The following is a 115,343-nucleotide window of genomic DNA, read 5'->3' as shown; positions in this document are numbered from 1 at the left end:
GCTCAGCCGTTCCCGGTCGGAGATCCCCGACGCGACGACGTGGGTCGACGTCGATGCCACGGGGTTGCGCTCGCTCAAGGACGACCTCGCGGCCACTGTGCCTGACGCACGGATCGGGTATCTCGCCCTGCTCGCCCGCATCGTCGTCGCGGGCCTCGCGCGGTTCCCCGAGCTCAACGCCTCCGTCGACACCGAGGCCGGAGAGATCGTCCGCAAGGGTGTCGTCAACCTGTCGCTCGCGGCCCAGGGGCCGCGTGGACTCGTCGTCCCCGTCGTCCACGGCGCGAGTGCGATGTCGACCGAGCAGTTGTCGGCCGCGATCCGGGACGTCACCGGCCGCGCCCGCGCCGGGACCCTCTCACCTGCGGAGATGACCGGCGGTACGTTCACGCTCAACAACTACGGCGTGTACGGGGTCGACGGGTCGACGCCGATCATCAACCACCCCGAGGCCGGCATGCTCGGCGTGGGCCGCATCGTCGACAAGCCGTGGGTGGTCGACGGCGCGCTGGCCGTCCGCCCGGTCACGCAGTTGTCGCTGAGCTTCGACCACCGGGTGTGCGACGGGGGCGTGGCCGGCGGGTTCCTCCGGTACGTCGCCGACTGCGTCGAACGCCCCGGCGCCCTGCTCGCCGGGCTCTGACCGACGGGCTCGCGCAGCCGTCCTCGACGGCAGCGGTCGACGACGGCACACGCCACGGACAGCAGACATGGCGGGCCCCTCCTGTGGGACCCGCCATGTCTGTGGTGAGCGACGCGCGGCGAGCGCAGTGAGTGCGGTGCGCGCGGCGAGCGATCGTCAGTCGACGCTGATCTCGGACATCGTGTCCCAGCCGGTGGCGGGGATCCGGCCGTTGACGATCGCCGGGGTCGCGGCGAGGTACTGCGGGAACTCCTCCTGCATGGCCTTGAAGTGGGCGGAGTTCACGTGCGGCTCGGCGCCGTCGTCCTCGAACGCCTCGAGCAGGACGTAGGTGTTCGGCTCCTCGACGCTGCGGGACCACTCGAACCAGAGGTTCTTCTCCTCCGCGAGGGTGGCCTCGGTGAACTCCCGCGCGATCTCGGGCCACCGGTCGGCGTACTCGGGCTTCACGGGGAACTTGACGTTGATGAGGATCATGCGGGGCCCTCCATCTCTCGGGGTCGGGTCGCGGACGTGCGATCGACCCCACCCTCTCACCACCGCGACGCCGAGCCCACGACACCTCGGGTGCTGCGGGGCAGGGCGGTGGGGTGTCAGGTGGTGGGGGTGATGGCGGTGTCGGTCTCGGTCGTCCGGCTGCGGCGGGTGAGGGTGTCGACGACCGCGGCGATCGCGCCGTCACCCGTGACGTTGGTCGCGGTGCCGAAGGAGTCGATCGCGATGTAGGTGGCGATCATGAGGCCGACCTGGGGTTCGGTGAAGCCGAGCATGGTCGACAGCAGTCCCGTGGCGGTCATGATCGCGCCGCCGGGGACACCGGGGGCGGCCACCATCATGATGCCGAGCATGAGGATGAAGCCGACGATCGTCGGGATGTCGATGGGCTTGCCGTAGAGGAACATCACCGCGAGGGAGAAGCAGGTGATCTTCAGGGTCGATCCGGCGAGGTGGATCGTCGCGCAGAGCGGGATGACGAAGGAGGCCACCGGCCCGCTCACGCCCATCGTCATGGCCTGGCGGTGGGTCACCGGAATGGTGGCCGCGGACGATGAGGTGCCGAGCGCGGTGACGTAGGCCGGCAGCATGGCCTTGAGCATCGACAGGGGGTTCTTCTTGAAGAACGCACCGGCGATCGAATACTGGATGAGCAGCAGCACCACGGTGAGGATGAACACCATGACGATGACGCCGAGGAATGTCGTGACGACGTTCCACACCTGGCCAGCGGCGGTCATGTTGAGGAACACGCCGAAGATGTAGAGCGGCAGCAGGGGGATGAGGATTCCCGCGATGACCTTGTTGACGATGTCGCGGAACTCGACGAAGCCGCGTCGGATGACGTCCCCGTCGACGAGGGTGAGGCCGACCCCGACGACGAACGCGAGGATGAGGGCGGTCATCACCCCCATGAGCGGCGGCATCTCGACCGTGAAGAACGGAGCGAGCAGGGCGTCCTCGGGGTTCGTCACCGATTGCGCCGACTTGCCCGTCAGCAGTGAGGGGAACACCGCCATGCTCGTGGCGAAGCCGAGGAATCCGGCGAACAGCGTCGAGCCGTAGGCGATGGCCGCGGTGACGGCGAGCCATTTGCCCGCGCCCTTGCCCAGTTCGGCGATCGCGGGGGTGATGAGTCCGACGATGATGAGCGGGATGATGAACGAGAGGAAGTTGCCGAACAGGCCGTTGAACGTGACGAACGCTCTGGTGAGCCACTCGGGGAAGAACAGTCCGCAGACGATGCCGAGGACGATGGCGATGAGGATCTTGGGGAGCAGCCCGATCGAGCGGCGTCGCGAGGTCATGGGCCCAGCGTAGGAACGAAGTTCGACGCCGGGGGGCGGTTCGCCGGGAACCCGGCCGCGTGTCTCGTTCCGCACGACACGACGGCGTGCGGTGTCGTCCCCCGCGAGGCCCCCCGGGCCGCGGCCGGGGAAACCGGCTGGACGTCGCCCGTATCCTGAAGGGCGTGTCCGAGACGCCCCCATCCGAGCCGCCGCGGCCCGCCGACCCCCGGCCGCAGGGGCCCGCGGGTCCCTCCCGCGGACGTCGCCGACAGGGGGGCCCTCAGGCGGAGGGCCGTCCGCGAACCCGGCAGGGGGCACGTGGCGGCGGACGCCGGGGTGATCGCCCGGCCCTCACCCCGGAGCAGAAGGCGGAGCGGCGCGCGGCGTGGGAGCGGCGGGTGGCCGCCCGTCGTGAGGCGGCGCAAGCCCTCGACATCACCTACCCGGACCTGCCGGTCTCGGCCGTCCGCGACGAGATCGCCGCCGCGATCCGCGATCACCAGGTCGTCGTCATCGCCGGTGAGACGGGCTCGGGCAAGACGACGCAGATCCCGAAGATCTGTCTGGAGCTGGGGCGCGGGATCACCGGTCAGATCGGCCACACCCAGCCGCGGCGCATCGCGGCCCGGTCGGTCGCCGAGCGACTGGCCCACGAGCTCGGCGTCGACCTCGGCGCGCAGGTCGGGTATCAGGTGCGGTTCACCGACGAGTCCAGCCGCGACACCCTCGTCAAGGTGATGACCGACGGCATCCTGCTCAACGAACTCCAGCGCGACCGTGACCTGCGGCGATACGACACGATCATCATCGACGAGGCCCACGAGCGCAGCCTCAACATCGACTTCGTCCTCGGCTACCTCAAGCAGCTCCTCCCGCGGCGACCCGACCTCAAGGTCATCGTCACCTCCGCGACCATCGATCCCGAGCGCTTCGCCGCCCATTTCGCCGACCGCGACGGCACCCCCGCCCCGATCATCGAGGTCTCCGGGCGCACCTACCCCGTCGAGATCCGCCACCGTCCACTCGTCCGCGTCGAACCGAGCCGCACCCCGGGCAAGCCCGACGTCGAGGTCGAGATCGACCAGATCACGGGCATCTGCGAGGCCGTCGAGGAGCTGTGGACCGAGGGCGGCGCCGCCGAGCGCGCCCGCGACGGCGGCGGGGAGGACATCCTCGTGTTCCTCTCGGGCGAACGGGAGATCCGCGACGCCGCCGACGCGCTCGCGGGGATGGACCTGCCGGGGACGCAGATCCTCCCGCTCTTCGGGCGCCTCTCCGCCGAGGAACAGCACCGGGTGTTCTCCCGCGGTGGGGGGCGGCGGGTCGTCCTCGCGACGAACGTCGCCGAGACCTCTCTCACCGTGCCGGGGATCCGGTACGTCGTCGACGCGGGCACGGCGCGCATCAGCCGCTACAGCCAGCGCACGAAGGTGCAACGCCTCCCCATCGAACCGATCAGCCGGGCGAGCGCCAATCAGCGTTCGGGGCGCTGCGGGCGCGTCTCCGACGGCATCGCGATCCGCTTGTACTCGGAGGAGGACGAGGCCTCGCGGCCGGAATTCACCGACCCCGAGATCCTGCGCACCAACCTCGCGAGCGTCATCCTCCAGATGACCGCGCTCGGGCTCGGCGACATCGCGAAGTTCCCGTTCGTGCAGGCCCCGGACTCGCGGATGGTCACCGACGGCCTCCGGTTGCTGCACGAGCTCGGCGCGATCGACCCCGAGCAGGAGGACCCGCGTCGTCGACTCACCGACGTCGGGCGCCGCATCGCCCGGATCCCCGTCGACCCCCGGCTCGCCCGGATGATGCTCGCCGCCGCCGACGCCGGATGCCTGCGCGAGGTGACGATCATCGCCGCGGCGCTGTCGATCCAGGACGTCCGGGAGCGTCCGCTGGAGAAGCAGGCCCAGGCCGACCAGCAGCACGCCCGGTTCAAGGACGAGACGTCGGACTTCACGACCCTGCTCAACCTGTGGAAGTACCTGCGCAAGCAGCAGAAGGCGCTCTCGAGCAGCGCGTTCCGGCGGATGTGCAAGGCCGAGTACCTCCACTACCTCCGCATCCGGGAGTGGCAGGACCTCGTCGGCCAGCTCACGACGACGATGCGGGAGCTCGACCTCACCCCGAACTCCCGTCCCGCGACCCCCGAGGCGATCCACACCGCCCTGCTCACCGGGCTCCTCTCGCAGGTCGGCCTGTACGACCGTGAGCGGCGCGACTACCTCGGCGCCCGGGGTGCGCGGTTCGCGATCCAGCCCGGATCGGTCCTGCGGCGCAGCTCCCCGGACTGGGTGATGAGCGCCGAACTCGTCGAGACGACCCGGCTGTGGGCGCGGACGAACGCCGCGGCCGATCCCAGGACGATCGAGGAGGTCGGGGCGCACCTGCTCAGACGCTCCTACAGCGAGCCCCACTGGAGCCGGAAGCGCGCCGGGGCCGTCGCGAACGAGCGCGTGACGCTCTACGGCATCCCGCTCGTCACCGAACGGCCGGTGGGCTACGGTGCGATCGACCCGGAGGTCTCGCGGGATCTGTTCATCCGCCACGCGCTCGTCGAGGGGGACTGGGACACCCCGCACCGGTTCTTCCACGACAACCGCCGACTCCTCGACCGGCTGGCCGAGCTCGAGTCCCGGGCGCGGCGGCGTGACATCCTCGTCGACGAGGACACCCTCGTCGAGTTCTACGACCAGCGCGTGCCCGCCACCGTCGTCTCCGGGGCCCACTTCGACGCGTGGTGGAAGAAGGAACGGCGCCGCCGCCCCGAGTTGCTCACGTTCACCGAGGACTTCCTCGTCTCCGACGACGCGGACGTCGTCGACGCCCGGGACTACCCGCACGAATGGGTCCAGGGCGACCTGCGCCTGCGACTCACCTACCAGTTCGAGCCGGGCGCGGACGCCGACGGCGTCACCGTCCACATACCCGTCGAACAGCTCAACCAGGTGAGCGAGGAGGGCTTCGACTGGCAGGTGCCCGGCCTGCGGCCCGAACTGGCGACGGCGCTGCTCAAGAGCCTGCCCAAGGCGACCCGCAAGCTCTTCGTCCCGACGCCCGACCACGCCCGTGCCGCGCTCGCCGAGGCGGACGAGGCCGAACTCGCCGCCGGCGTCCCCCTCACCGACGAACTCGCCCGGGCCCTCTACATCCGGACGGGTCACCGCGTCGCGCCGGGGGAGTGGGACGTGACCCGCGTGCCCGACCACCTGCGGATGACGTTCCGCGTCGAGGACCCCCGCGGCCGGCGTCTCGCCGAGGGCAAGGACCTCCCCGCGCTGCAGGAGCGCCTCGCGCCACAGGTGCGCTCGACGATGGCGAAGGCGGCGAGCGACGTCGAACGCCGCGGCCTGGTGACCTTCGACCTCACCGAACTGCCGGAGGTCTTCGAACGGCGCGTGGGCAAGCGCGACGTGCAGGGCTACCCCGCCCTCGTCGACCAGGGCGATTCGGTCGACGTGCAGGTCCTCACCGGTCGCGCGGAACAGGTCGCCGCGACCCGCCTGGGGCTGCGACGCCTCATCCTGCTCAACACGAGCGTCCCGTGGAAGCGGATCCTCGGGCTGCTCACCAACGCCCAACGGCTGGCCCTCGGGCACAACCCCCACGGGTCCCTGCAGGGGCTCCTCGACGACATCCTCGCCGCCGCGGTCGACGCCATCGCGGCCCGGAGTCTGGCGGCCTCCGGCAGCGACCTCATCCGCACCCCGGCCCAGTTCGACGAGGCCCTCGCGGCCGTCAAGCGGGAGATCGTGCCCACCGTCATCGAGATCGTCGAATGGGTGCACCCCGTGCTGGACCGGGCGCGCTCGGTGCGTCTCGCCCTCGACGCGATGCACCCCTCGACGCCGGAGATGACCGCGATGAAGGCCGACCTCACCGCGCAGCTCGAGGATCTCGTGCACGCCGGTTTCGTCGCCGAGACCGGCCATGCGCACCTTCGCCACCTGCCCCGCTACCTGCAGGGGATGCTCCTCCGCCTCGAGAAGGCCCCGGCAGAGGGATGGCGCGACGCCCAGCGCCTCGAGATCGTGCGCACCGTCGAGGCCGAGCGGGTGAAGCTCGTCGAGGCGTTGCCGCCGCTCGAGCGTCGCGCCGACGACGTCCTCGCTCTGCGGTGGATGATCCAGGAGCTGCGCGTCAGTCTGTTCGCCCAATCGCTCGGCACCGCGCACCCCGTCTCGGAGAAGCGGATCTACAAGGCGATGGACGCCGTCGAGGACGCCCACGCGGCGTAGCGCCGACGCGTGTCTCGTCGCGGCCGGAGGGCCGTCGTCCGAGGGATGGTCGAGGTGCGGGTGGGCTGCGGCCGGCGCGGGGCGGACGGTGGTCGGGCACAACCGGGTGCCGACCCTCGGGAATCGTGGGGCCTCTCCGTGCGTTCTGCCTGGTGATCGATGACGGAAGGAGATCCGGTGCAGACCCCCTCGACGCTCTACCGGCTCGAAACGGACACCGGCGTGGCCGACCTGCGGGCGGGCACGCTGGTCGTCGCCCTACGAGGATTCCTCGACGCCGGACACGCACAGCGTCTCCTCGTGGAGCACCTGTTGCGCACCCTGGAGCACACGGTCGTCGCGACGTTCGACGTCGACCAGCTGCTCGACTACCGGGCGCGGCGCCCGGTCATGACGTTCTCGCGCGATCGCTACACCGCCTACAGCGACCCGTGCCTCGCGCTGTACCGCATCGTCGACGATGCGGGCACGCCGTTCTTCCTGCTGTGGGGCCCGGAGCCGGACTACCAGTGGGAGCGGATGAGCGCCGCGGTCGTCGACCTCGTCGAACGGCTGTCGGTGCAGCTCGTCGTGTCGATCCACGGCATCCCGATGGCGGTGCCGCACACGCGACCGGTCACCTCGACACTGCACGGCACCACCGACGAGGTCCGCGCGGGTGCACAGCCCGTGTTCGGCACGGTCGAGATCCCGGGCTCGCTCGCGGCGCTGCTCGAGCTCCGACTCGGCGAGCAGGGCCACGCGGCGACCGGATTCGCCGTCCACGTGCCGCACTACCTGGCCCAGTCCGACTTCCCGGCCGGCGCCGCCCACGCCCTCGAACGGTTGGCGGACGCCGCGGGACTCTCGCTGCCGCCCGCAGCCCTCGAGCTCGCCGCCGCCGACAGCGCCCACGCCATCGCCTCCGAGGTCGCCGAGTCGGCCGAGGCCGCCGAGATCGTGCGGGCGCTGGAGGAGCAGTACGACGCCCGCCTGGCCCGCCTCGCCGCCGGTGACGATCACGTGAACGACGAGGACGGCGGCGACGAGCCCGACATCACCGACGGGCCCCTGCCCACCGGTGACCAGCTCGGCGCCGAGCTCGAGGCGTTCCTCGAGGAGATCAGGCGCGGGCGCCACTGAGCGACGCCGCCTGAGCCGCTCGGTGCGGATGTGCATCGCCGCGGTGTCGGCCATGATGGGCAGGACCCGCGGAGGCGGGAGCGCACGACACGTCGACGGAGCACCCGAGGCTCGGCGTCGGCGGCACGGCAGGATCACGACGAACGGCCCGTCCACCCACGAGGCCCAGGAGGACACACATGGGGATCTTCGACAAGGAGAAGCAGGCACCGGCGCCGGTCGCCACCGAGGACATGGGCGCGATCGCCACGCAGGCGTCCAAGCTCGTCGAGCGGATCCTCGAGGTCGGCATCGACGGCAAGGGGTCGTTCGACTCCGCGCAGAAGGTCGCCGACGACGCCCGTCGTCGGCGCAGCGACCCCGAGCGCGTCGTCGACGACATCATCGGCGCCCACCTGCGTCTCGCGGCCGGCAACGGCTTCGTCACGGGGCTCGGTGGGTTCGTCACCCTGCCCATCGCGTTGCCCGCGAACGTGGCCGGGTTCTACATCGTCGCCACCCGCATGGCAGGCGCGATCGCGGCGGTGCGCGGCTACGACATCGCCGACCCGTCCGTGCGCTCGGCGATCCTCCTCTCACTCATCGGCGCCGATTCCGACGACCTCCTCCAGAAGGTCGGCTACCAGACCGGTGGGCGCCTCGCCAACCTCGCCACGGAGCGGCTGCCCGGGGCGCTGCTGATGGCGATCAACAAGGGCGTCGGGTTCCGCATCGTCACCCGCATGGGCCGCTCGACCCTCAGCAAGATGGGCCGACTCGTGCCCGTCGCGGGCGGGGCGATCGGCGCGGGTCTGGACTCCTACCTCCTCAAGAAGATCGCGGACGGCGTGCGGGACCAGTTCCCCTTCAAGGCGACGCTCACGTCGCTGCCCAAGGACGGCTGAGAGCTCTTCATGTGAACGTCGGTGGCGCACGGCCCGGGGTACGGCCCCGGGCCGTGCGTCGTCCACACCCCCGTGGCGGTCCGCCGCGCCGTCCCCAGGGGCGCTCGGGGCGTCCGCGGGCGTCGACCTCGAGGGCGCACCGTCGAGGGCATGACGCCCCTGCTGTCCCTCCCCGATCTCCTCGTCTTCCTGCCCTACCACCTGGGGTTCGCCCTGCGCGACGCGCTCGTCGTGCTCGCCCTCGACGGCCGCCGGCTCGCGCTCGTCGAACGCGTCGACCTCCCCGAGGCCGGTCCGCTGCCGACCGAGGTCGTCGACCGCATGGTCGGGGGGTTGCGTCGCCTGCGTTCCGATCCCGACGTGGTGCTGGTCGTCGCCTTCGTCGGAGACCGTCCACCCTTCCCCGCCCAGGACCAGCTCATGGAGGCGGTCGGCAGGGACAACCCGTGCGTCCGGCGCGTGCTCGTCGCGAACGACGCCTGGTACGACGGGGCGGCGGGGGAGTGGCGACCCCTTCCTCTCCCGGCCGACGTGGCACTCGTCGCCGAGTACGTCGGGCGCGGCATCGCGCCGCTGCCGTCCCGCTCCTCGCTCGAGGACCTGCTCGACCCGGCCCCGTCGCCCGAGGTCGATGCCGCGGTCGCCGAGCTGCGGGGAGGCCGCGTCGACCTCGACTGCGGGTGGCGGGCCTGGGAGCGACTCGTGCACGAGGCGGCCGACCCCGGGCCCCCCGGCCCGCAGCGATGGCCTACGGGCGACGGCCGCTCGGCGGACTCCCGCGACGACGGGGGCCGGAGGGGGCCCGAGGACTCCGTGCGGGACGTCGCGACCGTGCTCGCGCTCCTCGCCGACGTCCCCCTCCGCGACGCCTTCCTCGGTCGGCTCGTGCCGCTCGGGCGGGGAGCGGGGGAGAACCCCACCGTCCACCACGTCCGGGCGCCCCTCGACACCCTCGACGCCGAGTCCCCCGGCGACGTGCCCCGCGAGCCCACCGACGCCCTGGACGCCCTTGCGAGTCGGGTCGCCACCCGCGCCGTGCTGCTGCGCCTGGCCCGGCAGGCACCGGGTTCCCTGCGGGCGACCGCGTTGGCCGTGCTCGCCGCCTGGGCCTGGCACGCCGGCGACGGGGCCTTGGCCGACGTCGCGTCGTCCGCCGCGCTCGACAGGGAACCCGAGCACTCGCTCGCCGAGATCGTCGCCTGTCTCGTGGGCCTGGACGTCCCTCCGCCGGGGGTCTGAGGACTCCCGGGGGGTCGGCGAGCCGTGTTCGTGGGAAGTGGTGCCGGTCACTCTCGCGTGGGCTACCGTGGCCTTCGATCGAGACGCGCCCCGGTGTCCGAGGTGCCAGATCAAGACGCACCCGAGTCCACCAGGAGGCTGCAGTGTCCGTCGTCGTGGGGTACATCCCGACCCGTGAGGGGACCGCCGCCCTCCGCCAGGCGGCGGACGAGGCGAGGCTACGAGGGTGCGACCTCGTCCTCGTCGACTCGAGCCGCACGGGACGCGACCCCGAGGCCGAGGCGGCCCGTCACCTCGCAGACACCCTCGAAGCCGTCCGGGGTGAGCTCGAGGAGTCGGGGGTGCAGCTCGTCGAGCGTCACCTCGCGCGCGGCAACGAACCCGCCGAGGACCTCATCGACGTGGCCGACGAGGTCGGCGCGGCCTGCATCGTCATCGGGCTACGGCGTCGGTCCCCGATCGGCAAGCTCGTCCTCGGATCCAACGCCCAGCGCATCCTTCTCGACGCCCGATGCCCCGTCATCGCCGTCAAGGCCTCCTGACGCGTCTCGACTCGGAATGGCCCGCCCCGCACCTGCGTTGACGTGCGTGGCGCCCAGACGCAGGGCGCGCCGGCGGGGGTGTCCGGAACGGTCGGTCGTGCAGGAGAGGCCGGCGTGGAATTATAATGGTGCTCCGACGACGGCCGCCGGGATGATGCTCATCCCGCTGTGACGCCCGTGACCGTGCCCCGCTCATCGGGGCGATCCCTTCGACGAAGCGCATCGACGGCTTCGTCTGTCCCGTCAGAAAGGTGTCAGGGTACCCGTGGCGAATGCCCCCCAGTCGGCCGCAACACCGGCCAAACTCCCTGCCGAGTTCACGCACCCCGCTCTCGAGAATCTCCTCAAGGTCGGGATGACGCGCGGATCGGTCGACAGCGGCGATCTCAAGACCGCCCTCGAGACCGCGGAACTCACCCCCGCCCGACAGAAGGCGGTCATCCGCGCCCTCGAGCAGAGCGGCGTTCAGATCACTCTCGACACCGAGCACGCCGCACAGGCGGTGGGCACCACCCGCAAGCGGGCCCCGCGCAAGACCGCGGCCAAGTCGACGTCCCGGTCGACCGCCAAGACCGCGGCGAAGACGTCCACGGCGAAGACGACGGCGGCCAAGGCGGGCACCGCCAAGACCGCGGCCGCCAAGAGCGCCGCGGCCACCAAGACCACCGCGGCGGGCGAGGCGGCGACGGACACGGCCGGGGCGCCGACCGAGACCACGGACACGGCCGGGGCGCCGACCGAGACCGCGGCGAAGACGACCGCCCGTAAGACGACGGCTCGTAAGAGCACGCCCAGGAAGACCGCGGCCAAGTCCGCCGCCAAGACCGCGGCCGCCAAGAAGACCGCGGCCGCTGGTGCCAAGGACGGGGTCGAGGACGCCGTGTCCACCACCGAGGACGTCGAGCTCGATGACCTCGCCGTGGAACCCGGCGCCGAGGACCTCGCCGCCGAGGTCGCCGAGGTCGAGGACGTCGTCGCGGACGGGGATGTCGCCGAGGACGGCGACGACGCGGTCGAGGACGGCACCGACGACAAGTCCGCGCGCAAGGGTCGCCGCACGCGCAAGGCCAAGAAGACCGCCGAGACACCGGCCGAGGGCACCGAGGAGTCCGGCTTCGTCCTCCGTGAGGACGACGAGGACGACGCCCCGGCGCAGCAGGTCGTCACGGCCGGTGCCACCGCCGACCCGGTCAAGGACTACCTCAAGCAGATCGGCAAGGTCGCCCTCCTCAATGCCGAGCAGGAGGTCGAGCTCGCCAAGCGGATCGAGGCCGGCCTGTTCGCCGAGGAGCGCCTCAACTCGGGGGAGACCTTCGACGCGCAGATGAAGCGCGACCTGTGGTGGATCGCCCAGGACGGCAAGAACGCCAAGAACCACCTCCTCGAGGCCAACCTGCGTCTGGTCGTCTCCCTGGCCAAGCGCTACACCGGCCGCGGCATGCTCTTCCTCGACCTCATCCAGGAGGGCAACCTCGGTCTCATCCGTGCGGTCGAGAAGTTCGACTACACGAAGGGCTTCAAGTTCTCCACGTACGCGACGTGGTGGATCCGTCAGGCCATCACCCGGGCGATGGCCGACCAGGCGCGCACCATCCGCATCCCGGTGCACATGGTCGAGGTCATCAACAAGCTCGCCCGCGTCCAACGGCAGATGCTCCAGGATCTGGGTCGCGAACCCACGCCGGAGGAGCTCGCCAAGGAACTCGACATGACCCCCGAGAAGGTCGTCGAGGTGCAGAAGTACGGTCGCGAGCCGATCTCGCTGCACACCCCCCTCGGTGAGGACGGCGACTCGGAGTTCGGTGACCTCATCGAGGACTCCGAGGCGGTCGTCCCGGCCGACGCGGTGAGCTTCACGCTGCTGCAGGAGCAGTTGCACTCCGTGCTCGACACGCTCTCCGAGCGCGAGGCGGGCGTGGTGTCGATGCGCTTCGGTCTCACCGACGGTCAGCCCAAGACCCTCGACGAGATCGGCAAGGTCTACGGTGTCACCCGCGAGCGCATCCGTCAGATCGAGTCGAAGACGATGAGCAAGCTGCGTCACCCGAGCCGCAGCCAGGTCCTGCGCGACTACCTCGACTGATCGGCGATCCCCGCACGGGCGCCCCCGGTGAACGCCGGGGGCGCCCTGTGCTGCGGTGGGGGACGCGGCGCGCCGCGGGGGCCGATGGGACGAACGGTCGGGGCCCGGCGAACGGTGACCCGTTCTCGGCCGGCCGAGACCCTGAGTGCCGATCCGTGAGTCGTGACTCGTGAGGTCGTGATCTGAAGGAGGAGGGGCGATGGGTCTCCTGTCCGAAGTCGAGTCCTGGTTCCGTCATCGCGGGGTTCCTCAGGTGCTCCCGCTCTCGGTGCGGATCCGGGCGGCGCTCGGTCGATCGGCGCCCCTGTTCGTCGCCCTGGTCGTGCTCGACTCGGCCTGGCAGGTGGTGGCCGCCTCGGCCGACACGTTCGAGCGGGCGGTCGAGCTGACGGTGCCGATGGCGTTCGTCCTGCTTCTGTTCGTCCTCGCCCCCGTGGCTGCGGTCCTCGCGGGGTGGGTGACGTGGCGCACGGTGCACCGCTCGAACCTCGCCTCCCGGATCGTCGGACTCGTCGCGATCCCCGCCTGGGTGGCGGTGGGGGCGATCCTGGCGGCCAGGGCTCACGGGGTCGCCGTGGCGGGGCCGCTCTGGTTCCGGCTGACCGCGGCGGCGGCGCTCCTCGGACTCATCGTGCTGGGCGTGGACTCGCTGATCCACTGGGCTCTTCGGCGCACCCTAAGGGAGCTGTGGAGCGTCGGCCCGATGGTCCTACGGGTGTTGCCGGTGCTCATGGTGGCGGTGCTGTTCCTGTTCTTCAACGCGGAGATCTGGCAGGTCGCGGCCGGTCTGGACACCGCCCGCACGTTCGGCGTCGCGGGGGTCCTGTCGATCCTCGCCCTTCTCGTCGTCGTCGTGACGGCACGCGACGAACTCCGTCCCCACGTGGAGCGGTCGTCACCGGAGGACGGGGGGATCGAGGCGCTGCTGCACGGAACCCCGCTGGCGGGCGTCGTCTGCGAGGGGGAGCCCGCGACCTTGCGACCGGGGGAGCGGGTCAACTTCCTGCTCGTCCCCATCGCAGCCCAGAGCATCCAGGTCGCGCTGTTCGGCGTGGTCATGCTCACGTTCTTCATCGCCTTCGGCACGCTCGCCATCTCGGACCCCGTGGCGGCCTCCTGGATGGGGAGGGCGCCCGACGCCATCGCCTTTCTCGACGTGCCCCTGGGAGTGAGCGTCGAACTGCTGCGGGTGAGCCTCATCCTGGCCAGCTTCTGTGCTCTGTCGTTCGCGGCGTCGGCGTCGACGGACCGGGCGTACCGCGCCGCCTTCCTCGAGCCGATCCTCCGTGAGGCCCGGGTCAACCTGGTCGCCCAGCACGCCTACCGGCACCTCCGGGACGAGGTCACCCCGCGCACTGCGGACACCGCCTCGGATGCGCCGGGCGAGACGGACGACACGAGCGAGAACACGACCGACGACACGACCGAGACCGGACGTCCCGAGCGGATCAGCGGCGATTGACGCGCGAGGCCTCCTGGAGCACCGCGTCGAAGAGTTCACGATCGAGGGCGGGGCCGTCCCGGCGCACCGTCGAGGGCGCGAGACGCACCACCCGGTCGAGCCTGACCTCGCTGGGGCGCCCCTGCCGGTCCCAGGAGCCGCTGCCGACGTCCATCCAGTGGCGCCCGCGGGCCGCCTCCCGACGGTCGTCGCGGTCGTGATCCTTGCTCGTCAACGGCAGCGCCAGCAGCCATGGCCCGTCCTGACCGACGATGAGCGCGGGCCGGTCCTTGCCTCGGGCGTGGTCCTCCTCGTAGGGGATCCAGGCCCAGCACACCTCGCCCGGGTCCGGGCGACCGTCCGCGGTCGGGGTGTACTGCGGGTTGAGCTCGCCCCGGTAGTCGCCGGGGTAGGTCGTCGAGGGGGTCGTGTGCGCGTGCCCCGTTCGTGGCCGGGGGTGCTTCTGGCGGCGGGCCTCGCTGGAGCCGGCCACCTCCTGCTGCACGCCGCGGAGGACGGCTCGGCCGAGGGTCGTGAGCAGGCGGCTGAGAGTCACCGGGTCAGGCTAACGGGAGGATCACGGCAGCGGGAGTCCCCGACATCCCCACGTCGGGGACCGGGTCGGCGCGGAGTCCGCCCGATCGGCCGCTCCTCCTCACGTCCCCACCACGACCTCCGGCGGCGGACGGGGGCGTGTCGTCGCGTATGGGAGACTGGGGGTCTCGCCCCGTCCCCGTCCCGATGAGGTTCTTTACTCGTGTCCCCCATGGCCCGCACCGCGTTGCCGCCGCACGCGACGCCGGCGGAGCTCATCCGCAACTTCTGCATCATCGCGCACATCGACCACGGCAAGTCCACGCTGGCCGATCGCATGCTGCAGCTCACGGGGATCGTCGACGAACGGCTCATGCGCGCCCAGTACCTCGACCGCATGGACATCGAGCGGGAGCGCGGCATCACGATCAAGTCCCAGGCGGTGCGCCTGCCGTGGGCGATCGACGGCGAGGACGGGCAGCAGACCTACTGCCTCAACATGATCGACACCCCCGGTCACGTCGACTTCACCTACGAGGTGTCCCGGAGCCTCGCCGCGTGCGAGGGCGCGATCCTGCTCGTCGACGCGGCCCAGGGCATCGAGGCGCAGACCCTCGCCAACCTGTACCTGGCGATGGAGAACGACCTCGAGATCATCCCGGTCCTCAACAAGATCGATCTCCCGGCCGCGCAGCCCGAGAAGTACGCCGCCGAGATCGCCGGCCTCATCGGGTGCGATCCGGAGGACGTGCTCCAGGTGTCCGGCAAGACCGGCGAGGGCGTCGAGGCCCTTCTCGACCGCATCGTCGAGCTCGTCCCCCCGCCCACCGGAGACGCGGATGCGCCCGCCCGCGCGATGATCTTCGACTCCGTCTACGACACCTACCGCGGTGTCGTCACCTACGTGCGGGTCGTCGACGGCCACCTCACGCCCCGGGGCCGCATCCAGATGATGTCGACCAAGGCGACGCACGAACTCCTCGAGATCGGCGTCATCTCACCCGAACCCACACCGAGCGACGGCCTCGGTGTCGGCGAGGTGGGCTACCTCATCACCGGCGTCAAGGATGTGCGACAGTCCCGCGTCGGCGACACCGTCACCGACCAGCGAACCCCCGCCACGCAGTCACTCGGCGGCTACCGCGACCCGCGGCCCATGGTGTTCTCGGGCCTCTACCCGATCGACGGCTCCGACTACCCGGTGCTGCGCGACGCCCTCGACAAGCTCAAGCTCAACGACGCCGCGCTCGTCTACGAGCCGGAGACCTCCGCGGCCCTGGGCTTCGGGTTCCGCGTGGGCTTCCTCGGCATGCTGCACCTCGAGATCGTGCGCGAGCGGCTCGAGCGGGAGTTCGACCTTGACCTCATCTCGACGCTCCCGAACGTCGAGTACGACGTGAGGATGGAGGACGGTTCCGTCGTCGAGGTGACCAACCCGAGCGAGTTCCCCGCGGGCAAGATCGCGTCGGTCACCGAGCCCGTCGTCCGTGCGACGATCCTCGTGCCGAGCGAGTTCATCGGCGCGGTCATGGAGCTGTGCCAGAGCAGGCGTGGGTCGTTGCGGGGCATGGACTACCTGTCCGAGGACCGCGTCGAGATGCGGTACACCCTGCCGCTCGCGGAGATCGTGTTCGACTTCTTCGACCAGCTCAAGAGCAAGACCCGCGGCTACGCCTCGCTCGACTACGAACCCGACGGCAGTCAGGAGGCCGACCTCGTCAAGGTCGACATCCTCCTCCAGGGCGACCAGGTCGACGCCTTCAGCGCCATCGTCCACAAGGACGCCGCCTACGCCTACGGCGTGCGCATGGCCTCCAAGCTGCGCGAACTCATCCCGCGACAGCAGTTCGAGGTGCCGATCCAGGCCGCGATCGGCAGCCGCATCATCGCCCGCGAGACCATCCGCGCGATCCGCAAGGACGTGCTCGCCAAGTGCTACGGCGGTGACATCAGCCGAAAGCGCAAGCTGCTCGAGAAGCAGAAGGCGGGCAAGAAGCGGATGAAGATGGTCGGCACCGTCGAGGTGCCGCAGGAGGCCTTCATCGCCGCGCTCTCCAACGACGCCGCCGAGAACTCGAAGAAGTAGCCGGTGGCTCAGCGGGGCGAGGGCGTATCGGAGGCCGGCGCCCGGGAGCGGATCCGTCGTGAGGTCGTCTCCTTCGCCCGGCGTGACGGTCGTCTCTCCCATCGTCACCAGCAGGCCTGGGACGCCCATCATGCGCGCTACGTCGTCGCCCCCGAGCGGGACGCCCGCTCGACGTCCCTCGCGCCGGGGTGGCACCTCGACGCCGCTGCGCTGTTCGGACGCACCGCCCCGCTCGTCGTCGAGATCGGCTCGGGTGACGGCGAGGCCGTCCTCGCCTCGGCGCAGGCCCACCCGGAGGTCGACCACCTCGCGGTGGAGGTCTACCGGCCGGGTCTGGCACGCACGATCGTCGCCGCGGAGCGTGCCGCTCTGGACAACCTCCTGGTGCTGCCGGCGGACGCCCGGGCGGTGATCGCGTCGGCGCTGCCCCCGGAAAGCGTGCGCGAGGTGCGGGTCTTCTTCCCGGACCCATGGCCCAAGGCGCGCCACCACAAGCGTCGGCTCGTCGACGAGGCGTTCGTCACCGCCGTCACGCGGGTCCTCGAACCCGGGGGCGTCCTGCGGCTCGCGACCGACTGGCCCGACTACGCCGAGGTCATGCGCGCCGTGTGCGAGGCGGCGCCGGGGTTGGTCTCGCGGCATCCGGGCTCGCCATGGGGGCCGCGGTTCGACGGGCGGGTCCTCACGCGGTACGAACGCAAGGGCACCGACCTCGGGCGCGACATCCGCGATCTCGCGTTCGGGCGACCGGCGCGACGCTGAGTCCGCCGGGAGGGCGGCGGACTCAGCGCCGCGCGGATCGCCCGATGCTGCGGTGGTGGGTCGGTCGACCCGAGGCCGTCCGGCCGCGAGGTCGTCGTCCGGCTCGGCCGAGGTCGTCGAGCCGACCCCTCCAGGTGTCCCCTGACATCGAAACCCGAATGTGAATCCCCGTGCGACGGCGCCGGGTCCGACTCGACCCCTGGCGTGCGTCGTCGGCGCCCATCCTGCCACGGATCGTTCCGGCGTGTGGTGGCAGACTGCCCCCGTGCCTGGACGACCCCCTGACGGTGACCCCGCCCCGCTCACGGGGGAGCTTCCCCCCACCGCCCTCGAGGCGTTCACGCAGGGCGTGGACGGGGGCCGGGACGCGTTCGGGGCCTACGTGCACGTCCCGTTCTGTCTGCGCCGGTGTGGCTACTGCGACTTCAACACCTACACCCCGGGTGAGCTCGGCAGCCCCGCAGTCGGGGAGGCGAGCAGCTCCTACCTCGAGGCCCTGACCGCCGAGATCGCCCTGTCCGCGCGCGTCCTGCCCGCCCGCCCGTTCGACACGGTGTTCTTCGGCGGCGGCACGCCCACCCTCCTGGACCCGGCGCAGATCGCCGGGATCCTCGGCACGCTCGAGGAGACGTTCGGGTTCGCTCCGGGTGTCGAGATCACGACCGAGGCGAACCCCGACACCGTCGACCCCGCGACCTCCCCGGAGCGTCTCGCGCAGCTCGCCGCCGCGGGGGTCACGCGCGTGAGTCTCGGGATGCAGTCGGCCGTCCCGCACGTCCTCGCCACCCTCGATCGCACCCATGACCAGGGCGCCGTCGGGCGCAGCGTCGAGGCCGCCCGCGACTCCGGGCTCGCGACGAGCGTCGACCTCATCTACGGCACCCCCGGTGAGTCCCTCGACGACTGGCGCCGTTCCCTCGAGGCCGCCATCGCCCTGCGCCCCGACCACGTGAGCGCCTACGCCCTCGTCGTCGAGGAGGGCACGAGGCTCGCCGTGCAGGTACGCCGGGGTGAGGTGCCGGCACCGGAGGACGACGACGAGGCGGACAAGTACGAGCTCGCCGAGGACCTGCTCCGGGCCGCGGGCTACCGCTGGTACGAGGTGAGCAACTGGTCGGCCACCGAGGCCGGGGTGTGCCGTCACAACGAGGGGTACTGGCGCAGCGGCCCGTGGTGGGGCTTCGGGCCCGGGGCGCACAGCCACGTCGGGGGTGTGCGCTGGTGGAACGTCCGGCATCCCTCGGCGTACGCGGCCCGCCTCGCCGCGGGGCGGTCCCCGGCCCAGGCCAGGGAGATCCTCGACCCGGACCAGCGCTACGCCGAGGACGTGATGTTGCGGATCCGCCTCGCCGAGGGGTTGCCCCTGGAGCGACTGCGTCCCGAGGGGAGGGCGGCGGTCGACGGCGTCCTGCACGACGGGCTGGCCGACGCGACGCCCGGTGGGAGGCTCGTGCTCACCGAACGCGGTCGCCTGCTCGCCGACACCGTCCTGCATCGGCTGTTGGTCTGAGGCCGCAGGCGTGGCACGCGCGAGCCCTCGTTCACGACCCGCCTGCCGCGTGGCGGCGTCGAGCGCCGGGACGGGATCGTCGCCGGTCAGGCCGCTCGGGGGAGTGACTGCGGCTGCTCCCGGGTGTGACGAGCCGACCGGGACACGCGGTCGACGATCCACCGGGGCGGGTCGAACAGGTCTCCCAGACCCACCGAGCGCAGCACCCGCTCGAGCGCGATGGACAGCAGGACGATGGCCGCGGTGACGAGGATGGGGTAGGCGACGTCGACGACCTGGCTGCCCAGCATGGGGCGGAACCACTCCGGCCGCCTCGTCCCCACCCACGTGAGGAGCGCCACGAGGGGCCAGTGCAGGACGTACACCCCGAGGGTGCGGCGGCCGATCCACGCTCCGGGTTCCCGCAGGAACCGCACCCGGGCGAGGACCTTCGAGATCGCCATGAACGCCACCGCGGCACACAGCCCCGCGAGCACGATGACCGGATAGGAGTAGGCCGGGTCGACCTTCTCGATGGCGGCCATCAGCCCGCCGTAGGCGACGAGGGAGACGAGGGCCGCGACGCGGGAGTCGGCGAGACGCACGAGTCGTTCGCCGAGCAGCGCCCCGAAGGCGTAGAAGATCGCCCGCGGCAGGCCGGCGGATTCATGGGTGAGGGCGATGGCGGCCCAGCCGACCGCGAAGAATCCGAGCAGGACCACGGGCGTCGGCACACGCCGGGCGGCGGCGAGCACCGCGAGCGAGACGAACAGGACGTAGACGAACCAGAGCGGTCCCGTCTGGGGATACAGCAGGCTGGCGAGGAGTCCCGGGATCGACCACCCGGTGAACCTGCTCCCCAACGACGGGTAGAACAGCACCCCGAGCGCGAAGAACACGAGCGTCCACACGACGTAGAGGTGCAGGTTGGTGAGGATCGCCACCCTCGTACGCACGTAGGAGAGGCCCTCGCGGACCTTCGTGCGGGCGAGGTATCCCGACAGGAGGAGCAGCAGCGGCATCCGCAGGTCGGCGAGCACCGCCTCGTTGAACAGGACCCAGGCGCGGGACAACGGCCGGCCGTGGGGATCGGGAGCGAGCGGGGCGACGTGGAAGAGCCCCACGTGGAGCAGCACGACGGCGATGACGCAGAAGCCTCGAGCCATGTCGATCCAGGCGAGGCGTGCCGGGGGCGGCGTGACCCCCTGCGACTGGGGCGTGACGTGCACGCTGGTCCTCCTGGGTCCCCCGGGTGGGGCACCTCCCCGGGCACCCACCGGACGGCGTCCGGCGGACCAAGGGTACCGGGTGTCGGACGGTCGTCCACGTCGCACGGGGCGACGAGCGCCCCCGCGGTCGCCCCGGGAGCAGCGCGCGAACCGTCCGCGGACGACGAGTCGGTCGAGGTGACAGCGGGGGTGGTGACACGACGGGGGTGGCGTTCGGGTTCGGCGGGCCGGGCCCGACGTATTTCAGGACACCGGACACCGGACACCGGGCGCAGGGCACCGTGCGCAGCGCAGGGCGCCGGCGCATCGGTGGGGCGGGGTTCAGCGGTGGTCGAGGCCCACGTCGAGGATCGGGGCGCTGTGGGTGATCCACCCCGCGGAGATGAGGTCCACCCCCGTCTCGGCGATGGGGCCGGCGGTCTCGCGGGTGACGCGCCCCGAGGCCTCCAGGAGGCAGCGCCGGTCGACGAACGCGACGGCCTCGGCGAGCTCCTCCAGGCCCATGTTGTCGAGCATGACGACGTCGACGAGGCCGGGCTCGACCCCGATCTCGACGACCTCCCGCAGCTGCTCGAGGGTGTCGACCTCGACCTCGACCTTGACGAGGTGCCCCACCCGGGCCCGGATCCCCGCGAGGGCCGGTGCGATGCCGCCCGCGAACGCGAGGTGGTTGTCCTTGACGAGGACGGCGTCATCGAGCCCGAAGCGGTGGTTCGCCCCGCCGCCCGCACGCACCGCGGCCTTCTCGAGGGCGCGCAGAGCGGGGGTCGTCTTGCGGGTGCAGCAGATCGACGCCCGTGTCCCGGCGACGGCCTCGACGAGCCCGGCCGTCGCCGTGGCGACCCCCGACAGGTGGGAGAGGAGGTTGAGGGCGACGCGTTCACCGGTGAGGAGGGTGTGGACCGCGCCCGTGACGACGGCGATCTCGTCGCCGGGCGCCACGGGGGAGCCGTCGGGGCGCGCGACCCGGGTCTCCACACCGGGGTCCAGGAGGCGCCACGCGAGCAGGGCGGCCGGGAGTCCGGCGACGACGCCTGCGTCACGGGCGACGAGGGCCACCGAGCCGGTGAGGTCGCGGGGCACGGTCGCGGCGGTCGTGAGGTCCCCGGCGTGGCCGAGGTCTTCGAGGAGCGCCGCCCGCACGACGGGGGCCACGAGGATCTCGGGCAGGGGGTCGAGGACCGGTGTCGGTCGGGCGGTGGTCGGGTCGGTCATGACGCGCTCCGGAGGCTCTGGTCGAGGTGACCGAGGTGGGTGAGGGTGTGGCGGGCACGCCCGGCCTCGGGGTGGTCGAGGCGGCGATGGGCGCCGCGGCTCTCCGCGCGGTCGAGCGCCGCGGTGAGGAGCAGCGCCGCGAGGAGGCGGGCGTCGTCGTCCCGCGCGCCGGCGCCGAGCGTCGCGGCCGCGCGACGCAGGGTCTCGCCGTCGCGGTAGAGACCGGCGGCGGACTCGAGCAGCGCCCGGTCCGACACTCCCGGCGCGCTCGGCAGGGGCGGGGGCGCGACGTCGGTGATCCGGGGACGTCCCGCGTGCCTGCCGCCCCCGGGAGGCGCCACGGGGGCGGGTCCGGGGACGGGGGCAGGGCCGCCGGGGGTGTCGGTGAGGACGGCGGCGAGGTCGTCCGCGAGGTCCTGGGCGCAGGCGACGGCCTCGAGCAGGCTGTTGCTCGCGAGGCGGTTGGCGCCGTGGAGCCCGGTGCTCGCGACCTCGCCGACGGCCCAGAGCCCGGGGACGTCGGTGCGTCCGCGCTCGTCGACGGCCAATCCGCCCATGTGGTAGTGGGCGGCGGGCCGGACGGGGAGACGGTCACGGCTCGGATCGAGACCGGCCTGGCGGCAGGACCGCGTGACGGTGGGGAAGCGGCGGGCGAAGTCCCGGCGCAGTTCCGGTGGCCCCCCGGGGACGTCGAGGAACACCCCGCGCCCCGCCGACATGGCCTCCCACACCGCGCGGGCGACGACGTCGCGTGCGGCGAGGGGGTTGGCGAGCGGCGTGCCGTCGTCGAGGACGAGCGCGACGCCCTCCCCGCGCACGGCCTCGCTGACGAGCGGCATCGGGTCGCCGCCGACGGCGAGGGCCGTGGGGTGGAACTGGACCATCTCGAGGTCTCGCACGGTCGCGCCTGCGCGCAGGCCGAGGGCGAGGCCGGAGCCCCACGACGTCACCGGGTTGGTCGTGTGGGCGAACAGGGCACCGAGGCCGCCGGTCGCGAGGACGACGGCCGGGGCCTCGAGGCGCAGCAGTCCCTCCGACCCGGTCGAGTCGACCGCGTGCAGGCCGCGGACGACACCGTCCTCGACGACGAGGCGCGCCACCCGGGTCCCGGTGCGGACGGTGACGAGGGGATGCTCGTCCGCGGCGGCCGCGACCGCGCGGAGGATCTCGGCGCCGGTGGAGTCACCGTCGGCGTGGACGATGCGGTGGCGTCCGTGCGCCCCCTCGAGGCCGAGCTGCAGGGCGCCGGCGTCGTCGCGGTCGAACCGGGTCCCCAGGCCGAGGAGGAGGTCGACGACGGCGGGGCCCGCCGCCGTGACACGCCGCGCCACCGCGGGCTCGGTGAGACCAGCGCCGGCGGCGAGCGTGTCCTCGGCGTGCAGCGCGGGGGAGTCGTCGGCGCCGAGCGCGGCGGCGAGTCCGCCCTGCGCGCGGGCAGTCGATGTCGTGTCCCCGCCGCGGGGGTCGGTCTCGGGGGAGAGGACCGTGGCCGGGCACCCGCGGGCGGCGAGCGCGAGTGCGGTCGCGTACCCGGCGAGTCCCGCACCGACGACGACCGGGTGGTCGAGGCGCTCGGCGCGGACGCATCCCTCGGGGTCGCGCTGCGGGTCGGGTGCCGTGCCTCTGCGCGGCAGCGCCGTCGTGGTGCCGGGGGTGGTCTCCATGACGTCAGCCGATCGCGAGCATGCGGTCGACGGCGAGGCGGGCGCGCTCCGCGGTCGTCGCGTCGAGGGTGACCTCGTGGATCATCGTCTCGAGGCTGCGGCGGATCTTCGCGAGGGTGTTGCGCTTCATGTGGGGGCACATGTTGCACGGGCGGATCATGTCGACGCCGGGGTTCATCGCGGCGAGGTTGTCGCTCATCGAGCACTCGGTGATGAGGGCGAGGCGCGCCGGCTGCTCCCGCTCGACGAAGGCCTGCATCTGCGCGGTGGACCCGGCGAAGTCGGAGGCGGCGACGACCTCGGGCGGGCACTCGGGGTGGGTGATGACGACGACGCCCTCGTGGTCCTCGCGGATCTGGGCGATGTCGGCCGGGGTGAACCGTTCGTGCACCTCGCAGCGCCCGGGGTGGGTGACGACCTCGATGCCGCTCTCCGCGGAGATGTTGGCGGCGAGGTATTCGTCGGGGATCATGATCGCCCGCTCGACCCCCCACTCCCGCGTGACGTGGCGCAGGACCGCGACGGCGTTGCCCGAGGTGCAGCAGACGTCGGATTCGGCCTTCACCGCCGCGGAGGTGTTGACGTAGGTGACGACCGGCAACCCGGGGTGGGCCGCCTTGAGGGCGCGGACGTCGTCGGCGGTGATGCTCTCGGCGAGGGAGCAGCCCGCCAGCGGGTCGGGGACGAGGACGGTCGCCCCGGGGTTGAGGAGTTTGGCCGTCTCGGCCATGAAGTGCACACCGGCGACGACGATGACCTCGGCGTCGACCTCCTGCGCCCTGCGTGCGAGCGCGAGGGAGTCGCCGACGATGTCGGCGACGCCGTGGAAGATCTCCGGCGTCTGGTAGTTGTGCGCGAGCACGACCGTGTGGCGCTCGGCCTTGAGGGCGTGGATCGCGTCGACGTCGTCGGCGAAGCCCGCCCACTCCACGGGCGGGATCACGTCGGCCACGCGCTCGTAGGCGAGGTCGCTCGGACGGGGATCGAGAACGGTCATGGGTGCCTCCTCGGGCTTATGTGCACGCTGAGCATAACCGGTTCTGCTCACGATGAACACAAGGGCCGTCGGTGTGCTCGGAGGGGAACGGCGCCGACGGTCCTCGGAGGGGTGGTGACGATAGGTTCCGGGGGGGAGTTGACCGGGAGGAGTTGACCCTCACACCGTGTGAGGCGGGAGAACGGTGCCATGTTGATCGGAGACTTCGCCCGACTCGGGCAGGTGTCGGTGCGGATGCTGCGCCACTACGACGCGATCGGGCTGCTCACACCCGCGCGCGTCGATCCGTGGACCGGCTACCGCACGTACGCACCCGAGCAGCTCGGAGCCCTCAACCGGATCGTCGCCCTGCGGGACCTCGGCTTCGGCCTCGACGCGATCGGCGAGATCGTCGCCGGCGGGATCGACGCGGGCCAGTTGCAGGCGATGCTCCGGCTGCGTCAGGCGCAGATCGAGGAGGACGTGCGCGTCGCGAGCACCCGGCTCGCGGCGGTCGAGAGTCGGCTCCGGATGATCGAGAAGGAGAAGACCGTGCCCGTCGACCTCGTCCTCAAGACCCTGCCCGCCCAGCGCGTGGCCGGGATCCGCGCCACGATGACGCACGAGGAGTTCGTGCCTCGCATCGGTGAGATGTTCGGCCGCGTGGCCGACCTGCTCGCCCCCACCGGCATCTCGCTCGAGACGTCCGTCGCCACCTACGACGAGGGGGAGGCCGGGGTCGACGTCTTCACCGGTCATCCGGTCCCCGACTCCGTCGCCGGTGCTCTGCCCGACGGGCTCGTCCTCGTCGACCTCCCCGGCGGACGTGCCGCCTGCGGGGTGCATCTCGGTGAGATGGCGAGCATCGGCGAATCCTGGCAGGAGCTCTACCGCGCGACCCTCGACGGCGGCCACACCCCCGCCGGCCCCTGCCGCGAGGTGTATCTCCGCAGCCACCCCCACCCCCAGTCCGACTGGGTGACCGAGCTGCAACAACCCGTCGCCGACTGACTGCGGGCCGCGTGCTCGCAGGGTCGCAGCCAAGGATGCGGCCAGGTGGTCGCCGGGGCAGCCGTCCGACGGCATCCCTGCCTGCAGTGCTGCTCCATGGGGCGCGGCACCCGACCCACTCCGCCCATCTCGGACCGGAGGGCGGCGCTGACACCGGAGGCTGTTCCCTCCGGTGTGAGAGCCGGCCTCCGGTTCGAGGTGCCAGGTCGTCGCCCTAGTACCCGCGTGAGAGGGGGAGTTTCGTGCCCGCCGCGTAGCGCTCGAACTCCACCTCACGGCGGAAGCGGTACAGCTTGGCGGGGCGGCCGCCGGTCGCCGAGACCCGTCCTCCGGCCTCCTCGACGAGGTGCTGCTGCTGCACGAGGCGGCGGAAGTTCTGGGTGTGGAGGGTCGTCCCCGCGATGTCCTCGACGCACGCCTGCAACTGCCCCAGGGTGAACTCCGGTGGCACGAGCTCGAAGACGACGGGCCGGTACTGGATCTTCGCCCGCAGCCGGTCGACCCCGGTGGCGAGGATCCGCCGGTGGTCGTGGAGCATGCGCGAACCCGTGAGCGCGACGACCTCGGCATCCGTGTTCGGCCCGGGGCCCGCGCGGCCACGCGCCGCGGCCGCCGTCTCCGCCGTGAGTCGCGCCTCGTGCAACAGCTGGTAGCGCTGCAGCGAGGCCTCGCTCACCCGGTTGACCCCGAACGCCGCCTCGACCCGCACGCGGCGGTCGAGGCGTACCGCCTCGGTGCCGCCCGTCTCCGCCCAGGCGAGCAGCCGCTCACGCAGGCTCTCGGAGAGGGCCCGGGAGGCGGGGTCGCGGCGGTCCTCCCACGGCAGGAACTCCGCCCACGGTCGCCACGCGAACGTGGCCCCGGTGCCTCGCTCGCGAGGGCCCCCGGGATCCGTGCCGCCGGGGGTCGTGCCGCCGGGGGTCGTGCCGGCGCCACCGCCGGTGCCGTCGGCGTCGCCGTCGACATCGGGACCGACATCGTCCCCGGTGTCCTGCCCTCCCTCGATCCGCGTCAACCCGAGATAGCTCACCGACAGCAACCGGTGATGAGGGCCGACCCGCTCCCGGTCGGCGAACGTGTAGAGCTGCTCGACGTAACCGAGCTCGACGCCCGTCTGCTCCTCGACCCAGGTGCGCAGGCTCGTCTGCAGGCTGCGGTGCTCGGCCCGCAGGGGACCGGAGGGCAGACGCGGGACGCCCGTCGGCGCGCCGACGGTGAGCACCTGGGGGCCTACGGGCGTCACCGCGACGACGACGGCGACGAGCTCGCTCGCGACGAGGTCGGCTCGTCCCGGGGAGAGGGCCATGTCAGCCGCCCTGCTCGCCGAGCGGCCCGCCGGAGGCGCCCACGGTGACGAAGTCGATGAGTTCCTCGACGCGGCCGAGCAGCTCGGGCTCGAGGTCCGCGTAACTGCGCACGGTCGACAGGATGCGCTTCCATCCCCGTGCGACGTCGGCCTGGGTGTCGTGCGGCCAGCCGAGCTCGGCGAGGATCCCGTGCTTCCACGACGTCCCCCGGGGGATCACCGGCCACGCCTCCCATCCGAGACGCTCCGGCCGCACCGACTGCCACACGTCGACGTACGGGTGGCCGACGATGCACACGTGCGCGGCGTACGGCCGCACCCGGCGGGCCTCCTCGACGACCCGGTACTCCTTCGTCCCGGGGACGAGGTGATCCACGAGGACACCCATGCGCCGATCGGCGGTCGGGGCGAAGTCGCGGATGAGCGCCGCGAGATCGTCGACGCCGTCGAGCATCTCGACGACGACCCCCTCGACCCGCAGGTCGTCGCCCCACACCTTCTCGACGAGTTCGGCGTCGTGCCGTCCCTCGACGAACAGCCGCGAGCGGCGGGCGACCCGCGCCGGGGTGCGTGGGGCCGCGATCGACCCGCTCGCCGTCCGTCCGGACGCGGCCTTCGCCGCGGCGAGGTCGGCCTTCGCCCGAGCGGTCGGCGCGGTGAGGACGGCGGGGCGGCCCTCGACGAGGAACCCCGGCCCGAGGGGAAAGCCCCGGACGCGGCCGCGACGGTCCTCGAGGTGGACGACCTGCATGCCGCCCGCCTTCTCGACCGCGACGACGGCACCGCACCACCCGGTCTGCACGTCCTCGACGACGAGGCCGGTCTCCGCCTCGATCGGCGTCGCGCGACCCCCGCGGGGCGCCTTCCAGTCACCGGCGAGCACGTCACGGCCGTATCGATCGCTCATCGGAGCATCGTAGACTTGGCAGTCGGCGCGTCCGAGTGCCAACGCGCCGCGCCCCGGGGTCTCCGGCCGCCCGCGCGCCGCGGGACGGGCCACCGCAGGAGACGGCCGGACCTCCGACGCCGGATGAGAGGAACGCACGATGAGCGATGAACGCCGTCTCGCGGTGCTGCGCGCCATCGTCCAGGACTACGTGAGCACCTCCGAGCCCGTCGCCTCCAAGGCGCTCCTCGAACGTCACCAGCTCGGGGTGTCGGCGGCGACGATCCGCAACGACATGGCCGCCCTCGAGGACGCCGGTCTCATCGCCGCACCGCACACGAGCGCGGGCCGGATCCCCACCGACGCCGGGTACCGCGTCTTCGTCGACCAGCTCAGCGAGATCCGCCCCCTGACCAGCGCCCAGCGGGCGGCCATCGCCCGGTTCCTCGAGGGCGCGGTCGACCTCGACGACGTCGTCGACCTCACGGTGCGCCTCCTCGCCTCGCTCACACGCCAGGTCGCGATGGTGCAGTACCCGTCGCTCACGAGGTCCCGGGTCCAGCACGTCGAACTCGTGCCCATCGGCCCGGGCCGCGTCATGGTCGTCCTCATCCTCACCACCGGCCGGGTCGAGCAGCGCATCGTGCCCGTCGATCGGGACCTCACGACCGTCGAGGGCGAGACCCTGCTCGGCACCATCCGCAACCGCCTCAACGCCGAGGCCCGCGACATGCCGCTCGTCGACGTCGCCGCGCGGTTCTCCGAACTGCCCGAGGACATCGCCCCGGAGGACCGCGAGCTCGTCCGCGCGATCGTCGACGCCCTCGACGGCGCTCTCGTCGAAGAGCGCGAGGAGCGCGTCGTGCTCGCCGGCACCTCGAACCTCGCCCGGGTCGGGGCGGACTTCCCCCTGACGATCGGCCCGGTCCTCTCCGCGTTGGAGGAACACGTCGTCCTCCTGCGCCTGTTCGACTCCCTGGCCAGCGAATCCGACCGCACCGACATCGCCGTGACGATCGGCCACGAGAACCGTCACGCCGGGCTCGCCGAGACCTCCGTCGTCTCGGCCGGGTACGGTGCCGGGGACGACGTCGTCGGTGGACTCGGCGTCCTCGGACCCACCCGCATGGACTATCCGCAGACGATGGCGGCCGTCCGTGCGGTCGCCCGTTACGTCTCCGGAATGCTCGGGTGAGCCGCCCGTGTTCTCCCGTGGCCCCACCCGCGTCGGCCGGGCGCCGACGATCTCGGCCGCCTGCACCGTGACGCCCCACCCGACCGACCTGCCCGCCTGCCACGCGACCGCGTGGTGGATCCCGTCGAAGGACCTGCCGTGAACGACTACTACGCCGACCTCGGAGTGAGCCGCGAGGCCTCCTCCGAGGAGATCAAGAGGGCCTACCGCCGCAAGGCGCGGACCCTGCACCCCGACGTCAACCCCGGACCCGAGGCCGAGCAGGAGTTCAAGAGGGTCAGCCAGGCCTACGACGTCCTCGGCGACCCCACGAAGAAGCAGCAGTACGACATGGGCGCCGACCCCTACGGCGGCATGACCGGCAGCTACGGCCAGGGTTTCTCGTTCAGCGACATCATGGACGCGTTCTTCGGCGGCGCCGCCGCGTCCTCCCGGGGTCCCCGCTCGCGCGTGCAGCGCGGCCAGGACGCCCTCATCCGGGTCGACATCGACCTGCCCACGGCCGTGTTCGGCGCCGACAAGGAGGTCGTCGTCGACACCGCCGTCCTCTGCGAGACGTGCCACGGCGACGGCAAGCAGCCCGGTACCGGGACACGCACCTGTGAGATCTGTGGTGGTCGCGGCGAGGTGCAGCAGGTGCAGCGCAGCTTCCTCGGCCAGGTGATGACGTCGCGTCCCTGCACCGCGTGCCACGGGTTCGGCGAGATCATCACCGACCCGTGCTTCGACTGCTCCGGCAACGGCCGCGTGCGGACCCGCCGCACCCTCACCCTCGCGGTGCCCGCGGGCGTCGACACCGGCACCCGCATCCAGCTCGCCGGCGAGGGCGAGGTCGGCCCCGGCGGCGGCACCCCCGGTGACCTCTACGTCGAGGTCCAGGTCCTTCCGCACGAGAAGTTCCAGCGCCGCGGCGACGACCTGCACTGCGTCGTCGAGGTGCCGATGACGGCCGCCGCGCTCGGCACCGTCCTCGAGTTCGACACCCTCGACGGACCGACGCAGTTCACGGTCAAGTCCGGTGCGCAGTCCGGCGAGGTCACGACGATCCGGGACCACGGCGTCACGCACCTGCGCGGCTCCGGGCGCGGGGACCTCCTCGTCACGCTGCGCGTCCTCACGCCGACGAAGCTCGACGGCGAGCAGGAGGAGCTCATGCGACGACTCGCCGAGATCCGCGGGGAGCAGAACCCCTCGGCTCGGGTGAGCCACGTCGAGTCCGGCGGGTTCTTCGGCAAGCTGCGCGACGCCTTCCTCGGCAAGTGATCGGCCGACCCCGTGACCGCGGCGCTCTACCGCCTGCCCGACGGCGTCCTGCGCGACGCCGGTGAGGGCACCGTCGTCGTCCTCGACGGCGACGAGGGGCACCACGCCGTCACCGTCAAGCGGTCCGGCGTGGGGGAGGAGATCCTCCTCGCCGACGGGACGGGGTCGATCGGTCGCGGCGTGATCGTCGCGGTCGGGCCGGGCACCGCCGAGGTGCGGCTCACCGCCGTCGAGCAGTCGGCGCCCACCGGCCCGCGGTTCGTCCTCGTCCAGGCCCTCGCGAAGGGCGGCCGCGACGAGCAGGCCGTCGAGGCCGCGACGGAACTCGGCGTCGACGGGGTCATCGCCTGGCAGGCGCGCCGCTGCATCGTCCGCTGGAAGGCCGAGCGGGCTGCGAGGTCACTGGAGAAGTGGCGGGCGCTCGCGACCGCGGCGGCGAAGCAGTCGCGACGCCCGACCGTGCCGGAGGTGGACGGGCCGTGCTCGACGGCCGAACTCGCCCGACGTCTCGCCGCCACCGGTGGGGGCGAGGGGGGCGTGGCCGCGGTCTACGTCCTCCACGAGGACGCCGACCACCCCCTGGCCGCGGTGGCCCTGCCCGCGACGGGTGACGTGTGGCTCGTCGTCGGACCCGAGGGGGGGATCGCGCCGGAGGAGCTCGACGCGCTCGCCTCGGTCGGGGCGCGGACGGTGCGCCTCGGCTCCACGGTGCTGCGCTCCTCGAGCGCCGGACCCGCCGCCCTCGCCGTGCTCAACGCGATGGGTCGGTGGCGCTGAGACCGTCGGGCCTCGTGGCGACACCCGACCCCTGCCGCGGGCGTCGAACCGTCGTCGGGGCCAAGCCCTAGACTCGTGGGTGACATGAGCGACAACTCCCACGGCCCCACGGCCGCATCCACCCCCGACTCCCCGCCGCCGGACCCCTCGGACGCCACCGCCCCCGAGGCCACGCGCACCGTCGTCATCCCGGCGGGCACGTCGATGGTCAGCCTCCTCGGTCCCCACGACCAACTCCTCACGGTCATCGAGCGATCGTTGCCCCGGCTCGAGATCTACGTGCGCGGCAACGAGATCCGCCTCGAGGGAAGCCCCGCCGACGTACAGCTCGCCGAGGAACTCCTCGAGGAGCTGCTGCTCGTCGCCGGGGCGGGCCAACCGATCAACCGTGACGCGGTGGAGCGCTCGATCCGCATGCTCGCCTCGCGCACCCGCGAGCGCCCGGCGGAGGTCCTCACGCAGAACATCCTGTCCTCGCGCGGCCGCTCCATCAGGCCCAAGACCCTCGGGCAGAAGCGCTACGTCGACGCGATCGACCGCAACACGATCGTCTTCGGCATCGGGCCCGCCGGGACGGGCAAGACCTACCTCGCCATGGCCAAGGCGGTCGCCGCCCTGCAGGCCAAGGAGGTCAACCGCATCATCCTCACGCGGCCGGCCGTCGAGGCGGGAGAGCGCCTGGGGTTCCTGCCCGGCACCCTCACCGACAAGATCGACCCCTACCTCCGCCCGCTCTACGACGCGCTCCACGACATGGTCGACCCCGATTCGATCCCGCGTCTCATGGCGACGGGCACCGTCGAGGTCGCCCCCCTCGCGTACATGCGCGGCAGGACGCTCAACGACGCGTTCATCATCCTCGACGAGGCGCAGAACACCTCGGCCGAGCAGATGAAGATGTTCCTCACCCGCCTCGGGTTCGGCAGCACGATCGTCGTCACCGGCGACGTCACGCAGGTCGACCTGCCGGGCGGCACGCAGTCGGGTCTGCGCGTCGTCCAGGACATCCTCGGTGATGTCGAGGACATCCACTTCTCCTACCTCACCAGCGAGGACGTCGTCCGGCACCGCCTCGTCGGTGACATCGTCGACGCCTACGGCCGCTGGGATGAGTCCCGGCAGCGGCGCGAGCAGCGCGCCGCCGGGCGGCACGGGGAACGCCGTGACCACCGACGCGGCGAGGGCACCGCCGCGCGCCACGACGCGGGTGAGAGGGGAGAGGCGTGAGCATCGAGGTCCTCAACGAGTCCGGGGTTCAGGTCGACACGCAGGAGCTGTACGACTGCGCCCGGTACGTCCTCACCGAGATGCGGGTCCACCCCCGGGCGGAGCTGTGCATCACGTGCGTCGACGAGGCCGCGATGGAGGTCCTCCACGTCACGTGGATGGACCTGCCCGGACCCACCGACGTCATGAGCTTCCCCATGGACGAGCTGCGCCCCGGCAGCGAGGGGGCGACGAGCCTCGAGGGCGTCCTCGGCGACGTCGTCGTGTGCCCCCAGGTCGCCGCCGCACAGGCCGCGGGCGCCGGTCACACACCCGCGGAGGAGATGCTCCTCCTCGTCGTCCACGGCATCCTCCACCTCCTCGGGTTCGACCACGCCGAGCCCGAGGACGAGAAGGACATGTTCGACCGGCAGCGCACCCTCCTGCTCACCTACCTCGCAGGTCGGGGGAGACCTCGCACGTGATGACCGACCTCATCCAGCTCGGCGTCGGATTCGCGGCCTGCCTCGTCGTGGCGTTCCTCCTCGCCGCCGCCGAGGCCGCGATCTCGCGGGTGTCGCACTCCTCCGCCGCCGAGTGTCTGGAGGCGGGCCGGCGGGGCGCGCCGTCGCTCGCCACCGTCGTCGAGGACACCTCGGGGTACATGGCGGTGCTGACGTTCGTGCGCGTGGCCGCGGAGACCACGGCAGCGGTCCTCGCCACCGTCGCGGCCGGCCACGTCATCACCGGGACGAGCCGGGCCATGCTCGCCGCGATCGGCGTGATGGTGCTCGCCTCGTTCGTCATCGTCGGCGTGAGTCCCCGCACCCTGGGCCGCCAGCATGCCGAGTCGATCGCCCTGGGCGCGGCGCCGGCGCTCGTGTTCCTCCGGCGCGTGCTCGGGCCGGTCGCCTACCTGCTCATCCTCATCGGCAACGCGGTCACGCCCGGCAAGGGGTACCGCGACGGTCCGTTCGCCTCCGAGGCGGAGCTGCGCGACCTCGTCGACCTGGCCGGGGAGTCGCGGGTCATCGAGGCCGACGAGCGCGAGATGATCCACTCGGTGTTCGAGCTCGGCGACACCGTGGCCCGTGAGGTGATGGTCCCCCGTCCCGACATGATCACGATCGACCGGGAGAAGTCCCTGCGCCAGGCGATGTCGCTGTTCCTGCGCAGCGGGTTCTCCCGCCTGCCGGTCGTCGGCGAGGGCGCGGACGACCCGGTCGGCATCCTCTACTTCAAGGACGTCGCCGCGCAGATCCACAGCAACCCCCGCAGGGCGATCGACGACGTCGAATCGGTCATGCGCCCGGTGACGTTCGTGCCCGACAGCAAACCCGCCGGTGCCCTCCTGCGGGACATGCAGGCCGATTCCATCCACATCGCGGTCGTGGTCGACGAGTACGGCGGCACCGCCGGCCTCGTCACCATCGAGGACATCCTCGAGGAGATCGTCGGGGAGATCTCCGACGAGTACGACCCGGAGCTGCCGGGCGTCGAGCAACTCGACGGCGGCGCCGTCCGGGTGCCGGCGACGATGCACGTCGACGACCTCGGCGAGCTGTTCGGCATCGAACTCGACGACGACGACGTCGACACCGTCGGTGGCCTGCTCACCAAGGCCCTCGGACGGGTCCCGATCCTCGGGTCGGAGGCGACGGTCGCCGGGCTCACCCTCACGGCCGAGCGCATGGCCGGGCGCCGACACCGGTTGGCCAGCGTCGTCGTGAGACGTGAGGAGGACGAGGACAGCTCCTCCGCGGCCACCGCCGAGGCGCGGGGCGGCGGCAACGGGGTCGGTCACCCCGACTCCCGCGACGCCGGGTCCCGCCGCGAGGAGCGGCACGAGCACAGGGCGTCCGGCGGGTCGCATGCGTACGAGCCCGGTGGCGACGATCGACAGGAGACGGCATGAGCGAGCACCCCCCACGGATCGAGCAGGACGTCACGCCGGAGTACCGCGCGGGATTCGCGTGCCTCGTCGGTCGCCCCAACGCGGGCAAGTCGACGCTGACGAACGCGCTCGTCGGTGACAAGGTCGCGATCACCTCGAGCAAGCCGCAGACGACGCGACACGCCATCCGGGGAATCCGCACGAGCGAGGACTCCCAGCTCGTCCTCGTCGACACCCCCGGCCTGCACAAGCCGCGCACCCTTCTCGGCCAGCGGCTCAACGACCTCGTCCGCGAGACCCTGCTCGACGTCGACGTCGTCGGTTTCTGCCTCCCGGCCGACCAGCGCGTCGGCCCGGGCGACACGTTCATCGCGACCGAGCTCGCCGACCTTCGCCGGGCCCGTCGCACTCCCGTCGTCGCGATCGCCACGAAGAGCGACCTCGTCGACAGGCAGCGCCTCGCCGAGCACCTCATCGCGATCGACGGGCTGGGGGAGTGGGACGCGATCGTGCCCTGCTCCGCCACCCGGGGCGACCAGGTCGAGGTGGTCGCGTCCGAACTCACGAGCCGCCTGCCGCTCTCGCCCAAGCTCTACCCCGACGACGTCATCACCGACGAGCCCGAGATCGTCATGATCGCCGAGCTCGTGCGGGAGGCCGCCCTCGAGGGCGTGCGCGACGAACTGCCGCACAGCCTCGCGGTCGTCGTCGAGGAGATCGTCCCCCGCGAGGGCCGCCCGGAGGGCTCCCCGATGTCGGACGTACGGGTCAACGTGTTCGTCGAACGCGACAGCCAGAAGGCGATCATCATCGGCCGCGGGGGCTCCCGCCTCCGTGACGTCGGTACCCGGGCCCGTACGGGGATCGCGGATCTCCTCGGTCAGCGCGTCTACCTCGACCTCCACGTCAAGGTCGCCAAGGACTGGCAGCGCGACCCCAAGCAGTTGCGCCGACTCGGCTTCTGAGGCCCACCCACCTGGACGTGCGCCCAGGTCGGTGAGGGGGCGGGACCGGGTACGGCGCAGGGCTCGGGTAGCGTCCGTCCTCGTCGAGACCCTCCCCGCGAGGGTCCACCCAGGAGGCGTCCACGTGTCAGCACACCGGTCCCACGTCCATGAACCCGCACCCGCACCCGGGCGCGATCATCCCGCGCCCGACGGCCACGAGGGTGCAGCTCCGACCCACCCGGCGTTGGACCCGCCCCACGTCGATCAGGAATCCCGCGCTCCCCGCCTCGACACGGTCGTCTTCGGTGTCGCCGCCACCGTCTCCCTCGCGTTCGTCGCGTGGGGACTCGTGGGGACGGCCTCCCTCGCGGGAGCCTCGAAGGCCGGGGTCGCCTGGGTGGTCACCGACACCGGGTGGCTGTTCTCGCTGCTCGCCTCCGCGTTCGTCGTCGTCGTCATCTGGCTGGGAGCCTCGCGCTACGGCCGGCTGACACTCGGTGAGGAGGGCGAGGAACCGGAGTTCTCGACGGTCTCGTGGGTGGCGATGATGTTCTCCGCGGGCATGGGCATCGGTCTCATGTTCTACGGGGTCAGCGAACCGCTCACCCACTTCGTCTCCCCACCCCCGGGCACGGGCGGCGACGGGCACGCGCTCGAGCATGCGATGGCGACGACGATGTTCCACTGGTCGCTCCACCCGTGGGCGATCTACGCGGTGGTCGGTCTCGCCATCGCCTACGGTGTGTTCCGCAAGGGCCGGTCGCTCCTCATCAGCAGTGCGTTCGCGCCGCTCCTCGGCGAGAACGTGTCGAACACCGCGGGCGGGCGGCTCATCGACATCCTCGCGATCTTCGCCACGCTCTTCGGCTCGGCGGCCTCGCTCGGCCTCGGCGCGTTGCAGATCGCCTCCGGCCTCGAGATCGTCGCCGGGATCGGCAGGCTCGGCAACGCCGCCCTCGTCGGGATCATCGCCGTGCTCACGGTCTGCTTCGTGGTCTCCGCCGTCTCCGGCGTCGAGAAGGGCATCCAGTGGCTCTCGAACACGAACATGGTCCTCGCGCTCGCACTGGCCCTGTTCGTCTTCGTCGTCGGCCCGACCGTCATCATCCTCGACATGCTCCCGACGACCGTCGGCAGCTACCTCGGCGAGCTCCTGCCCATGTCGGCCCGCACCGCCGCCTCCGGCGGCGAGGGGATCGGCGAGTGGCTGTCGTCGTGGACGATCTTCTACTGGGCCTGGTGGGTGAGCTGGACCCCGTTCGTCGGGATGTTCATCGCCCGCATCTCCCGCGGCCGCACGATCCGGGAGTTCGTCACGGGCGTCCTCCTCGTTCCCACGGCGGTCAGCCTCGTGTGGTTCTCGATCTTCGGTGGCGCCGCGATCGATCTCCAGCGTCACGGCGTCGACCTCGCCGCCGCCTCGACGGAGCAGCAACTCTTCGGTCTCCTGACACACCTGCCGCTGCCGGGTCTCACCTCGACGATCGTCATGGTGCTCGTCGCGATCTTCTTCGTCTCCGGCGCCGACGCCGCCTCGATCGTCATGGGCACGCTCTCGGAGCAGGGCACCATCGAACCGCGCTCGGGCACGGTCGTGTTCTGGGGTGTCGCCACCGGGGCCGTCGCCGCGATCATGTTGCTCGTCGGCGGCGCCGACGCACTCGGTGGGCTGCAGAACGTGACGATCATCGCCGGCCTGCCCTTCCTTCTCGTCATGGGGGCGATGACGATCGCCCTCGTCAAGGACCTCGCCCGGGACCCCCGCATCGTGCGCCGGGAGGTCGCCGAGGCGGCCGTGTCCGAGGCCGTCGTCACCGGCATCACCGAGCATGGCGACGACTTCGTCCTGCGGGTGGGATCGCGGCACGAGGAGCCCGAGACACCGCCCGCCGCACCCGACGATCCCGTCGCGGAGATGCTCCGACGCGTGCTCGCCCTCGCGCAGGTGCGGACACGGCACGGTCGTCGCGTCACGGGTCTGCGCCACCGGCGCGACGGCGCGATCAGCCCGATCGTCGAGACCGCGCCGACCCGTGGGTCGGGGGCGGAGCACGCACCGCTCGAACACCCCCCGGCGACGCGCCCGAGATGAGACGGGCTGCGGCGGCAGCCGCGTGGATGGTTACCATGACCGGCATGACGCGTGCGTCCTGGGCCCTCCACCTGAGGGGACGACTCCTTAGCCGCCGCGACGGGACCCGCTGACAGGCCTCCCCCGTCGCGGAGTTCGTGATGCCCCGGCCTGACCTCTCAGCCGTGAGCACGTGAGAACACGTGAGAACACCAGGAGTCCCCCGCATGAGCACGAGCACCCCCGCGTCCCCGTACGCGACGTCCACCCAGCAGCCCTCCGGCATGCCGATCGCGAAGTACGTGCCGTTCCACGAGCAGATCGCGATCGACCTTCCCGACCGCACGTGGCCGACGAAGACGATCACCAAGGCCCCCCGGTGGTGCGCCGTCGACCTGCGCGACGGCAACCAGGCCCTCATCGACCCGATGAACGCCGAGCGCAAGCTGCGGATGTTCCAGCTCCTCGTCTCCATGGGTTACAAGGAGATCGAGATCGGGTTCCCCAGCGCGAGCCAGACCGACTTCGACTTCTGCCGCCAGCTCGTCGAGGGCGGGCACATCCCCGACGACGTGACGATCCAGGTGCTCACGCAGGCCCGCGACCACCTCATCGAGCGCACCTTCGACGCGATCGACGGGGCGAAGAGCGCGATCGTCCACCTCTACAACTCCACCTCGGTGTTGCAGCGGCGCGTCGTCTTCGGCGCCGACCAGGACGGGATCCTCGACATCGCCCTCCAGGGCGCCAAGCTGTGCAAGAAGCTCGAGGAGGCGATCCCCGACACCCACATCACCTACGAGTACTCCCCGGAGTCGTTCACGGGCACCGAGCTCGAGTTCGCCGTGCGGGTCGTCAACGAGGTCGCCGAGGTCTTCGACCCGACCCCGCAGAACCCGATGATCGTCAACCTGCCCGCGACCGTCGAGATGGCCACGCCCAACGTGTACGCCGACTCGATCGAGTGGATGTGCCGTCACCTCACCCGCCGCGACTCGATGATCGTGTCGCTGCACCCCCACAACGACCGCGGTACCGGCGTCGCCGCCGCCGAGCTCGGTTATCTCGCGGGCGCGGACCGCATCGAGGGCTGCCTGTTCGGCAACGGGGAGCGGACCGGCAACGTCTGCCTCGTCACCCTCGGGCTCAACATGTTCAGCCAGGGCGTCGACCCGCAGATCGACTTCTCCGACATCGACGAGATCCGTCGCACCGTCGAGCACTGCAACCAGCTGCCCGTCCACGAGCGTCACCCTTACGGCGGCGACCTCGTCTTCACCGCCTTCTCCGGCTCGCACCAGGACGCGATCAAGAAGGGCTTCGACGACATGGAGCGGCAGAGCCGCGAGAGCGGCAAGCCGATCGACGAACTCGTCTGGGGCGTGCCCTACCTCCCCGTCGATCCGCACGACCTCGGCCGCAGCTACGAGGCCGTCGTCCGCGTCAACAGCCAGTCCGGTAAGGGCGGCGTCGCCTACCTCATGCGCAACGAGCACCAGCTCGACCTGCCGCGTCGGCTGCAGATCGAGCTGTCGGGCGTCGTGCAGAAGCGCACCGACTCCGAGGGCGGCGAGATGAGCGCGGCCGCGCTGTGGGAGGTCTTCAGCGACGAGTACCTGCCCGGCACCGGCGAGGGCGAGAAGGCCTGGGGCCGGTTCACCCCGCTCGGCGCCCGCAGCGTGAGCGAGGCCGACGGGCGCGACCACATCTGGGCCACCGTGCTCGACGGCGACCGGGAGGTCGAGATCGAGGGCACGGGCAACGGTCCCATCGCCGCGTTCATCGACGGCCTCGCCCGCCTCGGCGTCGACGTGCGCGTCCTCGACTACGCCGAGCACGCGATGACGACCGGACAGGACTCGCGCGCGGCCGCGTACGTCGAGTGCGCGATCGGAGAGCGCGTCCTGTGGGGCGTCGGCCTGCACAACTCCATCGTCCGGGCGTCGATCTCGGCGATCCTCTCCGCCGTCAACCGAGCCGAGCGCGACCGCGCCGGGAGTGCGGAGCCGGGGGAGCGGATCAGCCGCCCCGGCGGTGGCCCCTGACGCGGCGCCGACGGGGTCGTGGCCCGGCCCCTGCGACCGGTTCGCCCGCTTCGCCCTGCCGTCCCGGTGTCGTTGCCGGGCGGTAGGGTGAGCGGCGACTCAGCATGGAGGTGTGATGGACGACCCGATTCTCATCGCTCGCGACCTGATGGCCGACGGATCCCAGGGGAGGATCTTCGGCCCGGTCGACGTCACGTTGTATCCCGAGCAGATGTGTGTCGTGGCCGGGCCTGCGGGCTCGGGCAAGTCCTCCCTCCTCCTCGCGCTCTGCGGTCGGTTCAGGGCGGCGACGGGGTCCCTCGAACTGTGCGGGATCGACGCGGCGGCGAACCCCTACGACGCGCTCATGCACACGAGCATCGCGCGGCTCGGTGACTACGTGGGGCCCGAGGACCGCCTCACCCTGCGGGAGTCGATCCTCGACCGTGCCTACATCGACGGCATCTCCCCCGACACTGCGCTGAAGCGCGCGGACCTCATGGCCGAGGCGCTCGGCGTCCGTGTCGACGTCAAGGCCCAGCTCGAGAAGATGGACAGCCTCGATCGGGCCGTCGTCGCCGTCGCGCTCGCGATGGTCCGGCCCGCGAGCGTCATCGCGCTCGACGACGCGGACCTGCGCATCCGCCACCGCGACCTCCCGCGGCTCTACTCGGCGCTGCGGCGCCTCCTCGCGATCGACGGGGCCGCGCTCGTCATGTCCGTCGCCGATGACGACTTCGTCCCCGAGGGGTCCGTCGTCCTCCATCTCGAGCGGACCCTCGACACCGCCCCCGTCGAGACGGACCCCGACAGCCCGACCGAGGAGGAGAGCGGACCCGAGACGGTGAGCTTCACCGATCCCGAGCCCCACCTCCACACGGCAGCCGCCCAGGGCGATCACCGGCGTCATGCACCCGGTCGGCTCAGGGAGGTCGAACCCGAGGGCCCCGCGCCGGACGCCGACGCGGGGCCGCCCGTCTCCGCCTCGCCACCGGCGGCCGACGAGGCCGGTGCGCCCCCCGAGACCCCGGCCCACACCGACACCTCCACCCGCTCGGAACAGTGAGGAACCGTCCATGCTTCTGAAGCGCTTCCTCATCCTCGTCCGACACGAGTTCACGAGATTCCGCGGCCGATCCCGGCTGGCGCTGATCTTCGTGCTGCTCATCCCGTTGCTGTACGGCGGGATCTACCTGCACGCCAACTGGGACCTCTACGGTCACATCAAGGACATCAAGGTCGCGGTCGTCAACCACGACCGTCAGGCGACGTTCGGCGACAAGAAGGTCACCGGCGGCAAGGACTTCGTCCAAGCCCTCAAGGATCGGCCGACGTTCGACTGGCAGTTCCTCGGCGAGGACGACGAGCGCGCGCTCGACGGCCTCCGCAGCGGTGAGTACTACATGGTCATCACCATCCCGGAGGATTTCTCCGCCAACCTCGTGAGCGCCGGCGACCTCACACCCAAGCGCGCCGGCCTCGAACTGCGCCGCGACGACGCGAACGGCTTCATCATCGGCACGCTCACGGGCAAGGCCGACGACGCCCTGGGCAAGACCCTCGACTCCACGGTGTCGGAGACCTACTTCGAGGCGCTCTTCCTCAACGTCGACAAGATGCGGGAGGGGCTCGTCTCGGCAGCCGACGGGGCGAAGAAGCTCGACGTCAACCTCGCCAAGGCCAAGGACGGCGTGCACCAGATCGACACCTCGGTCAAGGCCGCGGTCTCGGACAACAAGGGAGTCCAGAGCTCGGTGGCCGAGGCCGAGCGCGGTCTGGCCGACGTCCAGAAGGGAAGTGACCGCATCGCCACCGGGGTGGGGACCGCCGGGAAGGGCGCCGAGGCGCTCACCGGCGCGGCACGCGGCGCGATCGCCGACGTCCGGCGCGTCAACGAGGCCGCCGTCCCGCTCGTCGACTTCGCCGAGCGCGACATCCCGGCGCTGCTCAAGCAGAGCAAGGACCTCGTCAACGTCACCGGCTCGATCACCGGGCCGGGCGACGGTTCGATCCTCACGGTCCGCCGGCAGCTCGACACGAGCCGCGACGCCACCCGGGGCCTGCTGGCCTCCCACCCCGAACTCGCCGACGACGCCGACTTCGTCGCCCTCACCCGCTCCCTCGAGGGCGCCGCCACCTCGACGACGACCGTCGAGAGCAACCTCGGGGTCGTCGCCCGCCTCTCCGGTGGCATCAACGCCCAGCTGGATCCCAAGGGGCTGCAGGCCGCGGGCGCCGCGGTGAAGTCCGCCGTCAACGCGGCGGACCAGCGGGCGGGGCAGCTCGACTCCGGTCTCGCCCAGGTGCAGACCGGGCTGTCCCAGTCGCAGGACGGGATCGACGACCTCCGCGCCGGTGGCCGGGAGCTCGCGGCCGCCGGACGAGGGATGACCGACAAGGCGACGAACGCGCTGTCGGGTCTCGTCGAGCTGAGCGATGCGCTCGGCCGGCTCGACACGGCGATGCCGCAGCTCTCCAGCGGCGCCCACGAACTCTCGAACGGGCTCGCCAAGGGCGTCGCGCAGGTGCCCGAACTGTCCGACGACCAACGCGCGGACCTCAGCACGGTCATGGCGCAGCCGGTGGACATCCACCAGCGGGTCGACCACGACGCCAAGTACTACGGTCGCGGTCTCGCCCCCATGTTCTTCTCCATCGCCCTGTGGATCGCGTGCGTGTCGACGTTCCTCGTCCTCCGCACGATCTCCGGGCGGGCGATCACCGGGCGGGCGGGGCCGTGGCGGCGCGCCCTGCTCGGGTTCGGCCCGCCGGGACTCGTCGGCACCCTCGGTGCCCTGCTCATGGGTGGGGGCGTGTGGCTCTTCCTCGGTCTCGATCCCGTGCACCCGTGGAAGTTCGGGCTGCTGCTCGTCGTCGCCGCGCTCGCCTTCATGGCACTCGGGTACTGGGTGAGGCTCATCCTCGGCTCGCCACAGACCGCGGTGTTCCTCGTCCTGCTCATCCTCCAGCTCCCCGCCTGCGGTGGGATCTTCCCGGTGACGATGCTCAACGACTTCTACCAGGCGTTGTCGGTGGTCTCGCCGATGAAGTACAGCGTCGATGCCTTCCGCGTCGCGATCTCCGGCGGTCAGGCCTCCCACTACTGGGCCGCGCTGGGCGTGCTCGCGGGCATCCTCGCGGTCTCCCTGGCGATCATCGTCACGCTCGTCCACCGCAAGCAGCGCTTCGGGATGCGTGACCTGCACCCGCCGATGGTCACCTCGACGAGCACCGCCGACTACGCGTTCTCGGTGCACCCGCGCTGACGCCCCCGCGCCCACGCCCCGCGCCGCCGCCACCCGAGCCGACGCATCCGCGGCGGGGCTCGGGCGCGCGGACGGGCCTCAGCGCACGTCGTGCGGACGGAACTGCACGCTGATGCGCGGACCCACCGACCCGGTGAGCTTGGGCACCGCGTGCTGCCAGGTGCGTTGGCACGAGCCGCCCATGACGACGAGGTCGCCGTGGCCGACGTGGAATCGCAGGCTGCCACCGCGATGGTCCGCCTTCGCCCGATCGGAGTGCGGCCGGAGCATGAGCGGGCGCGGAGTGCCGAGCGACACGATCGCGACCATCGTGTCGTGCGTGGCGGACCGCCCGATGTCGTCGCCGTGCCACGCCACGGAGTCGGCGCCGTCGCGGTAGAGGCACAAGCCCGCGGTGACGAAGGGTTCGCCGAGTTCGGCGGCGTAGTGGGCCGACAGCGCCTCACGAGCGTCGATGAGCACGGGGTGGGGGAGGTGTTCCCCGCCGTCGTAGAACCGCAGCAGGCGCGGCGTGGGAACCGTGCGGTCGTACATCCGGCGCCGCTCGGCGCGCCAGTCGACCTCGTCGTGGAGGCGGGCGAAGACCTCGTCGGCGCCGGTGAGCCACCCGGGACGCACGTCGACCCATGCGCCGTCGGCGAGGGGGGTCCGGGTCGTCACGTCGAGGGAGCGCAGCCCGACCTCGGCGACGTCGTCGAGGAGGGATCCCTGGAGATGGAACATGTGTACGAGTGTGGCACATGGCCGTGCGGTCGGAAACCGCCTTCGGCCGACGGTCGCCAGTTCGGGCGTCGTCGGTGTTCGAGGGTGTCGGCCTCTCAGCCCGGTGTGCTTTCCTGACAGGGGCGACGTCGAACCGCCGGCGCTCACACGAGCGCTCGCGAACCACCACGACGGCCCGCTGCGAGAGGCGGGGTCGCCGTCGGCACCAGGACGGGGAGGCACATGCGCGCGGAACGCACGGAGGCCACCGCGGTGCGCGCCTCGGCGCCCGCGCCGCGAGTCCGCGACGGCGTCGCCCCCGCGGGCCGACGTCCGGGTGGCCGGATCGGCTCGCACGCCCCGCCCCGGACCGGCTGGGTCGTGCGCGGCCTCGCCGTCCTCGGGGCCGTGTTCCTCACGCTGCTCGTCGCGGCGATGATCGGCTTCCTCGTCCTCACCCGACCGCTCGACTCCGCGCCGGGAACCGAACCCGCGCCGACCGCGCCCTCGCCGGCGTCGACCCCGCCCACGGACCTCGCCGAGGGAGAGGTGTGGGTGCCGGACGCCGACGTCGAGGGCTCACGCATCATCCTCGGGCAGGGCCAGGACCTGCGTGACGTCGCCGTCAGGGTCGTCGAGGGACGGCTCGCGACCGACGGCACCATCCGTGCCAGACACCTCGACGTCGACGGCGTCGTGCCGTTCTCCGTCGTCGAGGAGGAGATCGGGCGGGGCATCCGCCTCGCGCCGGCGGAGGACGGACTCGTGCGGGTCCGGATGCCTGTCGGCGTCTTCGGCCGGGGTCTGGAGGTCACGGCCCTCGCGCGCGTCCAGGCCGACGGCGAACGCATCGCCGTCACCCCCGGTCGCGTCGAGGGCGGGGGGATCATCGGGGGTGCCCTCGCCCAGCTGCCCCCACTGCGGATGCCGATCCCGTATCTGCCGCCGGGCATGCGTGTCACCGACGTCCGGGTCGAGGCGGACGGGCTGCGTCTCCACGCCGTCGGCGACGACGTCGTGCTCCCGAAGTGATCCCTCGTCCTCCCCGAACGACCCGCCACGCCGCTCTCGTCGAGCCGCCTCGGGTGGGCGCGGTGGCGGAGGTCCGACGCCGGTGGTCCGGTCTGTGACCCGGTGTCGGATGAGGCACTGTCGGCGGTGAGGGGCACAATGGCCCGGTGCCCCTGTACCGCGACGCCGCCATCGTGCTGCGCACCCAGAAGCTCGGGGAGGCCGACCGCATCATCACCCTCCTCACGCGGGGCAGAGGTGTGGTCCGGGCGGTCGCGAAGGGCGTGCGGCGCACGAAGAGCAAGTTCGGTGCGCGGCTCGAACCGGGCATGGTGATCGACGCCCAGTTGTACGAGGGGCGCAACCTCGACACCGTCACGCAGGTCGTCGTCCTCGCCCCGTACGGCGAACAGATCACCCGGGACTACGTCGCGTGGACGGCGATGGTCGCCGCGCTCGAGACCGCCGAACGGCTCACCGAGGGACAGGACCCGGGCCCGGCGCCCTTCACGCTCCTCGCCGGAGCTCTGGCCAGTCTCGCCGGCGGTGACCACGACTCGGGCCTCATCCTCGATGCCTACCTGTTGCGCGCCGTCGCGACCGCGGGCTGGGCACCGAGCTTCCACGACTGCGCGCGCTGCGGCGCCGAGGGGCCGCACCGCGCGTTCAACGTCGCCGCGGGCGGGTGTGTGTGCTCCTCCTGCCGACCCGCGGGGTCGACGGCACCGGCACCGGCGACCTTCGTCCTGCTCGGAGCCCTGCTCGAGGGCGACTGGGTGACCGCCGAGGCGAGCGAGGCGCTCCCTCGCCGTGAGGGCAGCGGACTCGTCGCCGCCTACGTCCAGTGGCACCTCGAGCGTGGGGTCCGCTCCCTCCGTCTCGTCGAACGGCCCTGAGGTCGCGCGGGTACGCTTCGCCCGTGGCTTCGACCTCCCGCTACGAGAACCCGTTCCCGCACCCCACCGGCGCGCGACCGCCCGCGATTCCCGCCGAGGTGATGCCGAGGCACGTGGCGATCGTCATGGACGGCAACGGTCGCTGGGCCAACGAACGCGGCCTCCCGCGCACCAAGGGGCACGAGGCGGGGGAGGGGGCGCTGCTCGACGTCGTCGCGGGTGCGATCGAGGCCGGGGTGACCCACCTGTCGGCGTACGCGTTCTCGACGGAGAACTGGAAGCGCTCCCCGGCGGAGGTGAAGTTCCTCATGGGGTTCAACCGCGACGTCATCCGTCGGCGACGCGACCAGTTGAACGCCTGGGGGGTGCGCATGCGCTGGGTCGGGCGCCGGCCGCGGCTGTGGAAGTCGGTCATCGACGAACTCGAGACCGCCCAGGAACTGACGAGGGACAACGACCGGCTCACGCTCTACTTCTGCGTGAACTACGGGGGGCGCGCCGAGATCGGCGACGCCGCTCGGGCGATCGCCGAGGCCGTCGCCGCGGGACGCCTCAAGCCGGGGTCGGTCGACGAGAAGACGATCGCGCGGTATCTGCCCGAGCCGGGGATGCCCGACGTCGACCTCTTCGTCCGCAGCTCGGGGGAGCAGCGGACGAGCAACTTCCTCCTCTGGCAGAGCGCCTATGCCGAGATGGTCTTCCTCGACACCCTCTGGCCCGACTTCGACCGGCGCCATCTGTGGGAGGCGATCGACGTCTACGCCCGCCGCGACCGCCGCTACGGGGGCGCCGTCGACGCCCCCGCCCCAACACTCTGAGCGCTCCACCCTCGCTGAGCACGTCCACGGGCTGAGACGGCGTGCATGATCATGCATGACTATGCATAAAGTGTCCGTATGTCCAAGGTCCTCACCTCCCTCCCCTCCGGCGAAAAGGTCGGCATCGCCTTCTCCGGCGGCCTCGACACCAGCGTGGCCGTCGCGTGGATGCGCGAGAACGGCGCCATCCCCTGCACCTACACGGCCGACCTCGGCCAGGCCGACGAGCCCGACATCGACACGGTTCCCGAGCGCGCCAAGGAGTACGGCGCGGAGATCGCGCGCCTCGTCGACTGCCGACGTGCCCTCGTCGAGGAGGGTTTCGTCGCCCTCGCCTGCGGCGCGTTCCACCTGCGCTCGGGTGGGAAGACCTACTTCAACACCACGCCGCTCGGCCGCGCCGTCACCGGCACCCTCCTCATCCGCGCGATGATGGAGGACGACGTCCAGATCTGGGGTGACGGATCGACGTTCAAGGGCAACGACATCGAACGGTTCTACCGCTACGGGCTCCTCACGAACCCCCGGCTGCGCATCTACAAGCCGTGGCTCGACGAGGACTTCGTCGAGCAGCTCGGCGGCCGCGGCGAGATGAGCCAGTGGCTCAGCGAGCGCGACCTGCCCTACCGGGCGAGCGCCGAGAAGGCCTACTCCACCGACGCCAACATCTGGGGCGCCACCCACGAGGCCAAGAAGCTCGAGCACCTCAACGCGGGCATCGAGATCGTCGAACCGATCATGGGCGTGCGGTTCTGGGACCCCGAGGTCGAGATCGTCCCCGAGGAGGTCAGCGTCACGTTCGAGTTCGGTCGCCCCGTCGCGGTCAACGGCGTGCGGTACGACCAGGACCCGGTCGCGCTCGTCCTCGAGGCCAACCGCATCGGTGGCCGCCACGGGCTCGGGATGGCCGACCAGATCGAGAACCGCGTCATCGAGGCCAAGAGCCGCGGCATCTACGAGGCGCCGGGCATGATGCTGCTCTTCATCGCCTACGAGCGCCTGCTCAACGCGATCCACAACGAGGACACCCTCGCGAGCTACCACACCGAGGGCCGTCGCCTCGGCCGCCTGCTCTACGAAGGCCGCTGGCTCGAGCCGCAGTCCCTCATGGTGCGCGAGTCGCTCCAGCGCTGGGTGAGCACCGCCGTCACCGGCACCGTCACCCTGCGGCTGCGCCGTGGGGACGACTACTCGATCCTCGACACCGTCGGCGAGAACTTCAGCTACCACCCGGACAAGCTGTCGATGGAGCGCACCGAAGGCGCCCCGTTCGGCCCGACCGACCGCATCGGGCAGCTCACGATGCGCAACCTCGACATCGCGGACTCCCGCAGCCGCCTCGAGCAGTACGTCGGCATGGGCATGCTCGGTATCGCAGGTGAGGAGCACCAGGTCGGGCGCGCGAGCACGCAACTCGTCGGTGAACTCGAGCCCGGTGGCGCCAAGGCCATCGCGACCGCCGTGCCTCCGTCGGAGGATCTCGCGCTCGACTACGCCGCCATGGAGGCCGGCAACGACTGACGACGCGGCCCCCTCGGCGGGCCGAGCTCGAATGCGACGATCCCCGTCCCCGATCAGGCGCGGGGATCGTCGTCGTGTGGGGTTCGCGCGAGGCGGGCTGTCGTGTGCGGTGGGCTCGTGCGCGATCGCCTCGTCAGAGGTTCGGGCTGCCGCCCGGGGGGACGATCCGCACCACGGCCACGGCGGCGACGACGAGCGCGATCGCGAGGCGCATCATGCGTTCGGCCGGGGGGATGTCGGGCCAGAGCAGCACGAGCATGCCGAGGAGGGCGAGGATCGCGAGGCCGAGAAGGATCGCGCCGACCATCCCGCCGATGATCAACCCGAGGGCGATCGTCACGATGAGGACTCCGGCGCTGACCTTCGCCGGGACGCGGAACAGGCGGTTGATGAGGTCTTCACGAAACGTCGGGTCGGTCACGGCCCCACCCTATGTGGTGACACCGTCACCTCCGCGGCGACGTGCCTCCAGCCCGGGTGGGTGATTCGATGACGGCATCGAACCGACGAGGAGTGAGCCCGTGACCGTTGAGCACGTTCCGGACGAGACCCCGAGGTCCTCGCCCCCCGACCACCCGGCGTCGGGGTTCGCCGAGGCGAGCGGGCGCCGACGTCACTACGACGTCTTCTACGGGCTCGCGCCACTGCCGGAGGACGACGGGCGTCCGTGTGCGATCGTCCTCGGCAACTGCCAGGCCGAGAGCGTGCGGGTGTTGCTCGGGGACGGACCCGCCGCCTCGGTGCGGACCGTGCGGGTGCCGCCCGTCTTCGAGATGGGCGCGGAAGACCTGCCTCACCTCACGCGCCTGCTCGGCCACGTCGACATCCTCGTCGCCCAGCCCGTGCGCGAGGGCTACCGCGGCCTGCCGCTCGGCACCGCGCAGGTCTCGCGTCTCCTCTCGGAGCGCGCGCGGGTCGTGCGGATCCCGCCGCTGCGGTATGCGGGCCTCTACCCGCGACACGTCATCGTGCGCTCCGGGCCCGCCGGGGAGGCCGGCGACCCACCGCTCGCGCCGTACCACGACCTCGCGACCGCCTCGATGGCCGCCGGCCGGGGTGCGATCGACAGGGTGGCCCGCGACGGCGTGCGCACCATCGCCGAGGAGTCGATCGCCGAGCTCGAGCGCCGCGAGCGGGAGCACGACACCGTGCTCGCGAGCGATCTGCTCCTCCCGGCCGGGGTCGAGGCCGCGCACACCCTCAACCACCCGGGGAACCCCGTGCTCGTCGGCATGGTGAGGCGGGTGCAAGCGCGTCTCGGTCTCCCCGCCGACGCGGCCGATCCCGGGCGGACCCTCCTCCGGTCGATCTACGCCCCGGTCCTCCCCGAGACGTGTCGCGCGCTCGGCCTCCCCGCGGGCGCGGCGCGCGAAGGGTGGAGCATCGACGGCGGCCCGGTGTCCGACGAGGCCGTCCGCGAGGCGCACCTCGGGTGGTACGCCGAGCACCCCGGCCTGGCCGCGCACGTGCTCGAGGTCCGTGCGCGAACCGTCGCGCTCCTTCACGGCTGACCGGGCCCGCCCGGCCCCGCACGGAACGCCGGGCGTGCGGACGCGGTCCACGGGTCCGGGGCGGGCGGCCGATTTGGGGGGTGGGTGCCGACGGGAGGACAATGGACGGTCATGACTGCGACCCTCGACGCCGACACCCGCCCCGGCCACACCGCCGGGGTGCACGCCGTGCTGCCTCCGCTGCAGCTCGGGAGGGTGACCGTGCCGTCGCCGGTCGTCCTCGCCCCGATGGCGGGCATCACGAACCGCGCGTTCCGGCGGCTGTGCCGGGAGTTCGGTGAGTCCGCCGGGGTGGGGGAGTCCGGCCGCTGCCTGTACGTGAGCGAGATGATCACCTCCCGCGCCCTCGTCGAGCGCACCCCCGAGTCGATGCGCCTCATCACCCACGACCCAGACGAAAACCCCCGCAGCGTCCAGCTGTACGGGGTCGACCCGGCGACCGTCCGCGCCGCCGTGCGGCTCCTCGTCACCGAGGACCGGGCCGATCACATCGACCTCAACTTCGGCTGCCCCGTCCCCAAGGTCACGCGCAAGGGCGGTGGATCGGCGCTGCCGTGGAAGACCGAGCTGTTCCGCGGGATCGTCGCGGGCGCCGTCGCCGAGGCCGAGCCGTACGGCGTACCCGTCACCGTCAAGATGCGCAAGGGCATCGACGAGGACCACCTCACCTACCTCGACGCCGGCCGCATCGCCCGCGACTCCGGTGCGGCGGCGGTGGCCCTGCACGGCCGCACGGCGTCGCAGTCCTATTCCGGCACCGCCGATTGGGACGCGATCGCCCGCCTGCGCGAAGCCCTGCCCGACGTCCCGGTCCTCGGCAACGGGGACATCTGGTCGGCGGAGGACGCGCTCGCGATGGTCGCCCGCACGGGCGTCGACGGGGTCGTCGTCGGCCGAGGATGCCTCGGGCGACCGTGGCTCTTCGCCGACCTCGTGTCGGCCTTCGCCGGGGGAGACACGCGCGTCCGGCCGACCCTCGGCGAGGTCGGGGAGGCCCTGCGCCGTCACGCCGTGTACCTCACCGAGTTCTACGACGGGGACGAGTTCCGGGCGTGCCGCGACATCCGCAAGCACATCGCCTGGTACCTCAAGGGATTCCCCGCCGGCCACGAGATCCGCCACCGCCTCGCTCTCGTCGACGCCCTCGCCGACGTCGACGATCTCCTCGCCGCCCTCCCCGCCGACGCGCCGTGGCCGGGTGAGGCGGCCGAGGGCCCGCGGGGTCGGGCCGGTTCCCCTCGTGCCGTCGCCCTGCCCGAGGGGTGGCTCGAGACTCGCGACCTCACCGGCGCGGCCGCGCGCAACATCGCCCAGGCCGAACTCTCGGTCTCCGGGGGCTGAGCGCGCTCACATCGCGCCGGTGGCCTCCCCGACCGCGATCGGGCGGGAGGGGTCGCTGATCCAGTCCGACCACGAGCCGACGTACACCGGCACCGCGTCTCCGAGACCGGCCACGGCGATCCCCAGGGCCACGTGCGAGGCCTGCACGCCGGAGCCGCAGTAGGCCGCCACCGGGGTCTCCCCGTCGACGCCCGCGGCGGCCAGGACGGCCCGGAGTTCGTCACGTGGCAGGAACCGGCCGTCGGCGTCGGTGAGGGACCGGGCGGGCACGTTGACCGCCCCGGGGATGTGACCGGGGACGGGGTCGATGATCTCGTTCTCGCCGCGGTAGCGGTCGGAGGGCCGACAGTCGAGGAGCAGACCCTGTTCGGCGAACATCGTCGCCTCCCGGGCCCCGAGGACCCGGGTGATGCCGCGCCGCACCGAGAAGTCGCCCTCGTCGACGAGCCGGATGCCGGACTCGAGGGGGTAGCGCTGGGCCTTCCACTGCGAGAGGCCCCCGTCGAGGACCTGGACGTCGTACTTGCCGAAGTGACGCAGGAGCCACCAGCAGCGAGCGGCCGCGAGCGAGCCGCTGTCGTCGTAGCAGACGACCGGCCGGTCGTTGTCGACGCCGCACTCCGCCATGTCGAGTTCGAAGTCGTCGACGGTCGGCATGGGGTGACGCCCACCGACGCCGTTCGGTTCGGCCTCGCCGGCGAGGTCGCGTTTGAGGTCGACGAACACCGCACCCGGCAGGTGACCCTGCAGGTAGGAGTCGTATCCGTCGTCGGCACCCAGTGCCCATCGGACGTCGAGGAGCAGGGGCGCCTCGCCCGGGCGGCTGCGCAGCCATTCGTGCAGCTCACTCGGGGAGATGAGGGGGTGGCGATCCATGTCACGACCTTAGGTGGCGGGGAGCGGAGGTGGGCACGGAGGGACCAGTGGCACGAGGTGCGCCCGTGCGTGGATCGAGCCAGGACTCTACAGTGCCGTGGTGAGGCGATACGAGGCCGTGGATCGTGAGAGATGGGTCCCGGAGGACCCGGCGCGCAAGAACGCACACCGCTCCGATTTCGCTCGTGACCGGGCGCGTCTCCTCCATTCTTCCTCGCTGCGGCGCCTCGCGAACAAGACACAGGTCATGGAACCCGGCAGCGACGACTTCGTGCGCAACCGCCTCACCCATTCCCTCGAGGTCGGGCAGATCGGCCGGGAGCTCGGCGCGGCCCTCGGGTGCGACGGCGACCTCGTCGAGACCGCTTGTCTCGCCCACGATCTCGGCCACCCACCCTTCGGGCACAACGGCGAGGCGGCGCTCGCGCGGGAGTGCGCGGACATCGGGGGGTTCGAGGGCAACGCACAGACGTTGCGGCTGCTCACGCGTCTGGAGGCCAAGCGGTTCGCGCCGCAGGGCCGCTCGGTCGGGCTCAACCTCACCCGCGCGGCACTCGACGCGGCGACGAAGTACCCGTGGGCCGCCGGCGGGGCGGCCGAGCCCGGGGTGGCCGGGACGAGCAAGTACGGGGTCTACGAGGACGATCTCGACGTGTTCACGTGGTTGCGGCTCGGGGCTCCCGACCGTCGGCGGTGTCTCGAGGCGCAGGTGATGGACTGGGCCGACGACGTGGGCTACTCCGTCCACGACGTCGAGGACGCCGTCGCCGCAGGACGACTCGACCTCGGGGTGCTGCGCGATGGCCGTGGTCTGGCGCCCGTGCTCGAGATCGCCGTGCGGCTGTACGCGCGGGATCTCACCGAGGGGCAGATCGGTGACGCCGCGCGCCGGCTGCTCGCGACCGGCGCCGTCGTCGAGCGCAGCGACGGAGGCCGCGCCGCCCTCGCCGCTCTCAAGGACATGACGAGCCTGTTCATCGGCCGGTTCGTCAGAGCGGCGGAGGAGGCGACCCGGGCACGGTTCGGCGAGCGGCCGCTCACGCGGTACGCCGCGGACCTCGTCGTGCCGGACGACACCCGCGCCGAGTGCGCCCTGCTCAAGGGGCTCGCCGCGCACTTCGTCATGTTCGTCCCCGAGCGGGAACGTGCCCGTGACGTCGAGCGGGCCGTCGTCGCCGACCTCCTCGCCCTCTACCGTGCCGACCCCGCACTCCTCGACCCGCTGCACCGTGAGGATCACGACGCGGCCGCGGACGAGGCGGGTCGGCGCCGCGCGGTCGTCGATCAGGTCGCCGGGCTCACCGACGTGCGGGCCTGGGGACTGCACCGGTCCTGGTGCAGCGACCCGACGCTCACCTGATGACGCAGTCCCCGCGCGCGAGGCGCGGTGCCGGGGACGTCCGGTCGTCCACAGCGGGGTGAGTCGGGCGGGGTCGCAGGGCCCGGTCCGCCTAGACTCGCGGGCAGAGGAGGTCGCCCGTGGCAGGACGCATCAAGGCCGAGGACGTCGAGGCGGTCAAGGACCGGGCGTCCCTCGAGGCGGTCGTGCGCGAGCACGTCACCCTCACTCGCGCCGGGGCGGGGCGGCTCAAGGGCCTGTGCCCCTTCCACGACGAGAGGACGCCGTCGTTCACGATTCGCCCCGCGGTCGGGCGGTGGCACTGCTTCGGCTGCGGCGAGGGCGGGGACGTCATCTCGTTCGTCCAACAGGTCGATCACCTCACGTTCACCGAGGCCGTCGAACGGCTCGCCGCCTCGGCGGGCGTGGAACTCCATTACGAGGAGGGCGGCGGACCCCGCGAGGCCGGGATGGGGCGGCGCGGCCGTCTCGTCGAGGCCCACCGGGTGGCCGAGGAGTTCTACCACGAGGCCCTGCTGCGGTCCCGCGACGCCCGTGTCGGTCGCGACTTCCTGCGCGAGCGGGGATTCGACAGCGCCGCGGCGACGCGGTTCGGGGTCGGCTACGCCCCCCGCGGCGGGGAGGACCTCGTGCGTCATCTCCGCGAGAAGGGGTTCAGCGAGGAGGAGATGACCCTCGGTGGGCTCGCCGGGCGGGGGTCCCGGGGTCTGTACGACCGGTTCCGCGGACGCCTCGTCTGGCCCATCCGCGACATCACCGGCGACACCGTCGGCTTCGGCGCGCGGCGCCTGCACGACGACGACCGCATCGCCGCCAAGTACCTCAACACCGCCGAGACCCCCATCTACAAGAAGACCCACCTCCTCTACGGCCTCGACCTCGCGAAGAAGGCGATCGCGATTGGACGTCGCGCCGTCGTCGTCGAGGGGTACACCGACGTGATGGCGTGTCACCTCGCCGGGGTGGAGTCCGCCGTGGCGACGTGCGGCACGGCCTTCGGCAGCGACCACGTCTCCACGCTGCGGCGCATCCTTCGCGACGATGCCGCCGGCGGCGCCCGCACGATCTTCACCTTCGACGGCGACGCCGCCGGTCAGAAGGCCGCGATGCGCGCGTTCGAGCTCGACCAGCGGTGGGCCTCCCAGAGCTACGTCGCCGTCGCCGCCGACGGGATGGACCCCTGCGAACTGCGCCAGCAGCAGGGGGACGACGCCGTCCGACGCCTCGTCGACGAGGCCGTGCCGATGTTCGAGTTCGCCGTCCGCACGACCCTCGCGGGTTTCGACCTCGACACCGCCGAGGGGCGCGTGGCCGGCATGAAGAGCGTCGCGAGAATCATCGCCGAGATCCGTGACCCGGCGCTGCGGCCCGAGTACACGAGGACGGTGGCGGGATGGATCGGCGTCGACGTCGAACAGATGCGTGACGTCGTCGCCCACGCCCCCAAGGGCATGCCGACCATCGGTGGCCCGGGCGCCTCGCGGCGCACCGGGGCGTCGGGAGGCGACGGCCCGGCCCCCGGTGAGACGCGTGGGGGCGACGAGGGGTCCACGCTGCTGCCGCGCCCCGACCTGCGCGACCCGACCGTGCTGCTCGGGCACCTCTTCCTGCAGGTGCTCGTGCAGTTCCCGCGCCTCATCGCGCCCGAGGACCTGTACCGCGTCGAGGAGGAGTCGTTCGTCGCCCCCGCGCACCGGGCCGTGTTCCTCGGCACGCTCACCGCGCTGGTCGGCGGTGCAGCCGACCGACCGCACGACTGGGTCGAGGCGATCGTCGAGGCGAGTCCGGCGCCCGTCGACACACTCGTCGGGGCCCTCGCGATGGAGCAGATCCAGGCACGCGTCGATCCGGAGACCGGTGAGCCCGACGCCCGGTACGTCGGCGATCTCCTCACCCGGTTGTGGGAGGCCCCGCTCCAGGCGAGGATCGCCGACGCCGCGAGCGCGCTGCGTCGTGTCGAGCACGACGACCCCGCGCGGGCGCACGAGATCGCGGTCGAGTTGCAGGGGCTCCAGCTCGAGCTCGCCGAGCTGCGGCGCCGGAGGGAATGACCCGGGAAGGGCCGGGCGAGCGGACCGCCCACGCGCCTCGGCAGGCGACGACATGAGACCAGGCTTCGACGAGACGAACACGAGAGTGGGGACGCATGGCGTTCTGGAAACGACGGGAACGCAGTGAGGCGGACGTCGTGGCGCAGGGGATGCGCCGCGCGGCCGGCGACCGCGTGATGGCTGCCGCGGTCGACATCACCACGGGGTCGGTCGTCGTCGGCACGGTGCAGGAGCTCGTCGTCCTCGCCCCCGACGGCGCAGAGGTGACGCGGCACCGGTGGCTCGAGGTCGACGCGGGGAGCTGGGAGAGCACGACCGGCACCGTCTCGGTCACCTGGGTCGACGGGTCACGGGGCACGCAGTGGCTGTTCGGGCCCGACGAGCAGCGGTTTCCGATGGTGTTCCGGGACCGGGTCGAGGCGAGCCGCGTCCTCGACGCCGCGGTCGAGGACGGGGGTCGCCCGATCGGGCGGGCGGCGATCCGCAAGGACCTCCGCACCGGGGAACTCGTTCCGCAACTGATGTACGAACGACGTGTCCGACGCGACGATGCGATGGCTCACCTCGTCGCGGAACGCACCCTCGCCGAGCTCGCCGAACAAGTAGGTCTGTGACACGTTGACCAGCCGCATCGGGCCACCTGCGCCCGGGGAGGTCAGGGTCGACGCACCGATTTCACGACCGGTGCCGTTCCTTGCTACATTGTTCGAGCGCCATTCCCCTGTAGCTCAACTGGCAGAGCATTCGGCTGTTAACCGGAGGGTTGTTGGTTCGAGTCCAACCGGGGGAGCACGAGAACGGCTCCGACCTCGTGGTCGGGGCCGTTCACCGTATCCGGGCCTGTAGCTCAGCCGGTCAGAGCAGCGGACTCATAATCCGTCGGTCGTGGGTTCAAGCCCCACCGGGCCCACCGCCCCGGGAGTGGCATCCTCGCAGGTCAGGGATTCGCCATGGCCAGTCCGGTTCGAGTCGGCCCCGCCGTGCCGAGGCCCGGGAGGCGAACACGGCAGGAACGGACACTCCGGCCGGCGGCCGGCAGGGTTGGGAAGTCCGCCCACGACGTCGACCGTCTGCAGGTCCAGGCCCCACAGAGCGCTGATCGAGGCTCGGCCCGGGCCCTTGACCCTGCTCCCTCGGCGAAAGTCCTGGCCCGAACGCCCGGGCGCCGGACTCGTCCGTCAGCTCGCGACGGCCGGGCGTGCGGTCACTCCGCAGGTCTCGAGGATGATGGCGGCCACCTCGTGGTGCCGCGTGTAGTGCGGGTATTCGCCTGCATCGAGGCTCCGCACGGTCACCAGGTCGTTCTCGATCGCGAGGTCGCGTTCGCGGCGGGCGTGTTCACGGTCGAGGCCATCGGCGAGCTGGACGATGAGCACGGGCACCGAGACGCGCCGGTACAGGTTCTCGGCGGGGTAGAAGCGGTCACCCGGGTCGAAGGAGATCATCGTGAGAATCGTCTCCGGCAAGGGGAGATTCACCCAACCGCCCTCGGGGTGAGGGCGGATCGAGTACATCAGTTCGTCGCGCAGACCCCGGAATCCGATGACCCGCCAGTCCTTCGCGAGCCGCACCACGATGTGGTCGATGAGCTGGCAGGCCTCTCGGCGGGTCTGCCCGCGCACACCGAAGAAGAAGCGCTGTTCGAGCAGCTCGGCGAACTCCGGGGAGGTGTAGAAGGAGATCTCGTCCTCGGTGTTCTCCTCCGTTCGGACGCAGGCCCCACCGAGGGTCACGACCCCCGCGAACCCGTCGGGACGGACCATCGTCGCCACGAGGGCGGCGTGCGAGCCCTGGCCGAGGCTGACGAGCAGGGGGCGGGTGAGGGCGAGGGCATCGGTGACGGTGAGGATGCTCTCCCAGGCATCGGCGGCGTGCCGCATCGGCGCCGTCGAGGCGCCGTGGCCCGGTAGGTCCAGCGACACCGCGCGGACCTGCCCGCCCAGTGCCTCGGCCACGCGATCCCAGGCGACGGCGCAGAACCCGGGGGCGTGCACGAGCACGACGGCCGGACCCTGGCCGCCGTAGTCGCGGACGGCAAGGGAGCCGGTGCCGTAGGGGATCTCGTGTTCGGTGACCTTCACGCTCTCTCATTCGACACCTCGTCCCCGACCCTGACGATTTCCCGACCCCCTCGGGCACGTCGCTATTCACGAGAGCGCTCTGGTGTCAATGGAGTTCGCGATAAGTGGTGAGGGCGTCCGACCTGGTCTCTCCCGTCGTCGCGACGCTGTCGTAGGCGAGGACCGACGTGCGCGCCGCGACGTCGAGCCAGTCGGCCACGCGGGCGACGCGGTCCGCGTCCACGTCGGCGTCGAGCTCCCAATGGACGCCCAGACGCCGGTGACGGGACCGGGCCCAGGTGCTCCAGTCCGCGAGGCCGCCGGGTGCCGCGACCTGGGCCGTCCATGAGGCTCCGGCGGCGAGCGGAATGCCGACGATGTCGACGACGTCGTCGCCCGGCCATGCCGCGGCCCAGACGGCCGGGGGTGTCGCCGTGGGCACGCCCCACTCCACCGCGACGCCGGGGGTCTGCCTCACCGCAGCCGCTGCCCGTCGGAACGCGGCGGCGCTCCGCGTCGGCTCGCCGCCCTCGGCGAGGACGATCCGGACGACCGGGGATCCGCCGCGGGCGACGAGTTCCCCGAGCTCCCTCCATTCCCGGTCGTGACGCCCGGAGGCGATGTCCTCGAGGGGGGTCCGCTGCACCGAGAGCGGCACGGTCCACACGACCCGGGCGCCGACGAGGAGCCCGAACGCCTCGTTCGCCGACGTCAGCTCCTCCCACCGCTCCCCGGGCAGCGACACCTCGACGAGGTCTCGCGGCCGGACGAGTGCACCGTTCGTCGGTCCGAGATCCGCGGCCTCCATCTTGGCGCCCGAGGCCCATTGCGGTCCCGATGTCCGATCGCGACTGGCGAAGGCGACCGGCCGAGAGGCGATCGTGTCTCGAGGTGGGGGGCGGTCGACGACAGGTCCGCGGACGCCGTGCGGGGGCTGGTCGCCGGAACGCTGGACGCGCCGCGTCGGCTCGGCACGGTTCGGCAACCCGGGCGTGGGCCGCCCAGGCCCCGTCGTCATGGCGCCGTCATCGGCACCGGTGGTGAGCGGCGAGGTCGAGGTCGGCGCGGGGGTCGAGGTCGGCGCGGTCGTGAGCGGTACCGGTGAGGTGGGTGACGGCGAGGGCGGCCAGGGCACGGTGGGTGAGGGCGGGCCCGGTGAGGTCGTCGGCGGTGAGGTGCGCGACGGGGGCGGCATCGGATGCTGTGTCCGCGCTGGGGTGGAGGCACCCGGTGGGGTGCCGGTCGAGGTCGGCTGGGGTGTCGTGGTGGCGGCCGGCGACGTCGGGCGCGCCGTCGACCCCGTGACGGCGGTGCTCGGTGCCGTCGCGGTGGGCGCCGGCACGTCAGGTCGAGCGGGATCGGCGGGATCTGCGGTTGGCTGGTCCGCTCGTCGACCGTCGTCACTCGGGAAGGCGGGCATGGGCGTCGTCGATCCGCGATCCGAGGACGGAAGGTCCGATGACCTCCCGGTCGCCGTCCGGGGCGCCGTTGCGGGCGCGGTCGATGTGGGGGACGTCGGTGTCGTCGCCGGGGGGAGCCGTGTCCCGGTCATGGCGGGACTCGGCGGAGCAGGGGACCACCGACCCGTGACCGAGCCGGGCTCGGTCGCCGGGGACGTGGCCGGTCGCGGGACGGAGGCGACCGGAGGGGGCGCGCCCGGAGGGGTGCGCGGCGGGCCCGAGCCAGGCGACGGCGGGACGGGCACGGGCGGCGGGTGCGGCCGCGTCGCGACGTCGGGGGAGGAGCCTGACCTTGGCGGTGGCGGGATGAAGCCCGGAACCCCGGGTGACACCGACACCGACACCGGCACCGGCCGCCGATCCGTGGGGACGGGGATCAGGAGGGTCGCGTGGGTCCGCCCTGGCGGCGCCGATCCCCTCGAAGCTCCCTGACCCGCCGACCCCACCGGTCCCCCCGTGCCGTCCGCGGCGGGACGGGGGACCTGCCCGGTGGGGGCAGGTGACGTCCTCCCGCGTTCGGCGGGGACGCGGGTGTCCTCGTCCACGCTGCCCGTGCGGGTGAGGACGGGGATCGTCGTCGGGCTCGGCGGCGGAGTCCTGGTCGAGGCGGGTGGCGACGTGGGGGAGGGGGTGCCCGCCGCCACGGTCGTCGTCCACAGGACCGCGATCACGAGGGCGCTGCTCATCGGGGCACCGGCCCGTGGCCGCCCGCGGACTCCCAGGCGCGGCCCTCGTCCTGTCGATCGGCACCGGGGGTCTGTCTGTCGGCACCACCGGAGGGCTGGGGTTGCGTCGAGGTGCCGGGCTGCGTCGCCGCGCCCGGTCGTGCCGGTCCGCCAGGTGGTGTCGGCGGGCCGTGTGGCGTCGATGAACCCGGTGGTGTCACCCCTCCGGGGTCGTCGGTCCCGGCTCCGGTCGGTGCCGGCGCGGCGTGTCCGCCCGGAGAGCCTGAAGGCATCGACTCGGTCGCCCCCTGCGCACCGCCTCCGAGGGCGGCGAGTCGGCCCGCGAGTGCCTCGCCGGCGAGAGGGACCTGCCCGTCGGCGATGGAGTTGGCGATGTACCCGTCGGGTTCGTCGAAGTAGACGACGGAATGGACGATCCCGTCCTTGGCGTGCTCGGTCGCGAGAAAGTCCATGACGACACCGATGTAGTAGGGGTTGTCCCCGCCTCCGTGGTCGTTGCCGGGGGCAACGCCCCACTCGGGCACGGCGAACTTCTTGCCGTGGTCGCGGGCGAAGCCCACCCAGTGGGCCCACCCCTGGTCACCGTCGCGGTGCTCGGGCCACGTCGACTCGCTGTAGGCCGGCCACCAGTCGTACCCGTCGAGGGCGACGATGTCGACGACGTCGTCCCCGGGCCACGCCTTCGTGGCGTCGGCGAGGGAGTCGCCCCGGCCCTTGTTGGGGTTCCACGAGACGAGCAGGCTCGGCCCGCCCCGCTTGAGGGCGACCGAGGCCCTGCGGAAGGCCTGGATCCACTGTTCGACGTTCTCGTCGCTCGCGTGATGGTTCCAACTACCGAGGTTGAACTCCCACCCGATCCGCACGCTCGAGCCGGGGTATCTCCTCTCGATCGTCCGCCCGAGCTCCTCCCACCGGGCGTCGTACCCACCTGCGGCGGCCGTCGCCAGGTCGCCGTCGTCCTGCCACAGCGGCACACCGACATCGAGGGTGCCGTGGAAGCCCTCGGGGGCGGTGTCCATCCACCACAGGTCCATGATCGAGTCCCACGACCCGCGGGCCGGGAACACCCCGAGGACCTCGACGGGTCGGCCCACCGTCTCCTGGAACCGGGCGACCCGGTCCTTGCTGTGCGCGAAGACCCCGACGGCGAAACCGCCCGCCGCCCGGGCGTCGCGTCGGGGCGTCGTCGTCGGTGAGGTCTCCGCCTCGACCGGCGCTCCGGATCCCGCAGAGACCGGGGGTGTCGGCGTGCTCGTGGCGGCCGACCCGGCCTTCCCGTGGGGCGGGGTGACCGGGGGTGTCGTGCCGCCGTCCGCGTAGGTGGGAATGGCGGTCGGCAGGGGGGCCCACGTGCGGTCGGGATCGGAGGGGCGCGGAGTGGTCGCAGCCTCGGGCGCCGGGGGTGAGGACCTCGTCGGTACCCCGGGGGAGGGGGGAGACGGCGGGACGGGGACCGCGGTCGTCACCGGCGACTCAGCCGTCCCGGGTGCGGCGATCGCGGGTGGTGCGGTCTGTCCCGGGTAGGGCCGGGCCGGAGAGTGCTCGTCGGGCGTGACGGGGGCGAGGGGCGTGACCGCGGTCGTGGGCGCCGGCGCAGCGGCAGGCTCCGCGCCCGGGGTGGGTGCGGCACCGGGAGCCGTCGGCGCTCCCGGGGAGACGACGACGGTGATGCCCCCGTCGATGACGGGGAGGACGACCTGCACCGTGGGGACGTCGTCGGTGGGGACCGGGACGGCGTGTGCCACCCCGGCCGCCGTCAGGGTGAGGACGGCGGTCCCCACGGCGGCGACACAGCCGCGGAGGGACGGTGCCCCATGTCGGGACGGCGTGATTCGGTGGTCTCGGGTCATGACGCGCTCCTTCGCGCAGGGAGGAGATACACGGTGTCGTCGTTCCGACGTGGATCGACGCCGCCCGAGGTGTCGGCGTTCGGGGCAGGGCCCCGCACGAGGGCGCCGGCGGTGGTGAGGACCTCCGGGATCGCCTCGCCGGGCGCGATCATCCCGCGGGCGAGGGTGGGGCCGACGACGACGGCGGACCCGTCGATGTGCCCGTAGGCGCGATCGGCGGTGACGGTCCTCGTCGACCAGGCGCCGAGGTCGTCGACCCGCCCCGCACGCAGGTCGACCAGCGCCCGACCGAGGATGCCCCACGTACCCGCCGGGGACGCCGTCCACGTGAGCCGCCCGCCGGGCGGGAGCAGGACCGGGCCCCCGAAGAGGTATCGGACGTCGGTCGTGCGATCGGCGTGGGCCTCGAGAGTGGCGGTGCCGTGTGGGCCCGGTCGCACGAGAAGGACGACCCCACCGCTGTACCCCGCGACCGTCGGGGCCGGGGAGGTCGCGTTCTCCCACGGCCCGGAGGACCGGGTGGACCCGTCGGGGCCGAGGTGTGCCCATCCGGTCGGCCCGGCGACGGTGACCTGGCCGTCCTCATGGGCTGCGAGGGCGATCATCCCGTCGGGCACGGTGACGGCCGCGCGTGCGCCCGCACCGGCCGGCGTCACCTGGCGGCCATGGGCCACGAGAGGGACCTCGCCGAGGACCGAGACGACCGCGCCCGTCGGGATCTCCATCTCGTGCGGGGTGCCGTCGTCGAGGCTCCACCAGGCGAGGCGCTCACCGACGTGGAGCGCGACGACGTCCTCACCGTCGATCCGCGTGGGTGCGGGCGGTCCGTGGATCTCTGCACCCCGGGGGAGCGGCGAACGCCACCGCACCTGACCGTCGGCGGCGGAGACGAGGACGAGGGTGCGTTCCGCGGTGACGAGAGCGACGGACTCCTCCGGTGGGGCACCGACGGCGACGGCGGGGATGCCCGGGGCGAGCGGCGGCGAGGCCCACGCCGGGCCGGCCGCGTACTCGGCGGGCGGAGTTCCCGGGTACCTCTCGAGACCCGTGATCGTGCTCGCCCTCCCGGAGGAGAGCGTCGTGGCGGCCAACGCGACGACGAGCACGATGACCGTGAGGGTCGCGAGGAGCCACGGCAGGCCGACCCGGTCCACGAGGGTGGCACCGGCGTGAACCCCCCGGTGGCGGCCGAGGCCGTGGCCCGGGCGGAGGTCTCGGGCTCGGCTCGGATCCCCGGGCTCTGCGTCTCGGTGGTCGGTCCACGACGGCGTCGGTCGGCTCGACCGTCGCTGCGGCGGGACGGATCGGTCCGTGGTGAGGGGTGTGCTCATGGCGGTCTCCGAGCGATCAGGGGCGGGCGAGGTGGCAGAGAGTGGGTGCGCGGCCGCGGCGGGCGAGGACGGCGCGGCCCGGGGGCAGAGGACGCATGGGAGCGCCGGGCCAGAGCGGGCCCTCCTCGGGGTCACCGGAGAGGAGCAGCCCTGGGCAGCCGAGTTCCTTGAGACGACCCAGCACCGGGTCGTACAGGGCGCGCGCGGCGCCCCCGCTGTGTCTGGCGACGAGGAGGGCGAACCCGAGATCGTCGCCGGCTGCGAGGTAGGGCCCGAGGGGGGCGAGGGGATCGAGACCCCCACCGAGGAGGTCGGCGTCGTCGACGACGAGGACGATCCGGGTGCGCGTCCGCGGTGGCCGATCCGCCCCTGCCGCGGGAGACGACGGGGACGGCTCGCCGGCGCGGGCCCGCAGCTCCTCCGCCAGCGACAGGACGACACCGCCGGCCTCGTGCCCGCCGGATGCGTAGGCGGCGAGGCGCCCGCTCGGCACCGCGTCGATGAGGGTGCGGCGGGGGTCGAGCAGGGCCACGACCGTGTCGGGCTCGGCGAGGCACTGGCTGAGGATCGCGCGGAGCACCGATGTGCGCCCGGAGCGCCGATCACCGAGGACGAGCAGGTGAGGGCCGTCGGCGCCGAGACCGACCGGGGCGAGGTCGTCCTCCTCCACGCCGATCCACCAGCGGGTACCCGCCTCGTGCTCGCCTCCCGGCGCCGGGGTGGTGCCGCTGGTCTCGTCGGGCTCGGCGGCGTCTCCGGTCCCGACCGTGGGGCGGCGACAGGATGCCTCCGCGACCGCGAGGAGTTCGGTGAGACGCAGATCGGTGGGGAGCATGGGCACCGGCCGCGCCCGTTCGACCGACCGTTCGGCGAGATCCCGGTAGGCCCGCCGCTCACCCTCGACACCTCCGGCGGACACCGCCGCGACCTGCGCGATGCGATCCGTCGCGACGAGGGCCCGGCCCGGGACGTCCCGGGGCAGGTGCTCCGCGAGACGACGGTCGACGACGGAGTCGAGCGGGTCGGCCAGGCGGAGTTCGATGCGTGAGTGGAGGACGGTCTGGACCGGAGGACGCAGGTCGTGCCAGCGAGAGGCCGTGAGAGCGACATGGACCCCGACATCGGCGCCGCGGGTGAGGATCGCGAGCACCTGCTCGTGCAGGTCCTCCCGCGTTCGCAGGGTGGAGTACCCGTCGACCAGCAGCAACACCTCGGGGCTGCCCACGGCACGGTGGGCCGCACGACGGTCGATCTCGCGCAGGGTCTCGCGGAGGACGCGGCGGAGGAGCTCCTCGTCCCGTCGGCCGGCGATCGATCCCGTATGGGGCAACTCCTCGAGCGCGCGCAGGGCATCCCCGTCGAGGTCGACCCCGTGGACCACGAGGTCGGACACCGGGTGTCCGACGGCGAGGGCGTAGGCCAGCGTCCGCAACGCCGACGAGCGGCCACTGTCGGGTCCACCGAGGATCGCGACGTGGCATGCGCCCCGGGCGAGGTCGAGATCGAGCGGCGCCGTGCGTTGTTCCGAGGGCAGGTCCACCAGGCCCACCCGGGCGACGAGGCGACCGGGCTCGGGATACCGGCGATGGAGCTCGTCGACGTCGAGAAGCGCCGGCAGTGGCGGAAGCCAGACCGGCCGGGTGCGCGGGGCGGCGCCGGTCATGCGGGCGACGGCGGCGTGAAGGACGGTGACGACGGGCTCCCGCTCTCCTTCGCCCGCGGCCGGGTCGTGGCCCGGCTCGGCGGTCCCGCCTCGTGCCGCCAACGACGTGACGGCCTCCGGCAGCCAGTCGACGACCTCGACGGGCGACGGGGCGCGCCGGACTCCCGGCTGCGGGGCCGAGACGTAGGCGGCCTCGAAGCGCCGCATCGACCCGGTGCGCAGAAACCCCTGACCAGGCGCGGAGGGGAGCTCGGCGGCGGCGCTCGACCCGATCACGGCGCGAGATTCCTCTGCGGTGAACGTGCGCAGGGCGATGCGGTAGGAGAGGAACGCCTCGAGTCCGCGCAGACGTCCGTCGTCGAGGCGTTGCGAGGCGAGGAGTTGGTGGACGCCGATCGACCGGCCGATGCGCCCGATGGTGGTGAAGAGGTCGTGGATGTCGGGTACCGCGGCGAGCAGCTCGGCGAACTCGTCGATGACGACGAGCAGGTGGGGAAGGGGTGTCTCGCAGCCCGATCGGCCTGCAGCCCGGGCGGCGCGGTAGGCGTAGACGTCGAGAAGGTGTCCCGCGTCGTGCAGCACCTGCTGCCGGCGCCGGATCTCGCCGAGGAGCGCGCTGTGCATCCGGTCGACGAGGCCGAGATCGTCGCCGAGGTTGGTGACGAGCCCCGCGACGTGTGGCAGCTCCTCCAGGCCGGAGAAGGTGGCGCCGCCCTTGTAGTCGACGAGGATCAGGGCGAGGTCGTCGGGGTGGTGGGTGCCGGTGAGCCCGAGCACGAGGCTGCGCAACAGTTCGGACTTGCCCGACCCCGTGGCGCCGACCAGCACCCCGTGCGGACCCGATCCACCGTCTCCGGACTCCTTGAGGTCCAGGCGGGCTTCCCGACCCTCGTCGTCGCGGCCGAGGACGACGGTGAGCAGGTCGTGCTCCGCTCGGGGGCGACGCCACGCCGCCTCCGGATCGAACTGCCCGAGGTCGTCGACGCCGAGGACCCTGACCCCGGGGAACGGGCCGGTCGGCTCCCCGTCGTGGTGCCCGGTGTCGTTGCGGGAGGCGATCGCCCTCGCCGTCGTCTCGGCGAGGCCGGCGTGGACCAGGTCGGGCACCCCGTGCATGACCGTGGCGCCCCGGTGGACCAGGAACCCACGGCCGCCGTGGCCGAGGATGACCTCGGTCGTCGCGGGGTCGACCTCGAGGCGGGCCGCCTCGTCGTCGTCGAGGAGCGCGTGGACCACCCACGGACCGGTGTCGGGCGAGTGGGCCGGGGTGGGGGCGCCCGGGACCGATGGGCGCGTCGTCGATGGTGCGGTGTGGTGGGACGAGCCCGCGCCGTGCTGCTCGACCACGACGAGGTGCCGACCGCCGTTCGCCGGGCGGGCTCCCACATCGGCGAGCCGGGGCGGAGCGGAGTGGGCCGCCACGGTGTGGAGCCGCAGGCGGGCGTCGTCACCGGCGAGGTGCGGCAGCCACCGCGCCCAGGCATACGCCTCCGGGGCGGGGGTGAGCACCGTGATCGCCAGACGCTCGGGCCCGACCGCGCAGGCCGACTGGAGCAACAACGCCCGCACCACCCCCCGGACGTCCTCGGCCGGCCCGCGGAGGACGACGTCGCCGTCGGACGGATCGAGGAGGAGCGGAGCGCCCGGCAACACCCGATGGGCATGGGTGAGCGAGGCCATGGCGCGGGAGACGACGGGGTCGGTGTCGCCCTCGGGGAGGTCGACGCGGACCGGGTGGGGCGCCGTGCCCCGCCCGATCCGGAATCCCCAGGCGTCGTCGTCCGCCAGGCCGCGCCGCCGGACCTGACCGCCGAGGACTCTCGCGAGCAGCGCCACCGGGTCGGGGTGGACGTCGTCGTCGTGGTCCCGCTGCCGTCGTGAGTCCTCGCGCAGCATCGCGCGGACGTCGTCGAGGTGGAGTAGGTACTTCTCCCGCGCGAGAGTGAACCGGCGGCGGGCTCCCGAACGGGTCGAGACGTACATGCCCACCGCGCCCCCGACGGTGACGACGAGCATGACGAGCCCCGCCACCAGCAGGAGCGGGTGACCCCCCGCGATCATGAACAGGACCATGCCCACCCCGCCGAGTGCCGGCAGGGCCACCTGCACGAGGCCGCCCGCTGCGGTCGTGTCCACCGGCGCCGGGGGGCGGTCGAGCACGACGACACGTACCGGCACCCCCGGACGGGCATGCGGTGGGGCGGGAACGCGGGACACGTGGCCTCCTGACGGTCGGGATCGCTCGGTCGTCCCCACCTTCGATTCCGCGACGCCCGGCGTGGGCACCACGTCGGCCGAGCCTGGGGATACGCTCGCGTCCCCTCCCACGAAGGCCATGAGATGACTGCCTCGATCCGCCGGGTCGTCCGGTTCACCGTCCTGCTCCCCGACGGCCAGGTCGACGTCGCCGTCGCGGACGACGCCGTCGGCGCCGAGGTCGTCCGCGTCGCCCGGGCCGCCCGCGGGCCCGCGTCGCCCTCGGGACGTGCGGGCTGGGACGGGCTGCGTGACGGCGACGTCCACGGCTGGCTGCTCGTGCACCCGACCCGCGGGCCACTGCCGCTCGAGACCCCCCTGCGGGAGGCGTCGCCCGACGGCGGGCCCGGTGACGGCGCCGTGCTCTCGCTCGTCCCACGAGGACCCTCCGAGACCGCCCCGCCCGTCGACGACGTCGCCGAGCACGTGGTCGCGACGACGCACCGTCCCACCGGGGGCGTGCGGCCGACGCTCACCGGTCTGCTCTCCCTGGCAGTCCCGGGCGTCGCCGTCGCGGTCCAGTGGGCCTCGGGGCGAGACGTGCGAGACGCGGCGCTCGCCACCCTGCTCGTCGCGCTCGGGCTCGTTCTCGTCGCCCGTCGTCGGGCCGACGGACTCGTTCTGGGCACGTCCGCCGTCGTCGTCATGGCCCTGGCCGCGGCCGTCACCGCGTCGCCGAACGACCCGGTCGTCGTGCTGTGTGCCGGCGCGATCGCCACCGCCGTCGGGGCCGCGCTCCTCGCGGCGTTGGACGACCGGATGCGGAGCTGCCTCGTCGCGGCGACGGCGACGAGTGCGCTCAGCGGGCTGGTCGCCGCCGTGGGACTTCTCGGGCCCGGGGCCGAAGCGGCCGCCGCCGGGGCCTGCGCGACCCTGCTGCTCGTCGGGTCGGCCACCCGCCTCTCGCTCACCAGCTCCGGCCTCGCCCGCGTGGACGACCGGGTGGCGCGCGGCGAGCACGTCATCCCGGCCACCGTCGACGCCGCGCTCGACCGAGCCTCCCACGATCTCACCGCGCTGACCTGGGTCGCCGGCCTCTCGACGGTGGCCCTCGCCGTGCCGCTCACGTCGGCAGGCTGGTGGGGGAGCGGCGTCGCCCTCGTGCTCGCGCTGGTCGTCGCGACGCATGCCCGTTCGCTGCGTCGAGCCCGCCATGTCATGCCTCTCCTGCTCGGGGGCGCCGTCTGCGCCGTCTCGGTCGTGATGTGGGCGGCGGCACAGCGGGCGCCCGGCACCGTGGTCGCTCTCGGCGTCGCGTTGGCCGCCCTCGTCGCCGTCGCCGGGTCCGGCCCGGGAACGGTGCACCCCGTCACCGCGAGTCGCCTTCGGCGCACGGCGGACCTCGCCTGCCGGGTGGGAACCCTCGTGATGCCGTTGCTCGTCGTCGGGGTGTTCGACCTCTATCGGGTGGTGTGGGCCTGGTCGGGATCCTGAGCGGGTCCGTCGGGGAGGTCCCCGGACGTGGCGTCGGGTGACGATCCCCGTGGTCGTCCCGAAGATCCCCGGGGTCATCCCGACGAGGCCGTCGAAGGCGCCCGTGACATCCATGGACCGTAGGGAGTCGCAGGCGCCGCCGGTGTGGCGTCGCCCTGCGGGGGGACCTCCGCAGGCGCGGGCGTCGTGGCTCCCGTCGGACCGGACCCTTCCGGAGCCGGAACCGGATTCGCGCCGGACTTCGAGGCGGGTGCCGACTGCCCGGCTCCACCGGCGGAGGCCGAAGGGAGGTGGCGGTGCACCGCCGAGGCCACGCCGGTTCCGAGGAGGGCCACGAGCACGAGGGCGACGCCCGCGGCCGCCGTTCGCCAGGTGGGGCCGGCCCAGGGCGTCGTCGCCGCGCGGTCGAGGGCGCTGCACAGCCGGACCCGGCGGATGCGGTGTTCCTCGACGACCTCCGGATCCGCGAGTGCGACGGCGCCGAGCGTATCGCCGAGGGCGTGCGCGGTGACGAACCGTTCGACGCCCGGCGCCGTACCGGGCGTCGAACGGGCAGGGAGCCTGGCGTTCATGCCCGTCTCTCATCCGGAGAGCGTCGACCGGACCCGGCGTCGCATGGTCTCGACGGCCTGCGTGTTCGCGTCGAGGGCCTGGGTGATGCGGACGAGGATGTCGTGGACCTCGCGGGCCGCGCCGTCCCAGCGGCGTTGGATGTCCTGGTACAGCAGTCGTTCGTCGCCCTCCCAGCCGGCGCAGACACCCGCGACGGAGGAGGACAGGTCCTGCAGCGTCTGCTCCAGGTGCGCGGCGGTGGCCCTCAGTCCCGCCTCGGCCTGCGCGGCGGCGGCGGAGTCGTAGCTGACGATCATGGTGAGCCCCTCAGCCTCGGAACGATCCGGCGGACCAGTCGACGGAGTGCCCGACCTGTCTCAGGGCCTGCGCCTGGTCGGCCTCCCCCGTGTCGTAGACCGTGGCCGAGGTGGCGATGCGGGTACGGATGTCCTCGAGTGCCCGGTTGAGTTCGGTGCCGGCGTTCTGCCAGCGCGCCTGCACCTCGCTGAACGAGGCGAAGGAGGCGCCCTTCCAGACGCCGGGCAGGGTGGCGAGGGAATCGCCGAACCTCTGCAGCGCCGCGTTCATCGCGCGGTGGGTCGTGTCGAGGTTCGCCGCGTGTCGTGCGACCGCTCCGTCGGCGACGGAGTAACGACTGCTCATGGTCATGGGGTCCTCCGGAAAGGGTGGTGGGACCCTTCGACGCTAGGAACCCCCGGAGGTGCGGAGCATCGCTCGTCCCCCGGCTGTGGACGATCCCGGAGTCCGCCTCGGGGTTGGGGACGGGCGGGACACCCGACGCCCTCGCGCCGTTCGGTGCCCCCTGGCCGTTCCCCTGCCCGCGGGCGGATGAGGACGGTCGACTCGGTCGATTGTTCGAGTGCGCACGGCAGCACCTGCGATGACCGCAATGTGAGACGCGGTCCTTTGGGGACGCAAAGTCTCAGTCATCGTCCTTTCAAACGGGCCGAGATCGTCCGTCGGGCGTCGCCGCATCCGGCAGTGTGTGCGTCCATGAGCCGTTTTCCCCTGAACGGTCTCGCCCGCCCGATAGCGACCGCCGCCTTCACGGCTGCTCTCGTCGCGACGTCCGCCGGCCTGACCGCACCCTCCGCCGCCGCCAAGCCCCTGTCGTCCGTCGAGCGGTTCGCCGCCGAGGTCGAGGCCCATCGAGATGACGCCGTCGGCTGTCGCCTCACCGAGACCCCGGGCAGCCGGGGTCTCAAGCAGTGGCCCTCGGCCATCCGCTCCCGCGTCGCCGCGCAGTACGGCGTCACGAACATCGGTGGTTACCGGCCCGGCTACGGCCGGAGTGATCACCACAGCGGGCAGGCCATCGACGTGATGATCCGCGGCGAGTCCGGCACTCGGATCGCGGACTGGTTCCGCGCCAACGCCCGTGACCTCAACGTCAAGTACGTCATCTGGCAGCAGGGGTACTGGCACCCCGGGATGACCGACTATCGCCCGATGAAGGATCGCGGAAGTGAGACCGCCAACCACTGGGACCACGTCCACGTGTCCTTCCACCGCGGTTCCGGGACCTGCCCCGCCCTCTGACTCATCACCTCGGCTTCACCGGAACGGCCGACGACCCGGCATCCCCCATGGGTGCCGGGTCGTCGGCCGTGTCGGCGCCGTGAGGCATCGGGGACGGGCTCGTCCTCAGGCGTCGGCGAGCGTGAGCCCGATCGTCGAGAGCAACTCGTAGGGCGGGATCTTCGTGCCGCCGGAGGCGATCGCGAGGAGGGCCGAGGCGAGGCTCGCCATCGCCGAGGTGAGGATGAGCGGGTCCTGCTCCTCCATCTCGTCGCGGAGCACGTCGACGTACTCGTTGACCGTGCAGCCCCCGTCCATGCTCTGCAGGCGCGCCGTGAGAATGGCCATCGCGCTCTGCATCCCCGGCGCCGGCGTCGTCACGTTCTCGTTCATCGGTGGTTCCCTCCCCGTTCGGGCACTCCGTCATCCCCATGCGGTCGCGGTCGGTTCGCGCAGCCCGTCGAGATGACAGTGAAGCGCACGTCTTGATCGAGTGTCCAGCAAGGGTCGGGGCGATGGGATGCAACAGGACATCCGACCTGGTCGGACGTCCGGGAACGGTGTTTCCGACGGATGGGGAGTCCCCCGGGACTTGAGGGAATCTTGACCCCGGGTGGGCTTGGTCGTGGCGCGGCCCTGGGGCACAATGAAACGACATCGATGGGATTTCCCGCCGATGCCTCACGAGCAATCGAGAACGCGTACCACCGACACGCACCACCACATCGTCCGGCCGTGAGGCCGGCGCCATAGTTCGGCGTCCATCGGGCCCCGCGGTCCGGCGACGCACTGCTCGTCCGAGTCCTGCCATCGAGGTCGTTGGGGAAGACGTCCCTCACACGCAGGAGGTCCGGATGTCTGTCGCGCCGTCGACGTTGATGACCACCGGGATGGTGTTCGTTCACTCATCCCCGGTGGCGCTGTGCCCACACATCGGGTGGGCACTCGAAACCGTGCTGGGTCAACCCATCCGTCTGGATTGGCAGCCCCAGCCGCTCGGTCGTTCTCTCATGCGCACCCAGTTCGCCTGGGGCGGTGAGGCGGGCACCGGTGCCCGTCTGGCCAGTGCCATGCGCGGGTGGGAGACCGTGCGCTTCGAGGTGACCGAGGATGCGAGTCCCGGGTGCGACGGGTCGCGCTGGTGCCATACCCCGAGCCTCGGGATCCACCACACGTGGCTGGCCGCCAACGGTGACGCCGTCGTCAACGAGGACCGCCTCCGCGCCGTCCTGCGTTCCGCCGACGGTCCCGCCCTGCGCGAGGAGATCGACCGCGCCCTCGGCACGGCCTGGGACGCCGAGCTCGACCCGTTCCGGCATGCCGGCGACGGCGCCCCCACGCGCTGGCTGTACCGCGTGAGCTGATCGCTCCGCACGGCGGAGCATCGGGCGTCCCTCCTGCGTGGGCGCCCACCTCGGGCCACGTCGAGGATCTGCGGACCGACCCATGGGGATGGGGCCGGTCCAGGTCCTCACGCCGCGAGGTCGCGACGGCCGGGCGTTCGGCGATCCACGGCGATCGGCACCCGGTGACGCGCGGTCGTCGGCGAACTCGGTACGGCGATGAGGCCGTTCGGGACCCTCGGGGGATCCCGAACGGCCTCGTCGTGTTCGGTGGGTGTGGGTCGGCGCGACCGCCTCCGGCGGGGCGATCTCCACCGGCGGCGCGATCTCCACCGGCGGCGCGATCTCCCCCGGCAGCGAAACCGCCGTGTCGCGCGTTCAGGCGCTGCGGAAGGCGAGGGCGACGTTGCAGCCCCCGAAACCGAAGCTGTTGTCGAGGGCGACGATGTCACCCTCCGGGAGGGGCCGGGGGGCGCCGGCCACGACGTCGAGGTCGATGGCCGGGTCCTTCTCGTCGAGGTTGATCTGCGCGGGCGCGACACGCTCGGTGAGCGCCTTGACGGTGAAGACGGCCTCGAGGGCCCCGGCGGCGCCGAGGAGGTGGCCGGTCATCGACTTGGTCGCGCTCACCGCGAGCTGGTCGATGCGGTCGCCGAACGCGGCGTGGATCGCCTTGCACTCCGCGATGTCACCGACGGGGGTGGAGGTCGCGTGGGCGTTGATGTGGACGACCTCGCGGGGGTCGATGTCGCCGATCTCCATGGCCTGACGCATCGCCGCCGAGGCGCCGAGTCCCTCGGGCTCGGGCGCCGCGGCGTGGTAGGCGTCGTTGGTGAGCCCCGCGGAGACGAGTTCGGCGTAGATCCGGGCACCGCGTGCCTTGGCGTGCTCCTCGGTCTCGAGGACGAGCATCGCGGCGCCCTCGGCGATGAGGAACCCGTCGCGGTCGACGTCGTAGGGACGGGAGGCGCGCTGCGGTTCGTCGTTGCGGGTGGAGAGTGCCTGCATCGCCGCGAACCCGCCGATGGGCAGCGGGTGGACGGCGGCTTCGGTGCCACCGGCGACGACCATGTCGGCGCGTCCCTCGCGCAGGGTGCGGATCGCGCTGCCGATGCCCTCGGCGCCGGAGGCGCAGGCGCTCACGGGTGTGTGGCCTCCGCCGCGGGCCTTGAGGTCCATCGCGACGGCGCCGGTGGGGGAGTTGACGAGCAACATCGGCACCGACGTCGGCATGACGCGGCGCGGTCCACGGGTGCGCAACGCCTCCCAGGCGGTGATGAGGGTGTCGATGCCGCCGATCCCGGAGCCGATGGCGACGGCGAGGCGCTCGGGCTCGATCTCGGGGGCACCCGCATCGGCCCACGCCTCGCGCGCGGCGATGAGCGCGTATTGGGCGCAGGGGTCTTGACGACGCACCTCGACGCGGGGGAGGACGTCTGCCGACGGCACCGCGAGGGTGGCGCCGATCGAGACCGGCAGCGAGAACTCGGTCACCCAGTCGGCGTCGAGCGTGCGGGCGCCGGACGTGCCGGACAGCAGCGCGTCCCACGTCGAGGGCACGTCGCCGCCGAGGGGGGTCGTCGCGCCGAGGCCGGTGACGACGATGCGTGCACGGGTGGTGGACATGGTGGGTTCCTCCTGCGGAGACGTGCGGGATGCGGAGACGTGCGATGCCGGGGGCGCGACGCGGTGCGCCGCCGGGTCGGGTGGGCCCCGACCCGGCGGCGACGGGGTGCGTCAGGCCGCGACCTGGGCGTTCTTGACGTAGTCGACCGCGTCCCCGACGGTGCGGAGGTCCTTGACGGCCTCGTCGGGGATCTTGATGCCGAACTTGTCCTCGGCCTCGACGACGATCTGCATCATTGAGAGCGAGTCGATGTCGAGGTCCTCCTGGAAGGACTTGTCGCGCTCGACGGCGTCGGCGTCGATGCCCGTCTCGGCGTTGATGATCTCGGCGAGGCCGGCGAGGATCTCCTGGTCGGAAGCCATGGTGTTCTCCTTCGTGTCGATCTGTCGGTGGTGCGGGTGGTGGGTCGGTCGTGCGGTGTCGTACGTGTGGACCCGACGTACGGCGGGAGTCAGAGGGCCCGGGCAGCGCCTCGGGAGGCAGCAGGTCCCCGGTCGCGGTGAACGGCGTGAGGCGTGGTCGTCACGGGACGCGCACCACCTGACCGGCCCACGCGAGCCCGGCGCCGAAGCCGAGGAGCAGGGCGAGGTCGCCGCTCTTCGCCCGGCCCTCGCGGCGGAGCCGGGCGAGGGCGAGGGGCACGGAGGCGGCCGAGGTGTTGGCCATGTCGACGAGGTCGTCACGGGCGACGATCACGTGCTCGGGAAGGTGCATCCGCTTGACCATCGCATCGATGATCCGGACGTTGGCCTGGTGAGGGACGAAGACGTCGAGGTCCTCGGCGGCGATCCCCGCGGTGCGGAGGACCTCGCCGGCGACGGTGGCGACGTGTGTCACCGCCCACCGGAACACTGCGGGTCCCTCCATGCCGATCGAGGGGAACGGGGCGAGCTCCGAGGGGAGTTCGCCGGTGTCGCGCATCCCCTCCCAGTCGTGACGGACCGCGGTCCAGTCCCGGGTCTGGGCGATCTGCATCGCGCCCGCGCCGTCGGCGCCGAGGAGCGAGGCCGAGATTCCGGGGGTGTCCGACGGCCCGACGACCGCCGCGGCGGCGCCGTCGCCGAAGATGAATGCGGTGGTGCGGTCGTGGGGGTCGCGGAAGTCGGAGAACTTCTCGGTGCCGATGACGAGGACGTGGGTCGCGGACCCGGCGCGGATGGCGTCGTCGGCGACCGCGAGGCCGTAGCAGAACCCCGCGCAGGCGGCGCCGACGTCGTACGCGGCGGCGCCGGTGGCTCCGATCTCGTGCGCGACCATCGGCGCGGCGGCAGGCGTCTGCCAGGGATGGGTGATCGTCGCGACGAGCACGAGGTCGATCTCGGTCGGGGCGAGTCCGGCGTCGGCGAGCGCGGCGCGCGCGGCCTGCGCCGACATCGTCACGACCGTCTCCTCGGCGGAGGCGAGACGGCGGGCGGCGATGCCGGAGCGCTCCTGGATCCACTCGTCGGTGCTGTCGATCGCCTCGACGATCTCGCTGTTGGGGACGACGTGGGCCGGGCGGAAGTCACCGAGCCCGAGGATGGCGGTGAACTCGTGTCCGTGTCGCTGGGCGAGGCGGACCTCGCTCACGGCTGCCCGTTCCGGGCGCCCGCGCTCACCGACACCGGTGGCGCGTCGCCGGCGTGCTCACGGACGAACGCCCGCGCCTCGTCGAGGGAGTCCGGTCCGGCGAGGGCGCAGAGACCCACGCCCTTGAGTCCCCGCTTGGCGAGGCCGACGAGGGTGCCGGAGGGAACGATCTCGAGTACGCCGGTGACGCCGAGGGCGGCGAACCGCTCCATGCACAGGTCCCACCGAACGGGGTTGCGCACCTGGTCGACGAGGCGCTGGACGAGCTGCCGACCGGAGGTGACGGGCTCACCGTCGCGGTTGGAGACGATCGGCACCGCCGGGTCGGCGACATGGGTGGTGCGGGCGGCCGCGGCGAGGGCGTCGACCGCGGGGGCCATGTACCGGGTGTGGAAGGCCCCGGCGACCGACAGGGGGATCACCCGCGCCCGGGCGGGGGGCGCCTCACCGAGCGCGGCGAGGGCGTCGAGATCGCCCGCGGCGACGACCTGACCGGCGCCGTTGACGTTCGCGGGCGTCAGACCGTGGCCCTCGATCGCGTCGAGGACCTCCTCGGGGCGGCCGCCGAGGACGGCGCTCATGCCGGTGGGGTGGGCGTTGCTCGCCTCCGCCATCGCGCGGCCGCGGACCCCGACCAGCGACAGCGCGAGGAGGGGCGCGAGGGCTCCGGCGAGGGCGGCGGCCGTCACTTCACCGACGGAGTGGCCCGAGACCGCGGCGGCCGGCGGGGTCGGCAGCTGTTCGCTGCCCCCGTCGGGGTCGAGGAGCGCCGAGTAGCTCAGCAGGCCGCCGGCGACGATGAGGGGTTGGGCCACCGCGGTGTCGCGGATGGTGTCGGCGTCGGAGGTCGTTCCGTGCGCCACGAGGTCGACGCCGGCGGCGTCGGAGTAGGACTCGAGCCGAGACCGGAGGCCGGGCAGCTCGAGCCAGGGAGCGAGGAGGCCGGGGACCTGGGAGCCCTGTCCTGGGCAGACGATGACGAGCACCGGACCAGCCTCTCGGACGAGCGTCCGCCGGTCAGTCTCCGACGCTGACAACTACCAGCCGGTCTTTTGGAGGAATCCTCCAATGCTGGTGTGACGCAACCGGGGCAGGGGCGATCGCGGGTGCGCGGGTCCACGGGGCGGCCACGGTGGGCGTCGCCGCTCTCGGGGCGGCCGGGAGGGGGCCGTGGCGGCGGCGGGGTCAGACGTCGCCGCGGGTCGTGCGTCTGAACCGCTTCTCGGAGGCGGAGAGTCGGCCGAGGGCGATACCGATGGCGAGGATGTGGGCCTCCCGGGGTGAGGTCGGGTCGTACCCGAGGAGGTCGCCCACACGACCGAGGCGATAGCGCACGGTGTTGGCGTGGACGAACAGCGCCCGCGCGGTCGCCTCGAGCACACGACCGCAGGCGAGGTAGGTCTCGACGGTCTCGAGCAGCTCCCCTCCCGCCGCCAGCAACGGGCTGAAGGTGCGCTCGACGAGCTGCGCGCGGGCGGGGCGCTCGCCGAGGAGGACCCTCTCGGGAAGGAGGTAGTCGGCCTCGACGACGCGAGGTGCACCGGGCCAGGCCGGCGCGGCCAGCAGGCCGGACATCGCCGCGCGGGCCGAGCGTCCCGCGGCGAACAACCGGGGGACGACGGGCCCGACGACGACGGTCCCCTCGCCGAAGTGCGGGGCGAGGGCGGCGACGGCATCGGCGACGTCCCGCCCGCCGAGAACCGCGACGAGGGTCCGGCCCTGGACGCCGAGGAGACAGGCGAGGCCCTGGCGCGCGGCGACCCGGCGGACGGCGTCCATCTCGACGTCGACCCGCTCGGGGGTGGGGCCGACGGCGACGAGCACCGGTGCGGTGTCGGCCCAGCCGAGGGCGTTGGCGCGGAGCGCGACGTCCTCGTCGGCGTCGCCGCGCAGGAGGGCGTCGACGACGAGGGACTCCAGCCGCGCATCCCACGCACCCCGCCGCTCGTAGGCGTGGGCGTAGACGTGCGCCGCGGCGAACGCGACCTCGCGCGAGTAGCGCAGGACGGTCTCGGAGAAGGCGGCCTCCTCCCCGGGCGCGGCGATGTCGTCGACCTTGGACTCGACGACCTCGAGGACCCCGCGGATGAGGTCGAGGGTCTGCGACAGCGAGATCGACCGTGTGAGCTCGGTGGGCGCCGCACCGAAGACGACCGACCGCAGCCGGGCGCTCTCGTCGATGCCCTTGCACCACCGCAGGAAGGAGGTGAGACCGGTGTGGGCCACGAGGGACACCCACGAGCGTTCCTGAGCAGGCAACGCCCGGTACCAGGGGAGGGTGGTCTCGAGGTGACCGTTCGCGGCGGTCGTGAGGGCGCCGACCGAGCGCTCCAGGCGCTGGATGGTCTCCTCGCCGCACCTCGGCTCGCACATGGGCGTCACCCTAACCCTCGAGCCCGACCGCCGGATCGCGCCGTCGTCCGCCGTTCCCCGCCCGCCGTCCCCGCACCGTTTCCCTCGCCGCCATCATTCGTCAGGCGCTTGTGAACCCGCTTGTCCCGGAAAGGGTGTGAGATCGCGTTCATGACCCGAATCGGTATCGCCGCTGTCACCGCGGCCATGTCCCTGTCCGTCCCCCTCTCCGCGGGCATGCTCGCCGTTCCCGCCCACGCCACCCCCTCGGACCGCGGCGGCCGAGCGGACGCACGGTCGGCGACGGCGTCCACGTTCGACGGCGCCGAACGCGCCCACGGTCGTCGAGGACACCCAGGACGTGAGGGGCACCGGGCGAGGACCCGGATGCCCACCCCACTCGTCGTCGCGCATCGGGGCGCCTCCGGGTACCGCCCCGAGCACACCATCGGTGCCTACGAGTTGGCCGTGGCGATGGGGGCGGACTACATCGAGCCCGACCTCGTCATGACGAAGGACGGCGTGCTCGTCGACCGTCATGAACCCGAGATCTCGGGCACGACGAACGTCGCGGACCACCCGGAGTTCGCCTCGCGGCGCACGACGAAGAAGCTCGACGGCGTCGACGTCACGGGCTGGTTCACCGAGGACTTCACGCTCGCCGAACTCAAGACCTTGCGCGCCAAGGAGCGGCTGCCGAAGGTGCGTCCTCACAACACCCTCTACGACGGCCGCGAGCAGGTACCGACGTTCGAGGAGGTCCTCACCCTCCGGCGCACCCTCGAGAAGAAGTACCGCCGACCCATCGGGATCATCCCCGAGATCAAGCACTCGACGTACTTCCACGACCAGGGCCTGAACCCGGAGAAGCCGTTCGTCGAGCTCGTCCGCGCCCACGGCCTCAACCGCAGGTCCGCGCCGATGTGGCTGCAGTCCTTCGAGATCACCAACCTCAAGCAGGTCCGCCGCTTGGGGTACAAGGGCAACTCGACCTTCCTCGCCTGGACGGGGGAGGGCCCCCTCGACGGCCCGTACGACCTCGTCTCCAAGGGGGATCCGCGCAGGTACCACGACTGGATGACGCCCACAGGCCTGAAGGAGATCTCACGGTTCGCCGACGGCATCGGCCCGGAGAAGTTCTTCGTCATCCCCAAGAAGCCCGACGGCACGCTCGGCGCCCCGACATCGCTCGTGGGCGACGCCCACCGCGTCGGCCTCAAGGTCGTCCCGTGGACGTTCCGCAACGAGAACCAGTTCATGGCGAAGGACTTCTGGAACGGCACCGACCCGAACGCCTACGGCAAGGCCATCGACGAACAGGTCGCCTATCTGCGTACGGGGATCGACGGGCTGTTCACCGACAACCCCGACACCGGCGTCGTCGCGCGCGAGGAGTTCCGGTCCCGCCCGTAGGACGACTCCGCAGCCCGGCGCCCGCCACCGCCTCGAACCGGAGAGTGCTCCCCTCGGTTCGAGGCTGTGGCGGGTCTAGGGGAGGGTCGGGTCCGCGGTACCGACGGCCCTGGGCCGGCGGCGCATCGTGGCGATGCCCAGGACGGTCGTGGCGACGGCGAGCGCCCACCACCAGCCGGCGGAGGACTCCGGGTCGAACAGCCGAGGAGTGGTGAGGATCAAGCCCGTCGCCACGATGACGAAGCAGACGATCGAGACGAGGAACGCCCTGGTCGGGGTGTCGGTCAAGGTCAGCCTCCGATCTGCGATGTGTCGGGTCGGGCGGTGCGGGTGGTCCGATCCACCTGGTCGGGTCAGCTCTCGCCGCCCGCGTTGCCGGAGTCCCCGGCGGTGACGTCGAGCAGGCGGTACTTCTCGGCCGCCTGCGCGGGCACGGAGGCGTCGATCTCACCCCGGGCGGCGAGCATCTGCAGGGCCCGGACGACCATCGACGGACCGTCGATGTGGAAGAACCGGCGGGCGGCCTGCCGGGTGTCCGAGAAACCGAACCCGTCGGCCCCGAGGGAGGAGAAGTCACCGGGGACCCAGGGGGCGATGAAGTCCTGCAGTTCGCTCGCGTAGTCACTGGTGGCGACGACGGGGCCGGGACGGTCCTGCAGGCAGCGGGTGATGTACGGGGTGCGCTCGGGGGTCTCCGGGTGGAGGAACTTCTGCTCGTCGCAGGCGCGGGCCTCGCGCCGAAGCTCGCCCCAGCTCGTCACGCTCCACACGTCGGCGACGACGCCCCAGTCCTCCTTGAGGAGCTTCTGGGCCTCGAGTGCCCACGGCACACCCACGCCGGAGGCGAGGAGCTGGGCGCGGGGTGCGGAGTCGGCGTCGTCGAGTCCGTCGCCGTCGCCGGCGCGGAACAGGTACATGCCCCGGAGGATGCCGTCGGCGTCGACCTCGTCGGGCTCGGCCGGCTGCTGCATCGGCTCGTTGTAGACCGTGAGGTAGAAGATGACGTCCTCGGGGTCCTCCCCGAACATCCGCTCCAGGCCGGACTCGACGATGTGGGCGATCTCGAACCCGAACGCCGGGTCGTAGTGCACGACGGCGGGGTTGGTGTGGGCGAGGATCGGCGACTGGCCGTCCATGTGCTGCAGGCCCTCACCGGTGAGGGTGGTGCGGCCCGCGGTGGCGCCGATGAGGAACCCGCGGGCCATCTGGTCCGCGGCCGCCCAGATGCCGTCACCGGTGCGCTGGAAACCGAACATCGAATAGAAGACGTAGACGGGCAGCATCGGCTCGTCGTGCGTCGAATAGCTCGTCCCCGCGGCCGTGAACGCCGCGACCGAGCCGGCCTCGTTGATGCCGAGGTGGAGCATCTGCCCCTGCACCGACTCCTTGTACGCGAGCATGAGGTCCGCGTCGACCGCCGTGTAGTTCTGGCCGTGCGGGTTGTAGATCTTGCTCGTCGGGAAGAAGCTGTCCATGCCGAACGTGCGGGCCTCGTCGGGGATGATCGGCACGACGCGCTTGCCGAACTCCTTGTCGCGCATGAGGTCCTTGAGCAGCCGCACGAACGCCATCGTCGTCGCCACCTGCTGCTTGCCCGAGCCCTTCTTGAGCGAGCCGTAGGCGGAACTGTCGGGCAGGTGGATGTGCTGCTGACCCGAACGCCGCGCGGGCACGTGACCGCCGAGCTTCTCGCGACGCTCGAGCAGGTACTGGATGCGCTCGTCCTCCGGCCCGGGGTTGTAGTAGGGCGGCTGGTACGGGTCGGCCTCGAGCTGCGCGTCGTCGATCGGGATGTGGAGGGTGTCGCGCAGCGCCTTGAGGTCGGCGAGCGCGAGCTTCTTCATCTGGTGGGTCGCGTTGCGGCCCGCGAACGAGGAGCCGAGGGTGAACCCCTTGATCGTCTTGGCGAGGATGACCGTCGGCTGGCCCGTGTGGCGCATCGCCCGGTCGTAGGCGGCGTAGACCTTGCGGTAGTCGTGACCACCGCGACGGAGCTTCCACCAGATGTCGTCGTCGGTCCAGTTCTCGACGAGCTTGCGGGTGCGAGGATCGCGCCCGAAGAAGAAGTCGCGGACGTACTTGCCGTCGTTGGCCCGGAACGTCTGGTAGTCGCCGTCGGGCGTGGAGTTCATCAGGTGGACGAGGGCGCCCTGGCGGTCGGCGGCGAGGAGTTCGTCCCAGCCGCTGCCCCAGATGACCTTGATGACGTTCCAGCCGGCACCGCGGAAGAACGCCTCGAGCTCCTGGATGATCTTGCCGTTGCCGCGTACGGGGCCGTCGAGTCGCTGCAGGTTGCAGTTGACGACGAACGTGAGGTTGTCGAGCTCCTCGGTGGCCGCCCACTGAAGGGCGCCGCGGCTCTCGACCTCGTCCATCTCGCCGTCGCCGAGGAACGCCCACACGTGCTGGTCGGAGGTGTCCTTGATGCCGCGGTTGTGGAGGTACCGGTTGAACTGGGCCTGGTAGATCGCGTTGATCGGGCCGAGGCCCATCGACACCGTGGGGAACTGCCAGAAGTCCGGCATGAGCCGCGGGTGGGGGTAGCTCGGCAGCGCGAGGGGGCGGCCGTCCACGAGGTGGCTGTGCTCCTGACGGAACCCGTCCATCTGCGCCTCGGGGATGCGCCCCTCGAGGAACGCGCGGGCGTACATGCCGGGAGAGGCGTGGCCCTGGAAGAAGACGTGGTCGCCGCCGCCCGGGTGGTCCTGTCCGCGGAAGAAGTGGTTCATCCCGACCTCGTACAGCGTGGCGGCCGAGGCGTAGGTCGAGATGTGGCCACCGACGCCGATGCCGGGGCGCTGGGCGCGGTGGACGAGCACGGCGGCATTCCACCGAATGAGACGACGGAACGAGCGCTCCATGTCCTCGTCGCCCGGGAACCACGGCTCCTGCTCGATCGGGATGGTGTTGACGTAGTCGGTCGTCGTGAGCGACGGGACACCGACCTGGCGCTCCCGGGAGTGCTGGAGCAGGCTCAGCATGATGTACCGGGCACGCTGGGGGCCGTACGTCTCGATGAGGGCGTCGAGGGACTCGTGCCACTCCTGCGTCTCCTCCGGATCGATGTCCGGGAAGTTGCTCGGTAGGCCGTTGATGATCGGCCCTGCATCATCCGGTCGCACGTGGGGGTCCTTTCTGCCGCTGACGGTCGCGGTGTGAGCGACCTTCGTCACAGTCACCATAGTTGTCCCGCGGCCGTGAGCCGAGGGCAGGGGATCCGCGTCCGCGCCGGGTGCGGTCGGGATTCGCCTCCCTCAGGCGAGCCCCAGGCGTTCGGCGCCCTCGTAGACGGTGAACCGGGGCGGGCGCAGGAAGCCCACGAGGGTGAGCCCGGCACGGCGCGCGAGCTCCACGGCGAGGCTCGTGGGCGCCGAGACGGCGGCCATGACGGGGATCCCCGCGAGCACGCACTTCTGGACCAGTTCGAAACCCGCCCGGCCGCTGACGACCAGGACGTGTCCCGCACGCAGGTCCCGTCCCTCACGCGCCGCCCAACCGACGAGCTTGTCGACGGCGTTGTGGCGCCCGACGTCCTCGCGCACGCAGAGCAACTCGCCGTCGGTGGTGAACAGCGCGGCGGCGTGGACGCCCCCGGTGCGGTCGAAACCGTGTTGGTGGGCGCGCATCGTGTCGACGAGGCCGCAGAGGACCTCGGGGTCCACCCGCACGTCGCCGCCGCTCGCGCGGAGATCGGGGGTGTCGGCGTGCATGACCGCCTCGATGCTCTCGCTGCCGCAGATGCCGCAGGCACTCGAGGTGTAGTCGTGGCGCGCCGACACTCCGTCCGACAGCTCGACCCCGGGGGCGAGGGTCACGTCGACGACGTTGAACGTCGGGGAGCCGGACGCATCGACGTCGGTGCAGTGCATCATCGCCGCGACGTCCTCGGCGCGGTCGATCGCCCGTTCCGAGAGCAGCCAGCCGAGCGCGAGGTCGAAGTCGTCTCCGGGCGTGCGCATCGTCGTCGTGAGCGCGACGCCGCCCACCCGCACCTCGAGGGGTTCCTCGACGGCCACGGTGTCGGGTCGGGGGCGTACGGAGGGTGCCGTCTCGCTCATCTCGACCCGCAACGCGGGGGTCCGCCCTGTCCGTCGACCCACTGCCCTCGTCCTCGTCCAGGGGCGCGTTCGCCCACACGGCTGGGTGGAAAATCCCCTGCCCGGCGGCGGGACGTGCTTGCAGAAACGCACGTGAGCCGCTGCACTAGTGTCGAAACGGTACATCGGGACGGCCAGGCCGCCCACTTCAGAGAGGTTGATGCGCGTGGTTGGCACGTCCACGGCGGGTCCGGTTTCCAAACTGGGCTTCACCGAAGGCCAGGTGGTCCTCGAGCTCGGGTACGACGACGACGTCGACGACGAGCTTCGTTCACAGATCGAGGAGGTCGTCGGAGGACGCCTCGAGGACGAGGACTACGAGGAGGTCGTGGACGCGGTGCTCCTGTGGTGGCGCGACAACGACGGTGACCTCACCGACGCCCTCGTCGACGCCCTCGTCACCCTCGAGGACACGGGCTTCATCGTCCTGCTCACCCCCAAGGTCGGCCTGGCGGGGAACGTCGACCCCAGCGACGTGGCCGAGGCCGCCGACACCGCGGGTCTCCACGCCTCGGTGAGCGTCAACCTCACCCCGGAGTGGTCGGCCACGCGACTGGTCGCACCCAAGACCGCCCGGCGCTGACCCGGGGCCACGACCGGGCGTCATCGGGGTGACGGCGCGCGGCGCGGTGGCTTTCCTTGGCACACTGGGGCGATGACTCCGCTCTCCGTGGGTGCCGTGGCGCCGTCCTTTGCGCTGTCCAACCAGTTCAGCAAGGTCGTCACGCTCGAGGAGTTGACGGCCCATCGAGCGACCCTGCTCGTCTTCTACCCCTTCGCGTTCTCGGGGATCTGCTCCGGTGAGCTGCAGGAGATCCGCGACGACCTGGCGAGGTTCCAGAATGAGCACGTGGGCACGGTCGCGCTGAGCTGCGACCCGATGTTCACGCTGCGCGCGTGGGACGACGCCGAGGCGTTCTTCTTCCCGCTGTTGTCGGACTTCTGGCCGCACGGCGCGGTCGCCCGGGACTACGGGGTGTTCGAGGAGTCCGGCGGGTTCGCGACGCGCGGGACGTTCCTCGTCGTGCCCGACGGCACGATCGCGTGGTCGCTCGTCACCGAGCCGGGCGAGAGACGCGACTTCGCCGGGTTCCACTCGACGATGGCGTCGCTCATCGGCGCCTGAGCGGGCGGCCCGGGTCAGGGGCGTCGCAGCCTCGCGGTCACCCCGGCGTGGTCGGTGCCGGAACGTGGACGATTTCCTCGTCGGCGACGGCGAAACCGTGGGCGAGGACATGATCGATCTGGACGAACGGCGGAATCCGTGACACCTGCGGCCAGGTCGGTCGCCACGGCCACGGCGCGCGGGGGGACAGACGCCCGGCGACCGGGGAGCGCGGGTCGGCGGCGGTGGACGGCATGACCGCCACGCCAGGCTCCGATCCTCGATGGACCTTGCGCGGAACGAGCCACGCCGCGTCGCCGTCCGCGACGGGACACCGGAGATGTCACAATGGCCGGGCTCATCCGGCGTCACGGGTGGCAGGGCCTGTAGCTCAGGTGGTAGAGCACCGCGTTTACACCGCGGGTGTCGTCGGTTCGAGCCCGGCCGGGCCCACGCATCGGCCCCGGGGCACTGCGCACCCCGAACCGACGCCTCACACCGGAGCCTCCTGGTGCGAGGAGTCGGTATCCGGTGTGCAGCGCACGTCCGACCCAGGAGCGCGCGTGGGGGGCGAGAATCACCGACGGCGGCCCACCGACGCGTCGTCGGCAGGGCGGGGCGACGGGAACGAATCCACCTCAGCGGGAGGGCAGATGGCCGGCGACACACCCACAGCGACGTCCGGTGGTGAGGACCGGTCGCGGTTCACCCGCGCCGAGGACAGCGTCACGCTCGGGGCCGTCCTCGAGGTGCTCGAGCGGTTCTACCCACCGGACACGGCGCAGTCGTGGGACCGGGTCGGGCTCACGACGGGCGACCCCGAGCAGCCGATCCGGCGCATCCACTACGCGGTGGACCCCACCCTCGCGGTCGTCGAGGAGGCGCGTGACGCCGGGGCCGACCTGCTGCTCACCCATCACCCGCTGCTCCTGCGCGGGGTGCACTCCGTGGCCACGACGAGCGCGAAGGGCGCCACGGTCACGGCGCTCGTCGTCGCCGACATCGCGCTCTACTCGGCGCACACCAACGCCGACGTCGCCTGGCCCGGCGTGTGCGACGCCCTCGCCTCCGCCTGCGGTCTGGACCGCGTCGACACGCTCACGGTCGAGGAGGGCGCGGACCTCGGGCGTGTCGGTGACCTGACCGAATCGATCTCCCTCGGTGACCTCGCGCGTCGGGTCGCCTCCCGTCTGCCCGCGACCGCCGGGGGCATCCGGGTGTCCGGCCCGCCGGGGGCACCGGTGCGGCGGATCGCCGTCCTCGGTGGGGCGGGGGATTCGCTCTTCGACGCCGTCCGTTCGTGCGGAGCCGACGTCTACGTCACCTCGGACCTGCGGCACCACCCCGCCCTCGAGGCGCGCGAGGAGGCCAGGGGCGGCCCGCCGTACCTCGTCGACGGCGGTCACTACGCGACCGAGTACCTGTGGCTCGCCGACGTCTCCACCCGCCTGCGTTCGGCGCTCGCGGCACTCGGTGACGCAGGGGCGTCGATCGAGCACCACGTGAGCACGCTCGTCACCGACCCGTGGACCTTCACCGTCGGCGCCCGCGACCTCGCCGACGTCCTCGGCGACTCCGCCGCCTCCGACGTCTGAGGACCACCACTGACCGGTTCGCCGACCGGTGCGCCCGAGACCCCCCGGTCCCGACCGTCGACCTCCGCCCGCCCGACCCGAGAGGATCCACCGTGAAGGCCGATCCCAGCCTGCAACACCGCCTGCTCGATCTGCAGGAGGCCGATACGCGTGAGGCGCAGATCGCCCACCGGCTCGCGACCCTGCCGGAGCGGGCGGCTCTCGACGCGATCACCGCAGACCTCACCGCGCTCGATGCCGCGATCGCCCGCGCCCGCGCCGACGCGGAGGGCATCGGGCAGGAGCTCAGCGCGGCCGAGGGGGAGGTCGAGGCGGTGCGCACCCGGGCCGCGCGCAACCGCGCCCGGCTCGACGCCGGTCAGGGGTCGGCGAAGGACCTGCAGGCCCTCACCCAGGACCTCGAATCGCTCGCGCAGCGGCAGCACGACCTCGAAGAGGTCGAGTTGGAGGTCATGGAGCGGGCCGAACAGGCCGAAGCGGGCCTGGCCGAACTCGAGGGCGCCCGAGGGCCCCTCGTCGCCCGGCAGGACGGGGCCCTCGCAGCGACCGGGACGGCCACCGCGCAGCTCGAGGACGAACGCTCCCAGGTCGCGGCGCGCCGAGCGGGGATCGCAGCGGAGATCCCGGCCGACCTGCTCGCGCTGTACGAGAAGATCCGCGCCACGTCCGGCTCCGGCGCCGCCGCGCTCCGGCAGCGTCGGTGCGAGGGCTGCCACCTCGAACTCGGGGCGAGCGATCTCGACCGGGTCGCCCGCGCAGCCGAGGACGACGTGCTGCGGTGCGAGGAGTGCCGCCGGATCCTCGTCCGCGTGAACGAGTCCGGGCTGTGAGCGGGGTGCGTCGTCTCGTCGTCGAGGCCGACGGCGGTTCGCGCGGCAACCCCGGCGTCGCCGGCTTCGGAGCCCTCGTCCGGGAGGAGCGCCGGGTGCTCCGCGAGCTGGCCGCGCCGCTCGGGCGGGTGAGCAACAACGTCGCCGAGTACACCGGCCTCATCGTCGGTCTGCGCGCCGCCCACGAGGAGGCGGCCGGTGAGCCCGTGCGGGTCGAGGTCCGGATGGACTCCAAGCTCGTCGTCGAGCAGATGAGCGGCCGGTGGAAGATCAAGCACGCCGACATGCAGCGGCTCGCCGTGGAGGCCCGGGAGATCGTGCGGGCGATCGAGGCCGATGGCGGGTCCGTCTCCTACGAGTGGATCCCCCGCGCGCAGAACAAGGCCGCCGACGCCCTGTCGAACGAGGGCATGGACGGTCACCACGTCGACCGGGTGCCCGGGGCAGCGCCGGGCGGCGGGAGCGGTCCGGCGGTGCCGGACGGGGGGGCCGTGCCCCGTGACGAGGCCTCTGCCGTGGCCCCGCCGCCCGGCTGGCGTGACGGGATCGGTGGCCGGGCGGCGCCGTCGGAGGCCCCAGAGGCGACCGGCCCCTCGGCTGCCGCGGACGAGGTCGCTGCCCCGGTGAACGAGAACGAGGCGCGGGCCGAGGACGAGGCGGGCGTTGCGCAGGTCGACGACGCCGAGGCCGCCGCCCCGAACCGCGCGGCCGCGGCGATGCGGACCCGCGGGTCGGCGGGTCCGGCCGCTCCCGTCTACGCGACCGACCCCGGCGACGCCCCGGTCCGGAGCAGGCGCAGCGCGATCGCCCCGGCGAGCACCGCCGGCCCCGATCTGTCCCCGCCGGTCCGGATCGTCCTCGTGCGTCACGGGGTCACGGAGTACACCCGGCACGGACGTCTCGACGGCCGCGGCGGCGGCGACCCGGCCCTCACCGCCGAGGGGATCGCCCAGGCCGAGGCCGCGGGTCGGGGTGTGGCGTCGTTCCTCGGGCGGGACGGCCTCGTCCGCGTCGTCACCTCGTCGCTGCAGCGCGCCCGGCAGACGGGCGAGTACGTCGCGGCCGGGCTGGGCGTCACGGCCGAGGCGGAGGCCGACCTCGACGAGCTGTGCTTCGGGGCCTGGGAGGGGCGCACCGTCGCCGAGATCACCCGAGAGGATCCCGCGGCCCTGCAGCGTTCCCGCACGGCCGAGGACGTGCCGCCCCCCGGTGGGGAGAGCTACGCGCAACTCGCCGAGCGGGTGCTGCCGGCCGTCCGTCGCCTGGTCGACGAGGTCCGTGACGACGCCGCCGCCGTCGCGGCCTCCACGGATGCTCGCGCCGGCGGTCCTCGCTCGGGCGATGGTCGGGCCACGCGTGCCGGGATCGGGGGGCCCTCGGTCTCGCCTGCGCTCGTCCTCGTCACCCATCGAGGACCGATCGGTGTCATCCTCGCCGACGTCCTCGGGATGGATCGTCCCCACGTGTGGCGTCTGGCGTCCGCGCCGTGTTCGCTCACCTCGATCCGGTCGTGGCGGGACGGGGGAGTGGTCGTCGAGTTCGTCAACGACACCTCGCACCTCCGGTGACGCCCGCCACCCCGTCGCACCACGCCCGGTGACTCATCGCCGACATCCGCGCAGGTCGTGGGGGCATCGACGAGGTCGCCTCGCGGGACGCGACGGAACGGGAGCGCCGTGAGGGGGCGTCTCCTACCCTGGGGCCATGCCGCTCCCCAGCTACCGCCTCGCCGGTGCCGACGACCACACCGGCGCCGTCGAGAACGCCCTCGCGGCGATCCGCGCCGAGTTCGACGTGCCCGACGGCTTCCCGCCCGAGGTCGAGGCCGAGGCGCGAGAGGCGGTCGGTCGGGCGCAGGATGCGGCTGCCGCCCTGCCGGATGCGACCGACCTGCCGTTCTTCACCATCGACCCGGCGGGCAGCATGGACCTCGACCAGGCCATGCACCTCGAATCCGACGGCGACGGCCACCGGGTGCGGTACGCCATCGCGGATCTCGGCGACGTCGTGCGTCCGGGCGGGGCGATCGACACCGAGGCCCGTCGCCGTGGACAGACCCTCTACCTGCCCGACGAGACCGCACCCCTGCACCCGCGGGTCCTCAGTGAGGACGCGTGCAGCCTGCTGCCCGGGGTCGAGCGGGCCGCCTACGTGTGGGATCTGCGCCTCGACGCCGCCGGTGAGCTCCGCGAGGCGCATGTGGCCCGGCAACGGGTGCGCAGCCTCGCCCGCTACGACTATCAGCGGGTGCAGGCCCTGCTCGAGGGTGGGGGCGAGGCGGTCGACCCCCGCACCGACCCGCAGCTCCCCCTGCTCGCCCGGATCGGCGAGCTGCGTGCGGAGGCGGAACGTGCCCGCGGGGGTGCGAGCCTCGAGCTGCCCGACCAGGAGATCGAGAAGCAGGCCGACGGCACCTACCTGCTCACCTACCGCCCGCTCGTGCCGGCGGAGGTCCACAACGCCCACGTCTCCCTGCTCACGGGCATGGCCGCCGCGGACATGATGCTCGCCGGCGGTGTCGGTGTCCTCCGCACGATGCCCGCGCCGGTGGAGAAGGACCTCGACCGCTTCCGTCGCCAGGCGAGCGCCCTCGGCATCGCCTGGCCCGAGTCGATGTCCTACGGCGAGTTCCTCCGCACCCTCGACGGGGCGAACCCGACCCACCTCGCGCTCGTCCATGCCGCGACCGGTCTGTTCCGCGGCGCGGGCTACACCCCCTTCGACGGGACCCCACCGGAGCGCCCTCTCCACTCGGCCATCGCCGCGCCGTACGCGCACGTCACCGCCCCGCTGCGGCGCCTCGTGGACAGGTTCGGTCTCGCGGTCTGCGCCGCGCTCGATGCGGGCGAGGAGGTTCCCGCCTGGGTTCGTGAGGCCCTGCCGGAGCTGCCGGAGATCATGGGGGAGAGCGACCGCAAGGCGGCGGCGGTCTCCCGCGCGTGCACGAACGCCGCCGAGGCCGCCGAACTCGCCCACCGGGTGGGGGAGAGCTTCGAGGCGGTCGTCGTCGAGGACCGCGGGGAGAAGGGACTCGTCGTGCAGCTCGCCGAGCCGGCGGTCGTCGGTTCGGCGGACGGTCGGGCAGAGCTCGGTGCCCGGGTGCGGGTGATCCTTCGTGAGGCGTTGCCGCAGGAGCGGCGCGTGCGCTTCGAGGTCGCCGGGACGCCGAGGGACTGACGCCGACGACGGGTCAGTGCAGCGAGGCGAGCACCAGGTCGGCGAGCGCGGCGGCCCCGCGGGGCGTGGGGTGGAGGCCGTCCTCGACGTGGTCCGAGGTGTCTCCCGGTAGGCGCGCGAGGTACTCGAACCATCGCACGAGTTCGACCGTGCCGACCGCGGCCGCGCGTTCGAGGGCGAGACCGAGGACCGCAGAGTTCCTCATGTCGGCGGCCGGGGCGCTGGGGCGGCTCACGAACGGGGTGACCCAGAGGAGCCGCCGTCGACCCACGATCTCGCGGGCCCGGTCGACCTGCTGCTCGAGCTGCCATGGATCGAAGATGTCGTTGCTGCCGCACACGACGAGCACCGTCGGCGCGAGTCCACGCTCGGCGGACGTCCGTGCCAACGTGTCGAGGGCGGCCGGCGTGGGCCGACCGTTCCACACGTCGTAGGAGAGCGGGCGCCCCGACACGCGGGCCCGCAGGGCGGGCAGGAGACGAGCGCCGATCGAGTCGCCGAGCAGATGCACCCCGTCACCGGTGGCCGCGGCGAGGTCGGTGGCGGCGTCCGAGGCCTCGTGCCCCGAGGCCTGCCAGTGCCCGATCGCCCCCGAGCTCCGGGGCTCGTCGGGAGGGGACCCCGCGGCCGGCGGCGTCGGCGTCGGGGGGAGACCCGCCTCGTGACGTCCGGCGGGTGCGGTGGACGTCGCGGCGGCCGGGTCGGCCACCCATCGCCCCGCGAGGAAGGCCCCGGCGCCGAGGCCGCCCAGCAGCAGCACGGAGCGGCGAGACGCCTCCCCGCCCCGGGGCCTGGGCCTCGCGCGCATCGACAACCGACCCGTCCTCATCGGGGATCCCATCGACCCCGAGCACGCCGACTCAAGGACGTGGGACGCGAATCTTCACGCGCCGGAACACGATCCACGCCACGCCGAGTATCGACGTCGAGCTGAGGTCGAGGGCTGGCCACCATCATTCTCAGGTCGAGGTCTGAGCTCTGACAGCCGAGAGTGCGGTTCGCAAGACACCCGTCTCGTGCGGATCTCGGCCCGGTCTCGACTCTCAGGCCGAGGGGTTCCTCTCAGGCCGAGGGGTTCGACGCGTCGGTCGGCGTGGCCTGCGTCGCGCGAGTGAGGCTCCGGACGATGTGGGGCAGGGTGAGGCGCGCGAGGGCGAGGAGGTCGTCCTCCCCGGCGAGCATGGCGTGCTGGATCGAGCGGGAGGTGATGGCGGAGATGCACTCGGCCATCGCGTCGAGGTCGATGATCGGCTCGAGCCGGAGGTGATGGAGCCCGATGGCGAGGATGTCGGCGATCCGGGAACGGAACATGCGCTCGGCCGTGGCGGCCACGCGTGTGAAATCGGGGGTGCGCAGGGCGAGCAGCATGATCTCGGCCTGGAGGAGGAACAGACCGCGGTCCGGCTCCTGGGCGGCGAGCAATGCGTCGATCGTCGCCTCGAGGCTGTCGGCCCCGTGGATGCCCGACTCCTCGTGCATGGCCCGGAAGACGCGCTCCTGCTCGCGTTCGACGAGTGCGAGGACGATCTCGTCCTTGTCGGCGTAGTTGGAGTAGAAGGCGCCGCGGGTGAATCCGGCGGCCTCGCAGATCTCCTCGACGCTGGCCCCGTGGTAGCCCTTGGTGCCGACGACGTCGCGCGTGGCGTCGAGAAGACGCTCGCGGGTGGCCTGCCTCCGGGTGGAGACGGCCCGGTTGGTCTGCGACGATGACTCCCGCGCCGGCGCGGTGCCCGTGCCGCCGAATGCCGCCATCGGTAGGGCCTTTCTTGCGCATGAACGTCCTGCTGTCGACTTCACGATACAGGATCGTATCGAGTACAGTCGTGAATCGAATACGACCCTGTATCGAATCGCCTGCGGAGGAGCCGCCCGTGTCGACCTACCTGTTCGAGCTGGGTCAGGTCTGCTACCGGTACGCGGGCCGGGTCCTCGGTGCCTGGCTCGTGATCCTCGCGTTGCTCGGCGCCTCCGCCGGGCTCCTCGGCAAGGGCACGAGTGAGGTCTACGAGGTGCCGGGTTCCCAGGGCCAGGAGGCCCTCGACGCCCTCGAGGGCCGGTTCCCGGAGTTGAGTGGAGCCTCGGCCCAGATGGTCGTCGTGGTCCCGCCGGGTCGCACCGCGACGGACTCGGGCACGCGCGCCGACGTCAGCGCCCTCGTCTCGCGCGTCGAGAAGATCGAGGGCGTGGCCGAGGTCGCCGACCCCTATGACGAGGACGTCGAGGGTGCGCTCAGCGACGATCACCGCGCCGCCCTCGTCAACGTGCAGCTGGACGCGCAGTCCGTCGACGTCCCCCGGGAGACCCTCGACGAGTTGACCTCCTCGGTCGATCCGCTCCGTGCCAAGGGCTACACGGCGGAGGTCGGGGGGTCGGCGTTCATGGCGGCTCCGCCCGCGATCTCCGTCACCGAGGTCATCGGCCTCGGGGTCGCGTTGCTCGTCCTCTACCTCATGTTCAGGTCGATCCGCGCGGCGGGGCTCCCGGTCATCTCGGCGCTCGCCGGGGCGGGGGCCACGGGCGCGATCATCATGACGGCCACCGCCGCGGTCGCGGTGCCGGGGACCGCGCCGCTGCTCGCGCTCATGATCGGTGTCGCCGTCGGCATCGACTACGCGTTGTTCATCCTCGCCCGCCACCGCGAGCAACTGGCGACCGGCACCGACCCCGAGGAGTCCGCCGCGCTCGCGATCGCGACCGCCGGCGGGGCGGTCGTCTTCGCCGGTCTCACGGTTCTCATCGCCCTTCTCGGGCTCTCCCTCGCGGGCCTTCCGTTCCTGTCGACGATGGGTGTCGCCGCGTCCGGTGGCGTCGCCGTCGCCGTCCTCAGCTCGATCACGCTCCTGCCCGCGCTCATGGGGCTGCTCGGCGCGCGCCTCACCCCCCGGGCCGCCCGGGTCCACGGCCGTGCCGACCGCGCCGACGGCGACGGAGGGGGTGTCGCCGGTGAGGGTGACGCCGGTGTCGAGGATGACGCCGACGGCGCCGGTGGCGGTGATGACGTCGACCACGGCGTGCACCAGAGCCGGTGGGCAAATCGCTGGGTCCGCGCCGTGACGAAGGCTCCGCTCGTCACCGTCGTCGTCGTCACCGCGGCCCTCGTCGCGCTCGCCGTGCCCGCGCTCTCTCTCCGCCTCGCGCTGCCCGACAACGGTTCGATGGCGGTCACCGAGTCGCCGCGTCGGGCCTACGACCTCGTCACCGAGCACTACGGCGCGGGTGACAACGGGCCGCTGCTCATCACCGCCGACATCATCAAGTCCGAGGACCCGGTCGCGCTCATGGACGATCTCGAGAAGGAGATCGCGAAGATCCCCGGGGTCGACCGCATCGCCCTGTCGACGCCCAACCGGAACGCCGACACCGGCGTCGTCGTCGTCATCCCCACGACGGGCCCGACCGAGGCGCGCACCGCCGATCTCGTTCGCGACCTGCGCGACCGCCTCCCGGATCTCGAGAACAGGTACGACACCCACCTCGCGGTCACCGGTCACACGGCGATCCAGATCGACGTCTCCGACCGGCTCGCGCGGGCGACGGTGCCGTTCGCGCTCGTCGTCATGGGGCTCTCACTGCTGCTGCTCACGATCGTGTTCCGCTCGCTGCTCGTGCCCTTCATCGCGACGCTGGGATTCGTGCTCTCCACGAGCGCGGCCTTCGGCATCATCGCGGGCGTCTTCGAGCACGGGTGGTTCGCCGATCCCCTCGGGGTCACCCGCCTCGGACCCATCATCAGCTTCATGCCGATCATCGTCATGGGCGTGCTGTTCGGCCTCGCGATGGACTACCAGGTCTTCCTCGTCTCGCGCATGCGGGAGGCGTACGTGCGGGGCGCCTCGGCCACCGACGCGATCGTCGGCGGCTTCACCTCCTCCGGTCCCGTCGTCGCGGCCGCCGCGGCGATCATGGTCGCGGTGTTCGCCTCGTTCGTCCCGCACGCCGACGCCAACCTCAAGCCCATCGCCCTCGGCCTCGCCGTCGGCGTGTTCCTCGACGCGCTCGTCGTCCGGATGATCTTCGTGCCCGCCGCGCTTGCGTTGTGCGGCCCCCACACGTGGCGTTTCCCCGCGTTCCTCGACACGCGACTGCCCCACGTCGACGTCGAAGGAGGCGTCGTGCAGGACCACCTCGAACGCACCCGCGAGGTGCGCGAACACCCGGATCGCGTCGTGGAGGCCAGGAACGTGACGATCCGCGGCGCCCGAGGCGTCGTCGTCTCCGACCTCGACGTCGAGTTCGACGAGCCGGGCGTCTGCGTGATCCAGGGCCCGGACGGCTCCGGCAAGACCTCGATCCTGCTCATGCTCGCCGGTCGGATGAAGTTCGAGTCCGGCGTCGTCGAGGTCGCCGGGTACGTGCTTCCCGAGCAGGCGCCCGCGGTGCAGCGCCACGTCGCCCTCGCGGAGATGCCGGGCATCAACGACCTCGAGAACTCCCTCACCCTCTCGGGACACATCGCCGAGCGTCTGTCCTCCCGCACGCTCATGCCCTGGGCGCGACGCAAGGACATCGACGCGGTGATGGACCGCTTCACGGCCGCACTCGTCGCGGCCCGCCAGATCAAGGGCGCGGTCGTGCCTCGCACCCATGTCGAACCCACCTGGTACGTCGGTGACCTCAACAGCGTCGAACGCGAGCTGTTCGGGGTCGTGCTCGCGCTCACCGAGGGGCCGCGGATCCTCGCCATCGACGAGAACGGCGAACTGCGCTCCGACGCCGACCGGTGGGCCGTCGTCGCCGGTGTCGGTCACCTCGTGCGGGCCGTCCGCGAGACCGGCCACCCGTTGTCCGTCATGGCGACCCGCACCGCACCCATCACCCCCGAGAACGTCGCGAGACTCGCCGGGGTCCCGGTCGAAGAGGTGCGGATCGTCGAGGTCGGTCGTGGTCAGGTGGCGGGCGCGGGCCCGGTCGAGGACGCCCGCATGGTGCCGGCCGCCGGGGGAGGCAGGACCCGCGACGATCTCCGCGCGGACGCCGACCACGACGACGACCGCGCCGACGATGCCCGCGACGACGATGCCGGCGTCGACGACGACCGGAACGAGGGTGCCGTGTCGCGGGAGTCCGTCATGCAGCACGCCGGAGGGGAGACCGTCGACGATCGCCCCGCCGACGAGGCCATGCCGCACACCCGGCGGGGGGCGCGCACCGACGGCGAGGCGGTCCGGCCCCTGGTCCACCTGCGCGACTCCCGGGAGGCCGACGGCGGCGACCCGACGCGCACCCGCATCCTGACCGCGGTCGACGACGACGCCGACCGACACGGCGACCACCCCCTCGATCGACGCATCGATCGACCCGCCGACGGCGACGAGGCCGACCCCGACGATCTGCACCATCACTCTTCGAAGGTGATCCCGTGATGCCCTTCCTCCCCTCCCTGTCCAGCGCGGAGTTCCGACGATTCTCCGGCTCCCTGTTCAACCGCATCGTGCTCGTCGCGATCATGACCGTGCCCAGCCTCTACGGCGGTCTGCTCGTGTGGGCCAACCGCGACGTCACCACGCACCTCGACGGCATGCGGGCCGCCGTCGTCAACCACGACGAGATGGTCGAGGTCAAGGGCTCGGACGGCAAGAAGCAGCCCGTCATGGTGGGGCGACTCGTCGCGTCCAAGCTCACGACGAGCACCGATCAGCAGAACCTCGACTGGGAGCTCACCGACGACGAGAAGGCCGACGCGGGACTGAAGGACGGCACCTACTACGCCGTGCTCACCATTCCCAAGGGCTTCTCGAAGGCGGCCGTCTCGACCCAGCACGCGGACTCGGTCCATCAGGCGACGATGGACCTGCAGACCAACGACGCGGTCAGCTACCTCTCGGGCAACATCGCGGCCACGATCGGCCGCGTCGTCGCGGGGGAGGTGGGCAGCCAGCTCAGCGAGCAGTACCTCGACAACGTCTACATCGGTCTCAACACCGTCAAGGAGAACCTCACCGACGCCGGTGAGGGCGCGGGCAAGCTCGCCAAGGGGTCCAAGGACCTCTCCGGTGGCGCCTCCCAACTGGATCAGGGGACGCAGCGGCTCACGGTCGGCCTGTCCGATCTCGCGACCGGGGCCGACCGGCTCGCGTCCGGCACGGGGGACCTGTCCGGTGGTCTCGGCCAGCTCTCTGGTGGGGCGAGCACGTTGGCCACGGGTGCAGGAGCCGTCGCCAACGGCAACAAGCAGCTCGCCCAGGGGCTCTCGCAGCTCAACTCGGCCACGTCGGCGCTTCCCGACCAGGTGGGGCAGTTGTCTGCGGGCGCGACCCAGCTGGCCGACGGCAACCGTCGACTCGCCGAGGGGGCCACGGCGCTCAGCGACGGCCTCTCGCGTGCCCAGGCGCCGCTGTCGGAGCTGCCCACCCAGACCCGGGCGCTCGCCGACGGCGCGACGACGCTCGCCGACGGTGCCACCGCCCTCGGTCAGGCGGGGCAGCAGCTCGCGCCGGCCGCGGCCGAACTCACGAAGGGTGCAGCGGGCCTCGAGGCCGGTGCCGGTCCGCTCGCCGCCGGCCTGACGCGCCTCTCCGAGGGGGCGCAGACGGTGGCGACGGGCGCGAACGACGTCGCGACGGGAGCCCGGAGGGCCGCGGACGGCACCGCGCAGTACACCGGCGCCGTCTCCCAGCTCGCCCGTTCGTGTGAGCAGTCGGGCGCGGACCCGAAGTACTGTGCGCAGCTCGCCGCGGTCGCCGAGAAGGGCCCCGAGGTCGCCGAGGGATCCACGGTCGTCGCGGCGGGGGCCGAGCGGCTCGCCGGTGGGGCGGCCCCGGTCGCCCAAGGCGCGGGTCAGCTCGCGACGGGCGCCCAGGCCCTGGCCGACGGTGCGACGAAGTTCGCGGACGGCGCGACGAAGTACGCGGCGGGCGCCACCCAGGTGGCCGAGGGCGCGACCCGACTCGGTGCGGGGGCGGCGCCGCTGCGCGACGGCCTCGTCAAGCTCGCCGACGGCGTGCCCGCCCTCGCCAAGGGCATCGGCGACGCGGCGACCGGCGCCGACCGCCTCTCGACCGCGGCCGGTCAGCTCGCGACGGGCGCGGGGAAGCTCTCCGACGGTCTGGATCGGTTCGCGGCGGCCACACCCAAACTCGTGGGCGGCATCCAGAGTGCGTCGACGGCCGCCGACCAGCTCGCCGACGGGTCGGCGAAGGTCGCCGGCGGCGCGGTGGGCCTGTCCGGCGGTGCCAAGGACGCGGCCGAGGGCGCGAACAAGCTCGACGACGGCGCCCAGAAGCTCGCCAAGGGCAGTTCGGACGCGCACGACGGGGCCAAGAAGCTCAACGACGGCGCCGGCAAACTCGCCGACGGGAGCAAGGAACTCGCGAAGGGGAGCGGCGAGCTCGCCGACGGTCTGCAGAGGGGGGCCGAGAAGGCGCCCTCCTTCACCAAGGACGAGCGCAAGGACCTCAGCGAGGTCGTGGCGGACCCCGTCCACGCCGACGTGAGCCGCCTCAACGCCGTCCCCGGGTACGGGCACGGGCTCGCGCCGTACTTCATGTCGATCGGCCTCTGGGTCGGTGCGATGGGCATGTTCTTCGTCATCCGGCCGCTGCCCAAGCGCGCGATCGCCTCGACCGCGGCGTCCTGGCGGGTCGCTCTCGCGGGGTACGCGCCGCCGGCGCTGCTCGGCATCTGCCAGGCCGTGCTGCAGGTCCTCGTCGTGCGGTACTGGGTCGATCTCGACGTGGCGCACCTGCCCGCCCTGTTCGCCCTGGCGATCCTCACGTCGTTGGCGTTCGTGGCGATCAACCAGGCCCTCGTCGCGGCACTCGGCACCAAGGGGCGCTTCGTCGCCCTCATCCTCGTCGTGCTGCAGCTCTCGGCGGCGGGGGCGACGTACCCGATCCAGACCTCGCCCGGGTTCTTCCAGGCCATGCACCCCTGGTTGCCCCTCACTTACGGGGTCAACGCGTTCCGCTCCCTCATCGCGGGGGGTGGGCTGCACGTCGGGCCGGCGATCGCCTCGCTCGTCGCGTGGATCATCGTCGCAGGCACGATCACGGTGCTCTCCGCCCGCTCGCAGCGCATGTGGACCCCCCAGCGCCTCCGTCCGCACCTCGCCCTCTGAGACGCAGCGCCGCCTCGACGACGCAGCCGCCGACCCCGGCTCGGGGGACGGCGGCTGCGGCGTCGCGTCGTGGCATCGGGGTGGGTGAGGGCACGCGGACCCGTCGGCGAGAGCGGTCGAGGTCTGCGTCAGAGGTGGGGTGCCTTGCGCGATGTCGCCGGCGAAGTGGGCGGCGCGGTAGCCGGGTCACGGAGACGACACGGCAGGCCGGACGCCGGAGAAGCGGATGAGTCGGCCGATACGCCGGGTTCTGTCGTTGAGCGGCCATCCATCTAGGCCGTACGTTGCCGCACGGCTCGAGCGACCTACCCGTGTGCTCGGGCGGGCCGCCCTCATGCGCACACTGTCTGGTCTTGCTCCGGGTGGGGTTTACCGAGCCGCCCCCGTCACCGGAGGCGCTGGTGGTCTCTTACACCACCGTTTCACCCTTGCCCACGCCTGCTCCTGGTGGAGCGGTTCGTGGGCGGTCTGTTCTCTGTGGCACTGTCCCGCGGGTCACCCCGGGTGGCTGTTGGCCACCACCCTGCCCTGTGGAGCCCGGACGTTCCTCGGCGGCGATCCGAGGATCACCGACGCGACCGCCTGGCCGACTCATCCACGGACCACTCTACCGGCACCGACCTCCGCGACCGTGACGTCGGCTGCGGGAGCGCAGCTCACGGCGAGGCGCGCGGGGTGACCGAGGCGCGCGGGGTGACCGAGGCGATCAGCGCGGGGTGAGGTGAAGGAGTCGCCCGCGCGGTCCGTCCGTGAGGAGCCACAGGGTGCCGTCGAGACCCTGTTCGACCTCGCGGATGCGCTCGCCCATGTCCCACTGGTCGGCCTTGGCCGCCGACGTGCCGTCGAGGTCGACGCGGATGAGCGCCTGGCCGGAGAGCGCGCCGAGGAACGCATCGCCGGTCCACTCCGGGAAGGCCGTGCCGGTGTAGAGGAGGAGGCTGCCGGGGGAGACCGACGGGGTCCACCACACCTTCGGGGCCACGAAGGAGTCTCCGGCCGTGTGGTCGGGGATGTCCTTGCCGTCGTAGTGGGACCCGTTGGAGGCCCTGGGCCAGCCGTAGTTGCCGCCGCGCTCGACGAGGTTGAGCTCGTCGCCGCCCTTCGGTCCCATCTCGCTCGCCCACAGCCGCCCGTCGGCGTCGAAGGCGAGGCCGAGGACGTTGCGGTGGCCGTAGCTCCAGATCTCCGCCGCCTGACCCCCGCGGTCGCCGAACGGGTTGCCGTCCGCCGGGCTGCCGTCGAGGTCGAGCCGCAGGATCGAGCCGAGGTCGTTCGCGGTGTCCTGCGCGGGATCCATCTTCTGGCGGTCTCCGGAGCTCACGAATAGGTAGTCGTCATCGGGGCTCACCGCGAGGCGGTGGCTGTAGTGCCCGCGTCCCGTCGTCGGCTCCTGACGCCAGATCGGCCGAAGATCCTCCAGCCGCGGTGTTCCCTCGGTGCGTAGCCGCGCACGTCCGACCAGGGCGCCGGCTCTCCCCTCACCGGCTGCCTCGACCCAACTGAGGTAGACGGTGCCGTCCGTGGTGTAGGTGGGGCCGAGGACGATGTCGCCGAGTCCGCCCTGGCCCTCGTGCAGCACCGTCGGCGTCCCCTCGACGCGACGCTTCTCCCCGGAGGTCACCTCGACGAGAGTCAACGCGCCGCCGCGCTCGGTGACGAGGGCCTCCCCGGACGGGAGGAACGTCATCGCCCACGGCTCGTCGAAGGTCGTCACCTCCTCGACGGCGAACGGCGGCGTCGCGGCCGTCTGAGAGTCGTCGGTGCCGGTGCCGGTGTCGACACCGGTCTGGGGCGACTCAGGAGGCGGCGTGGGGTGGGGGGAGGAGGCACCGCAACCGACGAGGAGGAGGGACAGGCCGAGGGCGAGAAGCGAACGGGCCGACATGCACCAACCCTACGGAAGGGTTCCCGTGCCCGCCCGGTCGAGACTGTCCACCGAGGTCGCGGCGACGCGGGCCGGGCGCGACGTCCTCCGCAGGGTCGTCACGGCGTGGACACCGAGCCACAGGAGCGCGGGCCAGGTGGTGACGCGCTCGAACAGCCCGCCGAGGCGCATCGCCTCCATCCACAGGGTGAACCCCCCGCCCGTGACGAGGGTGACGGCGCCCACGAGGACACCGACGGCCGCCAGGCGAGGTCGGGTCCGTCGGAGCGCCACGGCGGTGAGGACGTGCGCGAGCGGCTGGGCGAGGAAGACCGGCGTCGAGGCGAGGGTGTGCAGCGCGAGATCGACGTCGACCGGGACGAGCCCGGTGAGCGCCGTGCTCACGCCCGCGACGACCCACAGCGTGACGAGAAACCCGCGCAGCCGTCCGCGGGGGAGCAACGGCGCGGTCAGCACGGCGCCCACGGCGAGAAGTACCCCGGAGACGACGAACGAGGCGTTCATCAGCGTGTGGGCCGGGGAGCAGAGGAACACCGGCCCGAGGGGGTAGGCGAGTTCGCCGCAGGACCGCACGCCGAGATCGCTGATCGTCGAGCGGAGGAGGTCGTACGGCATGGCGCCGGTCGTCCGGACGACCGCCGCCACGACGAGCTCGACGACGATCGCGGCCGGCAGGCACGCCCATGCGAGGAGGCCGAGGCGGGGCCCCGTCCGCGACCTGCCCGTGGGGCGGGTCGGGATGGGCCGCGGCGTCGAGCCGGAGTCGCGTCCGCACGAGCCGGCGTCGGCGGGGCGGGCGGGGTGGTGGGGTGTCATGGGGCCTGTGCTTCGGCATCGGGGGAGCGGGAGGGTGACGTCGGTGCGGGGACGCTCTCGGCGCGCGCCGGCGGGAGGAGGCGGGTGGACCTACCGGATGAGGCCGAGGCGGGACACGGCGTCGGCGGCGAGCAGGAATCCGACGATCCCGAGCACCCAGCCGAGGACGTCGGCGGAGTTGCGGTTCATCCAGGCACCGAGACGGGAGAGCACGGGGTCGACGGCGCGGCGGGCGAGGAGGCGCAGGGCGAGGAGCACGAGTGCGGGCGCGATCATGACGGCGACGTATCCGCCGAGAAGGGTCGCGGTCCCCGCCGGCCCCGGACGTGCGGCGGTGATGAGCCCGATCGCCCCGAGGTAGGGGAGCATCGAGGCGGCCTCGACGAGTCCTGCCCCCAGGGCGGCACCGACGACGACGCTCGCCCGGGGCGGCCGGGTGTCGTCTCCGGTGAGGGCGGCCAGCCATCGCTCGCGCCGGGTGGGGGTGGCGGGAGCGCCCGCCGGAGCGCGCCGCTCCTGCCGCCGGCGGGTGGCGGGCCCGTCGACGAGGAAGCTCACGACGAACAGGGCGACGCCGATCGCGAGTTGCGCCCAGACGACCGGTGCGCTGTCCGCGACGCCGCCGAGCGCCCTGAGCGCCGTGTCGGCGCCGAGGACGAGCGCGATGCCGAGCACCCAGTAGAAGCCGGCGAGCACCCCCAGGTAGCTGAGAAACGCCGTGACGTGGACGCGGCTTCGGACGAGCAGGGCGACGGGGATGCCGAGGGTCCCGAAGCTCGTGCTGTCGACGAGGGCGAGGCCGGCGAGTGGCAGGAGGTGGAGGCCGGTCATCGGTGACGCCGCGTCCGTGAGGCGGGCGAGGGGTCGTCACTCCGGCTCGGCGTCCGACCCGCACTTGTTTTCACACAGGTGTGCTGAAACATGACGCCACGATGGCACCGATCTTTTCATGATGCAAGTGTGCGATTATGCCGATGTGCCGAAGATCGTCGACCATGCCGCCCGCCGCGAGGAACTCGCCCGCGCCGTGTGGCGACTGGTCGGGCGGGAGGGGATCGAGGCGGCGACGGTGCGGGGGGTCGCCGCGGAGTCGGGATGGTCGATGGGTGCCGTCCGGCACTATTTCGCGACCCACCGCGACCTGCTCGCCTTCGCCGGGGAGGTCATGGCCCAGCGCGTCGCCGATCGCGTGCTCGCCCTGTACGCCGAGGCCGACCCGCATGAGGGTGGCGCCTCGGATCGACGCTTCGAGCGGGGCTGCACGGCCTTGGAGCAGCTCCTTCCTCTCGACGAGGGGCGGCGGGTGGAGCTCGTCGTGTGGCTGGCCTACATGACCCGCGCGCGCACCGATCACCACCTCGACCGGTTGAGGCAGGACGGGTGGGTGGGGGAGCGGTTCATCTGCCGGACGGCGGTCGCCGACGCCCGCGGGCTACCGCTGCCGACCTCGGTCGAGGCCCGGCTCGATGCGGCGGGGGAGGCGCTGGTCGACCGCCTCCAGATCGGCCTCGACGGCCTGTCGCTCCTCTCGGCGACCTACCCCGAACGCTGGCCGGCGACGGAGGTGCGAGCCGCCGCCCGCCGTCTCCTCATGGAGACGCGCCCCGACCCCATCTCGGAATGTGGGGGATAGGTTGCGTGGCTATCTAGATAGGCATACTGTTCTCTCATGGCCGCACAGACCTGGCCCGGGGACTGGCTCCGGGGACCGCTCACCCTCGCGGTGATGCGGATTCTCGACGACGGGCCCACCTACGGCTACGCCATCGCCACCCGACTCGAGGAGAGCGGCTTCGGCACGATCAAGGGCGGCACCCTCTACCCCCTGCTCGGTCGGCTCGAGGTGGCGGGACACGTCGTCACGCGGTGGGAGCAGGGCGAGAGCGGGCCGGGCCGCAAGTACTTCGAACTCACGCCCGAAGGGCGTCTCGATCTGACCGAGAAGGCCGCACTCTGGCGCGAGTTCGCCCGCCACACGGCCGCGTTCATCGGAGGCACGTGCTCATGACCCTCTCCCAGCACAAGCGGTGGTTCGACGACATGGTCCTCGAACTGCGTCTGCGGGACATCGACGGCGCCGCGATCGGCGACGCGGTCGCTGCCGCCCGGGCCCACTGCGAGGACAGCGGCGAGACACCGACCCAGGCATTCGGCGACCCCCGTGAGTACGCCCGATCGTTGCCGTTCGGCGAGGGCCGGCAGGTCGACACCCCGGCGGGGGAGTGGGCCCGCGTGCTGGCCCCCGTCGCCGCCGGTCTCATCGGGTTCTCCCTGATGACCGGGGCCGTGCCCGCGGTCGTCCAGGGGCGGGACGTCGATGTCGTGTGGGGCGGGCTCGCCTCGGCGGCGGTGCTCATCGGGGCGACACTGCTCGCGATGCGCCACCTGCGCACCCTGCTGGAGAAGCCGGTGCGCGGTCTCCTCCTCGTCGGCGCACTCTTCGTCGTCCTCGTGCTGCTGCCCGTCCTGTGGTCGACGCCCGCCTTCGCCATGTCCCCCCTCGCGGCCGCGATCACCGGCGCCGTGGCGCTCGGCCTCTCGGTCGTCCTCGGCCGCCGGGCCCGCGATCTCGCCGACCCCGTCGTCGACCCGGTGACCGGGGCCGACCGGTACCCCTCCCGATTCGGCTTTCTTGCGAGGGCGTTCACCGGCGAGTGGATGTTCGTCACCCTCACCGTGCTCATCGGTGCGCTGCTCTGGGGTCTCGCGGTCCTCGTCCCCTGAGCGCGCCCGGCGTCGGGGCACTCCCTAGGCTGACGACATGGGTATGCGACGTGAGACCGACAGCATGGGCGCCCTCGAGGTGCCTGCCGACCGCTACTGGGGCGCGCAGACGCAGCGCAGCATCGGGAACTTCCCCATCGGCCGGGACACCTTCGTGTGGGGACGCTCGATGATCAGGGCGCTCGGCCACCTCAAGCTCGGCGCCGCCCGCGCCAACCGGGAACTCGGCGAGCTCGGCGCTCTCGACGACTCCGCGCTCGACGCGTTGGAGCAGGCCGCGCGCGAGGTCATCGACGGCGACCTCGACGAGCACTTCCCCCTCGTGGTCTTCCAGACCGGCAGCGGTACGCAGTCCAACATGAACAGCAACGAGGTCATCTCCAACCGCGCCATCGAGATCCTCGGCGGCGAGATGGGCAGCAAGTCCCCGGTCCACCCCAACGACCACGTCAACCGCGGTCAGAGCAGCAACGACACGTTCCCGACCGCGATGCACGTCGCGGTCGTCCTCGACCTCCACGAGTACCTGTACGACCAGGTCACGCGGCTGCGCGACGTCCTCGCCGCCAAGAGCGAGGAGTACGCCGACGTCGTCAAGGTCGGGCGCACCCACCTCCAGGATGCCACCCCGATCACCCTCGGCCAGGAGATCGGCGGCTGGGTCGCGCAGATCGACGCCGCCCTCGCCGGCGTCCGGCACGCGGAGGACGGCGTGCTCGACCTCGCCATCGGCGGCACCGCCGTGGGCACCGGGCTCAACGCCCACCCCCGGTTCGGCGAGCGGGCCGCGGCGATGATCGCCGAGCAGACGGGCCACGAGTTCCGCCAGGCGGGAAACCTCTTCGCCGCGCTGTCGGCGCACGACGCGCTCGTCGCCCAGAGTTCGGCCCTCCGCGGGCTCGCGATGGTGCTGATGAAGGTCGCGAACGACGTGCGGTGGCTCGCCTCGGGCCCCCGCAACGGCATCGGCGAGATCCGCATCCCGGAGAACGAGCCGGGCAGCTCGATCATGCCGGGCAAGGTCAACCCGACCCAGTGCGAGGCGATGACGATGGTCGCGACCCGGGTGTTCGGCAACGACGCGACGGTCGGGTTCGCCGGGAGCCAGGGCAACTTCCAGCTCAACGTCTACAAGCCGGTCATGGCGCACGCGGTGCTCGAGAGCATCCGCCTGCTCGGCGACGCGTGCGCGGCGTTCACCGACCACTGCGCCGTCGGCATCGAGCCGAACACGGAGCGCATCGAGGACAATCTCGCCCGCAACCTCATGCAGGTCACCGCGCTCAACCCGCACATCGGGTACGACAAGGCCGCCCAGATCGCCAAGAAGGCGCACAAGGAGGGCACGACGCTCAAGGAGGCCGCGATGGACCTGGGATTCCTCACCGAGGAGGAGTTCGACGCCTGGGTCGTCCCGCTCGACATGACCCACCCCCGCACCGTCGACGCCGCGGAGGGCTGACCCGTGGCCGACTCGATCAAGGACCCCGAGATGTACGAGGCGCTCCGCGAGGAGGGCAACTCCAAGGCCAAGGCGGCGGCGATCTCCAACGCGGCGGCGAACTCCTCCCGCGAGGAGGTCGCCCGCAAGGGCGGCGAGTCCGGGGCGTACGAGGACTGGACCGTCGATGACCTGCGGAAACGCGCCGCCGAGCTCGAGATCGACGGGCGCTCGAGCATGACCAAGGACGAGCTGATCGAGGTTCTGCGCGAGCACTGACCCGGGCGTGGGCGGCGTCTCCGGTGCCGGGATCGAGGGCGCCCCGGGGCTGACGGCGAGGGGGGTCTGCTCCCTAGGGTGAGGGCATGACGAGCTATGTCGACCGACTCCGTACGCAGAACGCCGCCGACTGGGAGGCCGCCGTCGGCCACCGCTTCATCGACGAGTTGCTCGCCGGGACGGTGGCCGACGACGTCCTCGCCCGCTACCTCGTCCAGGACTATCGGTTCTGCGACGCGTTCACGATGTTGCTCGGTCAGGCCTGCGCCTCCGCACCCGACCTGGCCGCCCGCCTGCCCCTCGCGCGACAGCTGGGATTCTTCGCCACCGACGAGAACACGTACTTCACCGACTCCTTCGACGCCCTCGGCGTGAGCGAGAAGGACCGCGTCGACCCGGACCTCACGCGGGCGACCCGTGACTTCGACGCCGTCATGCGGGAGGCCGTCGACGCCCGGTCCTACCCGGCGGTGCTCGCCGTCCTCGTCGTCGCGGAGCGCCTCTACCTCGACTGGGCGACCCGGGAGGACGCCGACCCGCTCGCGGCGACTCGTCCCGAGCACGTCGGGTGGGTCGATCTGCATCGAGGAGCGGATTTCGAGGCGTGGGTCGGCTGGCTCGAGGGGCAGCTCGACGCCCACGAGCCCCACGACGCGGCCGAGAGGAGGCGCGTCGAGACGCTCTTCGCTCGAGCCGTCACCTGCGAACGCGCCTTCTTCGACGCGGCCTACCAGCACTGAACGCCGCGCCGCCCCGGCGGGGGAGGAATCCCTGCCGGGGCGGCGCGTGTGTGCGCATGCGTCGTGCGACGAGCGCTCTCGTCACTCCGCGCCCGGGCGCGCCGTCCTGGGCGCGGCCGGGGCGACGTCGGCGGAGGAATCGGGAGCGGAGGTCGCGACCACGGCGGCATCCGCGTCACGGTCCCGTCGGGACGTCCCGCCGCCGGTGCCGGGCTCGGCCGTCGGGCTCGGCGGGCTCGCCGCGCGCTCGCGACGGTCGGCGACGAGGCTCGTGACCGTCGTGATCGTGAGAGCGGCGACGATGACGACGAGCGAGGCGAGGGTCGGCACGGTCGGCACCTCCGGCCACACGCCGTGGGCCCAGTGCAGGATGAGCTTGACCGCGATGAAGGCGAGGATGACCGCGAGGCCGTAGCCGAGGTGCCGCAGGCGGCCCAGTGCCCCCTCGAGGACGAAGTACAGCGCCCGCAGTCCGAGCAGGGCGAACGCGTTGGTGACGAACACGAGGTAGGGGTCGCCGGTGATGCCGTACACGGCCGGGACGGAGTCGACGGCGAAGACGATGTCGGTGCCGAGGATCGCGATCGCGACGAGACCGAGCGGGGTGAGCGCCCGCCGACCGGCCTCGCGGACGCTGAGACGGGGCCCGCGGTAGTCCTCGGTGACCGGCATGAGGCGCCGCGTAAACTTGACGATCTTCAGCTCGTCGACGTCGACGTCGTGACCGCCGTGGCGGGCGTCACGCAGGACGCCCCAGGCGGTGACGAGGAGGATGACCCCGAACAGGAGGAACATCCACGAGAACCGGGCGATGAGCGCGGCGCCGAGCGCGATGAAGATCGCCCTCAGGACGAGCGCGCCGATGATGCCGATGAGCAGCACACGCTGTTGCAGCGCCCTCGGTACGGCGAAGGCCGACAGGATGAGGATGAAGATGAAGAGGTTGTCGACCGACAGCGACTTCTCCACGAGATAGCCGGTGAGGTACTCCAGGCCGGTCTGGCCCCCGTAGGCGCGCCACAGCCACGCGCCGAACGCGAGCGGAAGGGCGAGGTAGAACGCGGACCACGCGAGCGCCTCCCGCATCGACACCTCGTGCGGGCGGCGCGTGAGCGCGATGTCGAAGAGGACGAGGGCGATGATCCCGCCGATCGTCACGAGCCACAGGGTGGGATCGGCGATCGACGTGATGGTGCCGGGCGGGGCGTCCGCGGCGGCAGAGATCGACAGGGGCATGGCTTCCTCGCATCGTCAACTCGGTGCGAGGTCTCCTTCACCCGCGACAGCGGGCGTGCGCCGGGTGGGACATCGATCCCACGCAATGACCGGCAGCACCTTGGTGAAGTACTCCCCTCGGTGTGCTCAGCGTAGGGAAACGGTGCGGGACGCGTCAACAAGGACGCTCGGCGCGCCGGAACCGTGAGACGCCGGCTGTGGCCGGTGTCTCGTGACCGCGTGACGGCGTCGGGATCAGCTCTCGGCGCGACCGCGGCGCCAGTAGGCGACGGCGTCGAGGAGGCGCCGATCGCAGCCTGCCGAGGTGAGCAGGTGGGTGCGCAGCGTCGTGACGGCGTCGGCCTCGGCGCCGACCCACACGACGACGCCGGGTCCGGCCGTGCGCAGGTGCGGCGCGAGCCCCTGCACGAGCTCTCCGCTCGCGCCGCCGTGCACCGAACGGAACCACCACGTGACCTCGGCGGTCGCCGAGGTGGGCAGGTCGAGGCGTTCGGCCTCGTCGGCCACCTCGACGTGCACCTCGGCGAAGGCCTGCGCGGGCAGCTGCGCGAGGATCTCCCGCAGCGCGGGGAGCGCCGTCTCGTCGGCGACGAGCAGGTAGCGGGTGTGGGCGGGATCGAGGTGGAACTTGCCCATCGGGCCGGAGAGGACGAAGTCGTCACCGGGGGAGACCCGCTCCACCCACCGCCCGGCCACCCCGTCGCCGTGACGGACGAGATCGATGGCGGCCGTGCCGGATTCGCCGTCGAGGTCGCACAGCGTGTACGTGCGCCGCTTGCGGCGGGCCGCCGAGTACTCCGCCGACGCGACGCCCTCGGGCCCGAACGAGGCACCCTCGGGAAGGACGATCGTCACGCGTTGGGCCGGGCTCACCGACTCGACGTCGACGAGGTCCTCGCTGTGGAACCGCACCCTTCGCAGCCTCGGCGTGAGGTCGACGACCTCGGTGACGACGCACACCCGCGGCGCACCCGAGCGCCGCTGCGGCCCCCGCGGGCCGACGGACTCACCAGGACGTGGCACGCGGCCTCCCCTCGTCGTAACCGGCCGTGCTCTGCAGGCCGACCCGGGCACGGGAGTGGAACTCGCCGATCGTGCGGGCACCGGCGTAGGTGAACGAGCTGCGCACTCCCGAGACGATGCGGTCGAGCAGGTCCTCGACGCCGCCCGCGTCCGGGTCGAGATACATCCGCGAGCTGGAGATCCCCTCCTCGAACAGGGCCGAGCGGGCGCGGGCGAACGAGGACTGTTCCTTGGTCCGGGCTCGGACCGCGCGGGCGGAGGCCATGCCGAAGCTCTCCTTGTAGGTGCGACCGTCGGCGTCGCGCACGAGGTCGCCGGGGGACTCGTACGTGCCCGCGAACCACGAACCGATCATCACCGAGGCGGCACCGGCCGCGAGCCCGAGGGCGACGTCGCGGGGGTACTTGACCCCTCCGTCGGCCCACACGTGGGCGCCGTTCTCCTTCGCCGCCGCGGCGCACTCGAGGACCGCGGAGAACTGGGGGCGACCGACGCCGGTCATCATCCGCGTCGTGCACATCGCGCCGGGGCCGACACCGACCTTGACGATGTCGGCACCCCCGGCGACGAGGTCGTGGGCCCCCTCGGCGGCGACGACGTTGCCCGCCGCGACCGGGATACGTCGGCCGGTGGCGGCCTCATGGGCGTCCCGCGCCCCGACGGCGGCGGCGAGGGCGTCGAGCATCTTGTCCTGGTGACCGTGCGCGGTGTCGACGACGAGCACGTCGGCCCCGCTCGCGAGGAGGCGCTCGGTGCGCCCCCGGACGTCGCCGTTGATGCCGACGGCCGCCCCGACCATGAGCCGACCCTCGGGGTCGAGCGCGGGGGCGTAGATGGCCGAGCGCAGGAGGCCGGTGCGCGTGAGAAGACCGACGAGACGCTCGTTCTCGACGACGGGCGCGAGACCGAGGTGGTGGGACTCGAGCGCGCCGTAGGCGTCGTCGAGGTCGACCCCGGCGGTGAGGGTGAAGAGGTCACGGCGCATGACGTCGGCGACGGTGGCGAACCGGTCGACCTCGTGGCAGTCCCGCTCGGTGACGAGCCCGATGGGGCGCCGGGCCGCGTCGACGACGACCGCGGACCGGTGCGCGCGCTTGCCGATGAGCGCGAGGACCGCGGCGATGGGTTCGCCGTCACCGACGACGACCGGCGTCTCGTACACCGGGTGTGCCCGTTTGACCCGGCCGATCGTCTCCTCGAGGGCGCCGATCTTGACGTCCTGCGGCAGGATCGCGACCCCACCACGACGCGCGATGGTCTCGGCCATCCGCCGCCCGGCGACCGCCGTCATGTTGGCGACGACGATGGGGATCGTCGTGCCGACGCGGTCCGGCGTGCGCAGGTCGACGTCGAGGCGCGAGGCCACCGACGACCGCGACGGGACCATGAACACGTCGCTGTACGTGAGGTCGTAGGCGGGCTGGGCGCCGTTGAGGAATTCCACGGGCGCCATCGTAGGAGCCGCCGTCGACAGCCTCGACGGCCCGGGTCGACACCGCGGGTCCGACGCCTGCCACGGCCGGGCGTGCGTCGGGCGGTGACGGGGCGCGAGGCTCAGGCGCCCTGGTGGTCCGCCCGCTGAGCGGCCAGCCACGCGGCCCCGATGATGCCCGCGTCGTTCCGCAGCGTCGCGGGGACGATGGGGGTGCGCAGATCGAGGAGGGGGAGGTACCGGTCGGCCTTCTTCGAGACGCCTCCGCCGATGACGATGAGGTCGGGCCACAGGAGGTCCTCGACGTGACGGAAGTAGCGCTGGAGGCGTTTGGCCCACTTCTCCCAGGAGAGGTCGTCCGCCTCGCGGGCTCCGTTGGAGGCGCGCTTCTCCGCGTCGTGGCCGTCGATCTCGAGGTGACCGAGCTCGGTGTTGGGCACGAGGGTGCCGTCGACGAACAGCGCCGAGCCGATCCCGGTGCCGAGGGTCGCGACGAGGACGGTACCCCGGACACCGCGGCCGGAGCCGTACTGCATCTCTCCCACGCCGGCGGCGTCCGCGTCGTTGAGCACGGTGACCTGGCGGCCGAGGGCCTCACCGAGGAGCGCACCGGCGTCCGTGCCGACCCAGTCCTTGTCGATGTTCGCGGCGGTGCGGACCACCCCGCCGGTCGTCACGGCCGGGACGGTGACGCCGATCGGGCCCCCGCCGCACCGGTCGTCGAACTCGGCCGCGATCTCCTTGACGATCTTGACGACGGCCTTCGGGGTGGAGGAACCGGGCGTCTCGATGCGGATGCGATCGGCCGCGAAGCTCCCGGCCTCGAGATCCACGGGCGCGCCCTTGATGCCGCTGCCGCCGATGTCGATGCCGAGCGGAAGGGGGCTGGCGGTCATGAGTCGTGACTCCTCGCGGTCGTGGACATGAGGCGAACAGAATAGGACGCCAGGGTGAAGAGACCGGCGACCGCCGTCGGCCGACGGGCTGACCCTGTCGCCCATCGATCCGCCTCGCACGGCGAATGGGCCTGTCGTTCAGGGGCGGTCGTCGACCGGCGCCGGGGACGGGGAGGGGCGACGGGTCCTGATTCCCGCGCGGGACCGCACTGACGTGGGCCCCGGATCGGACGGTGACCCGCTGCCGGGCGACCGGAGCGGGTCCTCAGGCGAGCGTGAGGACCTCGGCGCCGCGGTCGGTGACGAGGAGGGTGTGTTCGAACTGCGCCGAGCGGCGTCCGTCGGCGGTGACCGCGGTCCAGCCGTCGTCCCACTCGACGCAGTCGGGGGTGCCGAGGCTCAGCATCGGTTCGATCGTGAACGTCATGCCCGGCTCGATGACGGTGTCGTAGCCGGGGGCGGCGTCGTAGTGGGGGATGACGAGCCCGGTGTGGAACGCGGTGCCGATGCCGTGACCGGTGTAGTCGCGCACGACGCCGTAGCCGAAGCGCTTGGCGTAGCTCTCGATGACCCGTCCGATGACGTTGATCTGTCGGCCGGGCTTGACGGCCTTGATCGCCCGACGCAACGCCTCCTCGGTGCGCTCGACGAGCAGGCGGGACTCCTCGTCGACGTCGCCCACGAGGAAGGTCGCGTTGGTGTCGCCGTGGACGCCGCCGATGAAGGCGGTGATGTCGACGTTGACGATGTCGCCGTCGGCGAGGGGTCGGTCGTCGGGGATGCCGTGGCAGACGACCTCGTTGACGCTCGTGCAGCACGACTTGGGATAGCGGCGGTAGCCGAGGGTCGAGGGGTAGGCGCCGGCCTCGATCATCGACTCGTGGGCGATGCGGTCGAGCTCGTCGGTCGTCACCCCGGGGGCGACGGCCGCGCCGACGGCGCGCAGGGCCCGGGCCGCGACCGTGCCCGCGTGCCGCATCGCCTCGATGGTCGCCGCGTCCTTGATCTCCGAGCCGGTGTAGGGCTGCGGCGCGTCGCGGTCCACGTACTCCGGACGAGCGATGGAGGAGGGGACGCGGCGTCGCGGACCGACGCGGCCGGGGGTGAGGGCGGGGCTGGGCATGGGCACCACTGTAGGCACCGGTCCGCGGGCACCCTGCCACGGTGCCGTCCCGGGCCTCGGGAAGGCCGGGGATCAGGCCTCCGCGAGGGCGTCCGCGAACGCGGCGACGAGGAGGTCGACGTCGTCCTCCGTCGCGACGAGCGGCGGCGCCAGGCGGATGGTCGAGCCGTGGGTCTCCTTGGCGAGGACCCCTCGGGCCAACAGTCGTTCGGACATCGCCCGGCCCGACAGACGCCGCGGGTCGATGTCGACGCCCGCCCACAGGCCCCGGCAGCGACTCGCGAGGACACCCTCACCGACCAGGCCGGTGAGCCCGGCGTCGAGACGCGCCCCGAGGACGCGGGCCCGCTCCTGCATCTCGCCGGTCGCGAGGATGTCGACGACCTCGTGGGCGACGGCGCAGGACAGGGGGTTCCCGCCGAAGGTCGACCCGTGCGAGCCGGGGGTGATGACGTCCATGACGTCCCGGTCGGCGAGCACGGCGGAGACGGGCAGGAGGCCGCCGCCGAGGGCCTTGCCGAGGATGTAGACGTCGGGGACGACCCCTTCGTGGTCGCACGCGAAGAGTTCACCGGTGCGGGCGAGGCCCGACTGGATCTCGTCGGCCATCATGAGCACGCACGCGGCGCGCACCCCGGCGAGGTACCCCGGGGGCGGGATGACGACGCCGCCCTCGCCCTGGATGGGCTCGAGGAGCACCGCGACGACGTCGTCGGTGAGTGCCGCGGTGAGGGCGTCGAGGTCGCCGTAGGGGACGGTGACGAACCCGCTCGTGTAGGGCCCGAACCCGGAGCGGGCGACCTCGTCGGTGGAGAACGAGATGATCGTCGTCGTCCGGCCGTGGAAGTTGCCGCCCATCGTGACGATCGTGCCGCGGTCGGGGGCGACGCCCTTGACCTCGTGTCCCCAGCGCCGGGCGATCTTGAGGGCGGTCTCGACGGCCTCGGCGCCGGAGTTCATCGGCAGGGCGGCGTCCTTGCCGGTTAGCGCCGTGATCGCCTCGAGGAACGGCCCGAACCGGTCGTGGTGGAAGGCGCGTGAGGTGAGGGTGAGGGCGTCGAGCTGGGCGTGCGCCCGGGCGAGGAGCCGCGGGTGTCCGTGTCCGAAGTTGAGCGCGGAGTATCCGGCGAGGCAGTCGAGGTAGCGGCGGCCCTCGACGTCGGTCACCCACGCGCCCTCACCGTGGGCGAGGACGACGGGCAACGGGTGGTAGTTGTGCGCCGTGAACGTCTCGGTGAGGGCGATGTGCTCCGCGGTCGAGCGGGCGCGCTCGTCGGCGAGGGCGTGGGTGGTCATGGATCTCCTCGGGGCGCGTGGGCGGTGCTCAGGCGTGGACGATCGAGGGCGCGTCCTCGTCGGCGAGGTCCTTGCCCCTGGTCTCGGGCAGCGACCACACGATGGCGGCGGAGACGAGCAGCAGGGCGATGACGTAGATCGCGAACGGGTCTGCGAGTGGTACCTCGCGGCGAGGGCCGACTGCAGCAGACCGGCGGTGCCGCCGAAGATCGCGGTGGCGAGGGCCATCGGGAAGCCGACGCCGATCGTGCGGATGCGGGTGGGCACGAGCTCGGCCATGTAGGCGGGGCTGATGGCGCACGGCGCCGTGAGGAACGTGTAGGCGACCGCGAGGGTGATCGCGAGGCGTTGCCACGACCCGTCGATGAAGCCGAGCAGCGGCAGCGTCACGAGGGCCATGCCGAGGGTGCCGATGAGCATGACGGGGCGGCGGCCGATGCGGTCGGAGAGCAGACCCCACACCGGCAGCAGCGCGACGAAGAAGAAGTTCATCGCGAACCCGGTCCAGAGGGTCGCCGTCGGGTCGGCGCCGAGGACGGCGATCGAGTACCCGGAGACGACGACGAGGAAGAGGTAGTAGGACACGGTGAGGCCGGCGGTCATCCCGATGACCTTGACCGCGACGACACGCGACCGGACGATCTCGGCCCACAGGTCGACCTTGGGCCGGTCGGCGGCCTCGGCGAAGGTCTGCGTCTCCGGCATCCGGTAGCGCGTCCACACCGCCCACATCGAGCCGAGGAAACCCACGATGAACGCGATGCGCCAGCCCGAGGCGACCATGCCGCCGGCGCCGAGCCACGTGGACAGGAGCGCGGCCAGGAGGATGCCGAGGTTCGCGCCGAGGGTGCCGGCCGTGTAGATGAGCGTCGACCAGAGGCCGCGGCGGTCGGGGGGAGCGGCCTCGGCGAGGTAGGCCTGCGCGGCGGGCTGCTCGCCGCCGTGCGCGAGCCCCTGGACGAAGCGGCCGAGGAGGAGCAGGACGACGGCGAAGACGCCGATGAGCATGTGGCTCGGCGCGATCCCGATGATGAGCGACCCGACGCCGGCGAACGCCGAGGTGAGGATCATCGAGGTGCGACGCCCGCGGGTGTCGGCGATCCGGCCGAAGAAGAACCCGCCGATGGGCCGGGCGAGGAACCCGATGAAGAAGACCCACCACGTGTTCTGGAAGGCGTGGGCCGCCTCCGTGGAGGCGAAGAAGTTGGCGGCGAAGAACGCGGCGAACGTGCCGTAGATCGACCAGTCGAACCACTCGAGGGCGGTGCCGACGGCGGTCCCGACGAGGGTGTGGTCGTTCCTCTTGCCGGCCGAGTCGAGGCGGGGTGCGGGGGCGGTGACGGACATGGCGTCTTCCTTGTCGGGCGAGGAGGGCAGGGGGTGATCAGGCGTCGCGCGAGGCGGACGCGGCGAGGCGGCGCGTGGCGATCTCGGCGAGGACGCTCACTCCTGTGGGGATGACGGCGTCGTCGTAGCGCGCGTACGAGCTGTGGTTGAACGGCGCGGTGGCCGGGTCGAGCCCGGTGGGGGTGGCGCCCAGACCGATGAAGGTGCCGGGCACGGTGGCGAGGACGCGGGAGAAATCCTCGGAGCCGGCGAACGGGTGGGGCAGGTGGGTGAACCGCTCGGGGCCGAGGACGTCGGCGACGAGATCGGCGACGAAGTCGGTCTCGGCGGGCGTCGTGTGGGTGCACGGGTAGCCGTCGATGTGGGTGATCTCGGCGGTGAGTCCGTGGGCGGCGGCGATGCCGTTCGCGAGTGTCTCCGCCGCGTGGCGGAACTCGTCGCGGGTGCTCGTCGACCATGTCCGGACGGAGGCGGTGATCATCGCGTACTCGGGGATCGCGTTGGGGGCCTCGCCGGCGTGGATCGAGCCGACGCTCGCGACGACCGGGTCGAAGACGTCGAAGCGGCGGGTGATCATCACCTGCAGGGCCGTGACGATCTCGCAGGCGACCGGCACGGGGTCGAGGGCGCGCTGCGGCGTCGAGCCGTGCCCGCCCTTGCCGCGGACGACGACGGTGAGACCGTCGGCGGCGGCCATCATCGGGCCGCGGCGGCCGACGACCATCCCCTGGGGGAACCCGGCGGCGAAGACGTGCAGGGCGTAGGCGGCCTCGACGCGTCGTCCGGAGGCCTCGAGGACCCCCTCGCGGATCATGAGCGCGGCGCCGTCGTGCATCTCCTCGCCCGGCTGGAACATGAGGACGACGTCGCCGGCGAGCTCCTCGCGGCGGGCACAGAGGTCGTGCGCGACCCCGACGAGAATCGCCGTGTGCATGTCGTGACCGCAGGCGTGCATGAGGCCGGGGTTCTCCGAGGCCCAGACGAGCCCGGTCTCCTCGGGGACGGGCAGCGCGTCCATGTCGGCACGCAGGAGGACGGCGGGGGCGTGGCCGTCGGCGTCCCGCGTCTCGCTCCGGATCTCCCCGCGGCCGCGGATGACGGCGGTCACCGACGACAGGTCCTGCCCGAGGGTGATCTCGAGGGGGAGGTGGTCGATCGCGTCGAGCACCCGACGCTGGGTGCGCGGCAGGTGCAGACCCACCTCGGGGTCGGCGTGCAGTTCGTGGCGCAGTTGGACGAGTTCGCCGGGCGCCGTGGCCGATCCGGCGGCGCGGACCGTGTCCGAGAGCAGTGACATCGTCGGCTCCTTTGCTGACGTGCGGGGCGCCGGTGGGGGAGGCGCAGCTCGATGACGTGAAGTGTGCGAGTCCTCTCCCCGGCCGGGCCCGATTCGGCAGGATTGCCGCACGACGGTGCGAAGATCGACCGACATCGTTCACGGCGGGCTCGTCGCGAGGAGGAATCGTGCAGGGGTCGGGGCCTTGATCACGGCGGGAGACGTCCGTGGATGACGTGGATCGGGCGATCTGTCACGTCCTGCAGATCGCGCCGCGGCTGCCGTGGGTCGACGTGGGGGCCGTCGTCGGCATCAGCGCGACCGCGTGCGCGGCGCGATGGAAGCGGCTCACGGGTGAGGGGCTCGCCTGGGTGAGCGTGCAACCGGTGCGGACCGCCGGCGCGCAGACGACGGCCATCGTCGAGGTCCGGTGCGCCCCGGCGAACCGGAGGGCCCTCGCGAGGACGCTCGCGGCCGATGCGCGGATCGTCGGGCTCGACGAGTCGACCGACGCGGGGTTGTTGCTCGCGACCGTCATCACGCCCGATCTCGGCGGCCTCACCCGTCTCGTCCTCGACGACCTCGGGAGCTGTGGCGACGTGGCGGGAGTCGACGCCCATGTGGTCACCCAGGTGATCCGCGACGGCTCGGCCTGGCGTCTGGACGACCTCGACTCCGATCAGATCGCCGAGGCCGGCCGGCTCGACCGGTTGGCGCGCGCCGACCTCGGCCAGTGGGCGCCCCGGGGCGCGGCCCCCGCCCCCGCCGAGCCGCTCGGCCCCGAGGATCGCGCTCTCGTCGCGGCGTTGGCGCGCGACGGCCGGGCGTCGGTCGCCGAGCTCGCCCGCCGGACGCAGGGCACACCGGCGACGGTGCGCCGGCGCCTGGCCCGCCTCGTCGGCACCGAGACGATCCGGTTCCGGTGCGAGGTCGCCCACGCCGCCGCGGGCTGGCCGATCACCGCGATCTGGTTCGCCCGGGTGCCGCCCGCCGAGTCCGAACGCACCATCGCGGCGCTGGGATCGCTCGCCCACCTGCGTCTCGGGGTGCAGACCACCGGTGAGGCCAATCTCGTGTTCTCGGTGTTCAGCCGGTCGGTCGCCGGGGTCGCGTCGTTCGAGAAGGCGCTCGGGGGGAGCGTGCGGATCGAGGTACTGCGCTCGATGTTCCTGCTCCGCTCGGTCAAACGCATGGGCTGGATCGTCGACGAATCCGGTCGACGCACGGGCAGTCTCGTCGTTCCCGCCGTGGCGGAGGCGGCGGCGGGCCTACCTTCGGTCCCATGACCCACGACTTCGACCCCCCGACCGCCACGCCTCGCGACGCCCCGGCCACCCATCTGCGCTCGTGCCTCATCCGCGACGTGCGCCTCGTGCCGGTGGGCGACCGGGGCCGACGGGGTTCGGCGCGCGCGAGCGGCACGGAGACCGAGCCGTCCGAGGGACTCGTCGGCGTGCGTATCCGCGACGGGGTCGTCGAGGCCGTCGCCCCCGGCCTCGACGCCGACGGCCTCGAGGTCCACGACGGCGGCGGCCGCTGGGCGATGCCGGGGCTGTGGGACGCCCACGCGCACCTGGGGCAGTGGGTGCAGATGTCCGGGGTCGAGGAGGATCGGAACAGGATTGAACGCTAGGCGGGTGCTGGGCCGACCGCCTCGAGCAGCGGCTCGTGGTGTGGACGACCGCGATGCGCAGCGCCGCCTCCGGCTCGCCCGGGACGATCTGTCCGGCCGGCGTGACCTCGAGTTGGCCGGTGTCGAGGCGGACCCGCACGTGTGAGGTTCGGCACCACGCCGTTCAACAGCCAGGGCGCGCTCATCAGCAGGGCGACAGGAGTAGTCGGTCCGGTGCTTCCGAGGGGGCAAGGTGGGGTATGCGCGAGGCGATTACGTCTGCCCTGCGAGTGGAGTCCCGCAGTGAATCGCCCCGGGTCTGATGGAGGCTCTCAATCCTGGGAAGGATGATGAGAGT

At 72.3% G+C, this 115,343-nt stretch carries 93 protein-coding genes, 3 tRNA genes, 1 other RNA gene and 1 pseudogene (1 of these 98 running past the window's edge); 55 read left to right on the top strand and 43 right to left on the bottom strand.

What is annotated here, in order from left to right:
- Positions 1 to 643: the end of a dihydrolipoamide acetyltransferase family protein gene (locus RT054_RS05005; protein WP_313022398.1), read on the top strand. 884 nt of this gene lie to the left of the window's left edge; 643 of the gene's 1,527 nt are visible here — the last part of the coding sequence; the start codon falls outside the window, past its left edge; its stop codon occupies positions 641 to 643.
- A 156-nt stretch (positions 644 to 799) separates the two neighbouring features.
- Here the strand turns inward: RT054_RS05005 and RT054_RS05000 are convergent, their stop codons facing one another.
- Positions 800 to 1,120 carry a putative quinol monooxygenase gene (locus RT054_RS05000; protein WP_312719383.1) on the bottom strand — a complete coding sequence of 107 codons (321 nt, stop codon included), beginning with the start codon at positions 1,118 to 1,120 and terminating at the stop codon, positions 800 to 802.
- Between the two features lie 116 nt (positions 1,121 to 1,236).
- A complete protein-coding gene (locus RT054_RS04995) occupies positions 1,237 to 2,445 on the bottom strand; it encodes a dicarboxylate/amino acid:cation symporter (RefSeq protein ID WP_313022397.1) in 1,209 nt (402 codons plus the stop codon).
- Positions 2,446 to 2,609: 164 nt separating this feature from the next.
- Between RT054_RS04995 and hrpA the strand changes: the two genes are divergently transcribed.
- From hrpA to RT054_RS04960, 7 genes are all read left to right on the top strand, one after another.
- Positions 2,610 to 6,665, top strand: a complete 4,056-nt coding sequence (gene hrpA, locus RT054_RS04990; RefSeq protein WP_313022396.1) for an ATP-dependent RNA helicase HrpA — start codon at positions 2,610 to 2,612, stop codon at positions 6,663 to 6,665.
- Between the two features lie 177 nt (positions 6,666 to 6,842).
- A complete protein-coding gene (locus tag RT054_RS04985; RefSeq protein ID WP_312719376.1) occupies positions 6,843 to 7,787 on the top strand; it encodes a PAC2 family protein in 945 nt (314 codons plus the stop codon).
- A gap of 179 nt (positions 7,788 to 7,966) precedes the next feature.
- Complete coding sequence (locus RT054_RS04980; protein WP_313022395.1) at positions 7,967 to 8,671, top strand: EcsC family protein; 705 nt, start codon at positions 7,967 to 7,969, stop codon at positions 8,669 to 8,671.
- Between the two features lie 150 nt (positions 8,672 to 8,821).
- Complete coding sequence (locus RT054_RS04975; protein WP_313022393.1) at positions 8,822 to 9,910, top strand: DUF4192 family protein; 1,089 nt, start codon at positions 8,822 to 8,824, stop codon at positions 9,908 to 9,910.
- A 143-nt stretch (positions 9,911 to 10,053) separates the two neighbouring features.
- Positions 10,054 to 10,452, top strand: coding sequence for a universal stress protein (locus RT054_RS04970; RefSeq protein WP_313022391.1), 399 nt, complete (start codon positions 10,054 to 10,056; stop codon positions 10,450 to 10,452).
- A 265-nt stretch (positions 10,453 to 10,717) separates the two neighbouring features.
- Positions 10,718 to 12,535 carry an RNA polymerase sigma factor gene (locus RT054_RS04965; protein WP_313022390.1) on the top strand — a complete coding sequence of 606 codons (1,818 nt, stop codon included), beginning with the start codon at positions 10,718 to 10,720 and terminating at the stop codon, positions 12,533 to 12,535.
- Positions 12,536 to 12,734: 199 nt separating this feature from the next.
- The gene (locus tag RT054_RS04960) at positions 12,735 to 13,997 is read left to right on the top strand and encodes a hypothetical protein (protein WP_313022388.1); all 1,263 of its coding nucleotides are present in this window, start codon (positions 12,735 to 12,737) and stop codon (positions 13,995 to 13,997) included.
- Here the strand turns inward: RT054_RS04960 and RT054_RS04955 are convergent.
- Complete coding sequence (locus tag RT054_RS04955) at positions 13,984 to 14,532, bottom strand: type II toxin-antitoxin system PemK/MazF family toxin (protein ID WP_312719364.1); 549 nt, start codon at positions 14,530 to 14,532, stop codon at positions 13,984 to 13,986. The genes RT054_RS04960 and RT054_RS04955 overlap by 14 nt on opposite strands.
- Before the next feature lie 210 nt (positions 14,533 to 14,742).
- Between RT054_RS04955 and lepA the strand changes: the two genes are divergently transcribed.
- The 3 genes from lepA (at position 14,743) to hemW (ending at position 18,868) form a co-directional block, all read left to right on the top strand.
- Positions 14,743 to 16,596, top strand: coding sequence for a translation elongation factor 4 (lepA, locus tag RT054_RS04950; RefSeq protein WP_312719391.1), 1,854 nt, complete (start codon positions 14,743 to 14,745; stop codon positions 16,594 to 16,596).
- Between the two features lie 3 nt (positions 16,597 to 16,599).
- Entirely contained in the window at positions 16,600 to 17,358 is a 759-nt protein-coding gene (gene trmB / locus RT054_RS04945) for a tRNA (guanosine(46)-N7)-methyltransferase TrmB (protein ID WP_313022386.1), read from the top strand.
- A 265-nt stretch (positions 17,359 to 17,623) separates the two neighbouring features.
- A complete protein-coding gene (hemW, locus tag RT054_RS04940; protein WP_313022385.1) occupies positions 17,624 to 18,868 on the top strand; it encodes a radical SAM family heme chaperone HemW in 1,245 nt (414 codons plus the stop codon).
- Between the two features lie 86 nt (positions 18,869 to 18,954).
- On the opposite strand, the gene RT054_RS04935 is transcribed toward hemW, so the two are convergent.
- From RT054_RS04935 to nadA, 4 genes are all read right to left on the bottom strand, one after another.
- Positions 18,955 to 20,076 carry an acyltransferase gene (locus tag RT054_RS04935; RefSeq protein ID WP_313022383.1) on the bottom strand — a complete coding sequence of 374 codons (1,122 nt, stop codon included), beginning with the start codon at positions 20,074 to 20,076 and terminating at the stop codon, positions 18,955 to 18,957.
- A 321-nt stretch (positions 20,077 to 20,397) separates the two neighbouring features.
- On the bottom strand, positions 20,398 to 21,291 hold the full coding sequence (gene nadC / locus RT054_RS04930; RefSeq protein ID WP_313022382.1) for a carboxylating nicotinate-nucleotide diphosphorylase: 894 nt from the start codon (positions 21,289 to 21,291) through the stop codon (positions 20,398 to 20,400).
- Positions 21,288 to 22,955 (bottom strand): FAD-binding protein, encoded by a 1,668-nt coding sequence (locus RT054_RS04925; protein WP_313022381.1) that lies wholly within the window; start codon positions 22,953 to 22,955, stop codon positions 21,288 to 21,290. Before RT054_RS04925 ends, nadC begins: the two co-directional genes overlap by 4 nt.
- Before the next feature lie 4 nt (positions 22,956 to 22,959).
- Complete coding sequence (gene nadA, locus RT054_RS04920) at positions 22,960 to 23,952, bottom strand: quinolinate synthase NadA (protein WP_313022378.1); 993 nt, start codon at positions 23,950 to 23,952, stop codon at positions 22,960 to 22,962.
- A 189-nt stretch (positions 23,953 to 24,141) separates the two neighbouring features.
- Here nadA and RT054_RS04915 point away from each other — a divergent pair, with 189 nt between their 5' ends.
- Positions 24,142 to 24,942 carry a MerR family transcriptional regulator gene (locus tag RT054_RS04915; protein WP_313022375.1) on the top strand — a complete coding sequence of 267 codons (801 nt, stop codon included), beginning with the start codon at positions 24,142 to 24,144 and terminating at the stop codon, positions 24,940 to 24,942.
- 214 nt (positions 24,943 to 25,156) lie between these two features.
- On the opposite strand, the gene RT054_RS04910 is transcribed toward RT054_RS04915, so the two are convergent.
- Together RT054_RS04910 and RT054_RS04905 are read right to left on the bottom strand one after the other, a co-directional pair.
- The gene (locus RT054_RS04910; RefSeq protein ID WP_313022372.1) at positions 25,157 to 26,248 is read right to left on the bottom strand and encodes an NrtR DNA-binding winged helix domain-containing protein; all 1,092 of its coding nucleotides are present in this window, start codon (positions 26,246 to 26,248) and stop codon (positions 25,157 to 25,159) included.
- A gap of 1 nt (position 26,249) precedes the next feature.
- The gene (locus RT054_RS04905; RefSeq protein ID WP_313022370.1) at positions 26,250 to 27,155 is read right to left on the bottom strand and encodes a DUF3097 domain-containing protein; all 906 of its coding nucleotides are present in this window, start codon (positions 27,153 to 27,155) and stop codon (positions 26,250 to 26,252) included.
- A 139-nt stretch (positions 27,156 to 27,294) separates the two neighbouring features.
- Between RT054_RS04905 and hrcA the strand changes: the two genes are divergently transcribed.
- The 11 genes from hrcA (at position 27,295) to RT054_RS04850 (ending at position 41,777) form a co-directional block, all read left to right on the top strand.
- On the top strand, positions 27,295 to 28,329 hold the full coding sequence (gene hrcA / locus RT054_RS04900) for a heat-inducible transcriptional repressor HrcA (protein WP_313022369.1): 1,035 nt from the start codon (positions 27,295 to 27,297) through the stop codon (positions 28,327 to 28,329).
- 138 nt (positions 28,330 to 28,467) lie between these two features.
- The gene (gene dnaJ / locus RT054_RS04895) at positions 28,468 to 29,592 is read left to right on the top strand and encodes a molecular chaperone DnaJ (RefSeq protein WP_313022368.1); all 1,125 of its coding nucleotides are present in this window, start codon (positions 28,468 to 28,470) and stop codon (positions 29,590 to 29,592) included.
- Between the two features lie 12 nt (positions 29,593 to 29,604).
- Positions 29,605 to 30,369 (top strand): 16S rRNA (uracil(1498)-N(3))-methyltransferase, encoded by a 765-nt coding sequence (locus RT054_RS04890; protein ID WP_313022366.1) that lies wholly within the window; start codon positions 29,605 to 29,607, stop codon positions 30,367 to 30,369.
- 84 nt (positions 30,370 to 30,453) lie between these two features.
- Entirely contained in the window at positions 30,454 to 31,596 is a 1,143-nt protein-coding gene (locus RT054_RS04885; protein WP_313022364.1) for a PhoH family protein, read from the top strand.
- Complete coding sequence (ybeY, locus tag RT054_RS04880) at positions 31,593 to 32,060, top strand: rRNA maturation RNase YbeY (protein WP_312719341.1); 468 nt, start codon at positions 31,593 to 31,595, stop codon at positions 32,058 to 32,060. The genes RT054_RS04885 and ybeY overlap by 4 nt, the downstream gene beginning before the upstream one ends.
- Complete coding sequence (locus RT054_RS04875; protein ID WP_313022362.1) at positions 32,060 to 33,490, top strand: hemolysin family protein; 1,431 nt, start codon at positions 32,060 to 32,062, stop codon at positions 33,488 to 33,490. The genes ybeY and RT054_RS04875 overlap by 1 nt, the downstream gene beginning before the upstream one ends.
- Positions 33,487 to 34,434, top strand: coding sequence for a GTPase Era (gene era, locus RT054_RS04870; RefSeq protein ID WP_313022361.1), 948 nt, complete (start codon positions 33,487 to 33,489; stop codon positions 34,432 to 34,434). The genes RT054_RS04875 and era overlap by 4 nt, the downstream gene beginning before the upstream one ends.
- 226 nt (positions 34,435 to 34,660) lie before the next feature.
- On the top strand, positions 34,661 to 36,508 hold the full coding sequence (locus RT054_RS04865; RefSeq protein WP_313022360.1) for a BCCT family transporter: 1,848 nt from the start codon (positions 34,661 to 34,663) through the stop codon (positions 36,506 to 36,508).
- A 206-nt stretch (positions 36,509 to 36,714) separates the two neighbouring features.
- Positions 36,715 to 38,532, top strand: a complete 1,818-nt coding sequence (gene leuA, locus RT054_RS04860) for a 2-isopropylmalate synthase (protein WP_313022359.1) — start codon at positions 36,715 to 36,717, stop codon at positions 38,530 to 38,532.
- Positions 38,533 to 38,647: 115 nt separating this feature from the next.
- A complete protein-coding gene (locus RT054_RS04855; RefSeq protein ID WP_313022358.1) occupies positions 38,648 to 39,577 on the top strand; it encodes an ATP-binding cassette domain-containing protein in 930 nt (309 codons plus the stop codon).
- Between the two features lie 10 nt (positions 39,578 to 39,587).
- On the top strand, positions 39,588 to 41,777 hold the full coding sequence (locus RT054_RS04850; RefSeq protein WP_312719331.1) for a YhgE/Pip domain-containing protein: 2,190 nt from the start codon (positions 39,588 to 39,590) through the stop codon (positions 41,775 to 41,777).
- Positions 41,778 to 41,855: 78 nt separating this feature from the next.
- On the opposite strand, the gene RT054_RS04845 is transcribed toward RT054_RS04850, so the two are convergent.
- Positions 41,856 to 42,500, bottom strand: a complete 645-nt coding sequence (locus tag RT054_RS04845; RefSeq protein WP_312719330.1) for an alpha-ketoglutarate-dependent dioxygenase AlkB — start codon at positions 42,498 to 42,500, stop codon at positions 41,856 to 41,858.
- Positions 42,501 to 42,722: 222 nt separating this feature from the next.
- Between RT054_RS04845 and RT054_RS04840 the strand changes: the two genes are divergently transcribed.
- The 4 genes from RT054_RS04840 (at position 42,723) to argG (ending at position 46,725) form a co-directional block, all read left to right on the top strand.
- Positions 42,723 to 43,511: an LmeA family phospholipid-binding protein gene (locus tag RT054_RS04840; RefSeq protein WP_313022357.1), complete on the top strand. Its 789-nt coding sequence runs from the start codon at positions 42,723 to 42,725 to the stop codon at positions 43,509 to 43,511.
- 146 nt (positions 43,512 to 43,657) lie between these two features.
- Positions 43,658 to 44,386, top strand: coding sequence for a DNA repair protein RecO (recO, locus tag RT054_RS04835; RefSeq protein WP_313022356.1), 729 nt, complete (start codon positions 43,658 to 43,660; stop codon positions 44,384 to 44,386).
- A gap of 23 nt (positions 44,387 to 44,409) precedes the next feature.
- The gene (locus RT054_RS04830) at positions 44,410 to 45,204 is read left to right on the top strand and encodes an isoprenyl transferase (protein WP_313022355.1); all 795 of its coding nucleotides are present in this window, start codon (positions 44,410 to 44,412) and stop codon (positions 45,202 to 45,204) included.
- Between the two features lie 78 nt (positions 45,205 to 45,282).
- Positions 45,283 to 46,725: an argininosuccinate synthase gene (gene argG, locus RT054_RS04825; RefSeq protein WP_313022353.1), complete on the top strand. Its 1,443-nt coding sequence runs from the start codon at positions 45,283 to 45,285 to the stop codon at positions 46,723 to 46,725.
- Between the two features lie 133 nt (positions 46,726 to 46,858).
- Here argG and RT054_RS04820 read toward each other — a convergent pair whose 3' ends face one another.
- The gene (locus RT054_RS04820) at positions 46,859 to 47,146 is read right to left on the bottom strand and encodes a hypothetical protein (protein WP_312719323.1); all 288 of its coding nucleotides are present in this window, start codon (positions 47,144 to 47,146) and stop codon (positions 46,859 to 46,861) included.
- A 100-nt stretch (positions 47,147 to 47,246) separates the two neighbouring features.
- Between RT054_RS04820 and RT054_RS04815 the strand changes: the two genes are divergently transcribed.
- Both RT054_RS04815 and dusB read left to right on the top strand, forming a co-directional pair.
- Positions 47,247 to 48,236 (top strand): WcbI family polysaccharide biosynthesis putative acetyltransferase, encoded by a 990-nt coding sequence (locus RT054_RS04815; protein ID WP_313022352.1) that lies wholly within the window; start codon positions 47,247 to 47,249, stop codon positions 48,234 to 48,236.
- Positions 48,237 to 48,347: 111 nt separating this feature from the next.
- Positions 48,348 to 49,577 carry a tRNA dihydrouridine synthase DusB gene (gene dusB, locus RT054_RS04810; protein ID WP_313022351.1) on the top strand — a complete coding sequence of 410 codons (1,230 nt, stop codon included), beginning with the start codon at positions 48,348 to 48,350 and terminating at the stop codon, positions 49,575 to 49,577.
- A 6-nt stretch (positions 49,578 to 49,583) separates the two neighbouring features.
- On the opposite strand, the gene RT054_RS04805 is transcribed toward dusB, so the two are convergent.
- Positions 49,584 to 50,453: a sulfurtransferase gene (locus tag RT054_RS04805; protein ID WP_313022350.1), complete on the bottom strand. Its 870-nt coding sequence runs from the start codon at positions 50,451 to 50,453 to the stop codon at positions 49,584 to 49,586.
- A gap of 100 nt (positions 50,454 to 50,553) precedes the next feature.
- Here RT054_RS04805 and RT054_RS04800 point away from each other — a divergent pair, with 100 nt between their 5' ends.
- The 5 genes from RT054_RS04800 (at position 50,554) to RT054_RS04780 (ending at position 54,774) form a co-directional block, all read left to right on the top strand.
- Positions 50,554 to 51,813, top strand: coding sequence for a deoxyguanosinetriphosphate triphosphohydrolase (locus RT054_RS04800; protein WP_313022349.1), 1,260 nt, complete (start codon positions 50,554 to 50,556; stop codon positions 51,811 to 51,813).
- 119 nt (positions 51,814 to 51,932) lie between these two features.
- Positions 51,933 to 53,864 (top strand): DNA primase, encoded by a 1,932-nt coding sequence (gene dnaG / locus RT054_RS04795; RefSeq protein WP_313022348.1) that lies wholly within the window; start codon positions 51,933 to 51,935, stop codon positions 53,862 to 53,864.
- Positions 53,865 to 53,959: 95 nt separating this feature from the next.
- Positions 53,960 to 54,478: a hypothetical protein gene (locus tag RT054_RS04790; protein WP_313022347.1), complete on the top strand. Its 519-nt coding sequence runs from the start codon at positions 53,960 to 53,962 to the stop codon at positions 54,476 to 54,478.
- Positions 54,479 to 54,581: 103 nt separating this feature from the next.
- Positions 54,582 to 54,654 (top strand) — tRNA-Asn (locus tag RT054_RS04785).
- Positions 54,655 to 54,700: 46 nt separating this feature from the next.
- Positions 54,701 to 54,774, top strand: a tRNA-Ile gene (locus RT054_RS04780).
- A 268-nt stretch (positions 54,775 to 55,042) separates the two neighbouring features.
- Here the strand turns inward: RT054_RS04780 and RT054_RS04775 are convergent.
- The 5 genes from RT054_RS04775 to eccCa all read right to left on the bottom strand — a co-directional run bounded on the left by RT054_RS04775 (position 55,043) and on the right by eccCa (position 65,131).
- On the bottom strand, positions 55,043 to 55,945 hold the full coding sequence (locus RT054_RS04775) for an alpha/beta hydrolase (RefSeq protein ID WP_313022346.1): 903 nt from the start codon (positions 55,943 to 55,945) through the stop codon (positions 55,043 to 55,045).
- An 85-nt stretch (positions 55,946 to 56,030) separates the two neighbouring features.
- Positions 56,031 to 56,732 (bottom strand): hypothetical protein, encoded by a 702-nt coding sequence (locus RT054_RS04770; RefSeq protein ID WP_313022345.1) that lies wholly within the window; start codon positions 56,730 to 56,732, stop codon positions 56,031 to 56,033.
- A gap of 1,334 nt (positions 56,733 to 58,066) precedes the next feature.
- On the bottom strand, positions 58,067 to 59,920 hold the full coding sequence (locus RT054_RS04765) for a hypothetical protein (protein ID WP_313022344.1): 1,854 nt from the start codon (positions 59,918 to 59,920) through the stop codon (positions 58,067 to 58,069).
- On the bottom strand, positions 59,917 to 61,074 hold the full coding sequence (locus tag RT054_RS04760) for a hypothetical protein (protein WP_313022343.1): 1,158 nt from the start codon (positions 61,072 to 61,074) through the stop codon (positions 59,917 to 59,919). Before RT054_RS04760 ends, RT054_RS04765 begins: the two co-directional genes overlap by 4 nt.
- A gap of 193 nt (positions 61,075 to 61,267) precedes the next feature.
- Positions 61,268 to 65,131: a type VII secretion protein EccCa gene (gene eccCa / locus RT054_RS04755; RefSeq protein WP_313022342.1), complete on the bottom strand. Its 3,864-nt coding sequence runs from the start codon at positions 65,129 to 65,131 to the stop codon at positions 61,268 to 61,270.
- Between the two features lie 123 nt (positions 65,132 to 65,254).
- Here eccCa and RT054_RS04750 point away from each other — a divergent pair, with 123 nt between their 5' ends.
- Positions 65,255 to 66,604, top strand: coding sequence for a hypothetical protein (locus tag RT054_RS04750; protein WP_313022341.1), 1,350 nt, complete (start codon positions 65,255 to 65,257; stop codon positions 66,602 to 66,604).
- Positions 66,605 to 67,185: 581 nt separating this feature from the next.
- Here RT054_RS04750 and RT054_RS04745 read toward each other — a convergent pair.
- Together RT054_RS04745 and RT054_RS04740 are read right to left on the bottom strand one after the other, a co-directional pair.
- Positions 67,186 to 67,473, bottom strand: a complete 288-nt coding sequence (locus RT054_RS04745; protein WP_312720242.1) for a WXG100 family type VII secretion target — start codon at positions 67,471 to 67,473, stop codon at positions 67,186 to 67,188.
- Positions 67,474 to 67,483: 10 nt separating this feature from the next.
- On the bottom strand, positions 67,484 to 67,819 hold the full coding sequence (locus RT054_RS04740) for a WXG100 family type VII secretion target (protein WP_312720244.1): 336 nt from the start codon (positions 67,817 to 67,819) through the stop codon (positions 67,484 to 67,486).
- A gap of 351 nt (positions 67,820 to 68,170) precedes the next feature.
- On the opposite strand from RT054_RS04740, the gene RT054_RS04735 reads away from it, so the two are divergent.
- Positions 68,171 to 68,716, top strand: a complete 546-nt coding sequence (locus RT054_RS04735) for a hypothetical protein (RefSeq protein WP_313022340.1) — start codon at positions 68,171 to 68,173, stop codon at positions 68,714 to 68,716.
- 105 nt (positions 68,717 to 68,821) lie between these two features.
- Here the strand turns inward: RT054_RS04735 and RT054_RS04730 are convergent, their stop codons facing one another.
- Positions 68,822 to 69,088: a hypothetical protein gene (locus RT054_RS04730; protein ID WP_312720248.1), complete on the bottom strand. Its 267-nt coding sequence runs from the start codon at positions 69,086 to 69,088 to the stop codon at positions 68,822 to 68,824.
- A gap of 461 nt (positions 69,089 to 69,549) precedes the next feature.
- On the opposite strand from RT054_RS04730, the gene RT054_RS04725 reads away from it, so the two are divergent.
- Entirely contained in the window at positions 69,550 to 70,059 is a 510-nt protein-coding gene (locus RT054_RS04725) for a DUF3145 domain-containing protein (RefSeq protein ID WP_312720250.1), read from the top strand.
- Between the two features lie 357 nt (positions 70,060 to 70,416).
- Here the strand turns inward: RT054_RS04725 and RT054_RS04720 are convergent, their stop codons facing one another.
- The 5 genes from RT054_RS04720 to RT054_RS04700 all read right to left on the bottom strand — a co-directional run bounded on the left by RT054_RS04720 (position 70,417) and on the right by RT054_RS04700 (position 75,607).
- Entirely contained in the window at positions 70,417 to 71,664 is a 1,248-nt protein-coding gene (locus RT054_RS04720; protein ID WP_312720252.1) for a beta-ketoacyl-[acyl-carrier-protein] synthase family protein, read from the bottom strand.
- A 111-nt stretch (positions 71,665 to 71,775) separates the two neighbouring features.
- On the bottom strand, positions 71,776 to 72,027 hold the full coding sequence (locus RT054_RS04715; protein ID WP_312720254.1) for an acyl carrier protein: 252 nt from the start codon (positions 72,025 to 72,027) through the stop codon (positions 71,776 to 71,778).
- Positions 72,028 to 72,187: 160 nt separating this feature from the next.
- The gene (locus RT054_RS04710) at positions 72,188 to 73,234 is read right to left on the bottom strand and encodes a beta-ketoacyl-ACP synthase III (protein ID WP_312720257.1); all 1,047 of its coding nucleotides are present in this window, start codon (positions 73,232 to 73,234) and stop codon (positions 72,188 to 72,190) included.
- Entirely contained in the window at positions 73,231 to 74,220 is a 990-nt protein-coding gene (locus RT054_RS04705) for an ACP S-malonyltransferase (RefSeq protein ID WP_313022339.1), read from the bottom strand. Before RT054_RS04705 ends, RT054_RS04710 begins: the two co-directional genes overlap by 4 nt.
- Positions 74,221 to 74,419: 199 nt before the next feature.
- Positions 74,420 to 75,607 carry a helix-turn-helix domain-containing protein gene (locus RT054_RS04700; protein WP_313022338.1) on the bottom strand — a complete coding sequence of 396 codons (1,188 nt, stop codon included), beginning with the start codon at positions 75,605 to 75,607 and terminating at the stop codon, positions 74,420 to 74,422.
- Positions 75,608 to 75,973: 366 nt separating this feature from the next.
- On the opposite strand from RT054_RS04700, the gene RT054_RS04695 reads away from it, so the two are divergent.
- Positions 75,974 to 76,999 (top strand): glycerophosphodiester phosphodiesterase, encoded by a 1,026-nt coding sequence (locus RT054_RS04695; RefSeq protein WP_313022337.1) that lies wholly within the window; start codon positions 75,974 to 75,976, stop codon positions 76,997 to 76,999.
- 75 nt (positions 77,000 to 77,074) lie between these two features.
- On the opposite strand, the gene RT054_RS04690 is transcribed toward RT054_RS04695, so the two are convergent.
- From RT054_RS04690 to fdhD, 3 genes are all read right to left on the bottom strand, one after another.
- Entirely contained in the window at positions 77,075 to 77,287 is a 213-nt protein-coding gene (locus RT054_RS04690) for a hypothetical protein (RefSeq protein ID WP_313022336.1), read from the bottom strand.
- A 65-nt stretch (positions 77,288 to 77,352) separates the two neighbouring features.
- Positions 77,353 to 80,121 carry a pyruvate dehydrogenase (acetyl-transferring), homodimeric type gene (aceE, locus tag RT054_RS04685; protein ID WP_313022334.1) on the bottom strand — a complete coding sequence of 923 codons (2,769 nt, stop codon included), beginning with the start codon at positions 80,119 to 80,121 and terminating at the stop codon, positions 77,353 to 77,355.
- A 132-nt stretch (positions 80,122 to 80,253) separates the two neighbouring features.
- Positions 80,254 to 81,057, bottom strand: a complete 804-nt coding sequence (gene fdhD / locus RT054_RS04680) for a formate dehydrogenase accessory sulfurtransferase FdhD (protein ID WP_313022332.1) — start codon at positions 81,055 to 81,057, stop codon at positions 80,254 to 80,256.
- A 199-nt stretch (positions 81,058 to 81,256) separates the two neighbouring features.
- Here fdhD and RT054_RS04675 point away from each other — a divergent pair, with 199 nt between their 5' ends.
- Together RT054_RS04675 and RT054_RS04670 are read left to right on the top strand one after the other, a co-directional pair.
- Positions 81,257 to 81,679 (top strand): DUF3052 domain-containing protein, encoded by a 423-nt coding sequence (locus tag RT054_RS04675; RefSeq protein WP_312720270.1) that lies wholly within the window; start codon positions 81,257 to 81,259, stop codon positions 81,677 to 81,679.
- Positions 81,680 to 81,751: 72 nt separating this feature from the next.
- Entirely contained in the window at positions 81,752 to 82,222 is a 471-nt protein-coding gene (locus RT054_RS04670; protein WP_313022331.1) for a peroxiredoxin, read from the top strand.
- Between the two features lie 37 nt (positions 82,223 to 82,259).
- Here RT054_RS04670 and RT054_RS04665 read toward each other — a convergent pair whose 3' ends face one another.
- Positions 82,260 to 82,466 carry a hypothetical protein gene (locus RT054_RS04665; protein ID WP_313022329.1) on the bottom strand — a complete coding sequence of 69 codons (207 nt, stop codon included), beginning with the start codon at positions 82,464 to 82,466 and terminating at the stop codon, positions 82,260 to 82,262.
- A gap of 115 nt (positions 82,467 to 82,581) precedes the next feature.
- On the opposite strand from RT054_RS04665, the gene RT054_RS04660 reads away from it, so the two are divergent.
- The 5 genes from RT054_RS04660 to RT054_RS04635 all read left to right on the top strand — a co-directional run bounded on the left by RT054_RS04660 (position 82,582) and on the right by RT054_RS04635 (position 87,803).
- Positions 82,582 to 82,654, top strand: a tRNA-Val gene (locus RT054_RS04660).
- Positions 82,655 to 82,854: 200 nt separating this feature from the next.
- Positions 82,855 to 83,796, top strand: a complete 942-nt coding sequence (locus RT054_RS04655; protein WP_313022327.1) for a Nif3-like dinuclear metal center hexameric protein — start codon at positions 82,855 to 82,857, stop codon at positions 83,794 to 83,796.
- A 92-nt stretch (positions 83,797 to 83,888) separates the two neighbouring features.
- Positions 83,889 to 84,626, top strand: coding sequence for a C4-type zinc ribbon domain-containing protein (locus RT054_RS04650; protein ID WP_313022326.1), 738 nt, complete (start codon positions 83,889 to 83,891; stop codon positions 84,624 to 84,626).
- The gene (locus RT054_RS04640; RefSeq protein WP_396837206.1) at positions 84,623 to 86,194 is read left to right on the top strand and encodes a histidine phosphatase family protein; all 1,572 of its coding nucleotides are present in this window, start codon (positions 84,623 to 84,625) and stop codon (positions 86,192 to 86,194) included. The genes RT054_RS04650 and RT054_RS04640 overlap by 4 nt, the downstream gene beginning before the upstream one ends.
- A gap of 136 nt (positions 86,195 to 86,330) precedes the next feature.
- The gene (locus RT054_RS04635) at positions 86,331 to 87,803 is read left to right on the top strand and encodes an RNB domain-containing ribonuclease (RefSeq protein ID WP_313022325.1); all 1,473 of its coding nucleotides are present in this window, start codon (positions 86,331 to 86,333) and stop codon (positions 87,801 to 87,803) included.
- 13 nt (positions 87,804 to 87,816) lie between these two features.
- Here RT054_RS04635 and RT054_RS04630 read toward each other — a convergent pair whose 3' ends face one another.
- Positions 87,817 to 88,563 (bottom strand): GDSL-type esterase/lipase family protein, encoded by a 747-nt coding sequence (locus RT054_RS04630; protein WP_313022324.1) that lies wholly within the window; start codon positions 88,561 to 88,563, stop codon positions 87,817 to 87,819.
- Positions 88,564 to 88,865: 302 nt separating this feature from the next.
- Positions 88,866 to 89,555 (bottom strand): TetR/AcrR family transcriptional regulator, encoded by a 690-nt coding sequence (locus RT054_RS04625; protein WP_313022323.1) that lies wholly within the window; start codon positions 89,553 to 89,555, stop codon positions 88,866 to 88,868.
- 119 nt (positions 89,556 to 89,674) lie between these two features.
- Here RT054_RS04625 and RT054_RS04620 point away from each other — a divergent pair, with 119 nt between their 5' ends.
- Both RT054_RS04620 and RT054_RS04615 read left to right on the top strand, forming a co-directional pair.
- Positions 89,675 to 93,166, top strand: coding sequence for an MMPL family transporter (locus tag RT054_RS04620; protein ID WP_313022322.1), 3,492 nt, complete (start codon positions 89,675 to 89,677; stop codon positions 93,164 to 93,166).
- Positions 93,166 to 95,859: a YhgE/Pip domain-containing protein gene (locus RT054_RS04615; protein WP_313022507.1), complete on the top strand. Its 2,694-nt coding sequence runs from the start codon at positions 93,166 to 93,168 to the stop codon at positions 95,857 to 95,859. The genes RT054_RS04620 and RT054_RS04615 overlap by 1 nt, the downstream gene beginning before the upstream one ends.
- A gap of 223 nt (positions 95,860 to 96,082) precedes the next feature.
- On the opposite strand, the gene rnpB is transcribed toward RT054_RS04615, so the two are convergent.
- The 4 genes from rnpB to RT054_RS04595 all read right to left on the bottom strand — a co-directional run bounded on the left by rnpB (position 96,083) and on the right by RT054_RS04595 (position 99,391).
- An RNA gene (rnpB, locus tag RT054_RS04610) (RNase P RNA component class A) lies at positions 96,083 to 96,453 on the bottom strand.
- Between the two features lie 112 nt (positions 96,454 to 96,565).
- Entirely contained in the window at positions 96,566 to 97,744 is a 1,179-nt protein-coding gene (locus RT054_RS04605) for a PQQ-dependent sugar dehydrogenase (RefSeq protein ID WP_313022321.1), read from the bottom strand.
- Positions 97,745 to 97,753: 9 nt separating this feature from the next.
- Positions 97,754 to 98,560 (bottom strand): DUF998 domain-containing protein, encoded by an 807-nt coding sequence (locus tag RT054_RS04600; protein ID WP_313022320.1) that lies wholly within the window; start codon positions 98,558 to 98,560, stop codon positions 97,754 to 97,756.
- 90 nt (positions 98,561 to 98,650) lie between these two features.
- Positions 98,651 to 99,391, bottom strand: a complete 741-nt coding sequence (locus RT054_RS04595) for a GAP family protein (RefSeq protein WP_313022318.1) — start codon at positions 99,389 to 99,391, stop codon at positions 98,651 to 98,653.
- Positions 99,392 to 99,536: 145 nt separating this feature from the next.
- On the opposite strand from RT054_RS04595, the gene RT054_RS04590 reads away from it, so the two are divergent.
- From RT054_RS04590 to RT054_RS04565, 6 genes are all read left to right on the top strand, one after another.
- Positions 99,537 to 100,193: a TetR family transcriptional regulator C-terminal domain-containing protein gene (locus tag RT054_RS04590; protein ID WP_313022317.1), complete on the top strand. Its 657-nt coding sequence runs from the start codon at positions 99,537 to 99,539 to the stop codon at positions 100,191 to 100,193.
- A 36-nt stretch (positions 100,194 to 100,229) separates the two neighbouring features.
- Positions 100,230 to 100,568, top strand: coding sequence for a PadR family transcriptional regulator (locus tag RT054_RS04585; protein WP_313022316.1), 339 nt, complete (start codon positions 100,230 to 100,232; stop codon positions 100,566 to 100,568).
- Complete coding sequence (locus tag RT054_RS04580) at positions 100,565 to 101,284, top strand: hypothetical protein (protein ID WP_313022315.1); 720 nt, start codon at positions 100,565 to 100,567, stop codon at positions 101,282 to 101,284. Before RT054_RS04585 ends, RT054_RS04580 begins: the two co-directional genes overlap by 4 nt.
- Before the next feature lie 37 nt (positions 101,285 to 101,321).
- Entirely contained in the window at positions 101,322 to 102,746 is a 1,425-nt protein-coding gene (fumC, locus tag RT054_RS04575; RefSeq protein ID WP_313022314.1) for a class II fumarate hydratase, read from the top strand.
- Positions 102,747 to 102,776: 30 nt separating this feature from the next.
- Entirely contained in the window at positions 102,777 to 103,004 is a 228-nt protein-coding gene (locus RT054_RS04570; RefSeq protein WP_312722541.1) for a Rho termination factor N-terminal domain-containing protein, read from the top strand.
- Between the two features lie 86 nt (positions 103,005 to 103,090).
- Positions 103,091 to 103,744, top strand: coding sequence for a TenA family protein (locus tag RT054_RS04565; RefSeq protein WP_312722530.1), 654 nt, complete (start codon positions 103,091 to 103,093; stop codon positions 103,742 to 103,744).
- An 81-nt stretch (positions 103,745 to 103,825) separates the two neighbouring features.
- Here RT054_RS04565 and RT054_RS04560 read toward each other — a convergent pair whose 3' ends face one another.
- The 8 genes and pseudogenes from RT054_RS04560 to RT054_RS04525 all read right to left on the bottom strand — a co-directional run bounded on the left by RT054_RS04560 (position 103,826) and on the right by RT054_RS04525 (position 113,394).
- Complete coding sequence (locus RT054_RS04560; protein ID WP_312722528.1) at positions 103,826 to 104,980, bottom strand: TerC family protein; 1,155 nt, start codon at positions 104,978 to 104,980, stop codon at positions 103,826 to 103,828.
- A 234-nt stretch (positions 104,981 to 105,214) separates the two neighbouring features.
- On the bottom strand, positions 105,215 to 106,003 hold the full coding sequence (locus RT054_RS04555) for a siderophore-interacting protein (protein WP_313022313.1): 789 nt from the start codon (positions 106,001 to 106,003) through the stop codon (positions 105,215 to 105,217).
- Positions 105,987 to 107,447: a GuaB1 family IMP dehydrogenase-related protein gene (locus tag RT054_RS04550; protein ID WP_313022310.1), complete on the bottom strand. Its 1,461-nt coding sequence runs from the start codon at positions 107,445 to 107,447 to the stop codon at positions 105,987 to 105,989. The genes RT054_RS04555 and RT054_RS04550 overlap by 17 nt, the downstream gene beginning before the upstream one ends.
- Positions 107,448 to 107,557: 110 nt before the next feature.
- Positions 107,558 to 108,331, bottom strand: coding sequence for a polyphosphate--glucose phosphotransferase (gene ppgK / locus RT054_RS04545; protein ID WP_312722526.1), 774 nt, complete (start codon positions 108,329 to 108,331; stop codon positions 107,558 to 107,560).
- Positions 108,332 to 108,596: 265 nt separating this feature from the next.
- The gene (map, locus tag RT054_RS04540) at positions 108,597 to 109,454 is read right to left on the bottom strand and encodes a type I methionyl aminopeptidase (protein WP_313022309.1); all 858 of its coding nucleotides are present in this window, start codon (positions 109,452 to 109,454) and stop codon (positions 108,597 to 108,599) included.
- A gap of 72 nt (positions 109,455 to 109,526) precedes the next feature.
- Positions 109,527 to 110,750, bottom strand: a complete 1,224-nt coding sequence (rocD, locus tag RT054_RS04535) for an ornithine--oxo-acid transaminase (protein WP_313022506.1) — start codon at positions 110,748 to 110,750, stop codon at positions 109,527 to 109,529.
- A gap of 174 nt (positions 110,751 to 110,924) precedes the next feature.
- Positions 110,925 to 112,097, bottom strand: a pseudogene (locus RT054_RS04530) (MFS transporter); the annotation flags it as partial.
- Between the two features lie 37 nt (positions 112,098 to 112,134).
- Positions 112,135 to 113,394, bottom strand: a complete 1,260-nt coding sequence (locus RT054_RS04525; RefSeq protein ID WP_313022308.1) for a M20 family metallopeptidase — start codon at positions 113,392 to 113,394, stop codon at positions 112,135 to 112,137.
- Between the two features lie 206 nt (positions 113,395 to 113,600).
- Between RT054_RS04525 and RT054_RS04520 the strand changes: the two genes are divergently transcribed.
- Both RT054_RS04520 and RT054_RS04515 read left to right on the top strand, forming a co-directional pair.
- Positions 113,601 to 114,659: an Lrp/AsnC family transcriptional regulator gene (locus RT054_RS04520; protein WP_312720664.1), complete on the top strand. Its 1,059-nt coding sequence runs from the start codon at positions 113,601 to 113,603 to the stop codon at positions 114,657 to 114,659.
- Positions 114,656 to 115,006, top strand: a complete 351-nt coding sequence (locus RT054_RS04515) for a hypothetical protein (protein WP_313022307.1) — start codon at positions 114,656 to 114,658, stop codon at positions 115,004 to 115,006. Before RT054_RS04520 ends, RT054_RS04515 begins: the two co-directional genes overlap by 4 nt.
- The last annotated feature ends 337 nt before the right edge of the window (positions 115,007 to 115,343 follow it).

The organism is Mobilicoccus sp., from assembly GCF_032060985.1.
In the GTDB taxonomy this organism is placed as follows: Bacteria; Actinomycetota; Actinomycetes; order Actinomycetales; family Dermatophilaceae; genus Mobilicoccus.
Note: the sequence above shows the minus strand (reverse complement) of the source record. Positions and strands in the feature narration are given on the sequence as shown.

Coding starts and splice junctions, on each gene's coding strand:
- RT054_RS05000 (WP_312719383.1), bottom strand. CDS start 1,120: ATGATCCTCATCAACGTCAAGTTCCCCGTGAAGCCCGAGTACGCCGAC.
- RT054_RS04995 (WP_313022397.1), bottom strand. CDS start 2,445: ATGACCTCGCGACGCCGCTCGATCGGGCTGCTCCCCAAGATCCTCATC.
- RT054_RS04980 (WP_313022395.1), top strand. CDS start 7,967: ATGGGGATCTTCGACAAGGAGAAGCAGGCACCGGCGCCGGTCGCCACC.
- RT054_RS04975 (WP_313022393.1), top strand. CDS start 8,822: ATGACGCCCCTGCTGTCCCTCCCCGATCTCCTCGTCTTCCTGCCCTAC.
- RT054_RS04960 (WP_313022388.1), top strand. CDS start 12,735: ATGGGTCTCCTGTCCGAAGTCGAGTCCTGGTTCCGTCATCGCGGGGTT.
- lepA (WP_312719391.1), top strand. CDS start 14,743: ATGGCCCGCACCGCGTTGCCGCCGCACGCGACGCCGGCGGAGCTCATC.
- nadC (WP_313022382.1), bottom strand. CDS start 21,291: ATGACCGACCCGACCACCGCCCGACCGACACCGGTCCTCGACCCCCTG.
- RT054_RS04925 (WP_313022381.1), bottom strand. CDS start 22,955: ATGGAGACCACCCCCGGCACCACGACGGCGCTGCCGCGCAGAGGCACG.
- nadA (WP_313022378.1), bottom strand. CDS start 23,952: ATGACCGTTCTCGATCCCCGTCCGAGCGACCTCGCCTACGAGCGCGTG.
- RT054_RS04915 (WP_313022375.1), top strand. CDS start 24,142: ATGTTGATCGGAGACTTCGCCCGACTCGGGCAGGTGTCGGTGCGGATG.
- RT054_RS04910 (WP_313022372.1), bottom strand. CDS start 26,248: ATGGCCCTCTCCCCGGGACGAGCCGACCTCGTCGCGAGCGAGCTCGTC.
- RT054_RS04905 (WP_313022370.1), bottom strand. CDS start 27,155: ATGAGCGATCGATACGGCCGTGACGTGCTCGCCGGTGACTGGAAGGCG.
- hrcA (WP_313022369.1), top strand. CDS start 27,295: ATGAGCGATGAACGCCGTCTCGCGGTGCTGCGCGCCATCGTCCAGGAC.
- RT054_RS04885 (WP_313022364.1), top strand. CDS start 30,454: ATGAGCGACAACTCCCACGGCCCCACGGCCGCATCCACCCCCGACTCC.
- RT054_RS04875 (WP_313022362.1), top strand. CDS start 32,060: ATGACCGACCTCATCCAGCTCGGCGTCGGATTCGCGGCCTGCCTCGTC.
- era (WP_313022361.1), top strand. CDS start 33,487: ATGAGCGAGCACCCCCCACGGATCGAGCAGGACGTCACGCCGGAGTAC.
- leuA (WP_313022359.1), top strand. CDS start 36,715: ATGAGCACGAGCACCCCCGCGTCCCCGTACGCGACGTCCACCCAGCAG.
- RT054_RS04855 (WP_313022358.1), top strand. CDS start 38,648: ATGGACGACCCGATTCTCATCGCTCGCGACCTGATGGCCGACGGATCC.
- RT054_RS04850 (WP_312719331.1), top strand. CDS start 39,588: ATGCTTCTGAAGCGCTTCCTCATCCTCGTCCGACACGAGTTCACGAGA.
- RT054_RS04845 (WP_312719330.1), bottom strand. CDS start 42,500: ATGTTCCATCTCCAGGGATCCCTCCTCGACGACGTCGCCGAGGTCGGG.
- RT054_RS04840 (WP_313022357.1), top strand. CDS start 42,723: ATGCGCGCGGAACGCACGGAGGCCACCGCGGTGCGCGCCTCGGCGCCC.
- argG (WP_313022353.1), top strand. CDS start 45,283: ATGTCCAAGGTCCTCACCTCCCTCCCCTCCGGCGAAAAGGTCGGCATC.
- dusB (WP_313022351.1), top strand. CDS start 48,348: ATGACTGCGACCCTCGACGCCGACACCCGCCCCGGCCACACCGCCGGG.
- RT054_RS04805 (WP_313022350.1), bottom strand. CDS start 50,453: ATGGATCGCCACCCCCTCATCTCCCCGAGTGAGCTGCACGAATGGCTG.
- RT054_RS04790 (WP_313022347.1), top strand. CDS start 53,960: ATGGCGTTCTGGAAACGACGGGAACGCAGTGAGGCGGACGTCGTGGCG.
- RT054_RS04770 (WP_313022345.1), bottom strand. CDS start 56,732: ATGGAGGCCGCGGATCTCGGACCGACGAACGGTGCACTCGTCCGGCCG.
- RT054_RS04765 (WP_313022344.1), bottom strand. CDS start 59,920: ATGACCCGAGACCACCGAATCACGCCGTCCCGACATGGGGCACCGTCC.
- RT054_RS04750 (WP_313022341.1), top strand. CDS start 65,255: ATGACTGCCTCGATCCGCCGGGTCGTCCGGTTCACCGTCCTGCTCCCC.
- RT054_RS04745 (WP_312720242.1), bottom strand. CDS start 67,473: ATGATCGTCAGCTACGACTCCGCCGCCGCCGCGCAGGCCGAGGCGGGA.
- RT054_RS04740 (WP_312720244.1), bottom strand. CDS start 67,819: ATGAGCAGTCGTTACTCCGTCGCCGACGGAGCGGTCGCACGACACGCG.
- RT054_RS04735 (WP_313022340.1), top strand. CDS start 68,171: ATGAGCCGTTTTCCCCTGAACGGTCTCGCCCGCCCGATAGCGACCGCC.
- RT054_RS04730 (WP_312720248.1), bottom strand. CDS start 69,088: ATGAACGAGAACGTGACGACGCCGGCGCCGGGGATGCAGAGCGCGATG.
- RT054_RS04725 (WP_312720250.1), top strand. CDS start 69,550: ATGTCTGTCGCGCCGTCGACGTTGATGACCACCGGGATGGTGTTCGTT.
- RT054_RS04720 (WP_312720252.1), bottom strand. CDS start 71,664: ATGTCCACCACCCGTGCACGCATCGTCGTCACCGGCCTCGGCGCGACG.
- RT054_RS04715 (WP_312720254.1), bottom strand. CDS start 72,027: ATGGCTTCCGACCAGGAGATCCTCGCCGGCCTCGCCGAGATCATCAAC.
- RT054_RS04700 (WP_313022338.1), bottom strand. CDS start 75,607: ATGTGCGAGCCGAGGTGCGGCGAGGAGACCATCCAGCGCCTGGAGCGC.
- RT054_RS04695 (WP_313022337.1), top strand. CDS start 75,974: ATGCCCACCCCACTCGTCGTCGCGCATCGGGGCGCCTCCGGGTACCGC.
- fdhD (WP_313022332.1), bottom strand. CDS start 81,057: ATGAGCGAGACGGCACCCTCCGTACGCCCCCGACCCGACACCGTGGCC.
- RT054_RS04675 (WP_312720270.1), top strand. CDS start 81,257: ATGCGCGTGGTTGGCACGTCCACGGCGGGTCCGGTTTCCAAACTGGGC.
- RT054_RS04670 (WP_313022331.1), top strand. CDS start 81,752: ATGACTCCGCTCTCCGTGGGTGCCGTGGCGCCGTCCTTTGCGCTGTCC.
- RT054_RS04655 (WP_313022327.1), top strand. CDS start 82,855: ATGGCCGGCGACACACCCACAGCGACGTCCGGTGGTGAGGACCGGTCG.
- RT054_RS04635 (WP_313022325.1), top strand. CDS start 86,331: ATGCCGCTCCCCAGCTACCGCCTCGCCGGTGCCGACGACCACACCGGC.
- RT054_RS04625 (WP_313022323.1), bottom strand. CDS start 89,555: ATGGCGGCATTCGGCGGCACGGGCACCGCGCCGGCGCGGGAGTCATCG.
- RT054_RS04615 (WP_313022507.1), top strand. CDS start 93,166: ATGCCCTTCCTCCCCTCCCTGTCCAGCGCGGAGTTCCGACGATTCTCC.
- RT054_RS04605 (WP_313022321.1), bottom strand. CDS start 97,744: ATGTCGGCCCGTTCGCTTCTCGCCCTCGGCCTGTCCCTCCTCCTCGTC.
- RT054_RS04600 (WP_313022320.1), bottom strand. CDS start 98,560: ATGACACCCCACCACCCCGCCCGCCCCGCCGACGCCGGCTCGTGCGGA.
- RT054_RS04595 (WP_313022318.1), bottom strand. CDS start 99,391: ATGACCGGCCTCCACCTCCTGCCACTCGCCGGCCTCGCCCTCGTCGAC.
- RT054_RS04585 (WP_313022316.1), top strand. CDS start 100,230: ATGGCCGCACAGACCTGGCCCGGGGACTGGCTCCGGGGACCGCTCACC.
- RT054_RS04580 (WP_313022315.1), top strand. CDS start 100,565: ATGACCCTCTCCCAGCACAAGCGGTGGTTCGACGACATGGTCCTCGAA.
- fumC (WP_313022314.1), top strand. CDS start 101,322: ATGGGTATGCGACGTGAGACCGACAGCATGGGCGCCCTCGAGGTGCCT.
- RT054_RS04570 (WP_312722541.1), top strand. CDS start 102,777: ATGTACGAGGCGCTCCGCGAGGAGGGCAACTCCAAGGCCAAGGCGGCG.
- RT054_RS04565 (WP_312722530.1), top strand. CDS start 103,091: ATGACGAGCTATGTCGACCGACTCCGTACGCAGAACGCCGCCGACTGG.
- RT054_RS04560 (WP_312722528.1), bottom strand. CDS start 104,980: ATGCCCCTGTCGATCTCTGCCGCCGCGGACGCCCCGCCCGGCACCATC.
- ppgK (WP_312722526.1), bottom strand. CDS start 108,331: ATGACCGCCAGCCCCCTTCCGCTCGGCATCGACATCGGCGGCAGCGGC.
- map (WP_313022309.1), bottom strand. CDS start 109,454: ATGCCCAGCCCCGCCCTCACCCCCGGCCGCGTCGGTCCGCGACGCCGC.
- rocD (WP_313022506.1), bottom strand. CDS start 110,750: ATGACCACCCACGCCCTCGCCGACGAGCGCGCCCGCTCGACCGCGGAG.
- RT054_RS04525 (WP_313022308.1), bottom strand. CDS start 113,394: ATGTCACTGCTCTCGGACACGGTCCGCGCCGCCGGATCGGCCACGGCG.
- RT054_RS04515 (WP_313022307.1), top strand. CDS start 114,656: ATGACCCACGACTTCGACCCCCCGACCGCCACGCCTCGCGACGCCCCG.